The 111,440-nt window shown below is 75.6% G+C and carries 106 protein-coding genes (2 of these 106 only partly in view); 58 read left to right on the top strand and 48 right to left on the bottom strand.

Going from position 1 to position 111,440, the window contains the following annotated elements:
* The 5 genes in view from HUT06_RS22615 to HUT06_RS22595 are tightly spaced (at most 54 nt apart) and all read left to right on the top strand, a layout consistent with a single transcriptional unit that may run on beyond the window.
* Positions 1-227: the 3' portion of a YafY family protein gene (locus HUT06_RS22615; protein WP_176197560.1), read on the top strand. It extends 766 nt beyond the left edge of the window; 227 of the gene's 993 nt are visible here — the last part of the coding sequence; the start codon falls outside the window, past its left edge; its stop codon occupies positions 225-227.
* A 24-nt stretch (positions 228-251) separates the two neighbouring features.
* Positions 252-470 (top strand): hypothetical protein, encoded by a 219-nt coding sequence (locus HUT06_RS22610; RefSeq protein ID WP_176201548.1) that lies wholly within the window; start codon positions 252-254, stop codon positions 468-470.
* Between the two features lie 25 nt (positions 471-495).
* The gene (tatA, locus tag HUT06_RS22605) at positions 496-879 is read left to right on the top strand and encodes a Sec-independent protein translocase subunit TatA (RefSeq protein WP_176197559.1); all 384 of its coding nucleotides are present in this window, start codon (positions 496-498) and stop codon (positions 877-879) included.
* A 54-nt stretch (positions 880-933) separates the two neighbouring features.
* Complete coding sequence (gene tatC / locus HUT06_RS22600; RefSeq protein WP_176197558.1) at positions 934-1,797, top strand: twin-arginine translocase subunit TatC; 864 nt, start codon at positions 934-936, stop codon at positions 1,795-1,797.
* 37 nt (positions 1,798-1,834) lie between these two features.
* Positions 1,835-4,606 (top strand): RNA helicase, encoded by a 2,772-nt coding sequence (locus HUT06_RS22595; RefSeq protein WP_176197557.1) that lies wholly within the window; start codon positions 1,835-1,837, stop codon positions 4,604-4,606.
* A gap of 21 nt (positions 4,607-4,627) precedes the next feature.
* Here the strand turns inward: HUT06_RS22595 and HUT06_RS22590 are convergent, their stop codons facing one another.
* Positions 4,628-5,488 carry an oxygenase MpaB family protein gene (locus HUT06_RS22590; protein ID WP_254715328.1) on the bottom strand — a complete coding sequence of 287 codons (861 nt, stop codon included), beginning with the start codon at positions 5,486-5,488 and terminating at the stop codon, positions 4,628-4,630.
* Positions 5,489-5,698: 210 nt separating this feature from the next.
* On the opposite strand from HUT06_RS22590, the gene HUT06_RS22585 reads away from it, so the two are divergent.
* The 9 genes from HUT06_RS22585 (at position 5,699) to HUT06_RS22545 (ending at position 17,821) form a co-directional block, all read left to right on the top strand.
* Positions 5,699-6,715 (top strand): ABC transporter ATP-binding protein, encoded by a 1,017-nt coding sequence (locus HUT06_RS22585; protein ID WP_176197555.1) that lies wholly within the window; start codon positions 5,699-5,701, stop codon positions 6,713-6,715.
* On the top strand, positions 6,712-7,557 hold the full coding sequence (locus tag HUT06_RS22580) for an ABC transporter permease (RefSeq protein WP_176197554.1): 846 nt from the start codon (positions 6,712-6,714) through the stop codon (positions 7,555-7,557). The genes HUT06_RS22585 and HUT06_RS22580 overlap by 4 nt, the downstream gene beginning before the upstream one ends.
* Positions 7,558-7,730: 173 nt before the next feature.
* The gene (locus HUT06_RS22575; protein WP_176197553.1) at positions 7,731-8,357 is read left to right on the top strand and encodes a TetR/AcrR family transcriptional regulator; all 627 of its coding nucleotides are present in this window, start codon (positions 7,731-7,733) and stop codon (positions 8,355-8,357) included.
* Positions 8,338-9,105, top strand: a complete 768-nt coding sequence (locus HUT06_RS22570; RefSeq protein WP_176197552.1) for an ABC transporter ATP-binding protein — start codon at positions 8,338-8,340, stop codon at positions 9,103-9,105. Before HUT06_RS22575 ends, HUT06_RS22570 begins: the two co-directional genes overlap by 20 nt.
* Complete coding sequence (locus HUT06_RS22565) at positions 9,102-11,471, top strand: ABC transporter permease (RefSeq protein WP_176197551.1); 2,370 nt, start codon at positions 9,102-9,104, stop codon at positions 11,469-11,471. The genes HUT06_RS22570 and HUT06_RS22565 overlap by 4 nt, the downstream gene beginning before the upstream one ends.
* Before the next feature lie 55 nt (positions 11,472-11,526).
* Positions 11,527-13,299, top strand: coding sequence for a glycoside hydrolase family 15 protein (locus HUT06_RS22560; RefSeq protein WP_176197550.1), 1,773 nt, complete (start codon positions 11,527-11,529; stop codon positions 13,297-13,299).
* A 78-nt stretch (positions 13,300-13,377) separates the two neighbouring features.
* Positions 13,378-16,443: an FAD-binding and (Fe-S)-binding domain-containing protein gene (locus HUT06_RS22555; RefSeq protein ID WP_217711399.1), complete on the top strand. Its 3,066-nt coding sequence runs from the start codon at positions 13,378-13,380 to the stop codon at positions 16,441-16,443.
* A 64-nt stretch (positions 16,444-16,507) separates the two neighbouring features.
* Entirely contained in the window at positions 16,508-16,987 is a 480-nt protein-coding gene (locus tag HUT06_RS22550) for a MarR family winged helix-turn-helix transcriptional regulator (RefSeq protein ID WP_176197548.1), read from the top strand.
* 108 nt (positions 16,988-17,095) lie between these two features.
* Positions 17,096-17,821, top strand: coding sequence for a DUF4142 domain-containing protein (locus HUT06_RS22545; RefSeq protein ID WP_176197547.1), 726 nt, complete (start codon positions 17,096-17,098; stop codon positions 17,819-17,821).
* Positions 17,822-17,864: 43 nt separating this feature from the next.
* Here HUT06_RS22545 and HUT06_RS22540 read toward each other — a convergent pair whose 3' ends face one another.
* The gene (locus HUT06_RS22540) at positions 17,865-18,671 is read right to left on the bottom strand and encodes an NAD-dependent protein deacetylase (RefSeq protein ID WP_176201547.1); all 807 of its coding nucleotides are present in this window, start codon (positions 18,669-18,671) and stop codon (positions 17,865-17,867) included.
* 292 nt (positions 18,672-18,963) lie between these two features.
* On the opposite strand from HUT06_RS22540, the gene HUT06_RS22535 reads away from it, so the two are divergent.
* Complete coding sequence (locus tag HUT06_RS22535; RefSeq protein ID WP_176197546.1) at positions 18,964-20,232, top strand: beta-ketoacyl synthase; 1,269 nt, start codon at positions 18,964-18,966, stop codon at positions 20,230-20,232.
* Between the two features lie 28 nt (positions 20,233-20,260).
* On the opposite strand, the gene HUT06_RS22530 is transcribed toward HUT06_RS22535, so the two are convergent.
* Both HUT06_RS22530 and HUT06_RS22525 read right to left on the bottom strand, forming a co-directional pair.
* Positions 20,261-20,635 (bottom strand): hypothetical protein, encoded by a 375-nt coding sequence (locus HUT06_RS22530; RefSeq protein ID WP_176197545.1) that lies wholly within the window; start codon positions 20,633-20,635, stop codon positions 20,261-20,263.
* Between the two features lie 46 nt (positions 20,636-20,681).
* Positions 20,682-21,128 carry a porin PorA family protein gene (locus HUT06_RS22525; protein WP_176197544.1) on the bottom strand — a complete coding sequence of 149 codons (447 nt, stop codon included), beginning with the start codon at positions 21,126-21,128 and terminating at the stop codon, positions 20,682-20,684.
* Here HUT06_RS22525 and nirB point away from each other — a divergent pair.
* The 7 genes from nirB to HUT06_RS22490 all read left to right on the top strand — a co-directional run bounded on the left by nirB (position 21,127) and on the right by HUT06_RS22490 (position 29,194).
* Positions 21,127-23,640 carry a nitrite reductase large subunit NirB gene (gene nirB / locus HUT06_RS22520; RefSeq protein WP_176197543.1) on the top strand — a complete coding sequence of 838 codons (2,514 nt, stop codon included), beginning with the start codon at positions 21,127-21,129 and terminating at the stop codon, positions 23,638-23,640. The two genes, HUT06_RS22525 and nirB, sit on opposite strands and share 2 nt — an antisense overlap.
* Positions 23,637-25,127, top strand: coding sequence for an FAD-dependent oxidoreductase (locus HUT06_RS22515; protein WP_176197542.1), 1,491 nt, complete (start codon positions 23,637-23,639; stop codon positions 25,125-25,127). Before nirB ends, HUT06_RS22515 begins: the two co-directional genes overlap by 4 nt.
* Positions 25,128-25,210: 83 nt before the next feature.
* On the top strand, positions 25,211-26,644 hold the full coding sequence (locus HUT06_RS22510; RefSeq protein WP_176197541.1) for an MFS transporter: 1,434 nt from the start codon (positions 25,211-25,213) through the stop codon (positions 26,642-26,644).
* Between the two features lie 16 nt (positions 26,645-26,660).
* A complete protein-coding gene (locus HUT06_RS22505; RefSeq protein ID WP_176197540.1) occupies positions 26,661-27,284 on the top strand; it encodes a TetR/AcrR family transcriptional regulator in 624 nt (207 codons plus the stop codon).
* A 10-nt stretch (positions 27,285-27,294) separates the two neighbouring features.
* Entirely contained in the window at positions 27,295-28,152 is an 858-nt protein-coding gene (locus tag HUT06_RS22500; protein WP_176197539.1) for an amidohydrolase family protein, read from the top strand.
* A 41-nt stretch (positions 28,153-28,193) separates the two neighbouring features.
* Entirely contained in the window at positions 28,194-28,487 is a 294-nt protein-coding gene (locus HUT06_RS22495) for a DUF2470 domain-containing protein (RefSeq protein ID WP_176197538.1), read from the top strand.
* A gap of 50 nt (positions 28,488-28,537) precedes the next feature.
* On the top strand, positions 28,538-29,194 hold the full coding sequence (locus tag HUT06_RS22490; RefSeq protein WP_176197537.1) for a heme oxygenase (biliverdin-producing): 657 nt from the start codon (positions 28,538-28,540) through the stop codon (positions 29,192-29,194).
* Between the two features lie 61 nt (positions 29,195-29,255).
* Here the strand turns inward: HUT06_RS22490 and HUT06_RS22485 are convergent, their stop codons facing one another.
* From HUT06_RS22485 to HUT06_RS22475, 3 genes are all read right to left on the bottom strand, one after another.
* On the bottom strand, positions 29,256-30,674 hold the full coding sequence (locus HUT06_RS22485; RefSeq protein ID WP_176197536.1) for an RNB domain-containing ribonuclease: 1,419 nt from the start codon (positions 30,672-30,674) through the stop codon (positions 29,256-29,258).
* A gap of 42 nt (positions 30,675-30,716) precedes the next feature.
* Positions 30,717-31,424: a Crp/Fnr family transcriptional regulator gene (locus HUT06_RS22480; protein WP_254715327.1), complete on the bottom strand. Its 708-nt coding sequence runs from the start codon at positions 31,422-31,424 to the stop codon at positions 30,717-30,719.
* A 273-nt stretch (positions 31,425-31,697) separates the two neighbouring features.
* Complete coding sequence (locus HUT06_RS22475; protein WP_176197534.1) at positions 31,698-32,618, bottom strand: 5'-3' exonuclease; 921 nt, start codon at positions 32,616-32,618, stop codon at positions 31,698-31,700.
* 86 nt (positions 32,619-32,704) lie between these two features.
* On the opposite strand from HUT06_RS22475, the gene HUT06_RS22470 reads away from it, so the two are divergent.
* The 5 genes from HUT06_RS22470 to HUT06_RS22450 all read left to right on the top strand — a co-directional run bounded on the left by HUT06_RS22470 (position 32,705) and on the right by HUT06_RS22450 (position 38,970).
* The gene (locus HUT06_RS22470) at positions 32,705-33,823 is read left to right on the top strand and encodes a Xaa-Pro peptidase family protein (RefSeq protein WP_176197533.1); all 1,119 of its coding nucleotides are present in this window, start codon (positions 32,705-32,707) and stop codon (positions 33,821-33,823) included.
* Between the two features lie 246 nt (positions 33,824-34,069).
* Positions 34,070-35,299: an ABC transporter ATP-binding protein gene (locus tag HUT06_RS22465; protein WP_176197532.1), complete on the top strand. Its 1,230-nt coding sequence runs from the start codon at positions 34,070-34,072 to the stop codon at positions 35,297-35,299.
* The gene (locus tag HUT06_RS22460) at positions 35,296-36,618 is read left to right on the top strand and encodes an ABC transporter substrate-binding protein (RefSeq protein ID WP_176197531.1); all 1,323 of its coding nucleotides are present in this window, start codon (positions 35,296-35,298) and stop codon (positions 36,616-36,618) included. The genes HUT06_RS22465 and HUT06_RS22460 overlap by 4 nt, the downstream gene beginning before the upstream one ends.
* Positions 36,619-36,655: 37 nt before the next feature.
* A complete protein-coding gene (locus HUT06_RS22455) occupies positions 36,656-38,044 on the top strand; it encodes an ABC transporter permease subunit (RefSeq protein WP_176197530.1) in 1,389 nt (462 codons plus the stop codon).
* Complete coding sequence (locus HUT06_RS22450; protein WP_176197529.1) at positions 38,041-38,970, top strand: carbohydrate ABC transporter permease; 930 nt, start codon at positions 38,041-38,043, stop codon at positions 38,968-38,970. The genes HUT06_RS22455 and HUT06_RS22450 overlap by 4 nt, the downstream gene beginning before the upstream one ends.
* A gap of 88 nt (positions 38,971-39,058) precedes the next feature.
* Here the strand turns inward: HUT06_RS22450 and HUT06_RS22445 are convergent, their stop codons facing one another.
* Entirely contained in the window at positions 39,059-40,297 is a 1,239-nt protein-coding gene (locus HUT06_RS22445) for an ABC transporter ATP-binding protein (protein ID WP_176197528.1), read from the bottom strand.
* A 149-nt stretch (positions 40,298-40,446) separates the two neighbouring features.
* On the opposite strand from HUT06_RS22445, the gene HUT06_RS22440 reads away from it, so the two are divergent.
* Together HUT06_RS22440 and HUT06_RS22435 are read left to right on the top strand one after the other, a co-directional pair.
* Complete coding sequence (locus HUT06_RS22440; RefSeq protein WP_176197527.1) at positions 40,447-41,463, top strand: LacI family DNA-binding transcriptional regulator; 1,017 nt, start codon at positions 40,447-40,449, stop codon at positions 41,461-41,463.
* Positions 41,464-41,554: 91 nt separating this feature from the next.
* Positions 41,555-41,995: an Lrp/AsnC family transcriptional regulator gene (locus HUT06_RS22435; protein ID WP_176197526.1), complete on the top strand. Its 441-nt coding sequence runs from the start codon at positions 41,555-41,557 to the stop codon at positions 41,993-41,995.
* A gap of 12 nt (positions 41,996-42,007) precedes the next feature.
* Here the strand turns inward: HUT06_RS22435 and HUT06_RS22430 are convergent, their stop codons facing one another.
* From HUT06_RS22430 to HUT06_RS22375, 12 genes are all read right to left on the bottom strand, one after another.
* Positions 42,008-42,913, bottom strand: coding sequence for a TIGR03619 family F420-dependent LLM class oxidoreductase (locus HUT06_RS22430; RefSeq protein WP_176197525.1), 906 nt, complete (start codon positions 42,911-42,913; stop codon positions 42,008-42,010).
* Positions 42,914-42,945: 32 nt separating this feature from the next.
* Positions 42,946-43,935, bottom strand: coding sequence for a BadF/BadG/BcrA/BcrD ATPase family protein (locus HUT06_RS22425; protein ID WP_176201546.1), 990 nt, complete (start codon positions 43,933-43,935; stop codon positions 42,946-42,948).
* Complete coding sequence (locus HUT06_RS22420) at positions 43,935-45,206, bottom strand: 6-phospho-beta-glucosidase (RefSeq protein ID WP_176197524.1); 1,272 nt, start codon at positions 45,204-45,206, stop codon at positions 43,935-43,937. Before HUT06_RS22420 ends, HUT06_RS22425 begins: the two co-directional genes overlap by 1 nt.
* Positions 45,203-46,033: a carbohydrate ABC transporter permease gene (locus HUT06_RS22415; protein WP_176197523.1), complete on the bottom strand. Its 831-nt coding sequence runs from the start codon at positions 46,031-46,033 to the stop codon at positions 45,203-45,205. Before HUT06_RS22415 ends, HUT06_RS22420 begins: the two co-directional genes overlap by 4 nt.
* On the bottom strand, positions 46,030-47,007 hold the full coding sequence (locus HUT06_RS22410; RefSeq protein WP_254715325.1) for a carbohydrate ABC transporter permease: 978 nt from the start codon (positions 47,005-47,007) through the stop codon (positions 46,030-46,032). Before HUT06_RS22410 ends, HUT06_RS22415 begins: the two co-directional genes overlap by 4 nt.
* Positions 47,008-47,010: 3 nt before the next feature.
* On the bottom strand, positions 47,011-48,327 hold the full coding sequence (locus HUT06_RS22405; RefSeq protein ID WP_176197522.1) for an ABC transporter substrate-binding protein: 1,317 nt from the start codon (positions 48,325-48,327) through the stop codon (positions 47,011-47,013).
* Between the two features lie 43 nt (positions 48,328-48,370).
* The gene (locus HUT06_RS22400; RefSeq protein ID WP_217711398.1) at positions 48,371-49,612 is read right to left on the bottom strand and encodes an ROK family transcriptional regulator; all 1,242 of its coding nucleotides are present in this window, start codon (positions 49,610-49,612) and stop codon (positions 48,371-48,373) included.
* Positions 49,613-49,762: 150 nt separating this feature from the next.
* Entirely contained in the window at positions 49,763-50,278 is a 516-nt protein-coding gene (locus HUT06_RS22395) for an FHA domain-containing protein (protein WP_368406985.1), read from the bottom strand.
* Between the two features lie 181 nt (positions 50,279-50,459).
* On the bottom strand, positions 50,460-51,671 hold the full coding sequence (locus tag HUT06_RS22390) for an acyl-CoA dehydrogenase family protein (RefSeq protein WP_176197520.1): 1,212 nt from the start codon (positions 51,669-51,671) through the stop codon (positions 50,460-50,462).
* Between the two features lie 69 nt (positions 51,672-51,740).
* A complete protein-coding gene (locus tag HUT06_RS22385) occupies positions 51,741-52,847 on the bottom strand; it encodes a DUF3616 domain-containing protein (RefSeq protein WP_176197519.1) in 1,107 nt (368 codons plus the stop codon).
* A gap of 62 nt (positions 52,848-52,909) precedes the next feature.
* Positions 52,910-54,079 carry a cytochrome P450 gene (locus tag HUT06_RS22380; RefSeq protein WP_176197518.1) on the bottom strand — a complete coding sequence of 390 codons (1,170 nt, stop codon included), beginning with the start codon at positions 54,077-54,079 and terminating at the stop codon, positions 52,910-52,912.
* Between the two features lie 71 nt (positions 54,080-54,150).
* Complete coding sequence (locus HUT06_RS22375; protein ID WP_176197517.1) at positions 54,151-55,539, bottom strand: KamA family radical SAM protein; 1,389 nt, start codon at positions 55,537-55,539, stop codon at positions 54,151-54,153.
* A 142-nt stretch (positions 55,540-55,681) separates the two neighbouring features.
* Between HUT06_RS22375 and HUT06_RS22370 the strand changes: the two genes are divergently transcribed.
* Both HUT06_RS22370 and HUT06_RS22365 read left to right on the top strand, forming a co-directional pair.
* Positions 55,682-56,770, top strand: a complete 1,089-nt coding sequence (locus HUT06_RS22370) for a zinc-binding dehydrogenase (protein ID WP_176197516.1) — start codon at positions 55,682-55,684, stop codon at positions 56,768-56,770.
* A 52-nt stretch (positions 56,771-56,822) separates the two neighbouring features.
* Entirely contained in the window at positions 56,823-58,154 is a 1,332-nt protein-coding gene (locus HUT06_RS22365; protein ID WP_176197515.1) for a DUF2252 domain-containing protein, read from the top strand.
* Positions 58,155-58,200: 46 nt separating this feature from the next.
* On the opposite strand, the gene HUT06_RS22360 is transcribed toward HUT06_RS22365, so the two are convergent.
* Positions 58,201-59,793, bottom strand: a complete 1,593-nt coding sequence (locus HUT06_RS22360) for a SpoIIE family protein phosphatase (RefSeq protein WP_176197514.1) — start codon at positions 59,791-59,793, stop codon at positions 58,201-58,203.
* 99 nt (positions 59,794-59,892) lie between these two features.
* On the opposite strand from HUT06_RS22360, the gene HUT06_RS22355 reads away from it, so the two are divergent.
* Positions 59,893-60,693 carry an SAM-dependent methyltransferase gene (locus tag HUT06_RS22355; protein WP_176197513.1) on the top strand — a complete coding sequence of 267 codons (801 nt, stop codon included), beginning with the start codon at positions 59,893-59,895 and terminating at the stop codon, positions 60,691-60,693.
* 93 nt (positions 60,694-60,786) lie between these two features.
* On the opposite strand, the gene HUT06_RS22350 is transcribed toward HUT06_RS22355, so the two are convergent.
* Positions 60,787-61,383, bottom strand: coding sequence for a hypothetical protein (locus HUT06_RS22350; RefSeq protein WP_176197512.1), 597 nt, complete (start codon positions 61,381-61,383; stop codon positions 60,787-60,789).
* A 1-nt stretch (position 61,384) separates the two neighbouring features.
* Positions 61,385-62,149: a DUF4239 domain-containing protein gene (locus tag HUT06_RS22345; protein ID WP_176197511.1), complete on the bottom strand. Its 765-nt coding sequence runs from the start codon at positions 62,147-62,149 to the stop codon at positions 61,385-61,387.
* A 273-nt stretch (positions 62,150-62,422) separates the two neighbouring features.
* On the opposite strand from HUT06_RS22345, the gene HUT06_RS22340 reads away from it, so the two are divergent.
* The 6 genes from HUT06_RS22340 to HUT06_RS22315 all read left to right on the top strand — a co-directional run bounded on the left by HUT06_RS22340 (position 62,423) and on the right by HUT06_RS22315 (position 68,984).
* Complete coding sequence (locus HUT06_RS22340) at positions 62,423-64,048, top strand: lysine 5,6-aminomutase subunit alpha (protein WP_176197510.1); 1,626 nt, start codon at positions 62,423-62,425, stop codon at positions 64,046-64,048.
* Positions 64,045-64,944, top strand: coding sequence for an OAM dimerization domain-containing protein (locus HUT06_RS22335; protein WP_176197509.1), 900 nt, complete (start codon positions 64,045-64,047; stop codon positions 64,942-64,944). Before HUT06_RS22340 ends, HUT06_RS22335 begins: the two co-directional genes overlap by 4 nt.
* The gene (locus HUT06_RS22330; protein ID WP_176197508.1) at positions 64,937-65,332 is read left to right on the top strand and encodes a hotdog fold domain-containing protein; all 396 of its coding nucleotides are present in this window, start codon (positions 64,937-64,939) and stop codon (positions 65,330-65,332) included. Before HUT06_RS22335 ends, HUT06_RS22330 begins: the two co-directional genes overlap by 8 nt.
* 567 nt (positions 65,333-65,899) lie before the next feature.
* Complete coding sequence (gene lnt, locus HUT06_RS22325; RefSeq protein WP_254715324.1) at positions 65,900-67,579, top strand: apolipoprotein N-acyltransferase; 1,680 nt, start codon at positions 65,900-65,902, stop codon at positions 67,577-67,579.
* A 5-nt stretch (positions 67,580-67,584) separates the two neighbouring features.
* Entirely contained in the window at positions 67,585-68,331 is a 747-nt protein-coding gene (locus HUT06_RS22320; RefSeq protein ID WP_176197507.1) for a polyprenol monophosphomannose synthase, read from the top strand.
* A gap of 77 nt (positions 68,332-68,408) precedes the next feature.
* Positions 68,409-68,984 (top strand): FxsA family protein, encoded by a 576-nt coding sequence (locus HUT06_RS22315; protein WP_176197506.1) that lies wholly within the window; start codon positions 68,409-68,411, stop codon positions 68,982-68,984.
* A gap of 58 nt (positions 68,985-69,042) precedes the next feature.
* Here HUT06_RS22315 and HUT06_RS22310 read toward each other — a convergent pair whose 3' ends face one another.
* Genes HUT06_RS22310 through HUT06_RS43945 form a run of 3 tightly spaced genes read right to left on the bottom strand, consistent with a single transcriptional unit; the run spans position 69,043 to position 72,235 of the window.
* Positions 69,043-69,828: an ABC transporter permease subunit gene (locus HUT06_RS22310; protein WP_176197505.1), complete on the bottom strand. Its 786-nt coding sequence runs from the start codon at positions 69,826-69,828 to the stop codon at positions 69,043-69,045.
* Positions 69,829-69,854: 26 nt separating this feature from the next.
* Positions 69,855-71,309 (bottom strand): ABC transporter permease subunit, encoded by a 1,455-nt coding sequence (locus HUT06_RS22305; protein ID WP_176197504.1) that lies wholly within the window; start codon positions 71,307-71,309, stop codon positions 69,855-69,857.
* Positions 71,306-72,235 carry an ABC transporter ATP-binding protein gene (locus tag HUT06_RS43945; protein ID WP_217711396.1) on the bottom strand — a complete coding sequence of 310 codons (930 nt, stop codon included), beginning with the start codon at positions 72,233-72,235 and terminating at the stop codon, positions 71,306-71,308. The genes HUT06_RS22305 and HUT06_RS43945 overlap by 4 nt, the downstream gene beginning before the upstream one ends.
* A 136-nt stretch (positions 72,236-72,371) precedes the next feature.
* Between HUT06_RS43945 and HUT06_RS43940 the strand changes: the two genes are divergently transcribed.
* Positions 72,372-73,364, top strand: a complete 993-nt coding sequence (locus HUT06_RS43940) for a sensor histidine kinase (RefSeq protein ID WP_217711395.1) — start codon at positions 72,372-72,374, stop codon at positions 73,362-73,364.
* The gene (locus tag HUT06_RS43935; RefSeq protein ID WP_217711394.1) at positions 73,361-74,023 is read left to right on the top strand and encodes a response regulator transcription factor; all 663 of its coding nucleotides are present in this window, start codon (positions 73,361-73,363) and stop codon (positions 74,021-74,023) included. Before HUT06_RS43940 ends, HUT06_RS43935 begins: the two co-directional genes overlap by 4 nt.
* 73 nt (positions 74,024-74,096) lie before the next feature.
* Here HUT06_RS43935 and HUT06_RS22295 read toward each other — a convergent pair whose 3' ends face one another.
* The 3 genes from HUT06_RS22295 to HUT06_RS22285 all read right to left on the bottom strand — a co-directional run bounded on the left by HUT06_RS22295 (position 74,097) and on the right by HUT06_RS22285 (position 75,748).
* Positions 74,097-74,441, bottom strand: coding sequence for an RNA polymerase-binding protein RbpA (locus HUT06_RS22295; RefSeq protein WP_176201541.1), 345 nt, complete (start codon positions 74,439-74,441; stop codon positions 74,097-74,099).
* Positions 74,442-74,582: 141 nt separating this feature from the next.
* Positions 74,583-75,188 carry an ATP-dependent Clp protease proteolytic subunit gene (locus HUT06_RS22290; protein ID WP_176197503.1) on the bottom strand — a complete coding sequence of 202 codons (606 nt, stop codon included), beginning with the start codon at positions 75,186-75,188 and terminating at the stop codon, positions 74,583-74,585.
* The gene (locus tag HUT06_RS22285; protein ID WP_176201540.1) at positions 75,185-75,748 is read right to left on the bottom strand and encodes a ClpP family protease; all 564 of its coding nucleotides are present in this window, start codon (positions 75,746-75,748) and stop codon (positions 75,185-75,187) included. The genes HUT06_RS22290 and HUT06_RS22285 overlap by 4 nt, the downstream gene beginning before the upstream one ends.
* A 163-nt stretch (positions 75,749-75,911) precedes the next feature.
* On the opposite strand from HUT06_RS22285, the gene HUT06_RS22280 reads away from it, so the two are divergent.
* Positions 75,912-76,196 (top strand): type II toxin-antitoxin system Phd/YefM family antitoxin, encoded by a 285-nt coding sequence (locus HUT06_RS22280; RefSeq protein ID WP_217711393.1) that lies wholly within the window; start codon positions 75,912-75,914, stop codon positions 76,194-76,196.
* A gap of 227 nt (positions 76,197-76,423) precedes the next feature.
* On the opposite strand, the gene HUT06_RS22275 is transcribed toward HUT06_RS22280, so the two are convergent.
* From HUT06_RS22275 to HUT06_RS22265, 3 genes are read right to left on the bottom strand one after another with little or no spacing between them, the layout of a single operon-like run.
* A complete protein-coding gene (locus HUT06_RS22275; RefSeq protein WP_254715323.1) occupies positions 76,424-77,488 on the bottom strand; it encodes a dipeptidase in 1,065 nt (354 codons plus the stop codon).
* Between the two features lie 17 nt (positions 77,489-77,505).
* Complete coding sequence (locus HUT06_RS22270) at positions 77,506-78,195, bottom strand: hypothetical protein (protein WP_176197501.1); 690 nt, start codon at positions 78,193-78,195, stop codon at positions 77,506-77,508.
* Between the two features lie 10 nt (positions 78,196-78,205).
* Positions 78,206-79,006 (bottom strand): glycerophosphodiester phosphodiesterase, encoded by an 801-nt coding sequence (locus tag HUT06_RS22265; protein ID WP_176197500.1) that lies wholly within the window; start codon positions 79,004-79,006, stop codon positions 78,206-78,208.
* A 113-nt stretch (positions 79,007-79,119) separates the two neighbouring features.
* On the opposite strand from HUT06_RS22265, the gene HUT06_RS22260 reads away from it, so the two are divergent.
* The gene (locus HUT06_RS22260) at positions 79,120-79,341 is read left to right on the top strand and encodes an EF-hand domain-containing protein (RefSeq protein WP_176197499.1); all 222 of its coding nucleotides are present in this window, start codon (positions 79,120-79,122) and stop codon (positions 79,339-79,341) included.
* A gap of 4 nt (positions 79,342-79,345) precedes the next feature.
* Here HUT06_RS22260 and HUT06_RS22250 read toward each other — a convergent pair whose 3' ends face one another.
* The 8 genes from HUT06_RS22250 to HUT06_RS22215 form a co-directional block, all read right to left on the bottom strand.
* The gene (locus HUT06_RS22250; RefSeq protein ID WP_217711392.1) at positions 79,346-81,178 is read right to left on the bottom strand and encodes a cyclopropane-fatty-acyl-phospholipid synthase family protein; all 1,833 of its coding nucleotides are present in this window, start codon (positions 81,176-81,178) and stop codon (positions 79,346-79,348) included.
* A 151-nt stretch (positions 81,179-81,329) separates the two neighbouring features.
* A complete protein-coding gene (locus HUT06_RS22245) occupies positions 81,330-82,130 on the bottom strand; it encodes a rod shape-determining protein (RefSeq protein ID WP_176197498.1) in 801 nt (266 codons plus the stop codon).
* Positions 82,130-82,480 (bottom strand): TraR/DksA C4-type zinc finger protein, encoded by a 351-nt coding sequence (locus HUT06_RS44680; protein ID WP_176197497.1) that lies wholly within the window; start codon positions 82,478-82,480, stop codon positions 82,130-82,132. The genes HUT06_RS22245 and HUT06_RS44680 overlap by 1 nt, the downstream gene beginning before the upstream one ends.
* Before the next feature lie 153 nt (positions 82,481-82,633).
* The gene (locus HUT06_RS22235) at positions 82,634-83,203 is read right to left on the bottom strand and encodes a TrmH family RNA methyltransferase (RefSeq protein ID WP_176197496.1); all 570 of its coding nucleotides are present in this window, start codon (positions 83,201-83,203) and stop codon (positions 82,634-82,636) included.
* Positions 83,200-83,814, bottom strand: coding sequence for a class I SAM-dependent methyltransferase (locus HUT06_RS22230; RefSeq protein WP_176197495.1), 615 nt, complete (start codon positions 83,812-83,814; stop codon positions 83,200-83,202). Before HUT06_RS22230 ends, HUT06_RS22235 begins: the two co-directional genes overlap by 4 nt.
* A 73-nt stretch (positions 83,815-83,887) precedes the next feature.
* Entirely contained in the window at positions 83,888-84,835 is a 948-nt protein-coding gene (locus HUT06_RS22225; protein ID WP_176197494.1) for a VWA domain-containing protein, read from the bottom strand.
* Positions 84,832-85,908, bottom strand: a complete 1,077-nt coding sequence (locus HUT06_RS22220; protein WP_176197493.1) for a DUF58 domain-containing protein — start codon at positions 85,906-85,908, stop codon at positions 84,832-84,834. Before HUT06_RS22220 ends, HUT06_RS22225 begins: the two co-directional genes overlap by 4 nt.
* Positions 85,905-86,918 (bottom strand): MoxR family ATPase, encoded by a 1,014-nt coding sequence (locus HUT06_RS22215; RefSeq protein ID WP_176197492.1) that lies wholly within the window; start codon positions 86,916-86,918, stop codon positions 85,905-85,907. Before HUT06_RS22215 ends, HUT06_RS22220 begins: the two co-directional genes overlap by 4 nt.
* 344 nt (positions 86,919-87,262) lie before the next feature.
* Here HUT06_RS22215 and HUT06_RS22210 point away from each other — a divergent pair, with 344 nt between their 5' ends.
* The 3 genes from HUT06_RS22210 to HUT06_RS22200 all read left to right on the top strand — a co-directional run bounded on the left by HUT06_RS22210 (position 87,263) and on the right by HUT06_RS22200 (position 90,422).
* Complete coding sequence (locus tag HUT06_RS22210) at positions 87,263-87,925, top strand: hypothetical protein (protein WP_254715322.1); 663 nt, start codon at positions 87,263-87,265, stop codon at positions 87,923-87,925.
* A 93-nt stretch (positions 87,926-88,018) separates the two neighbouring features.
* The gene (locus tag HUT06_RS22205) at positions 88,019-88,702 is read left to right on the top strand and encodes a LysE family translocator (RefSeq protein WP_176197490.1); all 684 of its coding nucleotides are present in this window, start codon (positions 88,019-88,021) and stop codon (positions 88,700-88,702) included.
* A 76-nt stretch (positions 88,703-88,778) separates the two neighbouring features.
* Positions 88,779-90,422 carry a DUF885 domain-containing protein gene (locus HUT06_RS22200; RefSeq protein ID WP_176197489.1) on the top strand — a complete coding sequence of 548 codons (1,644 nt, stop codon included), beginning with the start codon at positions 88,779-88,781 and terminating at the stop codon, positions 90,420-90,422.
* Between the two features lie 61 nt (positions 90,423-90,483).
* On the opposite strand, the gene HUT06_RS22195 is transcribed toward HUT06_RS22200, so the two are convergent.
* Both HUT06_RS22195 and HUT06_RS22190 read right to left on the bottom strand, forming a co-directional pair.
* On the bottom strand, positions 90,484-90,774 hold the full coding sequence (locus HUT06_RS22195) for a hypothetical protein (RefSeq protein WP_176197488.1): 291 nt from the start codon (positions 90,772-90,774) through the stop codon (positions 90,484-90,486).
* Positions 90,775-90,888: 114 nt separating this feature from the next.
* A complete protein-coding gene (locus HUT06_RS22190) occupies positions 90,889-91,848 on the bottom strand; it encodes an alpha/beta hydrolase (RefSeq protein ID WP_176197487.1) in 960 nt (319 codons plus the stop codon).
* 373 nt (positions 91,849-92,221) lie between these two features.
* Between HUT06_RS22190 and erm the strand changes: the two genes are divergently transcribed.
* On the top strand, positions 92,222-93,073 hold the full coding sequence (erm, locus tag HUT06_RS22185) for an ErmE/ErmH/ErmO/ErmR family 23S rRNA (adenine(2058)-N(6))-methyltransferase (RefSeq protein ID WP_368406984.1): 852 nt from the start codon (positions 92,222-92,224) through the stop codon (positions 93,071-93,073).
* Positions 93,074-93,285: 212 nt separating this feature from the next.
* Here the strand turns inward: erm and HUT06_RS22180 are convergent, their stop codons facing one another.
* On the bottom strand, positions 93,286-94,008 hold the full coding sequence (locus HUT06_RS22180) for a TetR/AcrR family transcriptional regulator (protein WP_176197486.1): 723 nt from the start codon (positions 94,006-94,008) through the stop codon (positions 93,286-93,288).
* A 96-nt stretch (positions 94,009-94,104) separates the two neighbouring features.
* On the opposite strand from HUT06_RS22180, the gene HUT06_RS22175 reads away from it, so the two are divergent.
* Complete coding sequence (locus tag HUT06_RS22175; protein ID WP_176197485.1) at positions 94,105-95,112, top strand: ATP-binding cassette domain-containing protein; 1,008 nt, start codon at positions 94,105-94,107, stop codon at positions 95,110-95,112.
* Positions 95,109-95,954, top strand: coding sequence for an ABC transporter permease (locus HUT06_RS22170; RefSeq protein ID WP_176197484.1), 846 nt, complete (start codon positions 95,109-95,111; stop codon positions 95,952-95,954). The genes HUT06_RS22175 and HUT06_RS22170 overlap by 4 nt, the downstream gene beginning before the upstream one ends.
* Before the next feature lie 122 nt (positions 95,955-96,076).
* Here the strand turns inward: HUT06_RS22170 and rsgA are convergent, their stop codons facing one another.
* A complete protein-coding gene (gene rsgA / locus HUT06_RS22165; protein ID WP_176197483.1) occupies positions 96,077-97,159 on the bottom strand; it encodes a ribosome small subunit-dependent GTPase A in 1,083 nt (360 codons plus the stop codon).
* Between the two features lie 315 nt (positions 97,160-97,474).
* Between rsgA and HUT06_RS22160 the strand changes: the two genes are divergently transcribed.
* The 8 genes from HUT06_RS22160 to HUT06_RS22125 all read left to right on the top strand — a co-directional run bounded on the left by HUT06_RS22160 (position 97,475) and on the right by HUT06_RS22125 (position 107,717).
* Positions 97,475-98,785 (top strand): hypothetical protein, encoded by a 1,311-nt coding sequence (locus HUT06_RS22160; RefSeq protein ID WP_176197482.1) that lies wholly within the window; start codon positions 97,475-97,477, stop codon positions 98,783-98,785.
* Between the two features lie 84 nt (positions 98,786-98,869).
* Positions 98,870-99,613 (top strand): response regulator transcription factor, encoded by a 744-nt coding sequence (locus HUT06_RS22155; RefSeq protein WP_176197481.1) that lies wholly within the window; start codon positions 98,870-98,872, stop codon positions 99,611-99,613.
* The gene (locus tag HUT06_RS22150) at positions 99,610-101,094 is read left to right on the top strand and encodes a cell wall metabolism sensor histidine kinase WalK (RefSeq protein WP_176197480.1); all 1,485 of its coding nucleotides are present in this window, start codon (positions 99,610-99,612) and stop codon (positions 101,092-101,094) included. Before HUT06_RS22155 ends, HUT06_RS22150 begins: the two co-directional genes overlap by 4 nt.
* Before the next feature lie 115 nt (positions 101,095-101,209).
* The gene (locus HUT06_RS22145; protein ID WP_176197479.1) at positions 101,210-102,643 is read left to right on the top strand and encodes a dolichyl-phosphate beta-glucosyltransferase; all 1,434 of its coding nucleotides are present in this window, start codon (positions 101,210-101,212) and stop codon (positions 102,641-102,643) included.
* Entirely contained in the window at positions 102,640-104,769 is a 2,130-nt protein-coding gene (locus tag HUT06_RS45275; protein ID WP_176197478.1) for a glycosyltransferase family 39 protein, read from the top strand. The genes HUT06_RS22145 and HUT06_RS45275 overlap by 4 nt, the downstream gene beginning before the upstream one ends.
* Positions 104,770-104,809: 40 nt before the next feature.
* The gene (locus HUT06_RS22135) at positions 104,810-106,879 is read left to right on the top strand and encodes a glycosyltransferase family 39 protein (RefSeq protein WP_176197477.1); all 2,070 of its coding nucleotides are present in this window, start codon (positions 104,810-104,812) and stop codon (positions 106,877-106,879) included.
* A gap of 57 nt (positions 106,880-106,936) precedes the next feature.
* The gene (locus HUT06_RS22130; RefSeq protein WP_176197476.1) at positions 106,937-107,236 is read left to right on the top strand and encodes a 4a-hydroxytetrahydrobiopterin dehydratase; all 300 of its coding nucleotides are present in this window, start codon (positions 106,937-106,939) and stop codon (positions 107,234-107,236) included.
* A 7-nt stretch (positions 107,237-107,243) separates the two neighbouring features.
* Complete coding sequence (locus HUT06_RS22125; RefSeq protein WP_176197475.1) at positions 107,244-107,717, top strand: TIGR00725 family protein; 474 nt, start codon at positions 107,244-107,246, stop codon at positions 107,715-107,717.
* A gap of 25 nt (positions 107,718-107,742) precedes the next feature.
* Here the strand turns inward: HUT06_RS22125 and HUT06_RS22120 are convergent, their stop codons facing one another.
* The 4 genes from HUT06_RS22120 to HUT06_RS22105 all read right to left on the bottom strand — a co-directional run bounded on the left by HUT06_RS22120 (position 107,743) and on the right by HUT06_RS22105 (position 109,705).
* On the bottom strand, positions 107,743-108,534 hold the full coding sequence (locus HUT06_RS22120; protein WP_176197474.1) for an SDR family NAD(P)-dependent oxidoreductase: 792 nt from the start codon (positions 108,532-108,534) through the stop codon (positions 107,743-107,745).
* A gap of 11 nt (positions 108,535-108,545) precedes the next feature.
* A complete protein-coding gene (locus tag HUT06_RS22115) occupies positions 108,546-108,725 on the bottom strand; it encodes a hypothetical protein (protein ID WP_217711391.1) in 180 nt (59 codons plus the stop codon).
* A 164-nt stretch (positions 108,726-108,889) separates the two neighbouring features.
* Complete coding sequence (locus HUT06_RS22110; RefSeq protein ID WP_217711390.1) at positions 108,890-109,090, bottom strand: hypothetical protein; 201 nt, start codon at positions 109,088-109,090, stop codon at positions 108,890-108,892.
* An 87-nt stretch (positions 109,091-109,177) separates the two neighbouring features.
* Complete coding sequence (locus HUT06_RS22105) at positions 109,178-109,705, bottom strand: pyridoxamine 5'-phosphate oxidase family protein (RefSeq protein ID WP_176197473.1); 528 nt, start codon at positions 109,703-109,705, stop codon at positions 109,178-109,180.
* Positions 109,706-109,807: 102 nt separating this feature from the next.
* Here HUT06_RS22105 and HUT06_RS22100 point away from each other — a divergent pair, with 102 nt between their 5' ends.
* Positions 109,808-110,278: a PPOX class F420-dependent oxidoreductase gene (locus HUT06_RS22100; RefSeq protein WP_176197472.1), complete on the top strand. Its 471-nt coding sequence runs from the start codon at positions 109,808-109,810 to the stop codon at positions 110,276-110,278.
* A gap of 199 nt (positions 110,279-110,477) precedes the next feature.
* On the top strand, positions 110,478-111,440 hold the 5' portion of the coding sequence (locus HUT06_RS22095; protein ID WP_176197471.1) for a YafY family protein. Its footprint extends 6 nt past the window's final position; only the first 963 of its 969 coding nucleotides appear in the window; it begins with the start codon at positions 110,478-110,480; its stop codon lies beyond the right edge, outside the window.

Here is a 111,440-nt window from a genome sequence, read left to right as displayed (position 1 = left end):
AGCTGACGCCGCGGGGCCGGTGGGTGGCGGACTACTACCCGTGCGAGAGCGTGGAGGAGCTCGGCGAGGGGCGGCTGCGCGTGGTCCTGCGGTCCCCGGACGCGCGGTGGGTGCGGGGGCTGGCGCTGCGGCTCGGCGACCAGGGCCGGGTGGTGGCGCCCGAGGCCGTCGCCGCGGGGGTGCGCGAGGACGCGGCGCGGGCCCTGTCCCGGTACGGCCTGGCGTAGCGGATCGGGTAGCCTCGCCGGGTGATGTGGGTCGCGGTGTCGGTGTCGCTGGGCTTCGCCGGGCTGGCCGTGCTCGCCTGGTGCGCGTTCAAGGTGTGGCTGGGCGTGCGGCGTTTCGGCCGTGAACTGGAGCGCACGCGGCGGCGGCTGGAGCCGAAACAGTCGGCGCTGCGCGATGAACTGTCCCGCCTCGACGAATCCCGGTCGTCACAAACGCCCGGGGAGGGCGTACGATCTGCGTGAGTGCCGTCTGCTGAAGAGGATTGCCATGCCGAACATCGGGACTCCCGAACTGATCATCATCCTGCTGGTCGTCGTGCTGATCTTCGGTTCGGCGAAGCTGCCGCAGTTGGCGAGGTCGCTGGGCAAGTCCGCGCGGATCCTGAAGGCGGAGACCAAGGGGCTGCGCGAGGACGAGGACGCGCCCGCCGACCAGGCCGCCACGCCGGCGTCGGCGGCGCAGCCGACGTCCCAGTCGCAGGGTGACGCGGACGCGCGCGAGCGCGCGGCGCGGCTGCGCGAGGAGGCGGCGCGGCTGGAGCGGGAGGCGGCGGCGGCCGAGGGCGGGCAGCGCCCGCGCGGCGCGCTCGGTTCGGGTGAGCCGATCCAGGGCGTGCCGGTGTCGGACCCCGACCGGCTCCGCCAGGGCTGACGGCCCGCCGCGACGATCCCGCCCCGCCGCCCCCTGAGAGCCTGAATGGCCGCGATGAAGCTGAACAGGCGCGACGCCGCCCCCGACGGCCGCATGCCGCTCATGGACCACCTCCGTGAGCTGCGCAACCGGTTGATCAAGGCGATCCTGGCCTTCGTGGTCGGCGCGATCGCCGGCTGGCTGCTGTTCGACCCGGTCTGGGACTTCCTGAAGCAGCCGTACTGCTCGCTGCCGCAGTCCCACGTGGTCGACAAGGACCAGTGCTCCCTGTTCGTCAACGGGATCTTCTCCTCGTTCTTCCTGAAGCTGAAGATCTCCTGCATCATCGGCGCGGTGATCTCCGCGCCCGTGTGGCTGTACCAGCTGTGGGCGTTCATCGCGCCGGGGCTGTACAACCGCGAGCGCCGCTGGACGTATGTGTTCCTGGGCGCGGCGGTCCCGCTGTTCTTCGTGGGGACCGGCCTGGCGTACCTGACGGTCGACAAGGGCCTGGCGATCTTCCTGGGGTTCGTCGCCGACGACGTCAAGCCGCTGATCACCGTGGACAGCTACCTCGGCTACGTGCTGACGATGCTGCTGGTGTTCGGGCTGACGTTCGAGCTCCCGCTGTTCGTGGTGGTGCTGAACCTGGCCGGGGTGCTGAGCTCGTCGCGGATCCGCCGGTCGCAGCGGATGATCCTGTTCGGCATCTTCGTGTTCGCGGCGGTCGCGACGCCGAGCGCGGACCCGTTCACGATGCTGGCGCTGGCGCTGCCGACGGTGCTGCTGTTCGAGATCGCCGCGCTGCTGGCGTTCGTCAACGACCGCCGCCGCGCCAACCGGCCCGATCCGTACGCGGGCCTGGCCGACGACGAGGCGTCCCCGCTGGACCTGGAGGCGATCGACGCCGAGCTGGAGAAGGGCGAGCGGGCCCGCTGATTGGGTATCGGGCCGGTCGAAACCGTAGGCTCGAAGTATGACCACCCCCGACACGACGTCGGCCGAGCAGTCCCCGGCCCAGCGCTACGCGGCCTACCGCAGGCGCACCGCGGGGCACGGCCCGGCCCTGCTGGACTTCCGCACCCTGTACGACTTCGAGCTGGACCGGTTCCAGCTGGAGGCGTGCCAGGCGCTGGAGGACGGCAGCGGCGTCCTGGTCGCCGCGCCCACCGGATCCGGGAAGACCGTGGTGGGGGAGTTCGCCGTCCACCTGGCGCTGACCGGCGGCACCAAGTGCTTCTACACCACGCCGATCAAGGCGCTGTCGAACCAGAAGTACGCCGACCTCGTCCGCCGGTACGGGGCGGAGAAGGTGGGGCTGCTGACCGGCGACAACAGCGTGAACGGCGAGGCGCCGATCGTCGTGATGACGACCGAGGTGCTGCGGAACATGCTGTACGCGGGGTCGCAGACCCTGGCGGGGCTGGCGTTCGTGGTGATGGACGAGGTGCACTACCTCGCCGACCGGTTCCGCGGCGCCGTCTGGGAAGAGGTGATCATCCACGTCCCGGACTCGGTGCGGATCGTGGCGCTGTCGGCGACGGTGTCCAACGCCGAGGAGTTCGGCGAGTGGCTGCACGAGGTGCGGGGCGACACCGCCGTGATCGTGGACGAGCACCGGCCCGTCCCGCTGTTCCAGCACATGCTCGTCGGGTCCCGCCTGTACGACCTGTTCGCCGACACCGGCAAGGGCAGGGACCGGCAGGCCCGGCTGAACCCGCAGCTGACGCGGATGGCGGTGGAGGAGGTCCGCCGCGCGAAGGTCAACCAGGGGCGGCGGACGGGCCGGCGGCGGGCGCCGCGCCCGCAGCGGTTCCGGCCCCCGCACCGCCCCGACGTGATCGAGCGGCTGGAGCGCGCCGGGCTGCTCCCGGCGATCACGTTCATCTTCTCCCGCGCCGGCTGCGACGCCGCGGTGCTGCAGTGCCTGCACGCGGGGATCCGGCTGACCTCCAAGGAGGAGGCGGAGGAGATCCGCGCGCACGCCGAGCTGCGCACCGCCGACATCGCGCCGGAGGACCTGCGGATCCTCGGGTTCGGCGACTTCCTGGACGCGCTGGAGCGCGGTGTCGCCGCGCACCACGCCGGGATGCTGCCGACGTTCAAGGAGATCGTCGAGGAGCTGTTCACCCGCGGGCTGATCAAGGCGGTGTTCGCGACGGAGACGCTGGCGCTCGGCATCAACATGCCGGCCCGCACCGTGGTGATCGAGAAGCTCGACAAGTGGAACGGGGAGGCGCACGTCGACCTGACGCCCGGCGAGTACACGCAGCTGACGGGCCGGGCGGGGCGGCGCGGCATCGACGTGGAGGGCCACGCCGTGGTGGTGTGGGGCCCGAACGTGGAGCCGGCGTCGGTGGCGGGGCTCGCCGGCACTCGCACCTACCCGCTGAACTCCAGTTTCCGGCCGTCCTACAACATGGCGGTGAACCTGGTCGGCGCCGTCGGGATCGAGCGGGCCCGGACGCTGCTGGAGGAGTCGTTCGCGCAGTTCCAGGCCGACCGGGCCGTGGTCGGGCTGGCCCGGCAGGTCCGCAAGAACGAGGAGGCGCTGCAGGGGTACGCCGAGGCCGCGCAGTGCCATCTGGGCGACTTCATGGAGTACGCGGCGATGCGGCGGCGGCTGTCGGACCGGGAGGCGGAGCTGTCGCGGGAGCGGTCGTCGGCGCGGCGCGCCGAGGCGGCCAGGTCGCTGGAGCGGCTGCGGCCGGGCGATGTGATCCTGGTGCCGTCGGGGCGGCGGTCGGGGCTGGCCGTCGTCCTGGACCCGGGCGTGGGGCGCCGCTCGGACGGCCCGGCGCCGCTGGTGCTGACGGTGAACCGGTCGGTGCAGCGGCTGTCGGTGCAGGACTTCCCGCGCGCCGTGGAGCCCGTCGACCGGATCCGGGTCCCGAAGTCGTTCAGCCCCCGCAACCCGCAGGACCGCCGCGACCTGGCGTCGACGCTGCGCAACCGGGTGCCCGACGACGTGCGGGAGCGCAAGCGGTCGCGGGGCGACTCGGCCGCGGCCGAGGACGCCGAGGTGACGCGGCTGCGCGCCGAGCTGCGCCGCCACCCCGTGCACGGCTGCGACAAGCGCGAGGACCACGCCCGCTGGGCGGAGCGCTACCACCGGCTGGACCGGGAGACCGAGCAGCTGCGGCGCCGGGTGGAGGGCCGCTCGCAGGTGATCGCGCGGACGTTCGACCGGGTGTGCGCGGTGCTGCAGCAGCTCGGGTACCTCGACGAGGGCGACGCGGTCACCGACGCGGGCCGCCGCCTCGGCCGGATCTACAACGAGCTGGACCTGCTGACCGCCGAGAGCCTGCGCGAGGGGCTGTGGGACAGGCTCGGCCACGCCGAGCTGGCCGCGTGCGTGTCGGCGCTGGTGTACGAGTCGCGGCAGCCCGACGACGCGACGCCGCCGCGCACGCCGGGCGGCGCGGCGCAGGACGCCCTCGCGGCGATGGTGCGGCTGTGGGGGGAGCTGGACGCGGTCGAGCGCGACAACCGGGTGTCGTTCCTGCGGGAGCCCGATCTGGGGTTCGCGTGGACGGCGTACCGGTGGGCCAAGGGCGACGACCTGGACGAGGTGCTGCTGGAGAGCGACCTGACCGCGGGCGACTTCGTCCGCGCGGTCAAGCAGCTGCTGGACCTGCTCGGCCAGATCGTCGACGCGGCGCCGGAGAACAGCCACCTGCGCAAGACCGCGCGGCGGGCGATGGACGCGATGCGCCGCGGTGTCGTGGCGTACTCGTCCGTGGCCTGACCGGGCCCCCGGCCCGGAGGGTCAGGGGCGGCCGTCGCGGCGGCGGGCGCGGCGGGCGGACAGGGTCCGGTTCACGCGGTGGGTGGCGAGGCGGACCAGGATCGGCCGCGGCGGGCGCCGCAGCACGCCGGGCGTGACCCGGTGCACGGCGGAGGCGGTGCCGAGCAGCAGCGCGGCGGCGCGGCGCCGGCCCGGCGTCCACGGCAGCCCGTACTGCGCGCGCAGCGGCTCGGGGAGCATGGCCGCGGTGACGAGCCGGAACACCGCCAGGGCGGGGAACAGGACGCGCAGCCTGCGGGGCCGCAGGACGGCGTCGGCGACCTCGCGGGCGGTGTCGGTGACCTCCAGCGCGGCGAGGGTGTCGGCCATGTAGGCGCGGAACGCGGCCAGGTCGGCGGGCTGGGCGTCCAGGGGGCAGCCGAGGACCTCGGCGACGACGCGCGCCTGCCGGTAGTAGTCCTCGGGCAGGCCGTCGTCGTCGCGGGGCCGCATGAGGGTCTCGTGGACGTACAGGGCCGAGTCGATGAGGGTGGCGTTGACCCACAGCTGCAGGCCGGGGTCGTTGCCGGAGTAGCCCTCGCCGCGGACGGCGCCGTGGATGCCGCGGACCTTCGCGGCGATCCGGCCGACCTGGTCGGGGGTGCCGAACGTGGTGACGAGCAGGAAGTCCAGGGTGCCGAACAGGCGGGCGAGGGGCCGGTCGGCGAAGTCGCTGTGCTCGGCGACGCCGCGGGCCACGGCCGGGTGGGCGAGCTGCATGAGCAGGGCGCGGCCGGCGGCGAGGCCGACGAGGGGCTCGGCGGCGAGCGCGCGGAGCACGTCGCGGTCGGCGAGCCGCTCGGCCGGCGGGTCGGGCGCGGGGATCGGGGGTGTGGCGGGCAAGCGTGCCTCCCGAGCGGTCGGGTCGTGCCCGCCATCCTCCCGCACCTATTGACGAACGGTCAATAAGGTCGGGGCGCGGCCGGACCCCGGCCGCCGCCCCCTACGAAGGTCGGAGGCGGCTCCGCACTCCGGAGGATCCGCGCCCCGCGCCCGACGCGCTAATGTGACCGTGATCACGGAAAACGCCGCCGAACCGACCGGGACGTGTGAATGATCGAGGCGGAGAACCTCACCAAGCGCTACGGCGACAAGACCGCCGTGGACGACCTGTCCTTCACGGTCGTCCCCGGCCGGGTGACCGGCTTCCTCGGCCCCAACGGGGCCGGCAAGTCGACCACCATGCGGCTGCTGCTCGGGCTGGACCGGCCCGACCGCGGCGACGCCCGCATCCACGGCCGCCACTACCGCGACCTGAACGCGCCGCTGCGCGTGGTCGGCGCGCTGCTGGAGGCGCGGGCCGTGCACACCGGCCGCAGCGCCTACAACCACCTGCTGTGCCTGGCACAGACGCAGGGCATCGGCAGAAGGCGCGTCGACGAGGTCATCGACCTCGTCGGGCTCACCGGGCCCGCCCGCAAGCGCGCCGGCGGGTTCTCCCTCGGCATGGGGCAGCGGCTCGGCATCGCCGCCGCGCTGCTCGGCGACCCGTCCGTGCTGATCCTGGACGAGCCCGTCAACGGCCTCGACCCCGAGGGCATCGTGTGGATCCGCACCCTCATGCAGCGGCTCGCCGCCGAGGGCCGGACGGTGTTCGTCTCCAGCCACCTCATGAACGAGATGGCCGTCACCGCCGAGCACCTCATCGTCATCGGGCGCGGCCGGCTGATCGCCGACTGCTCCACCGAGGAGTTCATCGAGCGCAGCACCCAGAAGGCGGTGGTGGTGCGCAGCCCCGACGCCGAGCGCCTGGCGGGCGTCGTCGCCGCCGAGGGCGGCAAGACCGAGCCGGGCGGCGACGGCCTGCTCACCGTCACCCACATGGAGGCGCCCCGCGTGGGAGAGCTCGCCGCCGCAGAGGGGATCGTCCTGCACGAGCTGACCCCGACCCGGGGCTCCCTGGAGGCGGCCTTCATGGAACTGACCCGCGACAGCGTCGAGTACGGCGCCGGCGAGGCCCCGCCCGCGGCGCCCGGCCTGCCCGGGGTCCCCGGCGCGCTGCCGGGCGCCGGGCCCGCGCCGCAGGCCGCGCCCGGAGCCGTCCCGGGCGCAGAGGGAGAGCCGCGATGACCCAGCCCGCCACCGCCACCGCCGCCGCGCCCCGGCCCGGCCCGGACGAGTTCGCCAAGCCCGGCTTCGGGCGGCTGCTGGTCGCCGAGTGGACGAAGATCCGCACGGTCCGGTCCACGCTGTGGTCGCTGATCCTGCTGGTCGTCCTCGACCTCGGGTTCACCGCGCTGCTGGTCGGCCTCACCATCGCGCAGTGGGACAACACCAGCCCCACCGACCGGGCGCAGATCGCCGCCGACCCGGTCAGCTTCATCCTCGGCAGCGGGTTCTTCCTCAGCCAGCTGGCCATCTGCGTGCTCGGCGTGCTGGTGGTCGCCTCCGAGTACTCCACCGGCATGATCCGCGCCAGCCTGCTGGCGGTGCCGCGGCGGCTGCCGATGCTGTGGGCCAAGGCGACGGTGTTCGCGCTGGTCGTGCTCGTCCTCGGCATCGCGGTGTCGTTCGGGTCGTTCTTCATCGGCGCGGCGATCAGCGGCGACAAGATCGAGGTCTCCCTCGGCGACGACGGCGTGCTGCGCGCCGTCATCGGCGGCGGCCTGTACCTGGCGATGCTGGGGCTGTTCGCGCTCGCCGTCGGCGCGATCGTGCGGCACACCGCCGGCGGCATCACCGGCGTCATCGGGTTCGTGCTGGTGCTGGCGCCGCTGGCGATGCTGCTGCCCGGCAGCGTCGGCGACCACATCCACGCCTACCTGCCGTCGGAGGCGGGCGCGCTGATCGCCAAGGCCCACCAGGGGCCCGACGACATCCTGTCGCCCTGGCAGGGGTACGGCGTCTTCGCCCTCTGGACGGTCGCGCTCCTCGCCGTCGCCGCGTACCTGCTCAAGCGCCGCGACGCCTGAGCGCGCCCCGCGCCGCGGAGCTCAGCCGCCGGCCTCCCGCACCCTCGGGTGCGGGAGGCCGGCGGCTTTCGCATGCCCGCGACCTGGACTGTTGCACGCTGCGAGGACTCGGGTCTACCGTATTGGGCAGTTGGGCAGTTGCTTAAAGCGAGTGACCAAGAGGCGGGGGAGTGATGGCGGACGGCGAGGTGCCCACCCGGATCCGGCTGCTGGAGGCGGCCGTCGCGGTGATGGCCGAGGGCGGCTGGGCCGCGGTGACGTCGCGGGTCGTGGCCGACCGGGCGCAGGCCAACAACGCGCTCGTGCACTACTACTTCGGGTCCGTGGACGCCCTGCGGCGGGCCGCGGTCCTGCACGCGGTCGAGAAGGAGCTGGAGGGGCCGCTCGAGGCCATCCTGCGCGCCGAGGACGCCCTCGCCGGCGTCGCCGACGCCGTCCGCGGGCTGGTGGAGCGCGGGCCCGGCACCGCCGGGCAGCTGGTGATGGTCGAGGCGATGCTGCACGGCATCCGCGACGAGGAGCTGCGCGCCGAGACCGAGCGGCAGATCCGGATGTTCCGCGACCTGCTGGCCGAGCGGCTCGCCGCGAACCAGGCGGCCGGGACGCTGCGCCCCGACGCCGACCCGCGCGGCCTGGCCGTGGTGATCGCGGCCCTGCTGGACGGGCTGCTCATGCACGCCCTGATCGACCCCGGGACCGAGGCCGGCGACGCCGCGGCCGGGCTGCTGGCCCTGCTGCGCCCGGCCGGCCCGGGAGACGAGGATGACCGAGGAGACGAGGATGACGCGACACGCGAGTGAGCCCGCCCCCGCCGGCCCGGCCGGGACCGCGCCGGCGGACGCCCCGCCGGCGGTCCTGCTGCGCGGCGCGGGCAAGACCTACGGGACGGGGCACGCCGCCGTCCGCGCGCTGCGCGAGGCCGACCTGGAGGTGCGGCAGGGCGAGTTCGCCGTGCTGCTCGGCCCGTCCGGGTCCGGCAAGACCACCCTGCTCAACCTGATCGGCGGGATCGAGCCCGCCACCGCCGGCGAGGTCGCCGCCGGCGGCCGCGACATCACCCGGCTCGGCGAGGACGGCCGCACCGCCTACCGGCGCGACACCGTCGGGTTCGTGTTCCAGTTCTTCAACCTCGTCCCGTCGCTGACCGCGCTGGAGAACGTCCGGCTGGTCGCCGAGCTGACCGGCCGCGGCGACCGCGAGCGCGCGGCGGCCGCGCTCGCCGCCGTCGGGCTCGCCGAGCGCGCCGGGCACTTCCCCGCGCAGCTGTCGGGCGGCGAGCAGCAGCGCGTCGCGATCGCCCGCGCCATCGCCAAGGACCCCGCGCTGCTGCTGTGCGACGAGCCCACCGGCGCCCTCGACCTGGAGACCGGGCGCGGCGTCCTGCGCGTCCTGAAGGACCTCAACGCCGAAGGCCGGACCGTGCTGGTCGTCACCCACAACGCCGCGATCGCCGCGATCGCGCACCGCGTGGTGCGGATGCGGTCCGGCCGCATCGTCGAGGTCGCCGCCAACGACTCTCCGGCGGGCGCGGACGAGGTGACGTGGTGAGCGTCCTCAACACCAAGCTCCGCCGCGACCTGCGGCGCCGCCCCGCGCAGCTGGTGTCGGTGGTGGTGCTGGTGATGCTCGGCGTCGCGCTGTTCGGCGCGTCCTACGACGCCTACAAGAACCTGGACGCCGGATACCGGCAGACCTTCCGCGACTACCGGTTCGCCGACCTCACCCTCGCGGGCGGCGACACCGCCGCGATCGCGAAGGACGCCGCGGCCCGGCCCGGTGTGGCGGCCGCCGCCGCCCGCACCGTCGCCGACGTGCCGCTGCGCATGCCCGGCGGGGACAGCCTCGTCGGCCGCGTCGTCGGGCTGCCCGCCGGGTCCCAGCCCGAGGTGAACCGGGTGAAGGTCCTCACCGGCGCCTACCTCGACCCCGCGGCGCCCGGCGGCGTCCTCGCCGAACGGCACATCGCCGACCACGCGCACCTGGAGCCCGGCGACGGGGTGTCGGTGTGGGACGGCCGCGCGTGGCGGACGGTGCGGGTGCGCGGCACCGCGTCCTCGCCGGAGTACCTGTGGCCCGCCGCCAGCCGCCAGGACGTACTGCCCGCGCCCGGCTCGTTCGGGGTGCTTTTCGTCCCCGAACCGCTCGCCCGCAGCATCGCCGGCGCCGCCGCACCGAACCAGGTGGCCGTCTACTACACCGCCGCCGGACGGGACCGCGCCGCCGAACTGGACGCGGCCCTCACCGCCGCCGCCCGCGGGCACGGCGCCGGCGCGGCGATCACCCGCGCCGAGCAGCCCTCCAACGCCACCCTCGCCGAGGACATCAAGGGGTTCTCCGAGCTGGCGGTGATGTTCCCGCTGCTGTTCCTCGCCGCCGCCGGCGTCGCCGTGTACGTCGTGCTGACCCGCCGCGTCGCCCGCGACCGCGTCGTCATCGGCACGCTGCGCGCCGGCGGGTTCCGCCGCCGCACCCTCGTCGGGCACTACCTGGCGGCCGGTGTCGCGGTCGGCGCCGCCGGGTCCGTGCTCGGCGTCGCCGCCGGGCTGCTGCTCGCCGGGACGGTGACGCGGCTGTACGGGGACGCGATCGGGCTGCCGGAGACGATCGTGTCCGTGCGCGCCTCCACCGTCCTCGGCGGGCTCGCGTTCGGGATCGTCGCGGGCGCGCTCGCCGCCCTCGCGCCCGCCGTGTCGGCCGCCCGCGTCCCGCCCGCCGAGGCGATGCGCGGCACCGTGCCCCGCACCGGGGGAGCGGGGCCGCTCGCCCGGCTGGAACGGGCGCTGCCGTTCGCCGGGCGGCTGCCCGCCGGGGCGTGGCTGGTGCTGCGCGGCCCCGTCCGCCAGTTCCGCCGCACCCTCTACACCATGGCCGGCGTCGTCCTCGCCCTCGTGCTGATCCTGGTGTCGTGGGGGATGCTCGACTCCTCCCAGGCCACGGTGTCCCGCCAGTTCGACCGGATCCAGCGGCAGGACGCCGAGCTCACCCTCGGCCGCCCCCTGGACGGCGGCGGGCTCGCCGCGATCGCCGGGACGCGCGGCGTCCGCGCCGCCGAGCCCGCCGCGCACCTGCCCGTCACGATCACCGCCGGGGACGCCGCGTACTCCACCACCGTCGTCGGGCTGCCCGAGACGACCCGGATGCACCGCTTCCTCACCCCGGGCGGCGGCGAACGGGCCCTGCCCGGGCAGGGCGCGCTGATCGGCGCCGCGCTGCGCGGCAGGCTCGGCGTGGACACCGGCGACCGGATCGGGCTGCGCCTGCCCGGCGGCCGCACCGCCACCACGACCGTCGCCGGGTTCGTGGACGAGCCGCTCGGCACCTACGCCTACGCCTCGCTCGGCCAGGTCGCCGCGTGGGACCCCGGCGCCCGGCCCGACACCGTCCTCGTGGCGTTCGACCCCGGCGCCGACCGCGCCGCCGTCGAGCGCGCCCTGGCCGCCCGGCCCGGCGTCGTCGCCTACACCGACGCGCAGGCGCTGAAGAAGACCATGGACGAGTACATGAACCTGTTCTACGTGTTCGTCGCGGTCATGCTCGCGTTCGGCGGGCTGCTGGCCTTCACCGTGCTGTTCGCCACCCTGTCGGTCAACCTCGCCGAACGCGGCACCGAACTGGCCACACTGCGCGCCGCAGGCGTCGGGCGGCGCCGCCTCGCCCGGCTCGTCACCGCCGAGAACCTCCTGGTGGTCGCCGCCGGCGCGGTCCCCGGCCTGCTCCTCGGACGGCTCGCGACCGGCGCGTTCCTCGGCGCGTTCAACAGCGACCTGATGTCCTTCCACACCGAGATCAAGCCGGCGACGTTCGCCTGGTCGGCGCTGGCGGTGCTCGCCGTCGCCTGGCTCGCGCAGCGCCCCGGCCTGCGCGGCCTCGCCCGGATGGACCTCGCCGCCCTCGTCCGGGAGCGGGCCGGCTGACGCCGCGGACCGGCCGCCGATCATTGGCCGCCGCGCCGCCGGGTAGTGCAGGGGCATGCTGACCGACCCCGCGGCGCGGCTCGCCGCCCTGCCCAAGGCCCTGCGCGACTACGCCCTCATCGCCGACGGCGAGCGCGGCGTCCTCGTCGGCCCGCACGGCGAGCACGCCTGGATGTGCTTCCCCCGCTGGGACTCCGAACCCGCCTTCGGCGGCCTGCTCGGCGGGCCGGGCGGCTACCACGTCCAGCCGGTCGGCGACCGGTTCGTCTGGGGCGGCTACTACGAGGACCGCGGCCTCATCTGGCACAGCCGCTGGGTCACCGGGGACGGCGCGATCGTCGAGTGCCGCGAGGCGCTGGCCCGCCCCGCCCGGTCCGACCGCGCCGTCGTCCTGCGCCGCTGCCGCGCCGTCCGCGGCGGCGCCCGGCTGCGCGCCCTGCTGGACGTGCGGCCCGGCGGCGCCCGCATGCGGGACCTGCACCACCACGCCCCCGACTGGACGGCCCGCGCCGGCGGTGCCCGGATCCGCTGGCGCGGCGCCGGCGAGGCGCTCGTGCGGGAGGGCGCCGACGGCGGCGCCGTCCTCGCCGTGACGTTCGACCTCGCCGAGGGCGAGTCCCGCGACCTGGTCCTGGAGATCGCCGCCGAGTCCGCCGCGGAGCCCCCGGCGGACCTGGACCCCGGCGCGCTGTGGGAGGCCACCGAACGCGACTGGCGGGCGGCCGTCCCCTCCTGCGACGACACCGCCGCGCCCCGCGACGCCCGGCTGGCCTACGGCGTGCTGACCGGGCTGACCAGCGCCGCCGGCGGCATGGCCGCCGCCGCGACGACCGCGCTGCCCGAACGCGCCGACGAGGGCCGCAACTTCGACTACCGCTACGCCTGGATCCGCGACCAGTGCCTGGCCGGGCACGCCGTCGCCGCCCACGGCGGCCCCCCGCACGTGCTGCGCAGCGCCGCCGGCTTCGTCACCGCGCGCATCCTCGCCGACCGCGACCGGCTCCGCCCCGCCTACACCGTCGCCGGGGGCGAGGTGCCCGGCCGGCGCCGCAGCACGCTCCCCGGCTACCCCGGCGCCACCGCCGTCACCGGCAACCGGGCGAGCGAGCAGTGGCAGCTCGACGCCGTCGGCGAGGCGCTGCTGCTGCTCGCCACCGCCGCCGAGCACGACCGGACCGAACCCGGCGCCCGCGAGGCCGCCCGCGTCGCCGCCGGCACCATCGCCCGCCGCTGGCACGAGCCCGGCGCCGGCATCTGGGAGACCGAGGACCGGCTGTGGACCCACTCCCGGCTGATCTGCGCGGCCGGGCTCCGGCAGGCCGCGCGCGTCCTCGCCGGCCCCGCCGACGCCGCCGCCTGGACCCGCCTCGCCGACGCGATCCTCGCCGAGACCTCCCGCACCGCACTCGCCCCCGGCGGCCGCTGGCGGCGCGCCGCCGACGACGACCGGGTGGACGCCGCCCTGCTCATCCCGCCGCTGCGCGGCGCGCTGCCCGCCGACGACCCGCGCAGCACCGCGACCCTGGAGGCCGTCCGCGCCGACCTCGTCCAGGAGGGGTTCGTCTACCGGTACCGGGTCGGGGACGAGCCGCTCGGCGTCGCCGAGGGCGCCTTCACCCTGTGCGGGTTCGTCCTCGCCCTCGCCGAGCACCGCGCCGGCGACACCGCCCGCGCGCTCGGCACCTTCGAGCGGACCCGGTCCGGCAGCGCGACCAGCGGCCTGTTCTCCGAGGAGTACGACGTCCGGCAGCGGCAGCTGCGCGGCAACATCCCGCAGGCGTTCGTGCACGCCCTGCTGCTGGAGACCGCGAGCCGCATCGCGGACTGACCCGCGCCCCCGGCCCCGGCCGGCGCCGGGGCGGCGGCGGGGACGGTTGCGGCCGTCCCTCCGGGTATGCGTTGCCCCATGGCAGTTTCGGCAGAGCACAAGGAGTCGGCAGAGCACAAGGAGTGGGACGCGCTGCGGCGCGCTCTCACCGAACGAGTGGACGGAGAGGTCCGGTTCGACCCCGGGTCGCGCGCGGCCTACGCGCACGACTCCTCCAACTACCAGCAGCCCCCCATCGGGGTGGTGGTGCCGAGGAACGTCGAGGCCGGCGCCGAGGCCGTGCGGGTCTGCGCCGAGCACGGCGCGCCGGTCCTGTCGCGCGGCGGCGGGACGAGCCTGGCCGGCCAGTGCGTCAACATCGCCGTCGTGATCGACTGGTCGAAGTACTGCCGGAAGCTGGTCTCGGTCGACCCCGCGGCCCGCCGCGCCGTCGTGGAGCCCGGCGCGTGCCTGGACGACCTGAACGCCGAGCTGTCGGCGCACGGGCTGATGGTCGGGCCCAAGCCGTCCACGCACGACACCTGCACCATCGGCGGGATGATCGGCAACAACTCCTGCGGCGCGTCCGCGCAGGCGTACGGGAAGATGGTCGACTCCGTCGTCCGGCTGGAGGTCCTCACCTACGACGGGCTCCGGATGTGGGCGGGGGAGACCTCCGACGAGGAGTACGCCCGCGTCCAGGCCGGGGGCGGGCGCCGCGCCGAGATCTACCGGGCGCTGCGCGAACTGCGCGACGACGGCATGGAGCTCATCCGCACCCGCTACCCCGGCATCCCGCGCCGCGTGTCCGGCTACAACCTCGACTCGCTGCTGCCCGAGAAGAACTTCGACGTCGCCCGCGCGCTCGTCGGCTCCGAAGGCACCCTCGTCACCGTGCTGCGCGCCGAGATCGAACTCGTCCCCGTCCCGCCGCACCAGTCGCTCGCCGTCCTCGGCTACGACGACATCCCCGGCGCCGGCGACGCCGTGCAACGCATCCTGCCGTTCAGGCCCCTGGCCCTGGAGGGCATGGACGAGCGGCTCCTCGACCTGGCCAAGCAGCACCACCTGGCCGGGCCGCGCGTCGTCGAGGACATGCCCGAGGGCGGCGGCTGGCTGATGGTCCGGTTCGGCGGCGACACCAAGGACGAGGCCGACGAGCGCGCCCGCGAGCTCCTGGAGCACATGGAGAACGGGCCGAACCCGCCGCGGCACACCTTCGTCCGCGACCCCGCGGAGGAGGAACTGCTCTGGCAGGTCCGCGAGGCCGGGCTCGGCGCCACCGCCTACCCGCCCGGTCGCCCCGACACCCACGAGGGCTGGGAGGACGCCGCCGTCCCGCCCGAGCGGCTCGGCGACTACCTGCGCGACTTCCGCGCCCTCGTCCGCGAGTTCGGCTACGGCCCCGTCTCCCTCTACGGGCACTTCGGGCAGGGCTGCGTCCACACCCGCATCCCGTTCGACCTGGAGGACGAGAGGGGCGCCGGGAACTACCGCCGGTTCATCGAGCGCGCCGCCCGCATGGTCGCCGGCTACGGCGGGTCCCTGTCGGGCGAGCACGGCGACGGCCAGTCCCGCGCGGAGCTGCTGCCGATCATGTTCGGCGACGAGGTGATCCGGCTGTTCGAGCGGTTCAAGGCGGTCTTCGACCCGGGGAACCGGATGAACCCCGGCAAGATCGTCCACCCGCACCGGCTGGACGACGACCTCGACCACCTCGCCTACGACCCGGCCGAGCCCGGGACGCACTTCGCCTACCCCGACGACCACCACCGCTTCACCCACGCCGCCGCCCGCTGCGTCGGCATCGGCAAGTGCCGCGCCTCCTCCGGCGGCGTCATGTGCCCGAGCTACCGGGCGACCGGGGAGGAGGAGCACTCCACCCGCGGCCGCGCCCGCGTCCTGATGGAGATGATGCGCGGCATGCCCGGCGGCGAGGGACGGGACGGCGGCACGCCGAACCCCGCCGTGCCCGGTCCCGGCGGCGCCGCCGTCATCACCGACGGATGGCGGTCCAAGGACGTCCGCGACGCCCTCGACCTGTGCCTCGCCTGCAAGGGCTGCCGCAGCGACTGCCCCGTCAACGTGGACATGGCCACCTACAAGGCCGAGTTCCTCGCCCACCACTACAAGGGCCGGATCCGGCCGCCCGCGCATTACACGATGGGGTGGCTGCCGCTGTGGGCGCGGCTCGCCGCGTTCGCGCCCCGCGCCGCCAACACCGCCGCGCACCTGCCCGGCCTGAGCGGCGCCGCCAAGCGCGCCGGCGGCATCGCCCCCCAGCGCGACATCCCGCGGTTCGCGCCCGAGCGGTTCACCGACTGGTTCAAGCGCCGCCCCGCCCCCGGCGGCGCCGCCCCCGGCGACTCCGGCGGCCGGCGGGTCGTGCTGTGGCCCGACACGTTCACCAACAACTTCCACCCGCACATCGGCAAGGCCGCCGTCCGCGTCCTGGAGGCGTCCGGGTACCGGGTCGAGGTCCCGCCCGTCGCGCTGTGCTGCGGCCTGACCTGGATCTCCACCGGCCAGCTCGGCGTCGCCGCCCGCGTCCTGCGCCGCACCGCCCGGGCGCTGGCGACCCGGCTGCGCGAGGGCGTCCCGGTGGTCGGGCTGGAGCCGTCCTGCACCGCCGTGTTCCGCGCCGACGCCCCCGAGCTGATGGAGGGCGACCCCGCCGAGGACGACGTCAAGCGCCTGCGCGACCAGACCAGGACCCTCGCCGAGCTCCTCGACCAGCACCAGCGGGAGTCCGGCGGCGCCTCGCCCCTCGCGGCCCGCGGCACCGTCGCCGGGCTCGACTCCCCGGCGGTCCGCGCGATCGCGCAGCCGCACTGCCACCAGCACGCCATCATGGGGTTCGGCGCCGACCAGCGCGTCCTGGAGCGCGCCGGCGTGGACGCCGAGACCCTCGACGTCGGGTGCTGCGGCCTGGCCGGCGACTTCGGCTTCGAACGCGGCCACTACGAGGTGTCGGCCAAGGTCGCCGAGCAGGGCGTGTGGCCCGCCGTCCAGGACGCCGGGCCGGGCACGGCCGTGCTCGCCGACGGGTTCTCCTGCCGCACGCAGATCGAGGCGGGCACCGGCGCCCGGCCCCGCCACCTCGCCGAACTCCTCGCCGACCTGCTCCCCGGCGACCGGCCGGACCGGGGCGGCGGGCGGCGGTGACCGCCTGCCGGAACGCTCCCGGGCGCGTTGGCGCGCGCGGGGCCCGGCCCTGTAGAAAGTGGTCATGAACGAGGACGCGGACGCGGGCGTCGACGAGGTCACCTCGGCGCTGCTCACCGCCTCCCGGCTGCTGGTGGCGGTCTCGGCGCGGTCCCTGGCCGCCGTCGAGGACGCCGTCACGCTGCCGCAGTTCCGGCTGCTGGTCGTGCTGTCCTCGCAGGGGCCGTCCAAGCTCGTCACGCTCGCCGGGCTGCTGGAGGTCAACCCCTCCACCGCGATGCGGATGGTGGACCGGCTCGCCGCCGCCGGCCTCGTGCGCCGCGAGGCCAGCCCGCGCAGCGGCCGCGAGGTCCGCATCCAGGTGACCGCCGCCGGCCGCGCGATCGTCGACGACGTCACCGCCCGCCGCCGCGCCGAGATCTCCGGGGTCGTCGCCGGGATGCCGGCCGGGCAGCGCCGCGCCCTCGTCGCCGCGCTGCGCGCCTTCACCGAGGCGGGCGGGGAGCCGCCGGTCACCGCCGTCGCCCAGCTCGGCTGGACCTGACCCTCCGGCCGCCCCCCCCGCTCCGGGACCCGTCGCGTCGAACCCGGCGGACGGGACGCGCGTACTGCTGCCGTGACGCCGTTTCCCCCGACCGGAAGGCGGTCCCGGATGCCCCGCCCCCGACCGGCCGCCGCACCGGCCGCGGCCGCGCTGGCCGCCGTGCTCGCCGCAGGCCTGCCGCTCAGCGCCTGCCAGCCCGCCGGCCGGCAGGCCACCGACGGCGCCGCGGTCGCGCCGAAGGCCGGCGATGAGGCCGCGGCCCGGTCCACCGTCACCACCGACTGGGGCCCGCTCGGCCCCGCCGACCGCGACGTCCTCGTGCGGGTCCGGCGGGCCGCGCTGTGGGAGATCCCCGTCGCCCGCCAGGCCCAGCGCCGCGCCGCCCGGCCCGCGACCCGCCGCGCGCTCGCCGCGTCCGCCGCGCGGCACGCCCGGCTCGACCGGCTGAACCGGCAGGCCGCCGCCCGGCTGGGCGTCCCGCTGCCGGACCGGCCCGGCTCCGACCAGCAGAGCTGGATGTCGGAGATCACCGGCAAGTCCGGCAACGACTACGACAAGACCGCCGTCGCGCGGATGCGGATGGCGCAGGGCCTGCTCTACACCGAGCTTGGCGCCGTCCGCGCCGCCACCCGCAACACCCTCGTGCGGCGCTTCGCCGAGCAGGCCCAGCCACTGGTCAACGAGCAGATGAGGCAGCTGGAGGGCACCGGGTTCGTGACCGGCGACACGCTGCCCGACCCGCCCGCCGTGGCCGACCCGCCGCCGCCCGCCCCGCCCGGCGCGCGGGCGTCCGCGGCGCCCGCCGCGACGGCCCTGCCGGGCACCGGCGGCTGACCTGACGGGGGCCGGCCCTGCCGGACACCCACCGGAGGCGGGCCTACCGCCCCAGCTCGTCGAGGAGGGCCGTGAGCGTCGCGCCGAGCGGCGCGTCCACCGTCACCAGCGCGTGCTCGTCGCCGCGCGTCGCGCCCCGGTTCACGATCGCCACCGGGACGCCGTGCCGCGCCGCGTGCCGGACGAACCGGTACCCCGACAGCACCGTCAGCGACGACCCGAGCACCAGCAGCGCCCCCGCGCCCTCGGTCAGCGCGTAGCAGTCCCGCACCCGGGCCGGCGGCACGTTCTCGCCGAAGAAGACCACGTCGGGCTTGAGCGGGCCGCCGCACCGCTCGCAGCCCACCAGCCGGAACCCCGCCACGGCCGCGTCCGGCAGGACCGCGTCGCCGTCCGGGTTGATCGCCTCCGCGCGCGCCTCGAAACCGGGGTTGGCCGCCCGCAGCCGCGCCTCCAGCGCCGCGCGCGGGCTCCGCGCGCCGCACGCCAGGCACACCACCCGGTCCAGCGCCCCGTGCAGCTCGATCACCCCGGCCGCCCCGGCCGCCTGCTGCAGCCCGTCGACGTTCTGGGTGATGATCCCGGCGAGCAGGCCGCGCCGCTGCAGCTCGGCCACCGCCCGGTGGCCCGCGTTCGGGCGGACCGCCGCCATGTGCCGCCAGCCGAGATGGCCGCGCGCCCAGTACCGGCGCCGCGCCGCCTCACTGCCGGTGAACTCCTGGTAGGTCATCGGATGCGCGGGCCGCCGGCGCCCCGTCTCACCGCGGTAGTCGGGAATGCCCGACTCGGTGGACAGGCCCGCGCCGCTCAGCACCACCACCTCGCCGTCCCCGACGAGATCGGCCAGCAGCCGCGGCCCGTCGGCCCCCGCCGCCCCCGCGTGCCCCGCCTCCGCCGTGCTCCCCGTTCCCGCCGTGCTCCCCGCACCCGCCGCGTTCTCCACAACCTGCGTCACCCCTCCATGGTGCACGACCGCGGCGAGTGGGCGACGGAACGCCTGGTCGCGCTGTGGCCCGTGTCACCCGCGTGACAAAAACCGCCAGGAGAATGTGCACGGCGTGGCAAGTTCCCGCGTGCGCCGCCGCGCTAGCTTTCCGGAGCCCCGCGCCCCTGCGGGAAACCCCCGGACCGCGAGGTGACGGATGACCGCTGAGCAGCGCCCCGACGGGACGCCCCGCGTCGTGGTGACCGGGTTCGGGGTGAAGAGCCCCGCCGGCGGCACGCCCGCGGAGGTGCTCGCGACCGTCCTGGCGGGCAAGTCGCAGGCCGTCCACGTCCCCGAGCTGCTGGAGGCCGGGACCGCGGTGTCGTTCGGCTGCCCCGCCCGGCCGCTGGACGAGGACCGCTACTTCACCCGGCCCGAGCGCCGCCGCCTCGACCGGATGACCAAGCTCGGCGTGGCCGCCGCCGACGACGCCGTCGCCGACGCCGGGTCCGGCCCCGGCGGCGGCCTTCACGCAGACCCGGCCCGCCGCGCCGTCTACGTGGGGACCGCCGCCGCCGGGCTCGCCGCCACCGTCGCGCTCGGCGGCCACGAGCACGCCGGAACCCTCGACCGCGTCCCCGTCCCCGCCGTCCCGAGGATCATGCCGAACGCCGTCGCCGCGAACGTGTCCATCCGGCACGGCTGCCAGGGGCCCTGCCTCACCTTCTCCACCGGCTGCGCCAGCGGCGCCACCGCGATCGGCGAGGCCGTCCTCGCCATCCGCGCCGGCCGGATCGACGCCGCCGTCGCCGGCGGCGTCGACGCGATCCTCACCCCGTTCGCGATGGCCGCGTTCGCGCGCATCGGCGCCCTCGCCCGCCGCGACCCCGCCCCGCACACCGCCGGCCGCCCCTTCGACGCCGGCCGCGACGGGTTCGTCGTCGGGGAGGCCGCCGCGTTCCTGGTGCTGGAGCGCGCCGACCGCGCCGCCGCGCGCGGCGCCCGCATCCACGGGGAGGTCGCCGGGTACGGGTGCGCCGCCGACGCCGCGCACCTCGTGCGGCCCCGCCCGGACGGCGCCGTCGCCGCCCGGTGCATGGCCGCCGCGCTCGCCGACGCCGGGCTCGCCGCCTCCCGCGTCGGGCACATCAGCGCGCACGCCACCGGCACCCGCGGCAACGACGGCGCCGAGGCCCGCGCGATCGACCGCTGCTTCGGCGGCCGCACCCCGCCCGTCACCGCCACCAAGGGCGTCACCGGGCACGTCCTCGGCGCCGGCGGCGCCCTGCAGGCGATGGTGGCGCTGCTGAGCGCGGCGGACGGGCTCGTCCCGCCCACCGCCAACTTCGCCGCCCCCGACGCCGAGACCGCGCTGGTCGACGTCGTGCACGGCGAGCCGCGGGCGATCGCGCCCGCCGCGCCCGCGCTGTCGAACTCGTTCGGGTTCGGCGGGCACGACGCGACGCTCGTCCTCGCCCCCGCCTGAGGCCCCGGGGCGGAGGAGCGGCGGCCGGTCAGCCGCCGTCGCCGGTGTGCGGGTTCTCCAGCTGGAAGAAGTTGCTCTGCGAGCCGTCCTTCTTGTGCTCCTGGTAGATGAAGTTCAGCTCCCGCTCGTCGAACGTGAGGAACCAGTCGTCCCAGGAGATGTGCTCCAGGTTCTCGCCGCCGTAGCCGGGGAAGTCGAACAGCAGCCGGCCCGGCCGGCCGCCGTAGTCGCTGCCCGGCACGGTCGACGGCTCCGCGCCGCGCTCCTCCGCCCAGTGGCGGATGGCCTCGTGGTCGGTGGTGACCAGGCTCTTGCCGGGCCGCTCCTCGTGCTCGCGCGCCGAGCCGACCTCCTGCTCGTAGCGGTGCTCGCCCCGCACGGGACGGTGCTGCGACTCGCCCATCGCGATACCCCCTTCTCCGCGGACGGTTCTGGCCTGTCCGTGCGTCCTACCCGCCCATCCGGGGCCTAACGGGCGGCCGTGCGGCGGGTGAGCGGCGGCCGCGCGCGGTGAGCGGCAGCCCAGCCGCGGCGAGCAGGACTCCCGCGCCCGGGCCCTGCCTGGGGCGCAGCGTCGACAGGACGTGCTGCCGCTGGTCGATCGGCGCGCCCGTCCGCGGGTCCGCCCAGAACGTCCCCTCGGCCTCGTAGTAGCGGTCCACCGGCACGGCCGGGCCACCCTCGGGACGGCCGAGCAGCTCGGGCGGGACGGCGGGCAGCTCCCCGGCCGGCTTCGTCTCCGGTATGCGCTGGGTGAAGCGGTGGGCGCGGACGCCGCCGGCGCCCGGCAGGAACGCGCCGAACCGCCGGGCCCGGGCGAGGTGAGCTCCAGTTAACGCGCGGGTGACACCGGTGATCCCTCCGGGAAATACGGGCCGCCGAGCATCGGGGTTCATGGGAGCCGACAGCACACCGGACAGGCGGCTGGTCGTGGCCGGGCACGGGCCGGCCGCGCACCGCCTCGTAGAGGCCCTGCGCGCACGCGACGCCGCCGGGACCTGGACCATCACCGTCATCGGCGAGGAGCCCCGGACCGCCTACGACCGGGTCGCGCTGACGACGTACCTGGAGGGCGCCGACCTCGCCTACCCGCGGCACGGCGGCGAGGTCGCCGTCCGCACCGGCGAGCGCGTCACCGCGATCGACCGCGCCGCCCGCACCGTCGCGACCTCGGCCGGGGACGCCGTCCCCTACGACGCGCTCGTCCTGGCCACCGGGTCGGCGCCGTTCGTGCCGCCGGTCGACGGCGCGGACCTGCCCGGCGTGTTCGTGTACCGCACGATCGACGACCTCGACGCGATCCGCGCCTACGCGCGGGGCAGGGGCACCGGCGCCGTCATCGGCGGCGGCCTGCTCGGCCTGGAGGCGGCCCGCGCCCTGCAGGGCCTCGGGCTGCGCGCCGGGGTGGTGGAGGTCGCGCCGTGGCTGATGCCGCGCCAGCTCGACGAGGGCGGCGGCGCGATGCTGCGCCGCCACATCGAGGGCCTCGGCCTGAGCGTCCGCACGGGCGTGCCCATCCGCGCGCTGGAGCCGGGGGAGGACGGCGCCGTCCGCCGCGTCGTCCTCGACGACGGCACCGAGGTCGAGGCGGAGGTCGTGGTGTTCTCCGCCGGCATCCGGCCGCGCGACGAGCTCGCCCGCGGCTGCGGCCTTCCGGTGGGGGAGCGCGGCGGCGTCGCGGTGGACGCGGCGTGCCGCACCGAGGACCCCGCCATCTGGGCGATCGGCGAGTGCGCGCTGGTGGGCGGCGCGGCCGGCGGCACCGTCTACGGGCTGGTCGGGCCGTGCTTCTCGATGGCCGAGGTCGTCGCCGACCGGCTCCTGTCGGACGCGAGCACCGCCGTGTTCGAGGGCGCCGACATGTCGACGAAGCTGAAGCTGATGGGCGTCGACGTCGCCGGCTTCGGCGACCCGTCGGCCGGGCCGGAGCGGGGCGCGCTCGGCGTCACCTACACCGACCCCGTCGCCGGGGTCTACAAGAAGCTCGTCGTCAGCGACGACGCGCAGACCCTGCTCGGCGGCGTCCTCGTCGGCGACGCCGAGTCCTACGGCACGCTGCGCGCCCTCGTCGGCGGGAGCCTGCCGGGCGCGCCCGAGCAGCTGCTGTTCGGCGGGACCGAGACCGCCGGCGGCGACCTGCCCGGCGCGGCCGTCATCTGCTCCTGCAACAACGTCACCGCCGAGGGCATCCGCTGCGCGATCTCCGAGCACTCCCTGACCGACGTGCCCGGCGTCAAGGACCGCACCCGCGCCGGGACGAGCTGCGGCAGCTGCGTCCCGCTGGTCAAGCGCATCCTGGACGCCGAGCTGACCGCCGCCGGGATCGAGGTCAGCCGGGCGATCTGCGAGCACTTCGCCTACAGCCGCGCCGAGCTGTTCGACATCGTCCGCGCCGGGCGGGTCGCCAGCTTCACCCAGCTCGTGGAGGAGCACGGGACGGGCCGGGGCTGCGACATCTGCAAGCCCGCCGTCGCGTCCATCCTCGCCAGCCTCGGCAACGGCCACATCCTGGAGGGCGAGCAGGCCGCGCTGCAGGACACCAACGACCACTTCCTGGCCAACCTGCAGAAGAACGGCACCTACTCGGTCGTGCCGCGCGTCCCCGGCGGCGAGATCACCCCCGACAAGCTCATCGTGATCGGCGAGGTCGCCCGCGACTTCGGCCTCTACACCAAGATCACCGGCGGGCAGCGGATCGACCTGTTCGGCGCCCGCGTCGAGCAGCTCCCCGAGATCTGGCGGCGGCTCGTCGACGCCGGGTTCGAGTCCGGCCACGCCTACGGCAAGGCGCTGCGGACGGTGAAGTCGTGCGTCGGGTCCACCTGGTGCCGGTACGGCGTCCAGGACTCGGCGGCCATGGCGATCCGCCTCGAACTGCGGTACCGGGGCCTGCGCGCCCCGCACAAGCTGAAGTCGGCGGTGTCGGGCTGCGCCCGCGAGTGCGCCGAGGCGCAGAGCAAGGACTTCGGCGTCATCGCCACCGAGAACGGCTGGAACCTCTACCTCGCCGGGAACGGCGGCATGCGGCCCCGCCACGCCGACCTGTTCGCCACCGACCTCACCGACGCGGAGCTGCTCCGCTGCATCGACCGGTTCCTGATGTTCTACATCCGCACCGCCGACCGGCTGCAGCGCACCGCGACCTGGCTGGAGTCCCTGGACGGCGGCCTGGACTACCTCCGCGAGGTCATCGTGGACGACCGGCTCGGCATCTGCGCCGAACTCGACGCCGCGATGGAGCGCCACGTCGCGTCCTACACCGACGAATGGCGCGGCACCCTCGACGACCCCGAGCGGCTCCGCCGGTTCGTGTCCTTCGTCAACGCCCCGCGCACCCCCGACCCGAGCATCGCCTTCGAGGTCGAGCGCGACCAGATCAAGCCGCTCCCGCTGGAGGTGAAGCGATGACCGGCGCGGGAACCGCGCGGGCCGGGGACGGCGGCCGCGTCGTCGTGGTCGGCAACGGGATGGCCGGGTCCCGGCTCGTCGGGGAGCTGCGCGCCCGCGACGCCGCCGTCCCGATCACCGTGTTCGGCGCCGAGACGCAGGCCCCCTACAACCGGGTGCTGCTGTCGAACGTCCTCGCCGGGGTGACGCGGCCCGACCACATCGGCCTGGTCGACGCCGCCTGGTACGCCGCCCACGGCGTCGACGCCCGGCTCGGCGTCGAGGTCACCCGCGTCGACCGCGCCGCGAAGACCGTGCACGCCTCCGACGGCACCGCCACCCGCTACGGGACGCTGGTCCTCGCGACCGGCAGCACCGCGTTCATCCCGCCGATGCCGGGCCTGCGCGACGGGCTGCCCGAGGGCGCGCAGGTGTTCCGCACGCTGGACGACTGCCGCCGCATCACCGAGCTGGCCGCCGCGGCGCGCCGCGCGGTCGTCGTCGGCGGCGGCCTGCTCGGCATCGAGGCCGCGCGCGGCCTGGCCGGCCGGGGCCTGGAGGTCACCGTCCTGCACCTGGCCGGGCACCTCATGGAGCGCCAGCTCGACCCCGCCGCCGGGAGGGTCCTGGCGCGGACCCTCGCCGCGCTCGGCATCGGGACGCGGCTGCAGGCCGACGTCACGGGCCTGCGCACCGCCGGCGGCGCCGTCACCGGGGTCGAGCTGGCCCGGCCCGGCGGCGGTACCGAGGTCCTCGCCGCCGACCTGGTCATCCTGTCCTGCGGGGTGCGGCCCGAGGTGGGCCTCGCCCGCGGCGCCGGGCTCGCGGTCGGCCGCGCCGTGCTCGTGGACGACGAGCTGCGCTCGGTCACCGACCCGTCCGTCCGCGCCATCGGCGAGTGCGCCGAGCACCGCGACGAGGTGTACGGGCTGGTCGCGCCCGCCTGGGAGCAGGCCGGGGTGCTCGCCGGGCTGCTCGCCGGCACCGACCCGGCCGCCCGCTTCACCGGCGCCCGGCAGATCACCCGGCTGAAGGCCGCCGGGATCGAACTGGCCTCGATGGGGGAGACCCACTTCGGCGACGACGACGAGGACGTGGAGGTCGTCCGGTTCACCGACGCCGCCCGCGGCACCTACAAGAAGGCGGTGATCCGGGACGGCCGGCTGATCGGCGCGATCCTGCTCGGCGAGACCTCCGCCGCCGGCACCCTCACCCGGCTCTACGACCGCGCCGCGCCGCTGCCCGCCGAGCGCCTCGGGCTGCTGTTCCCCGGCATGTCCGCGGCGGCGGAGGCCGAGTCGCCGGTGCGGATGCCGGACGCCGCCACCGTCTGCCACTGCAACAACGTCAGCAAGGGGGAGATCCGCGCCTGCTGGCAGTCCGGCGCCCGCACCGCCGCCGGCGTCGCCCGCGCGACCCGCGCCGGCACCGGCTGCGGCGGCTGCCGGGACGCCGTCGAGGGCATCCTCGGCTGGCTCGACGGCCAGGAGTCCGCCGACGTGGCGTGAATAACTCGAACAGCACTGTTCAAGTTCTGTGCGATCCGGGCTACCCTAACTCGAACAACGATGTTCGAGTTAGGGGTCTTTTCGTGCACACCTCCTCCACGGCGCCGCCGCACCGCCACGAACCGCCCGGCGCCGCGCTCCCGCGCCCCCGGTGGGCGCTCGTCCTGCTCTGCCTCGCCCAGTTCATGCTCATCGTCGACCTCACCGTCGTGAACGTCGCGCTGCCGTCCATCGCCGCCGACCTGTCCCTCGGGCGCGGCGCGCAGACCTGGGTCGTCACCGCCTACTCGCTGTGCTTCGGCGGCCTGCTGCTGCTCGGCGGGCGCCTGGCCGACACCCTCGGCCGGCGGCGCGCGTTCCTCATCGGGCTCGCGCTGTTCACCGCCGCCTCGCTGCTGTCCGGGCTCGCCTGGGACGCCGGAACGCTCATCGGCGCGCGCGCCGCGCAGGGCGTGGGCGCCGCGCTGCTGTCCCCGGCCGCCCTGGCGATCGTCACGACCTCCTTCCACGGGCCCGAGCGCACCCGCGCGCTCGGCGTGTGGGCCGCCATCGGCGGCACCGGCGCCGCCGCCGGGGTGCTGCTCGGCGGCCTGCTGACCAGCGGACCCGGCTGGGAGTGGGTGTTCTACGTCAACGTCCCGGCCGGGCTGGCGGTGCTGGCCGCGCTGCCGCGCGCCGTCCCGGCCGCCGCGCCGGCCCGCCGCCCCCTCGACCTCGCCGGCGCCGCCACCGCCACGCTCGCCGCCGCCGCGCTCATCTACGGGCTCGTCACGGCGGGCGAGCGCGGGTGGGGGAGCGGGCAGGCGTTCGTCCCGCTGGGCGCCGCCGCCGTCCTCGCCGCCGCCTTCCTCCTCGTCGAGCGGTCCGTGCGGACGCCCCTCGTCCCGCCCGGCCTGCTGCGCCGCCGCACCATCGCCGCCGGCAACCTGCTGATGCTCGCCGCGTCCGGCCTGCTGCTGTCCGGCTTCTTCCTCATCTCCCAGTACCTGCAGAACCTGCTGGACTACTCCGCGGTGAAGACCGGCCTGGTGTTCCTGCCCGTCGCGCTCGCCACCATCGCCGGCGCGCACACCGCGTCCACCCTCGCCGGACGGGCCGGCCCGCGCCCCGTCGCCGCCGCCGGCCTCGCGCTGGCCGCCGCCGGAGCGTTCCTGCTCTCCCGCCTCCCCGCCGACGGGAACGCCCTCACCGGCGTCCTGCCGGGGTTCGTGCTGCTGGCCGCCGGGCTCGGCGCCGCGTTCGTCTGCGCGACGGCCACGGCGATGAACGGGATCTCCCACGACGAGGCGGGGCTGGCGTCCGGCGTCGTCAGCACCGGGCACGAGATCGGCGGTGCCCTCGGCATCGCCCTGGCGACCGCGCTCGCCGGGGCGAGCGTCGGCGGGCAGGCCGTGGGCGGGTTCCACACCGCGTTCGCGGTGTTCGCGGGAATCGGCGCGGCCGGCGCCGTCCTCGCCCTGCTGCTCGTCCCCGCCGGGCGGCCGGACCCGGGCGACGGCCCGGTGTTCGCCCACTGAGCCCTACCCTGGCCCCATGCCCGCGACCAGCCGCCGCCGCGCCGACGCCGAACGCAACATCGAGGCCATCCTGGACGCCGCCCTGCGGTGCTTCGCCCGCGACCCCGGCGCCGGCATGACCGAGATCGCCCGGGCCGCCGGCGTCGGCCGGGTCACCCTGTACGGGCACTTCGCCTCCCGCGAGGCGCTGCTGGAGACGCTGTTCGCCCGGTCGCTGGCCGCCGCCGGCGCCGCGCTGGACGCCGCCGACCTCGGCGCCGGCCCCGCCGACCAGGCCCTCGCCCGCGCGGTCCGCTCGTCCTGGCGGGTCCTGGACCGGTACCGCACCCTGCTCACCGCCGGGCTGCGGATCCTCGGCCCCGCCGGGGTCCGCGCCCGGCACGGCGACGTCCTCGCCCGCGTCGAGGACGTCATCGAGCGCGGCCGCGCCGAGGGCGCCTTCGGCACCGCCGTCCCCGCCGGCTGGCAGGCCGGCGTCGTCTACGCGCTCATGCACGCCGCCGCCGAGGAGGTCGACGCCGGCCGGCTGCCCGCCGCCGAGGCCGCCGACGCCCTCGTCACCACGGTCATGGGCGCCCTCGCCGCCGGGGCGGGCCGCGCCGCCGGGGCGGGCCGCGCCGGCGGCGAGGGCGGCGGGTAGGCTCCGCCGCATGCTCGATGGACGTCCGCTGATCGACGCGCACGTGCACACCGCCCGCCTCCCGACCCTGCCGCCGGCATGGCGGCGCTGGGCCGAGGAGTTCGGCGCCGCCCACCCCTGGCAGGACCTCTACGACGCCGACGGCGCCCTCGTCCCCGAGCGCGTCGACGCCTACTTCGAGGGCGAGGGCGTCGACATCGCCCTGCTGCTGTGCGAGTACAGCCCGCGGACCACCGGCACCCAGCCCATCGAGGACCTGGAGCCCCTGCTCAAGCACAACCCGCGCCGCTTCAGGCCGATCGCCAACGTCAACCCGCACCTGCACTACCCGGTCGACGCCGAGGTCGCCCGGCAGCTGGAGTTCGGCGCCGCCGCGCTGAAGCTGCACCCGGTGCACGGCCGGTTCAGCGTCGCCGACCCCGAGCTGTACCCCGCCTACCAGGTCTGCCGCGACGCGGGCGTGCCCGTCGTCGTCCACTGCGGCACCAGCTCCTTCCCCGGCTCCGCCAACCGGTACGCCGACCCGACGCCCATCGACGACGTCCTGCGGCTGTTCCCCGGCCTGACGTTCGTGCTCGCGCACGGCGGGCGGGGCTGGTGGTACGACGCCGCCGCGTTCCTCGCGCTGTCGCGCGAGGAGGTGTGGATCGAGCTGTCCGGGCTGCCGCCGCGCCGGCTCCCCGAGTACTACGCCCGGCACGACCTGCGCCGGCTGGCCCGCAAGTTCGTCTTCGGCACCGACTGGCCCGGCGTCCCCGGCGTCGCCCGCAACGCCCGCGCCATCGCCGGGCTCGGCCTCGACGAGGAGACCCTCGGCCTCGTCCTCGGCGGCAACGCCCTCCGCGTCTACAAGGGCCTGGCCCTCTAGTCTGTCCGTTTCAGCCCCCAGCTGCGGGAAAGGACCGTTTCATGACCGACCCCGGGCCGTTCACCGAGGACGTCGTCCGCCAGATCATGCGGCACATGAACGACGACCACGCCGCCGACTGCCTCACCATCTGCCGGGCGCTCGGCGGCCGCCCCGGCGCCACCGCGGCCCGCATGACCGGGCTGGACGCCGACGGGATCGAGTTCGCCGTCACCGACGGCGGGGTGGAGCAGCCCGTCCGGATCCCGTTCGGCGAGCGGCTCACCGAGCGGCCCCAGGTGCGGCACGAGGTCGTCCGGATGACCGAGCAGGCCCGCGCCGCGCTCAGCGGCTGACGCCCCGATCGGCTGGACGTTCCCGACGCCGTGTCGGTAAAGTAGCCGACATGGCGTCGGAAAACGAGCTGTTCTCCGCGCGGCTGCGCGCCGCGACCTGGGACGACCACGGCGACAACGAGGGCTCGGCCTACATGAGCGCGCTGGCCGAGGGCCGCCTCGGCCGCGAGGAGTACGCGGTCCTGGTCGCGCAGCTGCACCCCGTCTACGACCTGCTGGAGGAGGCCGCCGACCGGATGGCGGCCGACCCCGTGGCCGGCCGGTTCGACCTGCCCGGCCTGCGCCGCCGCGACGCGCTCGAGGCCGACCTCGGCTACTTCTACGGGCCCCGCTGGCGCGCCCGCGTCGAGCCGGGCGCGGCCACCGAGCGGTACTGCGCGCGGCTCCGCGAGGTCTGCTTCGACTGGCCCGGCGGGTTCGTCGCCCACCACTACACCCGCTACCTGGGCGACCTGTCCGGCGGGCAGTACATCGGCCGCCAGGTCCGCCGCACGCTCGACCTCGCCGCCGGCGACGACGGCGTCCGCTTCTACCGCTTCCCCGGCAAGCCCAAGGCCTACAAGGACCGCTACCGCGAACTGCTCGACGCCGCGCCCTGGGACGCCGCCGAGCAGGAGGCCGTCATCGGCGAGGTCAGGGCCGCCTACCGGCTCAACGCCGCCGTGACCGCCGAACTCGGCGAACGGCTCCGCCTCAGCGCCGCCTGACCCCGGCGCCCGCCCGCACCAGCGCGGGCTCACTCCGGTGCGGGCTGACTCGGGTGCGGGCTCACTCGGTGCGGGAGAAGCGGACCCGGCGCCGCGCCGGGTCCGCCTCCTCCAGCCGCACCTTGACCTGCTCGCCGAGCGGGAGGTCAGGGCCCTCGCAGCGGCCGAACACCGGCGGCGCCACCAGCTGCACCCGGCCGCCCGACCGGTCGGCGCTCACGTCCACCACCACCGCGTCGAACACCTCCCCGACGTGCTCGCGCAGCAGCAGCGCCTCGACCAGGTCGACGCAGGCGTGGTCGACGTCCGCGGCCCGCCGCAGCGCCCGCTGCATCGCCTCCGGCAGTCCCGGCAGCGCCTCCCGCACCCACCCCGGCACGGGCCGCCCCGCCGCCAGGGCCAGGCACACCTCGGTCGCGTACCGGTCCGCCAGCCGCCGGATCGGCGCGGTGACGTGCGCGTACGGGGCGGCCACCGCCGCGTGCGCCGCCTGCCCCGGCGCGGCGCCGTCGAACGCGGTGTAGCCGGCGCCGCGCATCAGCCCCGCCGCGTCGTGCAGGAACGCCGCGTGCCGCGGGACGGCCGGGTCCAGGGCGCGGACGATGTCGCCGTAGGAGGTGTCGGCCGGCCAGGCGACGCCGAGCGCCCGCGCCGCCAGCCGCAGCCGCGCCACCGCCTCGGCGGGCGCGGGCGGCATCGTGCGCAGCAGCCCCACCCCGCCGGCCAGCATCAGCCGCGCCGCCGCCCGCCCGGTCAGCAGCGAGATCTGCGCGTTCCACGCCTCGGTCGCCAGGTCCCCGCGCAGCTTCAGCGCCCAGCCGCCGTTGGCGTGCACGACCTCCTGCTCGGGCAGCGGCAGGCTGACCCCGCCGCGCGCCGCCTCCGCCGCGATGAGCCGCTCGCCGATCTCGCCGAGCAGCGCGATCCGCGGATCGCCGTCGTCGTGGCGCGCGGTGGCGTAGTCGAGCCGGGCGCGGCTGCGCACGACGGCGCGCCGCACGTCCACCCCGGTGATCCGCCCGGCGCCGTCGACGTCGATCGTCCACGCGACGGCCGGGCGGTCCCGGCCCGGCAGCAGGCTCGCCGTCCCCTCCGACATCCGCCGCGGTTGCAGCGGCGCGTTCGCGTCCGGCAGGTAGAGCGTGACGCCCCGGGCGTGCGCCTCGGCGTCCAGCGCGCCGCCGGGCCGCACGAACCCGGCCACGTCCGCGATCGCGTACCGCACCCGGTGCCCGGACCCGCGCCGCTCCAGGTGCATCGCCTGGTCCAGGTCCAGCGAGCCCGGCGGGTCGAGGGTGAAGAAGGGCACCTCGCGCAGGTCGGCGCGGCCGTCCGGGGGCGCCGCGGCCCGCGCGGCCTCCGCGAGGGCCGCGGGCGGGAACGGGCCGGGCACCGAGAACTCGGCGCGGACCCGGTCCAGCCCCGCGCGGACCGCGGCGTCGGCCTCGGCGGTGCGGAGTCGCAGCGGTCGGCGCGGCACAGCACCGAGCGTACGGGACGAACCCCCCGAACCGTTAGGAATCTACAATGTAAAGGCGCCGTCCGCGAACGCCCGCAGGCCCGGCGGGTCCAGCACCGTGATCCGGCGCCGACCGGTGCGCACCAGCCCCGCGTCCCGCAGCACCGCCAGCGCCCGCGCGACCGTCTCCCGGGAGGCGTCCATCCAGCTGCCGAGCTCCTCCTGCGACAGCGGCGGCCCGATCGGCACCGACCCGCCGGCGCCCGCCCCGCCCTGCCGCGCCGACATCTCCGCGAGCTCCGCCAGCAGGATCGCCAGCCGCCGCGGGCCCTGCGCCGACACGTGCGCCTGCAGCCGCCGGCCCGCGTCGTCCAGGCGCCGCACGAACGTGCCGCTGACCAGCATCCAGACCCCGGGATGGGCGTCCAGGAACGCGGTGAACCGCGCCGCCGGCACCAGCAGCGCCCGCACCTGGTCGAGCGCCTGCACCGTCGCCGACCGCTCCCGCCGCCCGAGCACCGCGCTCTCGCACACCAGGTCCCCGGGACCGCGCACCGCCAGCACCACCGCGTGCCCGTCCGCGCTGGACGCCACGACCTTCGCCCACCCCGACTCGATGACGATGATGTGGTCGGAGTCGTCGCCCTGGTAGCACAGCGGCGCCCGCGCCCGGTAGACCCGCGACCGGCCGGCCTCCCGCAGCGCCGCGCGCTCCCGGCCGTCCAGCGCGTCCCAGAACCGCCCGCCGCGCGCCTGTGCCCGCTCGCTCACCGCACGCCCGCTCACCGCGCACCCGCCCCCGCGCACGCCCGGGTGAACCGGCACCCCCGGCACATGGGGGGAGTGGGGCGGTGAGGCCCAGTGCCGCGGGTACCGGTCGTCTGCATGCGCCCATGACAACCCGTCACCGTCTCGCATGCTGCACGCCGCAGAACGCCGTGTCTGCGTCTTATGACACTTTTGCCGAAACTTGCAGCGAAACCCCGCCCCAGCCGCCCCGCCGCTCCGGACCTCGTTTCGGCGCGGGCTCACCCCACACCGTGGTCAGCGGGCGAGGGCGTTCAGGAGGCGGTTGACGGGGCTGGTGAGGTTCCAGCGGTCGGCGAGTTCCACCAGGGCCTCGGCGTCGCGGGGGGTGGTGGGGAGGCGGTCGTCCAGGGCCGCCAGTTCCGGGGCGTCGATGTCGGTGACCACCCGGACCACCGTCTCGGCGGCGGCCAGGTAGTCGCGGGCCGCCTCCATGCGGCGGCGGGCGCCCGCCGGGAAGCCCGTGTCGGTGCCCGCGTCCAGCGCGGCGAGGATGCCCTCGACCGAGCCGAAACGGGTGATCAGCGCGGCGGCCGTCTTGTCGCCGACGCCGGGCACCCCCGGCAGGCCGTCGCTGGGGTCGCCGCGCAGCGTCGCGTAGTCGCCGTAGCCGCGGCCCGGGATGCCGTACTTGGCCGCGACCTCCTTCTCGCCCATGATCTGCAGGTTGCGGATGCCGCGCGCGGTGTAGAGGACGGCGACGGGCCCGGCGTCGTCGACGAGCTGGAACAGGTCGCGGTCGCCGGTGACGATGTCGACCGGCCCGGCGGCGGCGCCGCGCACCGCGAGCGTGCCGATCACGTCGTCGGCCTCGTAGCCGGGGACGCCGGCGCGGGCGAGGCCGGCCGCGTCGAGCACCGCGTCGATCACCGGGAGCTGCGCCTCCAGCGCGTCCGGGGTCTGGTCGCCGCCGTCGTCGGCCACCCGGTGCGCCTTGTAGGACGGCAGCGCCGCCACCCGGAACGCCGGCCGCCAGTCGGCGTCCATGCAGCAGACCAGGCGGTCCGGCGCCCGGTCCTGGACGAGGCGCGCGATCATGTCGATCAGCCCGCGCACCGCGTTCACCGGCGTCCCGTCCGGCGCCGTCACCGACTCGGGCACCCCGTAGAAGGCGCGGAAGTACAGCGACGGCGTGTCCAGCAGCATCAACCCGCTCATGGCGCCATGCTCCCACGCGGGTCCGACGCCGCGCCGCTCCGCCGCTCCTGGGATCCTGGTACCGGCCATCGGACAGGAACTGGAGAATGGAGACGGGTGTGACAACGGAGTTGTATCCGCCGGAGCGCATCGGGCGGGTGCGGGAGGCGACGGCCGAGGCGGGCCTCAGCGCCGTGCTGCTGACCCCCGGTCCCGACCTGCGCTACGTCACCGGGTACGAGGCGCTGCAGCTGGAGCGCCTCACGTGCCTCGCGGTGCCCGCCGAGGGGGAGCCGTTCCTGGTCGTCCCGCGGCTGGAGCTGCCCGCCGCGCAGGAGTCCCCGGCCGGTGCGCTCGGCGTCGAGCTGGTGCCGTGGGACGAGACCGACGACCCGTACGCGCTGACCGCGGCCCGCCTGCCGGCGGCGGGGAAGGTCGGCGTCGCCGACCGGATGTGGGCGGTCATGGCGCTGCGGTTCCGCGACGCGCTGCCCGGCGCCGAGCAGGTCGCGGCCGGGCCGGTGCTGCGCGAGCTGCGGATGCGCAAGTCCGCCGCCGAGGTCGCGGCGCTGCGCGAGGCCGGCGCCGCGATCGACCGGGTGCACCGCCTCGTCCCCGGCCTGCTCAAGGCCGGCCGCACCGAGCGGGAGGTCGGCCGCGACATCGCCGACGCGATCATCGCCGAGGGCCACGCCCGCGTCGACTTCGTCATCGTCGGGTCCGGCCCGAACGGCGCGAACCCGCACGCGGAGCTGTCGGACCGCGTGATCCGGCCCGGCGAGCCCGTGGTGGTCGACATCGGCGGGACGATGCCGAGCGGCTACTGCTCGGACTCCACCCGCAACTACTGCGTCGGGGAGCCGCCCGCCGGCTACCTCGCCTACTACGGCGTGCTGGAGGAGGCGCAGCGCGCGTCGTGCGAGGCCGTCCGGCCGGGGGCGACGCCCGAGGCGGTGGACGCGGCGGGCCGCGACCTCATCGCCGCCGCCGGGCACGGCGAGCACTTCTTCCACCGCACCGGCCACGGCATCGGCCTGGAGTCGCACGAGGACCCCTACATCGTCGCCGGCAACCGGGAGCCGCTGGAGCCGGGCATGGCGTTCTCCATCGAGCCGGGCATCTACCCCGGCCCGCACGGCGCCCGCATCGAGGACATCGTGGTGTGCACCGAGGACGGCTACGAGCCGATGAACGTCACCGGGCGGGGTCTGGTGGTCGTGGACTGACCCCGCCCCGGCAGGGCGGGACGGCGGGGGTGCGGACGGGTTTGCGTCCGCACCCCCGCGGCGTTTCGGACAAGGCGGAACGGCCCTGAATACGGGTCGGTAACGATCTCTGCACCAAATCCGTCAGCGAGGCGCCGTGCGTATTGCGGCGAGGGTGGTCGGCCCTGTACTAGATGCATTGTTACGCGGGGGTAAATCGGGTTTCTCCCCCTTGCTGGAGCCGTGCCGTGAAGAAGAGGAGACGCCGTGGCAGAGGTCGACCTGACCAGCGTCGGGAAGGTCTATCCCGACGGCACCCGGGCCGTCACCGACCTGAACCTCCACATCGCCGACGGGGAGTTCCTCGTCCTCGTCGGCCCCTCGGGCTGCGGCAAGACCACCGCGCTGCGGATGGTCGCCGGCCTGGAGGACATCTCCGAGGGCGAGGTGACGATCGGGGGCCGCGTCGTCAACCGCGTCCCCGCCCGCGACCGGGACGTCGCGATGGTGTTCCAGAGCTACGCGCTCTACCCGCACCTGTCGGTGCGCGACAACATCGGCTTCGGGCTCTCGCTGCGCAAGATGCCGAAGACCGAGATCCGGGAGAAGGTCGACCGGGCCGCCGAGATCCTCGGCCTCACCGACCACCTGTCGCGCAAGCCCCGCAACCTGTCGGGCGGGCAGCGCCAGCGCGTCGCGATGGGCCGCGCGATCGTCCGCGAGCCGCAGGCGTTCCTGATGGACGAGCCGCTGTCCAACCTCGACGCCAAGCTCCGCGTCCAGATGCGCGCCGAGATCGCCCGCATCCAGCGCGACCTCGGCGTCACCACGATCTACGTCACCCACGACCAGACCGAGGCGATGACGCTCGGCGACCGCGTCGCGGTGATGAAGAAGGGCGAGCTGCAGCAGGTCGCGCCGCCGCAGGAGCTCTACGACCGGCCGGCCAACCTGTTCGTCGCCGGCTTCATCGGCTCACCCGCCATGAACCTGATCCACGGCACGCTGTCCGGGGACGCGGCGAACCCGCGCCTGGAGATCGGCGGCCAGACCCTGGCGCTGCCGGCCGAGGTGCTGACCGAGCGCCCGGCCCTGGCGTCCCGCCTCGGGAGCGACGTCGTCGTCGGCATCCGCCCCGAGGACATGGAGGACTCCGAGCTCGTGGAGGCGCCCGAGGGGTCCGGGCTCACCTCCACCGCCGACCTCGTCGAGGCCATGGGCTCGGACGTGCTGGTCCACTTCGCGATCGAGGCGTCCCAGGTCGTCACCGAGGACACCAGGGAACTCGCCCGCGACGCGGGGACCGACGTGCTGGGGCATCTGGAGAGCCCCCGCACGGACCTGGTCGCGCGGTTCAGCCCGCGCACCCGCGTGAAGGTGGGCGACCCGGTGGCGATCCGCGTCGACACCGGCCGCCTGCACTTCTTCGATATCGAGTCCGGCGCGGCGATCTGGGGATCGGACGCCGCCGGTCCGTCCAGGGAGGATGAGCAATGAGGGTCAGCAGAGTGATGGGGGCCGCCGTCGCGGCGGGACTGCTCCTGTCGTCGGCAGCCGCGTGCGGCGGCGACGACGACGGGGGCGGCGACGGCTCGACGCCGGCCGGCGGGGGAGCGCTCAAGGGCACCACGATCGAGGTCGCCGCCAAGTGGACCGGCGCGGAGGAGACCAACTTCCGCAAGGTGCTGCAGGCGTTCGAGAAGAAGACCGGGGCGAAGGTCAACTACGCCTCCACCGGTGAGAACACCGACGCCTACCTCGGCCCGCGCCTGGAGGCCGGCAACCCGCCGGACGTGGCGATCCTGCCCCAGCCCGGCCTGATGCAGCAGTACGCGGAGAAGGGCTCGCTGAAGCCGCTGTCCGCCGACGTCGTCACCGAGGTCGGCAACAACTTCGCGCCGTACTGGAAGGAGCTCGGCTCCTCCGGCGGCAAGACCTACGGCGTGATGGTCAAGGCCGCCTACAAGTCCATCCTGTGGTACCGGCCGGACGCGTTCTCCGAGGCCGGCGTGCAGCCGCCCGCGGCGTGGGCGGACCTGGTCAAGGCGTCCGGCACGCTGCAGGACGCGGGCACCACCCCGTTCACCCTCGCCGCCGGCCCGCAGGACTCCTGGACCCTCACCGACTGGTTCGAGAACGTCTACCTGTCGCAGGCGGGCCCGGAGAACTACGACAAGCTCGCCAAGCACGAGATCAAGTGGACCGACCCGACGGTCGGCAAGGCGCTGGAGACCCTCGCGCAGATCTGGGGCAAGCCCGACTACCTCAACGGCGGCGTCGCCGCGGCGACCAAGACCAAGTTCGACGAGTCGGTCACCCAGGTCTTCGGCCAGCAGAAGGCCGCGATGGTCTACGGCGGCGACTTCGCCGCCGCGAACATCGCCACCACCAAGGCCAAGGTCGGCACCGACGCCAAGGTGTTCGCCTTCCCGAAGGCCGGCGACACCGCCCCGGCGATCCTCGGCGGCGACGTCGCGGTCGCGCTGAAGGACGGCAAGGGCGCGCAGGAGCTGATGAAGTTCCTCGCCTCCCCGGAGGCCGGCAAGGTCTGGGCCGGGCTCGGCGGCTACCTGACGCCGAACAAGAACGTCCCGCCGGACGCCTACTCCGACCCGATCGCCAAGCAGCTGATCGGCCAGCTGCAGCAGTCCGGCGACGCCGCCCGCTACGACATGTCCGACCTGGCGCCCGCCGCGTTCGGCGCGACGCCCGGCAAGGGCGAGTGGGAGGCGCTGCGCCAGTTCGTGATGAAGCCGACCGACGTCAAGGGCACGCAGGCCAAGCTGGAGGCCGAGGCCGCCAAGGCGTACAAGTGACGCGCACGCGTAGGGCCGACAAGTAGGGGACCCCTGGATGAAGGCTCGCAATGAGGAGGTGCCGCCGGCCGCGACGGCCGGCGGCGCCGCCGCCGTCGACGTACCGGCCGCCCGGCGGCCCGGCGCCCGCCGGGGACGCGAGCGGCTGACCCCGCCGTCCTGGCTCGCGCTGACGTTCCTGCTGCCGGCGCTGCTGCTGCTCGGCTTCCTGGTCGTCTACCCGATCGTCTACTCGGTGATCCGGAGTTTCTTCGACGCCTCGGGCGACGCGTTCGTCGGCGTCGACAACTACACCGGGGTCTTCCAGGGGCACAACAACCTCGTCGCGGTCCGCAACACCGCGATCTGGGTGGTGGTGGCCCCGACCATCGTCACCATCATCGGCCTGGTGTTCGCCGTCCTCACCGAGCGGATCCGGTGGGCGACGGTGTTCAAGCTCGTGGTGTTCATGCCGATGGCGATCTCCTTCCTCGCCTCCGGCGTGATCTTCCGGCTGGTGTACCAGATGGACCCCGACAAGGGCGTCGCGAACGCGGCGCTCGTCGCCATCCACGACACCTTCGCGCAGGGCACCACCTACCCGGGCGCCGGGCCGCGCAGCGGCGGCGACGCGCCGGTCCGCGCGGAGGGCGGCTCGGTCGTCACCGTGAACTCCTACCAGGCCGGGCAGAGCGCGCTCGTCCCGCTGCTGAAGATCAAGCAGGAGTACCTGCCGAAGGACGCGAAGCCGGCCGCGCGGCCCCCCGCCGCCAAGCCGGGGCAGCTGACCGGGACGGTCTGGTTCGACTTCACCCGCGGCGGCGGCGGGCAGCAGAACACCCCCAACGCGGGGGAGTCCGGCCTGCCCGGCATCAAGGTCGAGGCCGTGAAGGACGGCAAGGTGGTCGCCAAGGCCACCACGGAGGCCGACGGCACCTTCACGATGAAGGACGTCCCCGACGGGACGTACACGGTCCGGCTGCCCGAGGGCAACTTCACCGGCGCCTACCGCGGCGCCGAATGGCTCGGCAGCACCCTGATCACCCCCGCGATCATCGGGTCGTACCTGTGGGTGTGGTCCGGGTTCGCGATGGTGCTGATCGCCGCCGGGCTCGCCGCGATCCCCCGCGACGCGCTGGAGGCGGCCCGGGTGGACGGCGCCACCGAGTGGCAGGTGTTCCGGCGGGTGACGATCCCGCTGCTGGCGCCCGTCCTGATGGTGGTGCTGGTGACGCTGGTGATCAACGTCCTGAAGGTCTTCGACCTCGTCTTCATCATCGGCGGCGGTGATCCGAACGCCAACGTGCTGGCGCTGCAGATGTGGACGGTGTCGTTCGGCGGGGGCGGCGACCAGGGCGCCGGCAGCGCCATCGCCGTGCTGCTGTTCCTGCTGGTGCTGCCCGCCATGCTGTTCAACATCCGGCGACTGCGGCAGGAGCGCAAATGAGCACCGCGGTGGAACCCACGAAGGAGCAGGCGGAGGGCGGCGGCGCGGCGGGCGCGCCGCGCCGCGGCGTGGCCGCCCGGATCGTCGGCCGGGTCGGCGGCGGCGCCGCGCAGGCGCTGCTGGTGCTGATCGCGCTGTTCTGGCTCGTCCCGACGCTCGGGCTGCTGGTGGCGTCGCTGCGCTCCAACGAGGACAACAGCGCCGACGGCTGGTGGAACGCCTTCACCAAGCCGACGCAGCTGACGATGGAGTCCTACAGCGCGCTGCTGGACAAGGGCGACTTCGTCGACTCGTTCTGGAACACCGTGCTGATCACCGTCCCGGCGACGCTGCTGGTGGTGCTGATCGCCTCGCTGGCCGCCTACGCGTTCGCGTGGATGGAGTTCCCCGGGCGGGACTGGCTGTTCATCATCGTGGTGGCGCTGCTGGTGGTGCCGGTGCAGGTCGCGCTGATCCCGGTCGCCAAGCTGTACGGGGCGATCGAGTTCGGCGGGTTCCAGATGTTCGGGTCGGTCACCGGCGTGGTGCTGTTCCACGTCGCGTTCGGGCTGCCGTTCGCGATCTTCCTGCTCCGCAACTTCTTCGCCGCGATCCCCCGGGACCTGCTGGAGGCGGCGCGGATGGACGGCGGCTCGGAGTGGACGATCTTCCGTCGGGTGATCTTCCCGCTGGGCGGCCCGGCGATCGCCTCGCTCGGCATCTTCCAGTTCCTGTGGGTGTGGAACGACCTGCTGGTCGCGCTGGTGTTCGCCGACACCGAGTCGCAGCCGATGACCAAGTGGCTGCAGTCCCAGATGCGGCAGTTCACCGGCAACATCGACATCCTCGCGCCCGGCGCGTTCCTGTCGCTGATCGTCCCGCTGGCGGTGTTCTTCGCCTTCCAGCGGTACTTCGTGCAGGGCGTCCTCGCGGGCTCGGTGAAGTAGCCCCGGCGGCCCCCCGGCTCGCGGGGAGCACGACGACGCCCCCCGGCCCGCGCGGGCCGGGGGGCGTCGCCGGGTCCGGCGCCGGGTGTTACTTGCGCAGGTCCGCGGCGCCGTGCCGGGCCGCCGCGTCCGGGTGGCCGATCGCCAGGCCGCTGGAGGGGTCGAAGAAGTGCAGCCGGCGGGTGTCGACGGCGAGCTGCACGTCCTGCCCGGGCCGCACGTGCGAGCGGGAGTTGACGCGCGCGGTCCACAGCGCCTTGTTGTCGACCAGCGGGATCGCCATGTCGCCGTCGGCCTCGGCGTCCTCGGCCAGGTCGGCGGTGTCCTTGTGCTCGACCGGCGGGGCGTCGATGGTGAAGATGACGTTGATCTCGCTGCCCAGCTCCTCGGTGACGCTGCTGCGCACCGGCATCGGCGCCCACTCGGGGCTGGCGTGCGCGGCGTCCTCGAAGTCGGACGGGCGGATGCCGAGGATGACCTTGCGGCCCAGGTAGTCCTGCAGGCCGGGCTTGTCGTTCAGGACCGACGCGGGCACCGGCAGCTTGTACCCGGCGAAGGAGACGCTCGCGCCGCCGTCGCCGGTGCCGAGGTCGGCGAGGACGAAGTTCATCGCGGGCGACCCGATGAACCCGGCGACGAACAGGTTGACCGGGCTGTCGAACAGCCGCTGCGGGGTGTCGACCTGCTGCAGCACGCCCTCGCGCAGCACGCACACCCGCGTCCCGAGCGTCATGGCCTCGATCTGGTCGTGGGTGACGTACACGGTGGTGACGCCGAGCCGCTCGTGCAGCTGGCTGAGGGAGGCGCGCATGGACACGCGGAGCTTGGCGTCCAGGTTCGACAGCGGCTCGTCCATCAGGAACGCCTGCGGCTCCCGGACGATCGCGCGGCCCATCGCGACGCGCTGCCGCTGGCCGCCCGACAGCGCGGCGGGCTTGCGGGACAGGAACTGCTCCAGGCCGAGCATCTTGGCGGCGTCGCGGACCTTGGTCTTGATCTCCGCCTTGGGCGTGCCGCGCAGCTTGAGGCCGAACGCCAGGTTCTGCTCGACGGTCATGTGCGGGTAGAGCGCGTAGTTCTGGAAGACCATCGCGATGTCGCGGTCCTTCGGGGCGAGGTCGTTGACGACCTGGTCGCCGATGGAGATCTTCCCGCCGCTGATCTCCTCCAGCCCGGCGATCATCCGCAGCGCGGTGGACTTGCCGCAGCCGGACGGGCCGACCAGCACCATGAACTCGCCGTCCCGGATCTCCAGGTCGAGCCCGTCCACGGCCTTGACGCCGCCGCTGTACACCTTGTCGACCCGGTCCAGCACGATCTTGGCCATCGGATCCCCTTCATGGAAACGTTTCCATTACCCCCTGCCGAACAGGGGTTTCGCATCACTGGAAGGAGTAAACATCATGGAATCGTTTCCATGGGAGCGCGGCACCGGATAAGATCATCGAAAACCGGCGAATCGGGAGGTGGCGGGCGGTGCGGCAGGGTCCGGCGACGATCAAGGACGTGGCCGCGGCGGCGGGCGTCGGCATCGCCACCGTGTCGCGCGTGTTCTCCGGCGGCTCGGTGAGCGCGGCCACCCGCGAGCGGGTGCTGGCCGCCGCGGGCGAGCTGGACTACCGGCCGAGCGCCCTCGGCCGCGGCCTGAAGCTGCGCCGCAGCGGCGGCATCGGACTGATCGTCCCGGACGTCACCGACCCGTTCCGCGCCGAGCTGGTCGCCGGGGTGCTCTCGTGCGCCCGCAGCCTCGGCGAGCACGTCATCGTCGACGCCGCGCACGGCGACCCGTCCCGCGAGGCCGAGATCGTGGAGCGGCTCGTCGCGCAGCGGGTGGACGGGATCATCGCGGTCCCCGCCGGGACCGAGGCCGACTGGCGGGGCGCCGCCCGGGTGTGCTCCAGCGTCGTGTTCGCCGACCGGGTGCTGCCGGGCATGGCGGACGTCCCGGCCGTGCTCGCCGACGACGCGGGCGGCGTCCGGTCCCTCACCGAGTACCTCGCCGGGCTCGGGCACCGGCGCATCGGGTTCCTCGGCGGCGCCCCCGGCACGCCCGCCGGGGTGCGCGAGCGCGCGTTCCGCGACACCCTCGCCCAGCTCGGCGTCCCGGTGGAGGAGGACCTGGTCGTCGCCGCCCGCCCGGCCCGCGACGCCGCCTACGCCGCCGCGGCCGGGCTGCTGCAGCGCCGCGCCGACGTCACCGCGGTCCTGGCCGCCGGGCACCTGCTCGGCGAGGCGGCCGTGCTCGTCGCCCGCGAGCTGGACCTGCGGGTCCCCGCCGACGTGTCGATCGCGATGGTGGACGACGTGGCGTGGGCGGAGCTGTGCGACCCGCCGCTGACCGCCGTCGCCCGCTCCGGCCACGACATCGGCTACCGCGCCTGCGAGCTGCTGCTGCGCGAGCCCGCCCGGCGGGGCAGGGGCGGCCCGGTGCTGCTGCCGACCGAGCTGGTGGTGCGCGGCAGCTGCGGCCCGCTGCGGCCCGCCCGCCGCTGACCGGCCGCCTCCCGCCGGAAATCGGCCGATGACGGCCGATCCGTGATCTATGGGGACGCGCGGACGGCCTCCGGCGCGCTAGATTTCCCGGGTGGAGGAGATCGATCGTCAGATCATGGCGCTGCTCGCCGACGACGGGCGGATGAGCTTCACCGACCTGGCCAAGGAGACGGGGCTGTCGGTGTCGGCCGTGCACCAGCGGGTGCGGCGGCTGCAGAAGCGCGGCGTCATCCGGGGGTTCGCGGCGCAGCTGGACAGCGGGCAGATCGGCCTGCCGCTGACGGCGTTCGTGTCGATCAAGCCGATCGACCCGGCCGCGCCCGACGACGCCCCCGACCGGCTGGCGCACCTCCAGGCGATCGAGGCGTGCCACTCGGTGGCCGGGGACGAGAGCTACATCCTCAAGGTGCGGGTCGCCTCCCCCAACGAGCTGGAGGACCTGCTCCAGAAGATCCGCGCCGCCGCGAACGTCGCGACCCGGACCACCGTGGTGCTCAGCACCCCGTGGGAGGCGCGCCGCCCGCCCCTCTAGCCGCCGCGCCCCTCAGCCGCGCGGCGCGAAGACCTCCAGGGCCTCCAGGGCGCGGTCGAGGGAGGCGCCCGGGTCGGCGTCCGGGCCGGTCACCTCGGGGTCGAAGTTCAGGTCGACGAACGCCTCGGTGACGCCCTGCGCGGCCAGCGCCTCCAGGTCGGCGGCGATCTCCTCGTAGGAGCCGGTGAGGGGCCGCCGGCCCGCCCGCCCGGCCGGGCGCAGCCGCACCGCGCCCCGGCACACGAACCGCAGCGCGCCGGCGTCCCGCCCGGCCTCCTCGGCGGCCTCCCGGACGGTGCCGATGGAGCGGCCGATCACGGCGAGGTCGGCGCGGCTGGAGCTGACCCAGCCGTCGGACAGCCGCCCGGCGCGCCGCAGCGCCGGCTCGGCGGCGCCGCCCAGCAGCACCGGCAGCGGCGACTGCACGGGCGGCGGCTCCATCACGACCGGCGGGACGTCGTGGAACTCGCCGCGGAACTCGGTCGGGGCGCCGCTCCACAGCCCGCGCAGCACGGCGAGGTACTCCTCCGCGCGGGCGCCGCGCCGCTCCATGGGCGCGCCCGCCGCGGCGAACTCCTCGGGCATCCAGCCGAGCCCGAGGCCGAGGTCGAGGCGCCCGCCGCTGACGCGGTCGAGGGTGGCGGCCTGCTTGGCGAGGACCGGCGGCGCGTAGAACGGCAGGTTGGCGACCGCCACGCCGAGCCGCGCCCGGGCGGTGTGCCCGGCGAGGTAGGCGAGCGTGACGAACGGGTCCGGGACGCCCCGGTAGGTCCGGTCGGGCGACCCGGCGGGGTTGAGGACGCGCTGCAGCGTCCACAGCGAGCGGTAGCCGAGCTCCTCGGCCCGCTGCGCCACCGTCACCTGGTTGCCGGGCGTGGCCCACGCCCCCGAACCCGGCACGGCGAATCCGATCTGCATGCCTCTGCCCTCCCCGGCCGAACCTTACAACGTCAAGGCCGGCGGCGGCGGAACGTGGCCCGGAGCGTGTCGTGGGCGGCCGGCGGCGCGCCGACGTGGTCGAGGGCGAGCAGCGCCGCGCCGAGCAGCGGGGGGTCTTCGGGGACCAGGAGCCGGGCGCGGGGGGCGAGGTCGGCGTAGCGGGCGGCGACGGCGTCCATCAGCGGCGGGCGGCGGGCGGCCAGGACGCCCCCGCCGAGCACCACGTCGGCGGGGGTGTCCAGCAGCCCGAGGCGCCGCAGCGCCACCGAGCCGAGGACGGCGACCTCCTCGGCGAGCCGCGCCGCGACCCGCCCGGCGACCGCGTCCCCGGCCTCGGCGGCGTCCAGCAGGACGGGCGCGAGGCCGGTGAGCCGGCCCTGGGCGATCTCCCCGAGGTGGATGCCGAGGCCGACGTCGAGGGCGCGGTCCACGCCGAAGTGCGCGGCGACCGCCGCGGTCAGCGCCGTCGCGGGGCCGCGGCCGTCCTCGCCGCGGATGGCGTGCCACAGCGCGGCCCGGCCGAGCGCGGCGCCGCCGCCCCAGTCGCCGGTGTGGTCGCCGAGGGAGGGGAACCGGGCGGTGCGGCCGTCCGGCGCGACGCCCGCGCAGTTGATCCCGGCGCCGCACACCACGGCGACGCCCCACCCCTCGGTGGCGGCCGTGCGCAGCAGCGCGAAGGTGTCGTTGCCGACCGTGACGCCCGGTGCGGCGCCGCGGGCCAGCAGCAGCTTCTCCAGCCGCTCCTCCTCGTCCGGCAGGTCGACGTTGGCCATGTAGGCGGCGAGGTGCGCGACGTCGCCGGGCCCGGCGCCCGCGTCGCGCAGCGCGGCGGCGACCACCGCGTCCAGCGCGTCCAGCGCGGCGTCGAGCCCGCCCGCCTGCGGGTGGAAGCCGCCGCCGCGCGCGGTGGCGAGCAGTTCCCCGCCGGTGCTCAGCACCGCCGCGTCGGTCTTGCTGTTGCCGCCGTCCACGGCGACGAGCACGCCCGGGGCTGCGGCCATCACGCGGCCCACGGCAGGTGCGCGCGGTTGGCGGCGACCAGGTCGCGGGCGAGCCGCTCGGCCGGCTCGCGCTGCCCGACGAGGGGGTGCGCGAGCAGCGCGGCGGCGACCCGGTCGACGCCGCCGCGCAGCGCCGCGTCCAGGGCCAGCTCCTCGTAGCCGGACACGTGCGCGATCAGCCCCGCGAACAGCGGCTCGACGGCCGGGACGGGCAGCGGCACCGCGCCGGACGCGGTGATCCGCGCCGGCGCCTCGATGACGGCGCGGTCGTCCAGGAACGGCAGCGTCCCGTGGTTGCGGACGTTCACGACCTGCACGTCGCCGCGGCCGGCCAGCAGCGACACCGCGAGCCGCACCGCCGCCTCGGAGTAGAACGCGCCGCCGCGCTCGGCGAGCCGGGCGGGCTTGGTGTCCAGGGCGGGGTCGGCGTACTGGGCGAGCAGGTCCCGCTCGAGCGCCGCGACGTCCTCGGCCCGCGACCGCGCGCCGCGCTGCTCCTCCACCACGCGGTCGTGGTCGTAGAAGTAGCGCAGGTAGTAGGACGGGACGGCGCCGAGCCCGCGCAGGAACGGCGCGGGCAGCCCGGAGATCGCGGCGAGCTCGCCGGGGAACCGGTCCAGCAGCTCCGGCAGCACCTCCTTGCCGTCGCGCCGCACCGACCGCACCCAGGTGAGGTGGTTGAGCCCGGCGTGCCCGAGGCCGATCCGGCCGGGCTCGACGCCGAGCAGCGCCGCCGCGCGCCGCTGGAACCCGATCGCGACGTTGCACAGCCCGACGGCGCGGTGCCCGGCGTCCAGCAGCGCGCGGGTGACGATGCCGACCGGGTTGGTGAAGTCGATGATCCACGCGTCGGGGGCGCGGGCGGCGACGCGCGCGGCGATGTCCAGCACGACCGGGACGGTGCGCAGCGCCTTGGCCAGGCCGCCGGCGCCGGTCGTCTCCTGCCCGACGCAGCCGCACGCCAGCGGCAGTGTCTCGTCGACGTGCCGGGCGGCCTGCCCGCCGACCCGCAGCTGCAGCAGCACGACCGCCGCGTCCGCCACCGCCGCGTCGAGGTCGCCCGCGGTGGCGACCTCCGCGGCGACGACCCGCGCGGGATGCCCGGCGCGGGCCAGCATCCGCCGGGTGAGGCCGCCGACGAGCTCCAGCCGCCGCGCGTCGGGATCGGCGAGCACCAGCTCCGACACCGGCAGCGCGGCCCGCGCCGCCGCGATCCCCTCGACCAGTTCGGGGGTGTAGGTGGACCCGCCCCCGATGACCGTCAGCTTCAACCCTTCACTCCCGTCAACGTCACACCCTGGATGAACACCCGCTGGGCGAGCATGAACACCACGAGCACCGGCAGGATCGTCAGCAGCGTCGCCGCCATGGTGAGGTTCCACTCCACGTGGTGGGCGGCGCGGAACGTGGCGACGCCGATCGCGAGCGTCCAGTGGTCGGGGTCGGCGTACACCAGCGGCCGGAAGTAGTCGTTCCAGCAGTAGAAGAACTGGAACAGCGCGACCGCGGCCAGCGCCGGCTTCGCCATCGGCAGCACGACCCGCAGCATCGTGCGCAGCTCCCCGCAGCCGTCCACGCGGGCGGCGTCGGCGTACTCGCGGGGGATCGTCACGAGGAACTGGCGCAGCAGGAAGATCGAGAACGCGTCCCCGAACAGCTGCGGGATGATCAGCGGCCACAGCGTGCCGGTGAGGCCGAGCCGCGCCCACACGATGTACAGCGGCACCATGGTGACCTGCGGCGGCAGCATCATCGCCGCGATCACCACGACGAACGCGGCGTTGCGGCCCCGGAACCGGAACCGCGCCAGCGCGTACGCCACCGGGACGCTGGACACCAGCATGAACACCGTCGACAGGGCCGCGTACACGGTGCTGTTGACCGTCCAGCGGACCATGTCGCCGCTGAACACGTCGGCGAAGTTCGCGAGGTGCCAGCCGTCCGGCCACAGGTCGCCGCTGAGCGCCTGCCGGTCCGACATCACCGCGGTCAGCAGCATGAACGCCGGCGGCGCCAGGAACATCACGGCGAGGGCGACGGCGACGGCGTGCACCGCGACCCACTGCAGGGCGCGGCGCGCCCGGCCTCCGCGGGTCATCGGGCCTCCTCCCCGCTGAACGCGCGGAACCGGCGCAGCAGGACGAGCGTGAACAGCATCGCGGTGGCGAACATGACCAGCGCGAGCACGCACGCGTAGCCCATGTTGAACTGCCGGAACCCCTGGTCGTAGAGCCACTGCGGGAACGTCAGCGTGGACCCGTCGGGGTAGCCGGGCGCGTACTGGGTGCCGGGCAGGTCGGCGCGCCCGGAGGCGACCTTGCCCGCCACCATCGGCTGGGTGAAGTACTGGAGCGCCTCGATGACGCCGGTGACGGCGGAGAACGCCAGCACGGGGGAGATGGACGGCAGCGTGATGTGCCGGAACCGCGACCAGGCGCCGGCGCCGTCGATGGCGGCGGCCTCGTACAGCGAGGCGGGCACGTTCAGCAGCGCCGCCAGCATGATGATCATCACGTCGCCGACCGCCCACAGGGCGAGCAGGGTGAGGCCGGGCTTGGCCCAGGCGGCGTCGTTGAAGAAGTCCGGCAGCGTGAACCCGAGCCGCTCGGCGAGGGCCGGGAACGGGCCGGTGCCGGGGTTGAGCAGGAACACGAACGCGACCGTGGCCGACACCGGCGGGATCAGGTACGGCAGGTACAGGACGGCGCGCAGCAGGTTCCCGCCGCGCCTGATCCGGGTGAGGAGCTGGGCGACGCCGAGCCCGAACAGCACCCGGAGGGGGACGAGCACGGCCACCAGCCACAGCGTGTTCCGCATCGCCGTCCACGCCTCGCGGTCGTGCAGCAGGTAGGCGTAGTTGTCCAGGCCGGTGAACTCCAGGCTGAACAGGTCGTAGCGGGTGAAGGAGAAGTAGACGGTGGCGGCGAGCGGGTAGGCGAAGAACAGCCCGAACCCGGCCAGCCAGGGGGACAGGAACGCCAGGACGCGCAGGCGCCGGCGGCGGCGCGCCCGCGCCGCCGCCGTCCCGGTCCGCGCCCCCGGGAGCGGGAGGCGCAGCGAGCCGGGGGCCACCGGTCAGCCTCCGGCGAGCTTGAGGGAGCCGTCGACCTCGCCGTCGAGCCGCTTCAGCGCGGCGGGCAGGTCGCCGACCTTGCCGGGCTCCCATTCGTCCTGGACGAACTTCTGGAACCGCACGATGTAGTCGTTGCCGTTGGGCGTCGGCGGCGCGGTGGTGCTGTTGGGGTTCTTGAACACGTCGAGGAACGTGCGGAACTGCGGCGGCAGCTTCAGCTGCGGCGACGACAGCGCCGGGATCGTGGACGGCACGTTGCCGAGCGCGTTGGCGAACGTGACCAGCGCTCCGGTGTCGGTGCTGAGGTAGCGGACGAACTCCCAGGCGGCCTGCGCGTGCTCGGCGCCGCGCGGGATGCCGACGACGGTGCCGGTGAGGAACCCGCCGCCGTAGGCGGCGGCGCGGTCGTCGGAGACGGGTGCGGGCGCGGTGCCGTAGTCGAGGCCCGGAGCCTCCTCCTGGATGAACTTGGTGCGCCACTCGCCGTCGACGGCCATCGCGACCTTCCCCTTCTGGAAGGGGTTGGACGACTCGAACTCCTGGCCCATCGAGCGCAGGAACTTCTTGACGTTGTCGTAGCCGTACCAGTCGATGAGGCTCTTGTTCCACTTCAGGTACGCGGTGACGGCGGGGTCGGCGGCGAAGTTCGCCGTGCCGCCGGGCGTCAGCCACGTCACGCCGAACTGGGGCGCGAGGTGCTGGGTCTGGTGCTCGTAGTACTGGACGGACGGCATGAACCCGGCGACCTCGATGGTGCCGTCGGGGGCGCGGACGGTGAGCTTCTTGGCCAGCGCGGTCAGCTCGCCCATCGTCTTGGGCGGCTGCTCGCCCTTCATCAGCTTCTTGTTGTAGTAGAGCCCGTAGGCGTCGGCCAGCAGCGGCATCGCGCACCGGACGCCCTTGTACTGGGTGTACTGCTGCACGGCCTTGGGGAACTGGTTCAGGTCCAGCTCGGACTTGGCGATGTAGGGGGCGAGGTTCTGCCAGGCGCCGCTCTGGCACCACTGGCCGACGCTGTCGGTGGTGAACGACGACACCACGTCGGGCGGGTTGCCGCCGCGGATGGCGTTGGTGATGCGCTCGTCGGTCTGGCCCTTGACGAGTTTGACGGTGATGTTGGGGTGGGCCTTGTTGAACCCGGCGACGGCGTCCTCGAAGGCCTTGACCTCGTGCGGGGCGCTCCAGCCGTGCCAGACCTCGATGGTCTGCTTCGCGTCGGCCTCGGGGCCGCCGGAGGAGTCGCCGCCGGCGGTGCAGCCGGCGGCGAGGAACACGGTGGCGAAGGCTGCGGTGAGGCGGCGTGGGAGGGTGGTGGGCACTGCGGTCCTCCTTGGGGGTGGGGGAGGGCGTGCGGTACGGGGGTCAGGGGACGGTGGTGGAGAAGACCTCGTCGCGGGTCTCCGTGAGTGCCTGCTGGAGCGCCCCGGCCAGGACGGGATTGCCCTCGACGGTGCTGAGCCGCACCCGGGGACGCGGCATCGTCAGGCTGTGCAGGTGCTGTTCGACGCGCGCGCGGAGCGGTTCCCCTCCGGCGCGCAGGACGTCGCCGGTGAGGACGACGAGTGCGGGGTCGATGACGGCCACGACGGTGGCGAGGGTGGCGCCGAGCCGGGTCGCCAGTTCGGTGAGGGCGCGTTCCGCGCGCGCGCCCGCGTCGCTGGCGGTGCGCTTGCCGGTGGCGGGGCCGGACTCGACGTCGGCGGCGGCGCGTCCGAGCGCGGTGGTTGCGTCGCGCCCCCGGAAGCCGTGCTCGCGCATCAGCTTCAGCACGGCGCTGCCGCCGGTGAGGCTGTGCACGCCGCCGGTGTGGGTGCGGCGGACGCCGCGCATCAGCGGGGCGCCCACGGCGGGCATGTAGCCGATCTCGCCGGCGCCGCCGGTCGCGCCGCGGTGCAGCGCGCCGTTCAGCACGACGGCCATGCCGACGCCGTCGGCGACCCACAGCAGCACGAAGTCGCGGGCGCCGCCGGCCCGCGGCGCCGCCTGCCCGCGGGCCTGCTCGGCCAGCGCGGCGAGGTTGACGTCGTTCTCGATGGCGACGGGCACGCCGAGGCCGTGGCCGAGGACGGCGACCAGGTCGGGGATGTGCCAGCCGGGGATGTGCGCGGCGTAGCCGAGCCGCCCGGTGGCGGGGTCGACGGCGCCCTGGATGCCGATGACGGCGCGGGCGAGCGCCGTGCGGGCCAGCCCGGCCGCGGCGGCGGCGCCGTCGAGCGCCTCGGCGGTGCGGGCGACGGCGTCCACGCCGGTGCGCGCGGGGGTGGCGAGGGTGTGCTCGCCGACGACGGTCCCGGCCAGGTCGGCGACGCTGGCCCGGATCCGCGCCGGGGTGACGTCGACGCCGGCGACGTGCGCGGCGGCGCCGTTGATCCGGTACAGCTCGGCGGTGCGGCCGGGCAGGCCCTCCCGGATCCCGTCCCGGACGACGAGGCCGGCCGCCTCCAGCCGGGCGAGCAGCTGCGAGGAGGTCGGCTTGGACAGCCCGGTGAGGTCGGAGATCTGCGGCCGGGTCAGCGGTCCCCGGGCGAGCAGCGCCTCCAGCGCGGCGCGGTCGTTGATGGCCCGCAGCAGGCTGGGGGTCCCCGGGACGGACGGGCTGGGCACGGCGGCTCCTCCGAGTTAAGAAGGTTTCCTAACTTGGAGGAGAAAGTAAGGACTTTTGACGAAGACGTCAAGACCCCGGCCGGTCCCGGACGGCCGGCGGCGGGGAGCGGCGGCTCGGGAGTGGGGGCGGGGGCGTCGGGGAGCGGCGCGTCAGGGCGCGGTGGCGACGAAGCTGGCGTTGCCGAAGCCGACCTCGTCGCCGGGCCGCAGCCGGACCGGGCCGGTCAGCCGCCAGCCGTTCACCCGGGTGCCGTTCATCGACCCGAGGTCGGAGATCATCCAGCCGTCCCCGGCCCGGTAGATCTCGGCGTGGAACCGGGAGACGGTGAGGTCGGTGAGGATGAACTGGCAGGCGGGGGCGCGGCCGACGACGATCCGCTTCAGCTCCGCGGGCGGCAGCATGAAGCGCGGCAGCCGCGGCGCCCGCCAGGCCGCCTCGATCCGCGCGGTCACCTGCGACACCGACGACACCAGGCCGGTCAGCCGGTCGAGGACGCGGTTCTGCGGGGGGAGGTCGTGCACGATGTCGGCCAGCTCGGCCTGGCTGCGCGCCCGCAGCACCTGGTCGACGCGGCGCTCGAACGTCTCGTCCGACATCCGGCCCTCGGCCACACGGTCGCTCAGGACGCGCAGGGCCCGGTCCCGCTGCGTGTCGGACGCTCTCACCGGGAATGAGCCCTGACCGTCCATGGCTGTGAGTATCCAGTCCCCATCGTCGGCTGTCCAGAAAGGGCCACCGGCCCTGGGGGGCGGGCGATCGCCCTCGCCCGCCCCCCACCTGTCCGATGCCGGCGCCGCCGCGGAAGTTCGCGGCGGGAGCCGTCTTTCCGGTGCCGGACGCGCGGGGTCAGCGCGACAGCAGGTCGCGGGCGATGTGCGTCACCTGGATCTCGTCGGTGCCCGCGTAGATCTGGAACGACTTGGCGTCGCGGGCGAGCTGCTCGACGCGGTACTCGCTCATGTAGCCGTTGCCGCCGAACAGCTGCACCGCCTCCTGCGCGACCTCGCTGGCGGCCTGCGCCGCGTACAGCTTCATCGCGGACGCCTCGGCGAGCGTCATCGGCCGCCCGGCCCGCTGCATCTCGATGTGCCGGAACACCAGGTTCTGGACGTTGAGCCGCGCGACCTCCATCTTGGCCAGCTTCAGCTGGATGAGCTGGAAGTCGCCGATGCGCTGGCCCCACAGCTCGCGGGTCTTGGCGTACTCGACCGACAGCTTCAGGCACTCCTCGATGACGCCGAGGGCCATCGCGGCGACGCCGGCGCGCTCGGTGACGAAGTTCTGCTTGGCCGACTCCTTGCCGCCCTGCGAGCCGGAGGTCAGCAGGCGGTCGGCGCCGGCGCGGACGTCGTTGAGGAACAGCTCGCCGGTGGGGGAGGAGTGCAGGCCCATCTTGCGCAGCGGCCTGCTCTGCTCCAGGCCCTCCATGCCCCGGTCGAGGACGAACGTCAGGATCTCCCGGTCGCGGGGGTCCCGCCCGTCGTCGAGTTTGCAGTAGAAGACGATCGTGTCGGCGTAGGGGCCGTTGGTGATGAACGTCTTACCGCCGTTGATGACGTACTCGTCGCCGTCCTTCCTGGCGGTGGCCTGCATGCCGCCGAAGGCGTCCGAGCCGGAGTTGGGCTCGGTGATGGCCCAGGCGCCGACCTTCTCCATGGTGAGCAGCGGCAGCGCCCAGCGCTCCTTCTGCTCGGGGGTGCCGCGCTTCATGATCGTCCCGGCGGCGAGGCCGAGCCCGACGCCCATCGCCGACACCAGGCCGGGCGCGACCTTGCACAGCTCGATGACCGGGATCATGGTCATCGCGGCGCCGCCGCCGCCCGGGCGCTCCTCGTCCCCGGACTCCCGCGCCGCGCCCTCGCGCTCCTTGGCGATGCGGGCGTGGAAGGACGAGCGCGCCATCTCGTCCATGCCGAACGTCTTGTACAGCCCCCTCAGCAGGTCGTAGGGCGGCATCTCGCCCGACTCCAGCGCGTCCAGGTTGGGCCGGACCTCGGCGTCGATCCAGCCGCGCACGGCGTCCCGGATCATCAGGTCTTCCTCGGACCACTCGATCATGCTCTCGTCCTGCCCCTTCGAACTCCTGCCGGTTGCAGGGCCATCCAAGCAGATGAGGCAAGCGAGCGCTTATTCGGGTAGCGCGACCACGTCGGCGAGCACGCCGCCGCCGGCGGTGAGCCGCGCGGGGGAGGGGCTGTCGTAGACGACCAGGACGCGGGTGCCCGGCTCGTCCAGCACGGCGATGCCCTCGGCGTGGTCGTCGCCGTCGCCGTAGGGCAGGTCGCCCAGCGTCTCCAGCTCCCCGGCCGGGACGATCCCGGCGGCGTCCGCGCGGGCCGCGCCGCGCCAGCGCACGACCCGCACCGGGCCGTCGAGGTCCATGCTCGGCCCGGTGAGGACGAGCAGGTCGTCGCCGTGCGGGCACAGGTCCCGGATGCCGAGGCCGCCGAGGTCGAGGAAGTGCGTCCGGTACAGGTCGCCGCCGTCCCCGTCCCCGTCGTCCCCGTCGTCCCCGCCGTCGCCGCCGAGGGGGAGCGGGCGCAGCCTGCGCGGGTCGCGGGGGTCGGTGCCAGGGCGGATCTCCACCAGCACCGCCCAGCCGCGCAGCACCGGGCCGCGCAGCCCGATGTAGAGCCGGTCGCCGTGCGCGGCGATGCCCTCGATGTCGATGCCGTTGTCCTTGCTCGGGATGCCGAGGAACGGCGCGAGGTGGGGGTCGTCCTCCAGCAGGTCGGTGAGGGAGTCCTTGTCCAGGCCGAGCACGGCGGCGGTGCGGCCGCCGTCCTCGCGGACGACGGCGGGCAGCCCGTCCTCGCCGGTGACCAGGGGGAGGCGCGCCAGGATGAAGCGGTTGTCCTCGCGGACGACGGTGGCCAGCCGCTTGCGGGCCTTCGCCGCGCTCTGCCCCGGCTTGACCTTCTTGCGCTTGAGGCTGTGCGACCCGATCGCCCACAGCCAGCCGTTGGCCCGCGCGAGGCCCTCGATGTCGGCCTCCTCGTCGGGGCCGGCGGGCAGCGGGACGAGGTCGGCGAGCGCGACCGTGGCCTGCCCGTCGTAGCCGGTGACGCGGCCGTCGCCGTCCAGCACGGCGGTGAGCCGCTCGATGGTGGCGGTCTCGTCGCCCGCCACCCACAGGCAGCGGCCGTCCTGCCGCACGGCCGACAGGTTGGTGTGCGTCCCGGCTTCCCGGCTTTCCGCTCCGAAGCGGAGTTCGACCCGGCGTTCCACGATCATGGGCGACATATTTCCATATCCGGAGTGCCCGTATGCCGGGGAAACGGGGCCTGAACTGGCCTTCAGCGGTCCCAGCGGACGTCGAGGCGCGGCGGCTTGCGGAACACCAGCCCCTGCGCGCGGGCCGGGCGGCCGGGGTCCAGGCGCAGCCCGGGCAGCCGGCCGAGCAGCGCGCCGAGCGCCGTCCGGGTCTCCAGCCGGGCCAGGTGGGCGCCGAAGCAGAAGTGCGGGCCGTGCGCGAACGCCAGGTGCTCGGCGGCGTTGGCGCGCCGCACCTCGAAGCGGTCGGGGTCGGGGAAGACCGCCGGGTCGCGGTTGGCGGCGGTGATCGACACCCGCACCAGCTCGCCCGCGCGGATCGCCGTGCCGCCGAGCTCGGTGTCGCGGACGGCGTACCGGTCGACGACGGCCGCGGCGGGCTCCAGCCGCAGCGACTCCTCGATCGCCGCCGGGAGCAGGCCCGGGTCGTCGCGGACGAGCCGGAGCTGGCCGGGGTGCTCGAGCAGGTGCAGCACCGCGTTGGCGATCATGCCCTCGGTGGTGTCGATGCCGCCGAACATCAGGATCGCCGCGTTCGCCACGACCTCGGCGGTGGCCAGCCCGGCCTCGTCGCGGGCGGCCTCGGCCAGCAGCGACCCGGGGCGGGACGCGGTGATCGCCTCCTCGACGGCCGCGGTGAGCAGCCGGTACGCCTCGGCCGCGGCCATCGGGGCGGTGCCGCCCGCGGTGATGGCCGACACCGCGTCCACGAACGCCCCGTACCAGGACCGGACGGTCGCCGCGTCCACGCCCTCCAGGCCGAGCGCCTCGGTGACGACCGCGACGGCCAGCGGCCCGGCGAGCGCGCCGCGCAGCTCGGCCCGCCCGCCGGGTGCGAGGCCGTCGACCAGCCGGGCCGCCTCGGCCTCCACGAACGCGGTGAACCGCTCGCGGGTCCGCGCCGGGCGGAACGGCCGCGCGAACGGGTCGCGGTGCCGGGTGTGGGCGGGGCCGTCCAGCGACAGCATGCTGGGCCCGACGACCTGGGCGGTGGAGAAGCGCGGGTCGTCCACGGTGAAGGTCGCGGGGTCGCGCAACACCCGCAGGGCCAGCTCGCGGGAGGTCACCAGCCGGCCGCCCAGGGCGGGGACGAGGGCGACGGGGTCGCGCTCGCGCAGCCGCGCGAGGTGCGGGTGCGGGTCGTCCGCCAGGTCGGCGGCGGTCAGCGCGGCGGCGGCGGGCTCGGTCGTCATCCGTCCGAGGATACGGCCCGGCATTCATGATCTACAACGTAAAGGCGCCGGGCCGGTCACGCGGCACCCGGTCACGCGGCGCTGGAACGTTCCCGCCACCATGCCCGGCCCGCCTCCGGCAGCGTGTGGATCGGGTCGTGGTACTCGTAGCGGCGCTCCAGCGCGTCCGGGTCGGACAGCTCCAGGCCGGTGCGGTAGTTCTTCGTCCAGTAGGAGACGCCGCGCTCGCGGTCGTAGTCGGCGAGCTGGTGCACCCACCGCTTGCCGACGTAGGGGACGTCGCAGACGATGCGCGGGGTGGCGAAGCCGGGCAGGTAGCCCATGATCGCGTGCTGCAGCTCCTGCGCCTCCCAGACGGCGAGCCGCCAGTGCTCGCTGTTGGGGATCATGTCGCACATGTACAGGTAGTACGGCATGATCCCGGCCTCGTCGAGCAGCGCGAACGACAGGTCGAGCAGCGCCTCCGGCGTGTCGTTGACGCCGCGCAGCAGCACCCCCTGGTTGCGGACGTCGCGGATGCCGGTGTCGAGCATCGCGCGGGCCGCCCGGGCGACCAGCGGCGTCACCGACTGGGCGGCGTTGACGTGGGTGTGGATCGCGATCTGCGCGCCGCGCTCGTGCGCGGTGGCGGCCAGGCGCTCCATGCCGGCGCGGACGTCGTCCTGCAGCCAGTGCTGCGGCAGGCCCATGAGCGCCTTGCTGGCCAGCCGGATGTCGCGGATGCTGTCGATCTCCAGCAGGGACGCGACGAACGACTCCAGCCGCGGCCAGGGCAGGTTGGCGACGTCGCCGCCGGACACGACCACGTCGCGGACGCCGGGGGTGCGGCGCAGGTAGTCGAGCATCGCGCCGAGCCGGTCCGGCGGCTTGATCGTGAACTTGTGCTTGTCGACGTTCGGCGTGGAGTTGCCGACCAGGTCCATCCGGGTGCAGTGGCCGCAGTACTGCGGGCAGGTCGGCAGGAGTTCGGCCAGCACCTTGGTGGGGTAGCGGTGGGTGAGGCCCTCGACCGCCCACATCTCGGCCTCGTGCAGCGAGTCGCGGGTCGCCAGCGGGTGCGACGGCCAGTCGGTGCGCCGGTCGCTGAGCACCGGGAGCATGTAGCGCCGCACGGGGTCGGCGTAGAAGGCGTCGGTGGAGGAGGAGTCCATCGTGTTGAGCATCTGCGGCGGCAGCAGCATCGACATCGTGGCGCGCTCGGCGTGGTCGCGCTCCAGGTCGGCGTAGAAGGACTCGTCCAGCCGGTCGCCCATGACCTGCCGGAGCTGCCGCGCGTTCTTCACGCAGTGGGCGCGCTGCCACTGCGCCGACTCCCACTCGGCCTCGGTGACGTCCCGCCAGCCGGGCAGGCGCCGCCAGTCGGGCTCCTCCAGGGGCCGGCGCCGGTAGGCGTACGGCTGGCGTGCGGTGCCGTCGGACGTGCGGGCGCCGGCCGCGTCCGGGTGCAGGGCAGTGGTCATCGTCGACCGCCTCCTAGCCTCACATTGATCGCGCAAAACTCTTGTATGGGCCCGACGTTACGGGAAGACTTTCGTTGAAACTAGTGGTGCCCTGAACATCTTGCGCTACACCGGGCGTTTTCGGGAGAGAGGCGGGACGGCGATGACCGACGGCGGGACGGCCCTCACGGGCACGGGCACGGGCGGGGGCGGTGCCGCGGGCGGGGGCACGGCGGTGGGGCTGCACCGGGTGCTGGAGCCCGCGGGCGTGCTGCCGCAGGCGGCGCACCGCCTCGACACCGACCCGCGGATCCGGCCCGACGAGGTCCGCATCGGCGTCGAGCGGCTCAACCTGGACGCCGCGTCCTACCGGCAGCTGCACACCGCGCACGGCGGCGACCCCGGCGCGATCCGCGCCGAGGTGCTGCGGATCATCGGCGAGCGCGGCAAGATGCACAACCCCGTCACCGGGTCGGGCGGCATGCTCGTCGGCGTGGTCGAGGAGGCCGGGCCGGAGTCGCCGCTCGGCCTGGAGCCCGGCGACCGCGTCGCCACCCTCGTCTCCCTCACCCTCACCCCCCTGGCCGTCACCGACGGCCTCGCCGGCTGGGACGGGCTGTCGGAGCAGGTGCCCGCCCGCGGCCACGCGATCCTGTTCGCCCGCTCCATCGCCGCCGTCCTGCCCGGCGACCTGCCGGTCCCGCTGGCGCTCGCCGTCATGGACGTCTGCGGCGCCCCCGCCCTCACCGCCCGGGTCGTCGCCGCCCGCAGCGCCCCGGCGGTCGCGGTGCTCGGCGCCGCCGGCAAGTCCGGCTGCCTGGCGCTGGCCGCCGCGCGCCGCGCCGGCGCGTCCCGCGTGATCGGGCTCGTGCCCACCGCCGAGGAGGAGGACCGCCTCACCGCGGCCGGCCTCGCCGACACCGTCGTGCGCGCCGACGCCCGCGACCCCGTCGCCGTCGCCGCCGCCGTCGGCGAGCCGGTCGACGTCACCGTCGTGTGCGTGGACGTCCCCGGCTGCGAGCACGGCGCGATCCTCGCCACCGCGCCCGGCGGCACCATCGTGTTCTTCTCCATGGCGACCTCGTTCCCCGCCGCCGCGCTCGGCGCCGAGGGCCTCGCCGCCGACGTCACGATGCTCATCGGGAACGGGTACGTCCCCGGGCACGCCGAGACCGCCCTCGACCTGGTCCGGACGGAACCGGCGGTGCGCGCGCTGTTCACCTCCCGGACGGGTCCGGATTCGGCACAATGACCGGGAACGCCCCGGCAGCGGCGGGGGTCACCCGATCATCGAGGGAGAGAGAATGGCGAGCATCACCGAGGAGCTGCGCGGGCGCGACCCCAAGGAGCGCCGGGCGCAGATCGTCGACGTCCTGGTCGACGCGTTCTCGGACCTGATGGAGCGCAGCCCCGCCGAGTTCCGCCGCCGCTTCCGCAAGATGGCCTCCGACCCGTTCGCGTTCTACCGGGGCAGCGCCTGCCTGTTCTACGCCGACATCGCCGGCGACGACGACCCGTGGGCCGACGAGCGCACCTCCCGCGTATGGATCCAGGGCGACCTGCACGCGCAGAACTTCGGCACCTACATGAACGACGACGGCGTGTTCGTGTTCGACGTCAACGACTACGACGAGGCCTACGTCGGGCACTTCACCTGGGACGTCAAGCGGCTCGTCGCGAGCCTGGCGCTGCTGGCCTGGCAGAAGGCGATCTCCGACGCCGACATCCGCCGGCTCATCGAGGCCTACGTGCGCGCCTACGTCGACCAGGTCCGGCACTTCGCCGCGCACGAGGGCGACGAGAAGTTCGCGCTGACCCTCGACACCACCGACGGGTACGTCCGGGACGTGCTCGTCGCCGCGATGGGCGGCACCCGGATCGGGCTGCTGGCGGAGATGACGGTCGTGGACGGCGCCGACCGCCGCTTCCGGGACCGGCCCGGCGTCCGCCGCCTCGGCGACGCCGAGCGCGCCGAGGTCGAGGCCGCCTACCGGGAGTACCTGGCGACGATCCCCGCCGAGAAGCGGTTCGGCAGCCTCACCTACCAGGTCAAGGACATCGTCGGCGCGTCCGGGTTCGGCATCGGCTCGGCCGGGCTGTCGGCCTACAACATCCTGGTCGAGGGCAACACCCAGGCGCTGGAGAACGACGTCGTCCTGTCGATGAAGCAGGGCAACGTCGCCGCGCCGAGCCGCGTCGTCCACGACGAGCGCATCCGCGCCTACTTCCAGCACCACGGGCACCGCACCGCCGTGTCGCGCCGCGCGCTGCAGGCCAACAGCGACCCGTGGCTCGGCCACACGCAGATCGGCGGCGTCGGCTACGTCGTGCAGGAGCTGTCCCCCTACGAGGAGGACCTCGACTGGGGCGGCCTCACCGAGCCCGAGGACATGCTCTCGGTGCTGGACGACCTCGGCCGCGCCACCGCCAAGGTGCACTGCGTGTCCGACACCGACTCCGACCACACCCTCGTCGGGTTCCAGGTCGAGGACGCCATCAACGCCGTGATCGGCCCGGACGAGTCGGCGTTCGTCGAGGCGATGGTGGCGTTCGGCACCCGGTACGCCGAGATCGTCCGCGACGACCACACCTACTTCGTCGACGCCTTCCGCAACCACGAGATCCCCGGCCTGTAGGACCGGGCGGGCCCGGCGCCGGGTGCTCGGGGTCAGGTGCTCGGGGTCAGGGCGCCGGGCGGATCAGGAGCAGCGCGATGTCGTCGTGGCCCTGCTGGTCGGACAGCAGGGCCAGGACACCGTCGGCGGTGTCCTCCAGCGACTGCGACTGGGAGGCGACCAGCGCCGACGCGAGCCGGGCGATGCCCTCGTCCACGTTGCGCATGCGGCTCTCCACCAGCCCGTCGGTGTAGAACGCCAGGGTGGCCCCCGCCGGGATCTCCGCCGCCAGCTGCTCGTAGGCGGGCGGGTGGTCGCAGTCGGACACGCCGAGCGGCAGCCCGTGCGGGAACGCGAACCGCCGCGCCGTCCCGTCGGGCAGCGCCAGCAGCGGGGGCGGATGCCCCGCGCACGCCACCTCGCAGCGCAGCGTCGCCGGGTCGCACACCATGCACAGGCACGTCGCGAACTGGGCGGCGTCCAGGCCCTGGGCGATGGAGTCGAGCCGCTCCAGCACCTCGGCGGGCGGGAACTCGCAGCTGGCCAGGGTGTGCGCGGCGACCCGCAGCTGCCCCATCGCGGCGGCGGCGGTGACACCGTGCCCGACCGAGTCGCCGATGACGACCGCGACCTTGTCGCCGGGCAGCGGGACCACGTCGTACCAGTCGCCGCCGACGCCGCTGCGCGCCGGCCGGTAGCGGTGCGCGATCTCCAGGCCGGGCGGGACGGTGATCCCGGCGGGCAGCAGCCCGGCCTTCAGCGCGGTCGCGGTGCGGTGCTCGCGCCGGTACTGGCAGGCGTTGTCGACGCAGGTCGCGGCGCGCCCGGCGAGCTCGGCGGCCAGCGCGGTGTCGGCGGCGGCGAACGGCAGCCGGCCGCGCTTGCGGCTGAACACCGCGAACCCCAGCGCCCTGCCCCGCGCCACCAGCGGCACCGCCAGCAGCGACACGTGGTCCAGCAGCCCGTCGATGACGCGGCCGGTGTGCAGCGCCATGGTGTCCTGGATGGCGTCGCCGCCGAACTCGACCATGGCGCCGGCGGTCAGGCAGCGGGCGTAGGGGGTGGACGGCGGGTAGACGATGACCTCGTTGACGGGGAACTCGCGGGCCCACTCGCTCGGGTCGTCCTCGGCGAACGCGACCGCGAGGCGCCGCACGACCGCCGAGCCGTCGGCCTCCGCGGCGGGCTGGTCGTCGTCGGCGAGGAGCCGCTCCAGCACGTAGATGGCGCCGGCGTCGGCGAACCGGGGGACGGTCACGGCGACGATCTCGCGGGCGGTGCGGTGCAGGTCGAGGGTGGAGCCGATGCGGCGGCCCGCCTCGTTGAGCAGTTCCAGCCCGTCGGCCCAGGGCGGCGACACCGTCAGCACGGCGGCGGTGCCGCCGTCCGCGCACGCGATCGGGGCGCAGGTGACCGAGACGCCGTCGCCCGACAGCGGCAGCACCCCGGACCAGGGGCGGCCGGAGGCGGCCATCTTCAGCGCGGCGGCGAGCGGCTCGGCGGCACCGGGCCGGCCGAGCAGGCCGGGCAGCGCGGCGCCGACCGCCTCACCTGCGCCGCGGGCGAACAGGCGGGCGGCGCCCTCGCTCCACCCGGTGACCCTGCCGTCGGGGGCGAGCAGGACGGTCACCGGCTCCGGTCGTGCGGGCTGTTCGGACATCGGTCCTCGCTGTCCCGGTTACGGGCGCTCGGCGGAGCGGCTCGGGTTACGCTGAGTCCGCCCCGCGACGGCACCCCTCGGTCATTAGGGAGACGATGCATGGACTCCGAGTGGATCCCACCCGAGGTCGACAGTCGAAGACCAAGCGTCGCACGGGTCTATGACTTTCTGCTGGGCGGAGCGCACAATTTCGCGTCGGATCGTGACCTTGCGACGGGGCTGCTGCGGGTGGAGCCGCAGGCCCGGGAGCTGGCGCGGGCGAACCGGGCGTTCCTGCGGCGCGCGGTCCGCTCTTTGGCGGCGTCGGGTGTGGCGCAGTTCGTCGACATCGGGTCGGGCATCCCCACGCAGGGCAACGTGCACGAGGTCGCGCAGAGCGTGAACCCGGACGCGCGGGTGGTGTACGTCGACAACGACGACGTCGCCGTCGCGCACAGCCGGTCGATCCTGGCGGGCAACGACCAGACCGCGATCCTGCAGGCCGACATGCGGCGCCCGGCCGACATCCTCGCCGACCCGGAGCTGAAGCGGCTGGTCGACCTGTCCGAGCCGGTGGCGTTCCTGCTGGTGGCGGCCCTGCACCTGGTCAAGCCCGAGGAGGACCCGGGCGCGATCGTCGCGGCGTTCCGCGACGCCGCGGCCCCCGGCAGCCACCTGGTGGTCTCCCACCTCACCCATGAGGCGCAGCCGGGCAAGACGGCCGCGATCGGCAAGCTCTACGACCGGGCCAGCTCCCCGGCGGTCGCCCGGTCGCACGCGGAGATCCTGCGGTTCTTCGACGGCTGGGAGCTGCTCGACCCGGGCCTGGTGTACGTGCCGCTGTGGCGCCCGGACGAGGGCGAGACCGTCGACGACCCGGAGCGGTTCCTGGTCTACGGCGGAGTCGGCCGCCTCTCCTGACGCCCCGCGCCGCCCGCCCCCCCGGCGCCCCGCCCGTCGCGCCCGTTCGCGGGCGGCTCGGCGGGCGGCTCGGCGGGCGGCTCGGCGGGCGGCTCAGCGGGCGAAGGCGATCGCGGTGCCGGCGCTGATCACGACCGCGAGGACGACCAGGACGAGCGAGGTGTCGAGGGGGTCGCGGCGGCGCGGCGGCGCCTTCGCCGCGCGCGGTGCCGTGTGCGCCGGTTCCGGGGACGCCTTCTCGGGCTTTGGCGCGGGCGGCGGCGGGGCCGGGCGCGTGCGCGGCGCCGGCGGGGCCTGCGCGGCGACCGGCCGGGGCGGCGGCGCCGCCGGATGCGGCGCCGGCGCGGGGGAGTGGCCGGCCGGCGGTGCGGGTTCGGCGGGCGGCGCGGGCACCTCGGGCGGCGGCGGGGGCTCTTGCGGCGGGGGCGGCGGTTCCTCCGGCGGGGCGGGCGGTTCCTGCGGCGGCGGGGGAGCCGGGGTCTCGGGCGGGGGCGGCGGCGGGGGCGTGTGCGGCTCGCAGGGCGAGCCGCCCTGGCCGGCGCCGGGGCCGATCTGGATGTCGATGCACACGCTGATGACCGGGTGCGGGGTCGGGTCGGCGAGCGCGGCGGCGGGGAAGGCGAGCGCGCCCGCGACCGCGGCGGGCAGCACGGCCGGCAGCGCGGCGGGCCGGAACGGCAGCGGGCGCATCTCAGCCGCCCGCCCCGACGCGCTGCAGCTCGGCCTGCAGGTGGGTGAACGCCTCCGGGCCGACGGCGAGGGCGCCGCCGAAGACATGGGAGATGTCGACGGTCAGGTAGGCCCCGGCGGCCAGCAGCGCCGCCATGATCGACAGCGGCACGAGCGTCGCGCCGCGCGGGCGGGCGCCCGACAGGAACGGCAGCAGCAGGACCGCGACGCCGGTCAGCAGCGTCATCGCGAGCAGCCCGGTGGGCGGGGTGGTGCGGGCGTCGGCGGCGCGCTGGTTGCGGGCGCCGGAGATCTCGCTGAGGTGGTCGAGCACGGCGTTGCGGGCGTCCTTGAGCTCGTCGGAGTCGGCCTTGACGGCGATGACGTAGCGGCGCAGGTCGTCCAGGTCGCGCTGGCCGTCGGAGCTGAGGCGGCCGTGCTCCATCAGCCGCCACTCGGGGCCGCGGACCAGGCCGACGTACCGGCTCAGCTCCGCCTGGACGTGCCGCGCGTCGGACGCGGGCAGCCGGTTCGCGGCCCAGTAGGCCTCGGAGATCGCCTGGCTCTCGGTGTAGGTGTTGGAGCGCGCCGCGTCGGCGGTCGTCCACGGCACCACGATGGCGATGGCGAACGCCAGCAGGAACAGCGCCGAGAGCATCGCGCCGGCGTGCGCGGTGGTGGGGCCGTCGGGGTCGGGGTCGTCCACGCCCTTCAGGCGGCGGACGAGCCGGCTCGCCACGAGCACCACGCCGATCGCGCAGGCCGCGGCCGCACAGTAAAGGATCATGCCACCTCCGCGTTGAGGGCGTTATCACTGAGGGTGAGTTTAATTTCACGTACGGTCGTTACCGGTGGGTTCGGCGCTGACCGTCACCTGAAGGTGACATGACCGCCCGGACAGGGAAGGTGATCGGCACGGGCGCGGCCAGGTCGGACGAATGTGCCGCGACTTCTTGTGAAATACGCTGTTCATGCCGGAAGATCTCCCGTAGAGCACCCGGTATGAAGGACGATTGTTCGGACCGGCCTGAGAGGGGCGGCTGCGTGAGGGGAGACGGCGATGGCGCCGCAGGGAAAGCTGGACCTCGACCCGGAGGCGGTGCGCACCGCCCGGCGGCTCGCCGCCCGCGCCGCGGAACCGATCATCGAGATGGCGCGCTCGCACACCACCGTCTCGGTTGAGCGGGCCCTGCTGCGCCTGGCCGGCCTCGCCGGCGCCGACGACGGCGGGCGCCCCTGGGCCAACCACCTCGCCGACGCCGTCCGCGACCAGGTCGGCCTGGAGCACGGCCTCGCGCTCCCGGTCTGGGACGCGCTGCTGACCGGCCCGCACGGCTCCCTGCACGACCTCGCCCAGGCGGCCGCCGCGGGCCGGGTGTCGTTCCGGCTCCCGTCCGGCGCCGACGCCGGCCACGCCCGCAAGGCCGCCGCCGAGGCCGCGCGCGGCGGCATCGCCCGCATCGACCGGCGCCGCGCCGAGCGCGACCGGCTGCTGGCCGAGCTGCCCGCCCCCGACAGCGCCGACCCGCCGCAGCCGCTGGTCTACCTGATCGTGGCGACCGGCGACATCTACGAGGACATCCCGCAGGCGCAGGCCGCCGCCCGCGAGGGCGCCGACGTCGTCGCGGTGATCCGCTCCACCGGCCAGTCGCTGCTGGACTTCGTCCCCGAGGGCGCCACCCGCGAGGGCTACGCCGGCACCTACGCCACCCGCGAGAACTTCCGGCTGATGCGCGCCGCGCTGGACGACGTCTCCCGCGAGCTCGGCCGCTACGTCCGGCTGACCAACTACGCCTCCGGGCTGTGCATGCCGGAGATCGCCGCGCTCGCCGGGCTGGAGCGCCTGGACATGATGCTCAACGACTGCATGTACGGCATCATCTTCCGCGACATCAACCCCCGCCGCACCTTCATCGACCAGCGGTTCTCCCGGCAGGTCCACGCGCGCGCCGGCATCGTCATCAACACCGGCGAGGACAACTACCTCACCACCGCCGACGCGGTCGACGCCGCGCACACCGTCGTCGTCAGCCAGCTGCTCAACGAGCGGTTCGGGCACGAGGCCGGCCTCGCCGACGCCCAGCTCGGCCTCGGCCACGCCTTCGAGATCGACCCGGCGGTGCCCGAGTCGTTCCGGCTGGAGCTCGCGCACGCCCAGCTGGTCCGGGAGCTGTTCCCCGGCGCGCCGCTGAAGTACATGCCGCCCACCAAGCACATGACCGGCAACATCTTCGCCGGCTACCTGCTGGACGCCTTCTTCAACCTCGCCGGCGTGATGACCGGCCAGTCGATCATCCTGATCGGGATGATGACCGAGGGCATCCACACCCCCTGGCTGTCGGACCGCGACCTCGCGCTGGAGAACGTCCGCTACGTCCGCGACGCCTGCGGGAGCCTCGCCGAGGACTTCGTGCCCCGCCCGGACGGGATGATCGTCCAGCGCGCCCGGCAGGTGCTGGCGGAGTCGGTGGACCTGCTCGAGCGCATCGCCGACGACGGGCTCCTCGACGCGATCGCCGAGGGCACCTTCGGCGTCACGCGCCGACCGCCGGGCGGCGGCAAGGGCCTGGACGGCGTCGTCCCCCGCGCCGACGGCTACTTCAACCCCGCCATCGACATCCTCGACACCGAGGACCCGCACGCCGGCCGCGCCGGCAGCGCCGCCCAGCAGGAGGTGCCCGCATGACCGTCGAGAGCCCCGGGACCGGAACCCGGACTCCCGCCGAGCCCGCCGACACCCGCCAGGTGATCCGCCCCTACGGCGACACCACCGGCGACGGCATGGTGCAGATGTCGTTCACCCTGCCCGTCCCCGCCGGCAAGCGCGCCGAGGCCGCCGCCCTGCAGCTCGCCGGGAAGATGGGCCTGGACCCCGCCAGCGTCGTGCACGCCAAGCCGATGGGGCCCGACTTCACCTTCTTCATCGTCTACGGCAGGGTCCGGCACCCGATCGACTACGCCTCCATCCCCGCCCCCGAGGAGCGCGCCTACCCGCTGCTGACCTCCCAGGAGGTGAACCTGGCGATCCGCGGCGCGCTGAACCGGCGGCTGGTGGTCGTCGGCGCCTGCATCGGCACCGACGCCCACACCGTCGGCATCGACGCGATCCTGAACGTCAAGGGGTTCGCGGGGGAGAAGGGCCTGGAGTACTACCGGGAGATCCAGGTGGTGAACATGGGCGCCCAGGTCACCGTCGAGGAGCTGGTGGAGCGCGCCAAGGCCGAGGACGCCGACGCCGTCCTGGTGTCGCAGGTCGTCACCCAGCGCAACGCGCACCTGCACAACACCAAGCAGATGGCCGCCGCGTTCCACGCCGAGTACCCGACCGCCGTGGCCGGCGGGATGGGGCGGCCGCTGCTGGTGGTCGGCGGCCCCCGCTTCGACACCGTCACCGAGGCCGACCTCGGCGTCGACCGAATCTTCGGCAGGGGCACCACGCCCGCCGAGGTCGCCAGCTACCTCGTCCACGCCCTGCTGCCCGACCAGCCGACCGACCAGCCGACCGACCAGCCGACCGACCAGCCGACCGACCAGCCGACCGACCGCGGCGGAGACGACCACGGAGGAGACGACGATGAGTGATCCGCGCGAGGGGACGACCGTCACCCACCGCCGCTACGTCCCCTACTCCCACGCCCACTACGCCGGCGACCTGGTCGACGGCGCCTACGTCCTCGGGCTGTTCGGCGACGCGGCCACCGAGCTGTGCGTGCGCACCGACGGCGACGAGGGCCTGTTCGCCTCCTACTCCGACGTGCAGTTCCACGCCCCGGTCAAGGCCGGGGACGTGCTGGAGACCACCGCGGTGCTGGTCCGCGCCGGCACCCGCAGCCGCGCGATGGAGTTCGAGGCCCGCGTGGTGTGCCGGGGCCGCCCGGACAAGGGCGAGTCGGCCGCCGAGGCGCTGGCGGAGCCGATCGTGGCGGTCACCGCGACGGGCACGGTGGTGGTCGCCGCGCCCGGCGGCTGACCCGCGCCCCCCGGCTGCCCGCCCGCCGCCCGGCCGGTGTCCGCCACGCCGCTCGCGGCGATCTTCGCAGCCGATTTCGCGGACGGCTGATCATGTCCCTGACCTGCGACGACGTGAGTCCCCGCAGAACATGCGGCGGTTGACATGAGGCCGGAAGCCGGTAGTTTTGCTGCAGTCCAGCACGGGACTCACCGATCGGCCGCCCGAGGCGCCGCCGGGCATCGCACCACGACGGGGACGGGGACCACGCGAGTGGTCCGGTTTCGTGTCCGCCTCAGCCAGTGCGGTGTTCCGGGAGCGGGCCCGGGCGGAGCCGCCCGATCGCGCGGGGGGTTGGACCCGGGAAGGGCCCGGACATCCAGTAGAAAACGGAGGCTCGCTCTCACCGCCTGTGGGACGGCTCCGGCCCGACGGATGTCGCGGGCCCTCTTCCGTGTCCGGACCTCCGCGCGCCTGCGGACCCCCGCACCGGTCTCCCCCAGCCCTCCCGGCGGCCCGGGCGTGGTCGCCGCGGGCGCCCGCGCCCGGTAGCGTTCCGGGCAGGGAACGAGCGAACGAGGTGGGGACGTGGCCCAGGAGACCCTGCGCGACCGGTCGCCGGCCGGGGGCCCCGGCGAGGGCCGGGACGGCGCGCCCGGCGCCGCGGCACCGCGCGGGCGGCTGAGCCGGCTGCGCGGCGCGGTGCGGCGCGGCGGCCGCGCGGGCTGGCCCCGCACCCTGCTGGCCGTCGCCGCCGGCCTCACCATGTGGCTGGCGTTCCCGCCGCTGGACCTCACCCCGCTCGCCCCGGTGGGCGTCGCGCTGCTCACCCTCGCGCTGCGGGGCCTGCCCGCCCGCACCGGCGCCTGGGTCGCCTTCGTCGGCGGCGCCGCGTTCTTCCTGCCCGTCCTGGAGGGCATCTCCGCGATCGGCCCGGACGGCTGGATCGTGCTCAGCCTCGTCCAGGCGCTGTACTTCCTGCCGCTGGGCGCCGGCATCGCGGTCGTCACGCGGCTGCCGGCCTGGCCGCTGTGGACGGCCGCGCTGTGGGTCGGTGAGGAGCTGATCCGCGGCCGGGTCCCGTTCGGCGGGTTCCCGTGGGCGCGGCTGGCCTTCAGCCAGACCGCCACACCGCTCACCCCGTACGCGTCCTACGGCGGCGCGCCCCTGGTGACGTTCGCGACCGCCCTGATCGGCGGGCTGCTCGCCTACGCCGCGCTCGCCGCGTACCGCGCCCGCGCCGCCCGCCGCGCCGCCGACCCCGGCGAGGGGGAGGAGCGCCCGCCGCGGCTGCGCCGCGCCCTGGTCCCGGTCGCCGGCGCCCTCGCGCTGATCGCGGCGCTCGCCGGCGGCGGGCTGCTGATCCCCACCCCCGCGTCGGGCCGCCCGGTCACCGTCGCGGTGATCCAGGGCAACGTCCCGCGCCTCGGCCTGGACTTCCTCGGCCAGCGCAAGGCCGTCCTGAACAACCACGTCAAGGCCACCCACGAGCTGGCCGCCCGGGTCCGCGCCGGCGAGCTGCCCCGCCCCGAACTGGTGGTGTGGCCCGAGAACGCCAGCGACCTGGACCCCTACGCCGAACCCGACGCCTACACCGCCATCGACGGCGCGGTGAAGGACGTCGGCGTGCCCGTCCTGGTCGGCGCGCTCACCGACACCCCCGACGGCGAGAAGGTCGAGAACCGCGGCATCGTCTGGGACCCGCGCAGCGGCCCCGGCGACTACTACGTCAAGCGGCATCCCGTCCCGTTCGGGGAGTACCTGCCGTTCCGCGACATCCTCACCAAGCTGATCACCCGGTTCGAGCGGATCCCCCGCGACTTCGCCAAGGGCACCCGCTCGGGGGTGATGCGGCTCGGTCCGGTCACCGTCGGCGACGTCATCTGCTTCGAGGTCGCCTACGACGAGGAGGTCCGCGACGTGGCGGCGGGCAACCTGCTGGTCGTGCAGACCAACAACGCCACCTACGGCCGCACCACCCTGCCGCCGCAGCAGATCGCGATGTCCCGGCTGCGCGCGGTCGAACATGGCCGTACGATCTTGGTTGCCGCGACCAGCGGGATCAGCGCGATCGTCGCCCCGGACGGCCGGATGCTCGACGAGTCACGCGAGTTCGTCCCCGACATCCAGGTCCGGACCGTCCCGGCGCGCACCGCGCGGACGCCCGCGGACCGGGTGGGCGCGGCGCCGGAGTGGGCGCTGGCGGCGCTCGGGCTCGGCGCCGTCCTCGCGGCGGCATGGACAGCCAGGAAGAACGAGGGGAATTGACACCGATGGAGATCCCAGCCGGCCTGGGCCGGGTGCTCGTGATCATCCCGACCTACAACGAGCGGGACAACATCGAGCGCATCACCGGCCGGGTCCGCGCGGCCGTCCCGTCGGTGGACGTCCTGGTCGTCGACGACGCCAGCCCCGACGGCACCGGCGAGGTCGCCGACGCGATGGCCGCGGCCGACGAGCAGGTCCAGGTCCTGCACCGCCAGGGCAAGGACGGCCTCGGCCCCGCCTACATCGCCGGGTTCCGGTGGGCCGCCGAGCACGGCTACGACGTCATGGTCGAGATGGACGCCGACGGCTCCCACCAGCCCGAGGAACTGCCGCGGCTGCTGGCCGCGCTGGAGGACGCCGACCTGGTCATCGGCGCCCGCTGGGTCCCCGGCGGCAAGGTGCGCAACTGGCCCAAGCGGCGCGAGGCGCTGTCGCGCGGCGCCAACACCTACGCCCGGCTCATGCTCGGCATCCCGCTGCACGACGCCACCGCCGGCTACCGCGCGTTCCGCGCCGCGACGCTGGCCAAGATCGGGCTGGAGGAGGTCGACTCGCGCGGCTACTGCTTCCAGATCGACCTGGCGCTGCGGGCCGTGCGGCAGGGGCTGCGCGTGGTGGAGGTGCCGATCACGTTCGTCGAACGCGAGCACGGCACCAGCAAGATGAGCCGGGACGTGATGGCCGAGGCGGCGCTGCGCATCACCCAGTGGGGGATGTCCGACCGTGTCAGCAAGATCCGCCCGCCCCGCTGACCCCGGCGCGGGAAACGTTCGGGCCCGTCCCGGCGTTGTTGTAGGGGAGAGGCTCACCCCGACCCGAAGATGAGGCCATGCCGCTGCTGCTGATCGTCCTGGGAATCCTGGCCGTGCCCGTGCTGGAGATCCTCGTGATCCTCCAGGTCGGCGCCGCGATCGGCGGCTGGGCCACGGCCGGGCTGCTGGCCGCCGAGGCCGTGCTCGGCGTGTGGCTCGTCCGGCGCGAGGGCCGCCGGGCCTGGGGCGCCCTCAACGACACCCTGCGCAGCGGCGTCCTGCACGACCGCGAACTCGGCGACGCCGCGCTGGTCATGGCCGGCGGCATGCTGCTGCTGTTCCCGGGCTTCCTCACCGACGTCCCCGGGCTGCTGCTCGTGCTGCCGTTCACCCGGCCCCTGGCCCGCCGTGCCCTGTCCCGGTTCGCCGAGCGGCGGATGCGGGCGGCCGAGGAGCGCGCCGCCACCGTGTTCCCGCCCGGCCTCGGCGGCACCGGGTTCGACCCGTTCGGCCGCGGCCCCGGGCCCGGGCGCGTGGAGACCCCGCCGGGACCGGTGGTCCGCGGCGAGGTCATCCGCGAGGACGGTGCCGGGGATCGCGAGGCCGGGGGGCAGGTCGTGCGCGAGGACGACGACACGGCCTCCCGCGCCTGACCGCACCCGCCCGCCCGACCGCATCCGCCCGACCGCGCCCCGCCTCGGCCCGCGCCGCTCAGGCGTCCCGCAGCGCGAACAGCGCCCCGCCCGCCAGCAGCGCCGCCGCCGCGTAGCACGCCAGCACGCCCAGGCCCTGCCACGGCCCGATCGGCAGCCGGTCCAGCCCCCGCGTCGCCTGCACCGCCAGGCCCGCCGTCATCGGCGCGGCCTTCTCCAGCCGCTCCTGCCAGACGCCGGTCGCGGTGAGCCGGGTGAGGACCGGCACGATCCACAGCAGCGCCAGCACCGCGGTGATGGCCGCCGCCGGCTCCCGCAGCGCCGTCCCCGCCCCGAGCGACAGCAGCGCCACCAGCACCAGGTACAGCACCGTGCCGGCCGCGGCCCGCGCCGTCGGGCCGTCCAGCGGGGACAGCGGCGGGTACCCGTTCGCGGCCGTGAACCCGTTCCCGGGCAGCAGGCCCCGCCCCGCCGCCAGCGACGCCAGCACTCCGGCCGTCCCGGCGGCGGCCACCGCGCCCGCGACCACGGCGGCCTTGGCGGCCAGCACCGCGGTTCGCCGGGGCACCGCCGCCAGGGTCGCCGCGATCGTCCCGGTGGCGTACTCGCCGCCGACCGCCAGGACTCCGAGCACGACCGCCGCGACCTGCCCGATCTGCACGCCCGACAGCGCCAGCTTGGGCGTGTCCTCCATGCAGCCCGCGGGGCTGGTGCAGTGCGAGGTGTCCACCGACCCCGTCACGGCGGCGCCCACCGCCGCCGTGAGGCCCGCCAGCGCCAGCAGCATCCACCAGGTGCTCGGCAGCGTCCGCAGCTTCGTCCACTCCGCGTGCGCCGCCCTCACGCACACCGCCCTCGTGCACACCGCCCTCATGCGTCTCGCCGCCTCAGCAGCCACGCCGCGAGCGCCAGGGCCGCCGCCGTGTACGCGCACAGGACCCCGAACCCGGCCCACGGCGCGATCGCCCGGTCGAACCGCGTGACCGTCTGCTGGATCGCGAACCCGGCCGCCGGGGTGAGCCGCTCCAGCCACCGCGCCGCCGACAGCGGCAGCGCCGTCGCGACGATCTGCGGGACGAGCAGGAGCAGCAGCACGAGCGTGATCGCGGGCGCGCTGCGCCGCACGACCACCGCGACCGCCAGCGAGCACACCGCGATCACCGCGAGCAGCGCCGCCGTGCCGAGCACCGCCCGCAGCACCGCGCCGTCCGACAGCGGCGGCGGCGACATGCCGTGCGAGCGCAGGATCGGCCCGGCCAGCAGCACCGCGCCGAACGCCGCCGCGAGCCCGGCCGCCAGCGCCGCCAGGCCCGCCACCACCGCCTTGGCCGCCAGCACCCGGCCGCGCCGGGGGCTCGCCGCGAACGTGGTGCGCAGCATCCCGCGCCGGTACTCGGCCGTCATGAACAGCACCGCGAGCGCGATGATCGCCGCCTGCCCGACCAGCACGCCGGTGAGGGTGGTCTTGGTGATGTCGTCGGCGAACAGGTCGGGGCCGATGTCGCCCGTGCCCTTCAGCGTGAACGCCCCGCCGGCCCGGGTGCGCCCGTCCGCGTCCGGGTCGGCGGCGGGCCCGCCCGGCGCCCCCCGGTCCCGCCAGGACGCCCCAGGGACCGCCGGCGACACCGCCACGTGGTCGAACGTCGCCCGGGTGTCGCCCGGCGTCCCTGAGACGCTCTCGCCGCCGAACTGGCGCTGCACCTCGACCTTGTCGGGGACGGCCACGACCATCCCCGCCAGCGCCTCCCGGGGCAGCCCCTCCAGCCGCACCGACCCGACGCGGTGCCAGGCCCGCCCGTCCGCCGAGTCGTAGCCGGTCACCGTCGCGCCGGAACGGGCCAGCTTCAGCCAGCGCGGCGCCGCGGCCGTCCCGCCGCCGGCGCCGCCGCTCTCGTAGCCGGTCTGCAACCGGACGCCATGGCCCGGCGTCACCACCAGCGCCGCGTACGGGGTGCCGCGCTCCGCGCTGCCCCGGACCATCAGCCCGGCCTTCGCCCACGCGCCCCCGCCCTCCTGCGCGGCGACCCGCGCGACGACCGCGCCGTCCCCCGCCATGGGCAGGTAGGTGAAATGCCCCAGGTCGAACGTCCCGGCCGCGTGCTCGGCCGCCGGCCCGCAGCCCGGCCCGGACGACTCGCTGCCCGCCCCCGACAGCAGCGCCACCAGCACCGTCAGCAGCACCGCCGCCGGCAGCGTCCACATCCACCGGGGGACGGTCCGCAGCTTGGTCCACTCCGCCAGCAGCAGCCGCCCGAACCCGTCGCGCGCCTCCGCCTGCACGGTGCTGCGGTACACCGGGCCCGCCGCGGGCGCCGGGGCGCTCACCACGCCTCCCGCCCGGTCAGCGCCTGGAACTCCACCGCGTCCCGCGTCAGCTCCATGTACGCCTCCTCCAGCGACGCCCGGTGCTCGGAGACCCCGCTGAACCCCACCCCGGCGCCGGTCAGCAGCGCGATGATCCGCTCGGCGGGCACGCCCGCGACCGTCACGGTGTCCCGCCCCGCCGCCGTCACCGTGGCGCCCGCCCGGGCCAGCACCGTCATCGCCTCCTGCCGCTCGGCGGTGCGCAGCTCCACCCGCCCGCCGGACGCGGCCGCCAGCAGGTCGGCGACGCTGGTGTCGGCGATCAGCCGGCCCCGCCCGATCACCACCAGGTGGTCGGCGCCGCCCTCCAGTTCGCTCATCAGATGGCTGGACACCAGCACCGCCCGCCCCTCGGCGGCCAGCGACCGCAGCAGCCCCCGGATCCAGGTGATCCCCTCGGGGTCCAGGCCGTTCACCGGCTCGTCGAACATCAGCGCCGGCGGATCGCCGAGCAGCGCGGCGGCGATCCCGAGCCGCTGCCGCATGCCGAGCGAGAACCCGCCCGCCCGGCGCCGCGCCGCGCCGCCCAGCCCGGCCAGCTCGATCACCTCGTCCACCCGCCGCGCCGGCAGCCCGTTGGCGTGCGCCAGCCAGCGCAGGTGGTCGCGGGCCCGCCGCGCCGGATGCACCGCCGCCGCGTCCAGCATCGCCCCGAGGCGGCACAGCGGCGTCCGCAGCGACCGGTACGGCCGGCCGCCGACCAGCGCCGCGCCGGCGTCCGGCCGGTCCAGGCCCATGATCATCCGCATGGTGGTGGACTTGCCGGCGCCGTTCGGGCCGACGAACCCGGTGACCTGCCCGGGCGCGGCCGTGAACGACAGGTCGTCCACGGCGACGGCGGCCCCGTACCGCTTGCGCAGGCCCCGCACTTCGATGGTTGCGTCCATGACCCGGCAGGCTACGGACCGCCGGGCCGCCGCGTCGTCCCGCCGCGGAGCCGTCCCGGCCGGCGGGGGACGGGGGAGGCGGGGTCCCCCTCGGGAGGGACGCCGCCGCGCCGCGGTCCACGCCACAATGGCGTGCGTGGGGGAGACCGACGGGCGGCCGGTGTGGCCGGCGGCCGGCGCCTGCCTGGCCGCGGCGGGCGTGGCCGAGGCCGTCCTGCGCACGCACGGCTCCGGTGTGGTGCCGTCCCTGGCGATCGCCGTGGACGTGTGCGCGACGCTGCCGCTGGCCGCCGTCCGCGACCGGGCCGGCGCCGCCGCCGCCACGATCACGGTCGCCGCCGCCGCGGCGTGCGCGCTGCACCGCGGCGCCGCCGTCGCCGCGCTGACCGCCCTGGCCACCGTCTGGACGGTGCTGGCGCTGCGGCGCATCCGGCGGCGCCGCGCCGCCGCCGGCGCGCTCGCCGCGTCCCGCCGCGCGTTCGAGAGCACCCTGCTGGAGCACACCGCGCGCGGCGAGCGGGCCCGCATCGCCCGCGAGCTGCACGACGTCGTCGCCCACCACATCTCGATGATCTCCGTGCAGGCCGAGACGGCGCGGCTCGCCGTCCCCGGCATGCCCGCCGAGGGCGCCGACCGGCTGCTGGCCATCGGCGACACCGCCCGCACCGCGCTCACCGAGATGCGCCGGCTGCTCGGCGTGCTGCGCGAGGACGCCGGCGCCGAACCGGACCGCCGCCCGCAGCCGGGCCTGCGGCAGCTCCTCGACCTGGTCGACCAGACCCGCGAGTCCGGCGCCGGCGCGGTGCGGCTGATCGTCCGCGGGGACGTCGCCGCCCTCGACCCCGGCCTGGAACTGGCCGCCTACCGGATCGCCCAGGAGGCGCTGACCAACGCCCGCAGGCACGCGCCCGGCGCCGCCGTCGACGTGGAGATCGACTACGGGCCGGACGCGCTGCGGGTGGCCGTCCGCGACAACGGCCCCGGCCCCCGGGACGCGGGCGGGCCCGCCGGGCACGGGCTGCTCGGCATGCGCGAGCGCGCCGCCGCCGCGGGCGGGGACCTGCGCACCGGTCCCGGGCCGCTCGGCGGGTTCCTGGTCGAGGCCGTCCTGCCGGTGGCGGCGCCGTGAGCGTGCGCGTGGTGGTCGCCGACGACCAGGAGGTCGTCCGCGCCGGGTTCGGGGCACTGCTCGGCACCCAGCCGGACCTGGCCGTCGTGGCGACCGCCTCCGACGGCGCCGAGACGCTCCGGGCGTGCCGCGAGCACCGGCCCGACGTCGTGCTGATGGACGTGCGGATGCCCGTCATGGACGGCATCGAGGCCACCCGCCGCGTCACGGCCGAACCCGACCCGCCGCGGGTGCTGATGCTGACCACCTTCGACCTCGACGAGCACGTCTACGCCGCGCTCGTCGCCGGGGCCAGCGGCTTCCTGCTCAAGGACGTCACCGCCGAGCGGCTGTTCGACGCCGTCCGGGTCGTCGCCGCCGGGGAGGCGCTGCTCGCCCCGGCCGTCACCCGCCGCCTCATCGGCGAGTTCGCCCGGCTGCGGCCCCGCCCGCCCGAGCTCGACGTCCTGGACGCCCTCACGCCCCGCGAGACCGACGTGCTGCGCCTGGTCGCCGCGGGCCTGTCCAACGCCGAGATCGCCGGCCGCCTGGTGGTGGGGGAGGAGACGGTGAAGACCCACGTCAGCCGGATCCTGCGCAAGCTCGGGCTCCGCGACCGGGTGCAGGCCGTCGTCGCCGCCTACGAGAGCGGCCTCGTCCGGCCCCGCACGGGCCGCTGAGCACCGGACACGGGACGGGCCCGCACCGGTCGCCCGGTGCGGGCCCGTCCCGCCGAAACAAATCCCCCGCCCGCTAGGCGGACCTCCTTCGTCCCGCCCGCAGGATCTCCAGGCGCTCGGCGAGGACCTCCTCGAGGTCCTCGACGGTCCTGCGCTCCATGAGCATGTCCCAGTGGGTCCGCGGCGGCTTGCCCTTCTTGGCTTGGGGCAGCTCGCCGTCGACCCGCAGGGCGGTCACGCCGCAGTTGCGGCATTCCCAGGTCATCGGCACCTCGGCCTCGGCGGCGAGCGTCACGGTGAACCGGTGGCCCTTCGTACAGGTGTAGTCCACCTCTTGCCGAGGGGCCAGATCGGTGTTGCGATCATTCTCGTAGCTCGTCGCTCCGAGTCGGGTGCCGCGAAGTGCGCGCTCGGCCATCGTCACGTGCCTCCCAGACGGCTTGCGGTCTTGCCCTCACCAACGCTGAACACCGTGACAAGATTCCCCTCGCCGGGGTGATCCAACCCTGCCGTTTCCGGTCGCGGCCCGCCGCGGCCGCGCCGACCGCGGCCCGCGGCGCTACCCGCGGCCCGCGAGCACCGCGTCGATCAGCCCGTACTCCTTGGCCTGCTCGGCGGTGAAGTACCGCTCCCGGTCCAGGTCGCGGCGCACCGTCTCGGGGTCGCGGCCGGTCGCCTCCGCCAGGATCGCCTCGGTCTGCGCCCGCAGCCGCAGCACCTCCCGCGCCTGGATGTCCAGGTCGGTGGTGTAGCCGCGGGACACCTCGACCGCCGGCTCGTGCAGCAGGATCCGCGCGCCCGGCAGCGCCTGCCGGCGGCCCGGCGAGCCCGCCGCCAGCAGCACCGCGGCCGCCGACCCGGCCTGCCCGACGCAGGTCGTCTCGATCTCGGGGCGGACGTAGCGCATCGTGTCGCAGATCGCCAGCATCGCCGTCAGCGACCCGCCCGGCGAGTTGATGTAGAGGGAGATGGGCCGGTCGGCGTCCATGCCCTCCAGCGCCAGCAGCTGCGCGGTGACGTCGTTGGCGCTGGTGTCGTCCACCGGCGCCCCGAGGAAGACGATCCGGTCCTCGAACATCCGGTTGTAGGGGTTGGTGTCCTTGCGGCCGTAGCTCGTCCGCTCCTCGTACTCGGGGACGAGGTACCGCCGTTCCGCCCTTGTCATGTGCCCACCCGGTCGGTGCTGTCGATGACGTGGTCGACGAAGCCGTACTCGCGGGCCTGCTCGGCGGTGAACCACCGGTCCCGGTCGCCGTCGGCCTCGATGCGCTCCAGCGGCTGCCCGGTGTGCACCGCGGTCAGCTCCGCCAGCGTCCGCTTGAGGTAGAGCGACTGCTCGGCCTGGATCTTGATGTCGGACGCGGTGCCGCCGATCCCGCCGTGCGGCTGGTGCATCATCACCCGCGCGTGCCGCAGCGCGTACCGCTTGCCCGGCGTGCCCGCGCACAGCAGCGTCTGCCCCATGGACGCCGCCATGCCCATCGCGACGGTGGATATGTCGTTCGGGACGAACTGCATCATGTCGTAGATCGCCATGCCGGCGTCCACGACGCCGCCGGGCGAGTTGATGTAGAGCGTGATGTCGCGCCGCGCGTCCTGCGCCGCGAGCAGCAGCAGCTCGGCGTTGATCCGGTTGGCGACCTGGTCGTCGACCTCGGTCCCGAGGAACACGATCCGCTGCGCCAGCAGCCGTTCGAACAACTGCGCGTCCGCCGGCCCCGGCATCTCCGCCACGGCCGCCCGCGACCTCCCCGTGAACGTCTCCACCCGCTGCCGACCGTTCATGGGCCCTCCTTGGTCATCTGTACAGTACGTACAGATGGACAGTAATCTCGGGGAAGAGGGGCCGCCAGGCGGGGACGGTGAATTTCGCTATACGATGAATCACGTGGAAGTTCCGGTGACCGAAGCACGTGCCGAGTTCGCGGACCTGGTGAACCGGGTCGCCTACACGGGCGAGCCCGTCAGGCTGACCCGGCGCGGCAAGGTGATGGCCGCGCTGGTCTCCCCGGAGGACCTGGAGCTCCTCGAGGCGATCCGCGCCCAGCGCCACGACCTCCAGGTCGGCGGGACGGTCCCGCCGGGCCAGCCGTCCAGGCCCGCGGAGCACCCCCGGCCGCAGCCGCCGATGCGCATCGCCGCCGAGTACCGCCCACCCGGCTTCAGGCACTGACCCCCGTTCGCGGGCGAGCCTGCGCGCCTGCGCATTGACCTCGCCCGGCGCGTCCTCGGCGGACAGCGGCGGGATTCCCCATCGAGCCGGCCCTCGCCGGTGTCTTCCGGCGCGGTCTGGAGGCTGCCAGACGGGAGGCGGTGCTGGATGCCAAGCGGTCGGAGGCCGCCGCTCGGTCGCCTCGCGTGACCTGGGGCGTGGTGGTCGGGAGCAGCGGGCTGAGGGGCTCAGGCGGGGCGGCCGAGTTGCTTGCGGAAGAGGTGGTGGACGTTCTCGCCGAGGATCTTGCGGATGTCGGGCTCGGTGTGGCCGCGGCGGAGCAGGGCCTCGGTGACCAGGGGGAGGCCGCGCGGGCCGTCGAGGCCGGGGACGACGGCGTTGACGTCGAAGCCGGCCAGGGCGCTCATGTCCTCGCAGCAGGGCGGGGTGAGCTCGAGGCTGACCTCGCGGATGAAGTCGGGGCCGAGGCCGACGTGGTCGATCCCCGCGACGGCGGCCACGTGCTCGATGTGGTCGACGGGGCGGTCGACGGTGTGGCCGGCGGGGTCGGCGCTGAGGAAGCCCGCGACGAAGTTGACGCACACCACTCCGCCGGTCGCGGCGATGCCGCGGAGCTGGTCGTCGGTGAGGTTGCGGTGGTGGTCGCGCAGGGCCCGGGCCGAGGAGTGGGTGGCGATGACCGGGCGGGTGGCGAGTTCGAGGACGTGGGCGACGCCGGCGGCCCCCAGGTGGGAGACGTCGAAGATCACGCCGAGCCGCTCCAGTTCGGCGAGCGCGTCGCCGCCGGCGGCCGTCAGGCGGCTGCCGGCGGCGTCCTCGCCGCTGCCGTCGGCGAGCGGGGTGCGGCCCCAGTGCGCGATCGAGGCCACCCGCACGCCCAGCCGGTGCAGGGTGGAGAACAGTTCCACGTTCGCGTCGAGGCCGGGGGCGCTCTCCAGCGCCAGGACCAGGGCGATCCTTCCGTCGGCGAGGGCCTGGTCGATGTCCTCGCCGTTCCGGCACAGGCTGACCTCGCCGGCGTTGCCCTCGGCGAGCACGTGGGCGGCCTCGACCATCCGGAGGGTCTCGCGCAGCGCGCCCTCCGGACGGAACCGGTCGTCGATGAAGACCGGGAGGACCTGCAGGTCAACGCCTCCGTCGCGGAGCTGGGGGAGCCAGCGGTCCCGGAAGAACCCGGCCCACTGCGCGGGCGGGCGGGCCGCCACGGCCATCAGCAGATCGTTGTGGGTGTCGGCAACGACGGCGCGGCGGTGGAGGTCGGCGGACATCTCGATCCCTTCTGTGCCGGACATGCGCAGCTCATGGCCGGTCATGGAGGCGGCGGGCCGGGGGGCTCCGGGGGCGGCAGGTAGGGGTGGAAGTGGGCGGCGACGAGGTCGGTGACGGCGGTGGCGTCGCGGGTGCCGTCGACTTCGATGACGCGCACGCCGAGGCGGCGGGCGGAGCGGACGGCGTCCGCGGCGACGAGGCGGTCGCGCTCGAGGCGGTTGGCCTGGGCGCGGGCGGGGTCGCTGAGGCCGCGGCCGAGGGCGGCGGCCCGGGTGAGGGTGCGCCGCTGCCGGTCGCGGAACTCCTCGGTGGGCACCATGACGACCATGCGGCGCGGCGAGCCGGCGACCGGGACGACCAGTTCGGGGCGCAGCCCCCAGCCCTCGGCGATCACGGGGCGCCCGCAGACCAGGGCGCGCAGGTCGTCCAGGGCCCAGCCGAACCGGACGGGGAAGCCGGCGAGGGTCTCGGCGGCCATGGCCTGCGGGGTGGTGTCGACCCAGGCGGCCTCGGGGTCCGGGCCGGCGGGCGGTTCGCCGCGGCGGACGCGGCGGGCGACGCGGCGGTCGTCGTGGCCGCGGGCGTCGTGGTAGTCGTAGCGGTAGGCGGTCAGCCCGTAGCGGACGGCCAGCAGCCGGGCCACCGTGGACTTGCCGGCCCATTGCCCGCCGCCGATCCACAGGGCGCGGGCGAGCGTGCCGGACGGGTCCCGGGCGTCGTCTCCTGCCACGGGGGCCTCCTCAGGCGGTGGCGTGGGGCCACAGGCCGCGGGCGGACATGATGCGGCGCAGGGGCAGCAGCTCGTCGGTCATGATGCCGTCGATGCCGAGGTCCAGGAGCCGCTCCATGGCGGCGGGGTCGTTGACCGTCCAGGCGTGGACCTGCAGGCCGAGCCGGTGGGCGTGGTCGATGAACGCCTCGGTGACGAAAGGGACGGGGCCGAGGCCGTAGGGGACCTGGGCGCAGGCGACGCCGGTGGCGGCCAGCCGGACGAGCTTGGCGGCGGGGCCGCCGTAGGACCGGGCGCGCAGCGCCATCACGCCGCGGGGGCCGAGCGCCATGCACACGTCGCGGTCGGTGAACAGGGGCAGGCGGGCGCGCATCTGGGCCAGGCGGCGGGTGGAGAAGGAGGTGATGCAGACCCGGTTCCAGGCGGCGGTGCGGTGCAGCGTCGTGGCGAGCGGGCCGATGACGTGGGCGTCCTTGAGGTCGATGTTGACGCGGGCGTCCGGGAAGGAGCCGAGGAGGTCCTCCAGGCGGGGGATGGGCTCGGTGCCGGCGATGCGGGCCTTGGCGACCTCGGTGTAGGGCAGCCGCGAGATGGTGCCGGTGCGGTCGGTGACGCGGTCGAGGGTGCGGTCGTGGAAGGCGACGACGACGCCGTCGGCGGTGGCGTGGGCGTCGGTCTCCAGGTACCGGTAGCCGAGGTCGGCGGCGCGCTGGAAGGCGGCCATCGAGTTCTCCGGCCGCCCGGCCGCGCCGCCGCGGTGGGCGAAGGGGATGGGGCCTGGGTGGTCGAGGAACTCGTACGAGCGGCGCACCCCTCCGATTATGGCGGACGCGGCGATCACCCCTGACCTTACTGCGTAAAGGGCGGGGGTGATCGCCGCGGTGCTACCGTCGCCCCGCAATCGATCTGCGAAGGAGCGCCGGCATGGCGGACGTGAACGACTACAGGGCGACGTTCGAGCTCGTGGACGTCGACGGCGATGGCTACATATCCACGGCGGAGCTGAAGAACCTGATGACCAAGCTCGGCCAGGACGTCACCGACACGCGCGCGGTGGAGGTGGTCGTGGCCGCCGACGCCAACCGCGACGGGAAGATCTCCCTGGAGGAGTTCACGGCGCTGATGGAGCGCACCGCCCGCCGCTGACGGGTCAGCGCAGCCGCCTGATCTTCAGGGCGTTGTCGGTGCGGGTCATGGTGCGTCCGTCCGGGGCGGTCTGGACGCGTTCGTGCTCGCCGCTGAGCAGCACCTCCCACGCGCCGTCCGGCAGCTCCAGCGAGGCCAGCACCTCGTCGGGGGTGGGCAGGTGCACGTCGGGGTGGGCGTCGGGATCCCAGGGCGGCGGACCGGCGTGCCCCACGACCAGCAGGACGCCGCCGGGCGCGACGGCCGCGGCGGCCGCTCGCAGGACGCGCTCGCGGGGCATGTCCGTGGGCGTGTGCAGGAACTGGGCCGAGACCAGGTCGAACTCGCCCTCGGGGAAGGACTCGGCCAGGTCGCGGCGCTGGAAGTCGGTGCGGTCCGCGACGCCCTCGTCGCGGGCGTGGCGCGCGGCGCGTTCGACCGCGACGGCGGAGATGTCGACGGCCGTGACGCGCCAGCCCCGCCGGGCGAGCCAGATGGCGTCGGCGCCCTCACCGCAGCCGAGGTCCAGGGCGGTGCCGGGGGCGAGATCGGTGACCTCGCGGACGAGGGCGGTGTTGGGGTTGCCGCTCCAGATGCGGTCGCTCTCGGCGTAGCGGGAGTCCCAGAACTCCTGGCCGGTGGTGGTGTCGTCCATGGGTCGATGGTGCGCGACGGCGGCGGGTTCCGGCGAATCCCTTTGCCGTTCCCGCAAAAGGGGCAGGAGTGCGGCGGCGGCCAGGGCGGGGGCGGCGGCGAGGGCGTAGCAGAGCGGCAGGGGCAGCGCGTCCAGGTACACGCCGGTCGCGGCCGTCCCGCCGGCGGCGCCGAGGTTGAGCGCGGTGTTGACCCAGGCGGCCGCGCGGGCGCGGGCGGTGGGCGGGGCGGTCGCGTCGGCGAGCAGGTAGGCGGCGGTCAGGACGGGGCTGATGAACAGCCCGGCGGCGCATGCCGCCGCCGTCAGCGCGAGGGTGGACGGGGCGAGGCCCGCGGCGGCCAGGGCGGTGCCGAGCGGCAGGAGGAGCACCGCGAGCCGGCCGCGGCCGGGCCGGGTGCGGCTGAGCGCGCCGTAGGCGAGTCCGCCGGCGGCGCTGCCGGCGGCGAGGGCGGCCTCGACCCAGGCGACGGCGGCGGGCTGGTGGTGCTGCCGGGTGAACGCGACGGCGAGCAGGGCGGTGGAGCCCAGGACGACGCCGGTGGCCGCGGCGGCGAGGCACGGGGCGAGCGGGATCGCGGGCCGGCGGCGGCCGGGCCGGGTCCCGGGCGGCCGGGGCCGCACGGCGGGGGAGGTGATCAGCCCGAGGGTGCCGGCGGCGATGAGGGCGGCGCTGAGCGCGATGCCGAGGGCCGGGTGGGCGGCCGCGGCCAGCAGCCCGGCCAGCAGCGGCCCGGTGACGAACACGAGTTCTTCGCAGACGGTGTCGAGGCTGTAGGCGCGGCGAAGGAGCGGTCCGTCCGGCAGGAGGGTGTTCCAGAGGGTCCGCATGACCACGCCGAGCGGCGGCATGGTGGCGCCGGCGGCGAGGGTGAGCGCGGTGAGCAGTGCCAGGGGCGCGCCGGGGCGCCAGGTGAGGGCGGCCAGGGCGAGCAGGGCCAGGCAGTAGCCGGCGGCCATGGGCGGGAGGGCGCGGCGCGGGCCGTGCCGGTCGATGAGCCCGGCGCGCAGGGGCGACAGGACGGAGACGGTGAGGCCGTTGAGGGCCATGAGGGCGCCCGCGCGGGCGTAGGAGCCGGTGGAGGCGGTGAACGCCAGCGTGAGGGACAGGAAGACCGTCCCGTAGGACAGGCGTCCGATCAGGGCGAGGGAGAAGGTGCGGAAGGCGTGGGGTGCGCGCAGGACGGCCGCGTACGACGGTGCCACGGAGGGTGTTCCTCATCGGGAGGGCCCGCTAGGGGCGGTTCATGGGGACGCCGGAGGCCGCCGCGCCGGGGCGGCGGCGTTGGGGCGTCCTACGCACGGATGAGGAACTGCACGGGTTGATCGTAGCGTGCCGACGCGGGGGTGCGCCGGTTCAGGTGCGGGCGAGCCGCCAGAGGTCGGGGGACCGGCAGGCGCGGGCGAGGCCGCGGATGGTGGCGCGCGCGGGGTCGCGGGCGATGGTGACGGTGAGGCCCATCTCGGCGGTGAGGCGGCCGGGCAGGGACGGCAGCCGGGCGCCGCCGCCGGTGAGCAGGAGGCCGCCGTCGCGGGCGGTGCGGCGCAGCGGGGCGGGCAGGTCGGCCAGCAGGTGCCGGACGCCGTCGGGGAGGCGCTCGCGGACGTACTCGGGCAGCCGGGGCACGGCGTGCCCGGCCTGCCGGTCGGGGACGTACTGGATGGAGCGGGCCAGGTGCACGCGGCCGCGCATGATGACGGCCATCTCGACGATGCCGGCGCCGATGTCGAGGGTGAGCCGGGGCCGGGGGTCGTCGACGGCGATGCCGGCGCCGAGGGCGGCGGCCAGCGGCGCCTCCATGGTGCGGACGGGGCAGCCGGCGGCCGCGCGGACGGCGGTGGCCGCGCGGCCGAGCTGGGTGCCGCTGGCGGCGGCGGGCACGGCGAGCAGGATGTGCTGGAGCCGCAGGCCGGGGCCGGCCTCCTGCAGGGTGCGGCGGGTGAGCCGGGTGCAGGCGCCGGCGTCGGCGACGATGCCGTGCTCGACGGGGCGTGCGGGGGCGGTGCGGCGGCGTCCGGCGGGGGCCGGGGCGTGGTCGCCGGCCGCGGAGGGGCGGTCGACGAGCACGTCCAGGGCGGGCACGCTGGCGCGGATGCGGCTGGTGCCGAGGTCGAGGGCGGCGCGGCCGCCGCCGGGTGCCGCCGCGGCGGCGGTCATCACCGCCGTCGCTGCTGGCAGGCCACGCAGCGGCGGGCGTAGGGGATGATCTCCAGGCGGCCTTCGGGGACGGGCTTCCCGCAGTCCTCGCACAGGCCGTAGGTGCCGTCGTCAAGGCGGGCGAGGGCGGCGTCGATCTCCTCCAGGTTGCCCTGGAGGGTGCCGCGGCGGGCCATGGCGGCCTCGTCGGGGGCGCCGGGGCCCTCGCCGTCCAGGAGGCCGAGTTCGGCGATGCGGTTGCGGCGCTCGCGCTCCAGGAGCTCGCGGGCCTGCCGTGCCGCCGCGCCGCCCGGCGGGTAGCCGCCGGAGGCGTCGCCGACCGCGCTGTTGACCGCGCCGTTGACCGTCATCGCAAGGGGCTCCCTTCGGTCGCCTGGGGAATGTACGTGGCGAACCTCCACCATGCGGCAAGGGGGCGCCGCCCGCCATGGGTGCCGGTACCCATTTACGGGGGGTGCGGGGGTGCAGGCGGCGGGGCTGGGGCGCGGGCCGGGAGGCGCGGGTCAGGCGCTCCATTCGCGGCGGCGGGCCTCGGCGAGGGCGATGGCGGTGGCGACGGCGACGTTGAGGGAGCCGACGCGTCCGATCTGGGGGATGTAGGCGACGGCGTCGGCGGTGGCGAGCAGGGCGGGGGAGCAGCCGTGGTCCTCGCCTCCGACGGCGAGGCAGACGTCGCCGTCGAGGGGGGCGTCGTGCAGGGGGACGGCGTCGGCGGTGAGTTCGACGGCGATGAGGCGCAGGCCCTCCTTGCGGATCGCCGCGGCGGCCTCGGCGGGGGTGCCGGCGTGCTCCCAGGGGACGAGGCGGTCGGTGCCGAGGGCGGTCTTGGCGACGCCGCGGTGGGTGGGGGGAGTGGCGTTGCCGGCGAGCCAGAGGTGCTCGACGCCGAACACGGCGGCGCTGCGGATGATCGAGCCCATGTTGAACGGCTGGGTGACGGACTCGACGAGCAGGCCGAGGCGGGCGCCGGTGCGGCGGCGCCAGTCGCGGTTGAGGCGCTTGACGTCGGTGGCGCGCAGCTGCCGGCGGCCCGGGGCGGGTTCGGGGGTGCTCTTCGGGTCGCGGGTGGTCATCGGGTGGTGCCTTCCGTGCGGGACGTGACGCGCAGGACGCGGTAGGCGGACCGGGAGGCGATCCGCTCGGTGGGGAAGCCCTGGCCGGTCAGCCACCGCTGGAGGGAGTCGGAGCCGAGGTGCTTCTGGACGACGAGGTGGGCGGTGCCCTCGGGGGTGAGGCGGGGGAGCCAGGTGAGCAGGAGGTCGTGGAGGGCGGCCTTGCCGATGCGGATCGGGGGGTTGGACCAGAGCGCGGTGAAGCGCAGCGCGGGGTCGATCTCGTCCGCCAGCCTGAACCTTACATTGTCAAGGCCGGCGGCTTTGGCGTTGTCCTCGGCGATTTCCAAGGCTCTCCGGTTGACGTCCACGCCCCAGACAGTCCCCAACGGGGACCGCTTGGCCAGGGTGAGGGCGATGGGCCCGTAGCCGCAGCCGAGGTCGAGGAGGTCGCCGTGCTGCGGGGGTGGCGGGACGGTCTCCAGCAGGACGCGGGTGCCGGGGTCGACGCGGTCGGGGGAGAAGACGCCGCTGTCGGTGTCGAGCCGCAGGTGCAGGTCGGGCAGGACGAGGTCGACGGTGCGGCGCCGGCTGGCGGCGCCGGGCCGCTCGGCGAAGTAGTGATCCCCCACGTCCGACGACGCTATCAGTGCGCGCGCGGCGCCCGGGCCGCTCAGACCGGCGGCCCGGGCGTGCGGAGGAGCGTCAGGGCAGGCGGGAGAACCAGGCGAGGGAGGCGCCGCCGGCGGCGAGGGCGAACAGCAGCGCGATGCCGATGTAGCGGGCGGCGATGTCGCGGTGCTCGATCCGGAAGCCGAGGGAGGTGCCGATGTTGCTGTACACCTCGTCGAGCTGGCCGGCGTCGGCGGCCTCGTAGGCCTTGCCGTCGGTGCTGTCGGCGAGGGTCTTGAGGGTCTCCTTGTTGACCGAGACGCTGGTGGTCTCGCCCTCGATGTCGACGGTGCCGTAGGGGGTGCCGAACGCGATGGTGGAGACGGGGATGTGGGCGACGCGGCTGGCGTCGACGGCCTCCTGGACGGAGCGTCCGGTGGTGTTGTCCCCGTCGGACAGCAGCACGATGTGGGCGGGCGGCGGGTCCTGGCTGGCCTCGGCGTCGAAGGACCGGACGGCCTGCAGGGAGGTGAAGACGGCCTCGCCGATGGCGGTGCGCTTGGCCAGGGCGAGCTGGTCGAGGGAGGCGATGGCGGCGGCCCGGTCGGCGGACGGCGCGGCGACGAGGTTGGCGTTGCCGGCGAAGGCGACGACGCCGACGTTGAAGCGGCGGGGCAGGTCGCCGATGAACTTCTTGGCGGCGGCCTTGGCGGCGTCGAAGCGGCTGGGGGAGACGTCCCTGGCCATCATCGACAGCGACACGTCCACGGCGACCATGATGGTGGCGCGGTCGCGGGGGACCTTGACGGAGGAGGCGGGCCGCGCGAACCCGACCATCATCAGCAGGATCATGATGAGGAACAGGCCGGCGGCGACGTGCCGGCGCCAGCCCGGCCGCCTGGGCGCGACCTGGGACAGCAGCGCGAGGTTGGTGAAGCGGACGGCGTAGCGGCTGCGGCGCAGCTGCAGGACCGTGTAGGCCGCGGCCAGCAGCGGCAGGAGGCCGAGGAGCCAGAGGCGTTCGGGTGACAGGAAGGTCATGGGCGCACTCCCGCGGTCGTGAAGGGCCGGCCTGCGGCACGGCGCTGGCGGAGGGCGAAGCGTGCGACGTCGGCGATCCAGTCGCGGTCGGTGCGCAGGACGAGATGGTGGGCGCCGCAGCGGCGCAGGGCGGCGCGGTTGCGCTCGCGCTGGGCGGCGGCCGCGGCGGCGTACCGCTCGCGGGTGCGGCGGCTGAGCACGATCTCGTGGACGGTCCCGGTCTCGGGGTCGGCCATCTCGACGAGTCCGACGTCGGGGAGGTCGAGTTCGCGGGGGTCGATGATCTCGATGGCGAGGACTTGGTGGCGGGCGGCGAGGCGGCGCAGCGGGCGTTCCCAGTCGGGCTGCTGTCCGTGCGGGCCGGCGGCGGTGGGGGCGGTGAGCGGGTCGGTGCCGTCGTTGGCGAGGAAGTCGGAGATGACGACGCGCAGGCCGCGGCGGGTCTGGCCGCGGTCGAGGGAGGTGATGGCGGCGGCGAGGTCGCGGGGGGCGGCGGGGCCGGTGCGGGAGCCGGGGCCCTGCCCGGCGGACTGGGCGTCCAGGACCGACTGCAGGAGGGCGTAGAGGGCGGCCTTGCCGGTGCGGGCGGGCCAGCGGCGCATGCCGTCGGTGTGCAGGAGGTAGGCGCCGGCGCGGTCGCCGAGGCGGACGGTGAGGAAGCCGACGGCGGCGAGGGCGGCGACGGCGAGGTCGCGTTTGATCATGGTGCCGGTGCCGAAGTCCATGCTGGGGGTGAGGTCGACCAGGGACCAGGCTTCGAGTTCGTGGTCGGCGACGAGGTCGCGGACGTGGGGGGTGGTGGTGCGGGCGGTGACGGCCCAGTCCATGTGGCGGACGTCGTCCTCGCCGGGCTGGTAGAGGCGGGCTTCGGCGAGTTCGGTGCCGGGGCCGGGGATCAGGCCGAGGTGCTCGCCGTTGAGGAGGCCGTCGAGGCGGCGGGTGACCTGGAGTTCCAGGCGGCGCAGAGTGCGTTCGGGGGCGAGGTGGGCGAGCTTGCCGCCGCCGCCTCGGCGGCGCCGTCCGGCGGCGGGGCCGGCGGCGGGGTTCCCGTGGTCGGCGCGCCGCGGGCTCATGCGGTGGTCACCGCCGCGGCTCCGTGGTTCCAGACGACGCGGGGCGGGGGGACGGCGGCGAGGATCTGGGTGATGACCTCGCCGGGGTCGATGCCGTCGGCGAGGGAGTCGAAGGTGAGGACGAGGCGGTGGGACATGACGTCGCGGGCGACGGCGCGGACGTCGTCGGGCAGGACGTAGTCGCGTCCGGACAGCAGGGCGAGGGCGCGGGCGGCGGAGGCCAGGCCGAGGGTGGCGCGGGGGCTGGCGCCGATCTCGATGACGCCGCGCAGGTCGGGGAGGCGGTACTGCTCGGGTTCGCGGGTGGCCATGACGAGCCGGACGATGTAGTCGGCGATGAGTTCGTGGACGGAGACCTCTTCGGCGGCGCGCTGGAGGCCGGCGAGGCGTCCGGTGTCGAGGAGCTGGGCGGCTTCGGGCGGGTCGACGCTCATCCGCTGGAGGATCTGGAGTTCCTCGTGGGCGGCGGGGTGGTGGACGTCGATCTTCATGAGGAAGCGGTCGCGCTGGGCTTCGGGGAGGGGGTAGACGCCTTCGGACTCGATGGGGTTCTGGGTGGCGAGGACGATGAAGGGCTTGGGGAGGGGGTAGGTGCGGCCGCCGAGGGAGACCTGGCGTTCGGCCATGACCTCCAGGAGGGCGGACTGGACCTTGGCGGGGGCGCGGTTGATCTCGTCGGCGAGGACGAAGTTGACGAAGACGGGGCCGAGTTCGACGTCGAACTGCTCGGTGGAGGGGTGGTAGATGCGGGTGCCGACGATGTCGGAGGGGACGAGGTCGGGGGTGAACTGGAGGCGGGCGAAGGTGCCGCCGACGACGCGGGCGAGGGTGCCGACGGCCAGGGTCTTGGCGACGCCGGGGACGCCTTCGATGAGGCAGTGGCCGCGGGCGAGGAGTGCGACGATCATGCGTTCGACCATGTGGTCCTGGCCGACGATGACCTTCTTGACCTCGGTGAGGGTGTCCTGCAGGAGCGCCGCGGCCTCGTCGACGTCGGTGGCGATGGTCATGGTGGGAGTCCCCTCGCTGTCCCTGGTGGGCCTGTCCGTCGGGTGCCGGTGGGCGTGTTACGACCCTACGCGATCACTTGTACCCGTTCGTTCGGGATACGTGCGCTCGGGCGATGATCGGTTCAGGGGGGTGCGGGGCGGGCTGCCTGGTGGGCGTGTGGGTGGGCGTGTCGGCGTCCTGGGGTCGTTGGCGGGGCGTGGTTGTTAGTGTTGCGGCCATGTCGAGGCCGTTGCCGCCGGGTGATCCTGTTCAGCTGGGGCCGTTCCGTTTGTCGGCGCGGCTGTCGGAGTCCGCCGCGGGGATCGTGTTCCTGGGGGTGGACGGTGAGGGGCGGCGCGCGAGTGTGGCGGTGCTGAACCGGGGTGCGGCGGGTGATGCGGCGGCGCGGGACCGGTTCCGTGCGGCGATCAACGCGGCGGTGCCGGCGGCGGGTGGTGTGCCCGGCCGGGGGGCTGGTGAGGCCGCGGGTGGGCCGGGTGGGCCGGGTGGGCAGGCGCCGGTGGTGGCGGCGCATCCGGATGGTCCGGCGCCGTGGGTGGCGACGTTGTACGAGCCGGATCGGGTGGGGGCTGAGCGGTTCCTGGAGCCGGTGGTGTTCCAGGGGCAGGAGCGTGCGTGGTGGGGCGGGCGGCGGCGGGGTCCGCAGTTCCAGCCGTACTGGCTGGGGTCGGGGGAGCCCGCGTTGGAGGCGCCGCGGCAGGGTCCGCCGGTGGTGCCGGGTGGGGTGCCGGCGGGGGAGCGTCCGCCGGAGCGGAATCTGGTGGCGGCGGTGGTGGCGTTGGCGGCGGCGCTGCTGGTGCTGGCGTTGCTGATGGCGGTGCTGTTCGCGTGCCAGCCGTCGGCGGAGGAGCCGCCGCCCGCGCCGCCGGAGCCGACGCCGACGTTCCAGCAGCCGTCGCGGTCGCCGTCGCCGTCGCGTTCTCCGTCGGGGCCGCCGCGGTCGCCGTCGAGTCCGCCGACGCCGTCGCCGTCGGGTACGGGAGGGGATGACGGCGCGCCGCTGTGACCGCCGGTCCGGCCGGGGTGCGGGCGGCCGGGTGCGGCCGGGTGGCGTGGAACGGCGTTGCGCGGGCGGGTGCGGGTTGGCGAGCATGGGCGGATGGTGGAGAGTCTGCTGGCGTTCGCGGGTGCGGCGGTGCTGATCGCGATGGCGCCGGGGCCGAGCACGGTGGTGATCATGCGTGAGTCGGTGCGGTCGGGGCGCCGCGGGGGGTTCGCGGTGGTGCTGGGGAACGAGGCGGGTGTGCTGGTGTGGGGTGCGGCGGCCGCGGTGGGGTTGTCGGCGCTGCTGGTGGCGTCGCGTTTGGCGTATGAGGGGTTGCGGGTTGCGGGTGCGGTGGTGCTGGTGTGGTTCGGGGTGCGGGCGTTGTGGGGGGCGCGGCGGGGCGGGCCGTCGGGTGGGCGGTCGGGCAGGGTGCCGGAGGCATTGGACGGTGCGGCGGGTTCGGACTCGGACTCGGACTCGGACTCGGGTTCGGGGTTGTCGGGGTGGCGGTGTTTCCGGTTGGGGCTGGTGACGAACTTCGCCAATCCGAAGGCGGGGGTGTTCGCGGTGTCGTTCCTGCCGCAGTTCGTGCCGGACGGGTGGCCGGTGGGGTGGACGCTGGTGGGGTTCGCGGTGCTGTGGGCGCTGATCGACTTGGCGTGGTACGCGGTGGTGGTGTGGGTGGTGGGGGCGGCGCGGCGGGTGCTGGGGCGGCCGGTGGTGCGGCGGCGGTTGGAGCAGGTGTCGGGTGTGGTGCTGGTGGGTCTGGGGGTGCGGTTGGCGGTGGAGGCGCGGTGACGGGCGCTGGGCGCTATGCCGTTTTTTGGCACTTTTTCATGATCAGTTTTGGTGGTGCGGGTCGTAGCCTGGGGCGATGACCGCACTGGATGACCTTGCCGGCCGGTACACCGACGAGTTCGCCGCGCTGGATCCGTGCCGCGCGGCGATGATGGGGATCGCGGGGCAGGACGCGCGGCTGACCGACTACGGGCCGGAGGGGGCGGCGGCGCGGGCGGAGCTGGTGCGGCGGACGCTGGCGGAGCTGGCGCGGGTGCCGGTGGAGGGGGAGGCGGGCCGGGTCGCGGCGGCGGTGCTGCGGGATCGGCTGGAGGTGGAGGCGGCGCTGGACGAGGCGGGGGTGCGGGAGGGGTTCCTGGACACCATCGACGGGCCCGTCCAGCGTTTGCGGATGGCGGTGGAGCTGCTGGATCAGGGGGCGCGGACCGATTGGGAGGCGGTGCGGTCGCGGGTGGCGGCGCTGCCGGGTGCGCTGGCGGGGCTGCGGGTGTCGCTGGAGGCGGCGTGCGGGCGGGGGCGGGTCGCGGCGCGGCGGCAGGTGCTGCGCAGCGCGGGGGAGTGCGCGGAGTTCCCGGCGTATCTGGAGGGTCTGGCGGCGCGGTACGGGGAGGGGCCGCTGGCGGGTGCGCTGGGGGAGGCGGTGCGGGCGGCGTCGGCGGCGCTGGCGGAGTTCGCGGGGTTCCTGACGGGGGTGGTGGCGGCGCGGGCGCCGGAGCGGGACGCGCTGGGCGCGGACCGGTACGCGCTGGGGGTGCGGGAGTTCCTGGGGACGGAGCTGGATCTGGCGGAGACGTACGCGTGGGGCTGGGAGGAGCTGGCGCGGATCGAGGCGGAGATGGCGGTGGCGGCGCGGGAGATCCTGCCGGGTGAGCCGCTGCCGGCGGTGATGGCGGCGCTGGACGCCGATCCGGCGTACCGGGTGGCGGGCGCGGAGGCGTTCCGGGGGTGGATCCAGGAGCTGGCGGACCGGGCGATCGCCGATCTGGACGGGGTGCATTTCGACATTCCGGCGCCGTTGCGGCGGATCGAGTGCCGGATCCCGCCGGTGGAGACGGGGATCTACTACCTGGCGCCGGCGGAGGACCTGTCGCGTCCGGGGACGGTGTGGTGGACGGTGCAGGATCCGGCGGCGGAGATCGTGACGTGGTCGGTGCCGACGACGATGTTCCACGAGGGGGTGCCGGGCCATCATCTGCAGTTGGGGGTGACGGTGCTGAACCCGCGGCTGAACCGGTTCCAGCGGGTGTCGAGCGAGTTCCACGCGGGGCATTGCGAGGGGTGGGGGCTGTACGCGGAGCGGTTGATGGACGAGCTGGGGTATTACGCGGATCCGGCGCACCGGCTGGGGATGCTGGCGGGCGGGCAGCGGTTCCGCGCGGCGCGGGTGATCTTGGACATCGGGTTGCATCTGGGGCTGCCGATCCCGAAGGGGGCGGGGTTCCATGAGGGGGAGCGGTGGACGCCGGAGCTGGGTTTTGAGTTCCTGCGGTCGCGCAAGGGCCCGGATCCCGATTCGGTGGTGGCGTTCGAGATCGACCGGTATCTGGGGTGCCCGGGGCAGGCGATCGCGTACAAGCAGGGGGAGCGGGTGTGGCTGGAGGCGCGTGAGGCGGCGCGGCGGCGGGCGGGTGCGGCGTTCGAGTTGAAGGAGTTCCACCGGCGGGCGCTGGATCTGGGGCCGATGGGCCTGGACCGGTTGCGGGCCGAGCTCGCGGCGTGACGCCCTGCCGTGACGCCCTGCCGTGCGGCCGTGGCGTGCGGCCGTGGTGTGGGGGCCGGGGTCAGACGGGTTCGGGTGGGTTGACGCGGGGCTGGGCGGGGGTGCCGAGGGCGTCGGCGCCGGTTTCGCGGAGGCGGCGGCAGCCGCCGCCCACGGTGGCGGGCGTTTCGCCGGGGGTGTCGTCGGGGGTGCGGGCGATGTGGCAGGCCTTGGGGTCGCCGGTGTCCAGGACGTTCTTGGCGTAGTGGGGCGGCCAGCGCAGCAGGATGCGGCGGCCGCAGGTGGGGCAGGCCCATTCCTCCAGTCCGGACTCTTCGGTGCGGACCATCCGCATCTCGTGGGTCCTGTGCAAGGCGGTGGGCCTCCCTCGACGGTCGGCGGCGTTTGCGGAAATCTGACCTGCTTGTGTGATTTCCCACGTCAAGGGGGTTAAACGGGGTGGGCAAGCGTCTTTAAGGACGGGTGGTCAGGCGGTCGCGGGGCCGTCCGGAACGGCGGTGAGGGCGCGGTGGACGGCGGCGCCGATCTCCGCGACGGCCTCGGCGGGGCGGCGCGCGAACGCGCCCCAGCCGAGGAAGCCGTGGTCCAGGCCGGTGCCGGCGATCAGGGTGACGGGGACGCCGGCGGCGCGCAGCCGGGCGGCGTGCCGCTCGGCCTGCGGGCGCAGCCGGTCGTGCTCGGCGGTGGCGATGACCGCCGGGGGCAGGCCGGCGGGGTCGGGGTCCAGGAGCGGGGAGACGTCGGGGCGGGTGCGGTCGGTGCCGCGCAGGTAGGCGCGCAGGGCCCGGTCCACGCCGTCGCGGGGCGGGGCGAGGCCGTCCGGGTCGGGCAGCGGCGGCGGCATCTCGCGCAGGTCCAGCGCCGGGTACAGCAGTACCTGCAGCGCGGGCCGGTCGGGGCCGGCGGCGCGCAGGGCGCCGGCGGCCGCGGCGGCGAGCTGCCCGCCGGCGCTGTCGCCGGCGACGCCGATGCGGTGCGGGTCCAGGCCGAGGCGGGCGGCGTTGCGGACGGTCCAGCGGACGGCGGCGACGGTGTCCTCGAGCGCGGCGGGGAAGGGGTCCTCGGGCGGGCGCCGGTACCCGACCGACAGCCACGCGACGCCGCTGGCGGCGGCCAGGGCCCGCACGACCGGGTCGTAGGAGTCGACGTCGCCGAGCACCCAGCCGCCGCCGTGCAGGTACACCAGCGCGGGCGCGGGGCCGTCCCAGGCGGGCCGGTAGAGCCGGGCGGGCAGCGGCCCGGCGGGGCCGTCGGCGGCCAGGTCGGTGACGTCGCCGGCGGGCGGGCGCGGGGACCGGGCGAGGTCGGCGGCGTGCGCGCGGCGCGCGTCCTGGACGCTTTCTCCCCCGCCGGCGCCGCCGTCGCCGGCGGGTTCGGCGCGGCGGCGGCGCAGGAACGCCAGGTACTCCGGATCGCGGCCCGTCACACCGCGCAGCCTACGGCGTGCGCCCGGGAGGGCGGCGGCCCGGGGGAAAACCTGTTGGGGCGGGCGGCGCGGGTCCCTAGGATCGGGCGCATGACCGCCGTCACGGACTGCGCGGCGCGGGTGATGGCCGCCGCCTACGTCCGGCTCCGCGGCCGCCGCCCCGTCCTGGACCGCCGGGTGCGCGCCGCCTGATCCTTCGCCGCCGTGCGGTGCCGCGCAGTGCGGTGCCGCGGCCGCGGTATGCGCTCCGGCCGTCCAGGGCACGCCGACGCCCCTGACGACCCTGGACGGGCCCCGCCGCGCCTCCCGGCGCCGCCTTCTCTGCCGCTCTCTGCCGCTCTCTAGCGCTTTATCGTGCTTTATCGCGGCAGCCGTGCCGCCGTGCGCGTGCGCGGTCCGTCCGCCGGCCCGCCGTGGCCGGGAGCCGAGGACGGCCGCCATCCCTTCCCGAGACCGATCCACCGCTCGCGGGCGCGCGCGCCGCGAGCTGTCCCAGAACTTCCTCGCCGACCCGGGCGTGATCGCCCGGTACGCCCGGCTGGCCGCGCCCGGCGGGCTGGTCGTGGAGGCCGGCGCCGGCGACGGCCGCATCACCGCCGCGCTCGCCGCGCACGCCGACCGGGTGATCGCCTACGAGATCGACCCGGTGCACGCGGCGCGGCTGCGGCGCCGGCGGCTGCCGGGCGTGGAGTGCGTGACCGGCGACTTCCTGGCCGCGCGGCCGCCGCGCGGCCGGTTCCGGCTGGTCGGCGGCATCCCGTACGCGGCGACGTCGGCGATCGTGGCGTGGGCGCTGGACGCGCCGGCGCTGGAGGCGGCGACGCTGATCACGCAGCGGGAGTACGCGCGCAAGCGCACCGGCGACTACGGGCGGTGGAGCCTGCTGACGGTGCGGACGTGGCCGGTGTTCCGGTGGGGGCTGGGCGAGCGGATCCCCGCGAGCCGGTTCCGGCCCGTCCCGCGGGTGGACTCGGCCGTGCTGCGCCTGGAGCGGCGGCCGCGGCCGCTGCTGCCGCCCGGGGCGCTGGAGGCGTACGCGCGGTGCGTGGAGCTGGGGTTCACCGGCCGGGGCGGCAGCCTGTACGCGTCGCTGCGGCCGGCGTACCCGCGGCGGCGGGTGGACGCGGCGTTCCGCGCGGCGGGGCTGCCCCGTAGTGCGGTCGTCGGGCACGTCCACCCGGAGCGGTGGATCGACCTCGTGCGCGTCCTGCACGGCCTGGCGTGAGCCTGCACGGGGGCGGGGGGGAAATTGCGTTGCGGCGGCGCCTGGGCCGGGGCAGGCTGATCGGGCGGCCGCTCCGGCGGGCGCCGCGGCGGCGCACCGGGCCGCCATCCCCTCGCGGGTTCGATTCCCGCCGGCGTCTCCGATCCCGTCCCCGCTGTCACCCTGGGGACGGGATCCCGCGCGTTCAGCGGGTGTTCGGCGGGGGCGCGCGTTCAGGGGGCGGGGAGGACGCCGCCGACGCAGTCCAGGACGCGGTCCAGGCCGTAGCGGAACTGCTCCTCGGCGTTCATGTGGGGCAGCCGCGCGTCCATGACGATGCGCTCGAACATCGGGTACCGGCCGGTGCCCAGCAGCTCCTGGACGTAGGGGGCGCTCTGCAGCATCCAGCGCTCGGGGGTCATCCCGCTCTGCCGCATCTCCCGCATCCACTCGATCTCGCCGCGCACGACGCGCTCGACGTAGCCGTTCAGCATCTCCAGGAGCGTGAACATCTGGTCGATGGGGATGCCGACGTCCAGCGCCCCGAAGGCGAACTCCAGCAGCCGCAGCCGGTTGGGGCCCATGGCGGGACGGGGGCGGTGCAGCCCCGCCAGCCAGGGGTGCCGCAGCCACACCGCCCGGGTGTTCTCGGCGATCAGCGTCAGGTCGGCGCGCCAGTCGCCGGAGGGCCGGTCGGGGATGTCCATCTCCAGCAGCGCGTGGTCGACCATCAGCTCCAGCAGGTCGTCGCGGGAGGGCACGTACCGGTACAGCGACATGGCGCCGGTGCCGAGGTCTGCGGCGATGCGGCGCATCGAGGCCGCCTCCAGCCCGTCGGCGTCGGCGATGCGGATCGCCGCCTCGGTGATCTGGACGCGGCTGTAGGCGGGGCGCGGGCCGCGGCCCTGCCGCTCCGGGACCGACCAGATGCTGACGTGCTGCTCGCCGGCTGCCACCGAACCTCCTCGCGGGTCTTTCCGAGCATCCTAGTTGCGTACGACGTACCCAGTTGTCTACCGTGAGATGCGTACACCGTACCCAGAGGAGTTGCCGTGACCGGTGAACCGATCGTCGCCGCCGAGGCGCTGCGCAAGCGCTTCGGCACCACCCAGGCCCTGGACGGCCTCGACCTCGCCGTCCCCGCCGGGACCGTCTGCGGGGTCCTCGGCCCCAACGGCGCCGGCAAGACCACCGCCGTGCGGATCCTGGCCACCCTGGCCGACGCCGACTCCGGGACCGCCCGCATCGCCGGGTTCGACGTCGCCCGCGACCCCGACCAGGTCCGCGCCCGCATCGGACTGGCCGGCCAGTACGCCGCCGTCGACGAGAAGCTCACCGGCCGCGGCAACCTGCGCATGTTCGGCCGCCTCTACCACCTGCCCCGCCGCGAGGCCCGCCGCCGCGCCGACGAGCTGCTGGAGCGGTTCGGGCTCGCCGACGCCGCCGACCGGCAGGTCGCCGGCTACTCCGGCGGCATGCGCCGCCGCCTCGACCTGATCACCAGCCTCATCCTGCGCCCCCAGGTGCTGTTCCTGGACGAGCCCACCACCGGCCTGGACCCCCGCAGCCGCGGCGAGATCTGGGACGCCGTCCGCGGCCTGGTCGCCGACGGCACCACCGTCCTGCTCACCACCCAGTACCTGGACGAGGCCGACCGGCTCGCCGACGACATCGCCGTCGTCGACCACGGCCGCGTCATCGCCTCCGGCACCCCCGACCAGCTGAAGTCCTCCATCGGCGACCGCCTCGACGTCGTCCTGGACGACCCCGCCGACGCCGGCGCCGCCGCCGGCGTCCTGCACGCCCTCACCGGCGCCCACCCCGCCCTGGACGGCGGCCGGCTCTCGGTCCCGCTGCCCGCCAGGGCCGTCCGCCTCGCCGACGTCGTCCGCGAACTCGACCGCGCCGGCGTCGCCGCCGCCGACGCCGGACTGCGCCGCCCCACCCTCGACGAGGTGTTCCTGCGCCTCACCGCCGCCCCCGGCACCGACCCCGAAACGCCCGACCCCGCCGCACCCGCCTCCGCCGACGGCGCGCCCGTGAAGGAGACCGTCCGATGACCGCCCTCACCGCCCCCGCCGCGACCGCGGCGCCCGCCGGCCGCGCCGCACGGGCCCGCTGGGCCGTCACCGACGGCCTCACCCTCATCGGCCGCGAACTGTCGCGGATCCGCCAGGAACCCGGCGAGCTCATCGCCGCGCTGATCTTCCCCGCCGTCATGGTCGTGCTGTTCGGCTACGTGTTCGGCAGCGCCATCTCCGTCCCCGGCGGCGGCGACTACCGCGAATACCTCATGCCCGGCCTGTTCGCCATGGTCACCTTCACCTCCACCATGGCCGTCACCCTGCGCGTGGCCACCGACGCCTCCCGCGGCGTCATGGACCGGTTCCGCTCCATGCCCATGGCCCGCTCCGCCGTCCCGTTCGGGCAGACCGGCGCCGAGATCCTCAACGGCGCCCTCGGCATGCTCATCATGGCCGCCGCCGGCCTCGCCGTCGGATGGCGCGCCCACCACGGCCTCTGGTCCACCCTGGAGGCGTTCGCGCTGCTGGCCCTCATGCGGTACGCGCTCAGCTGGGCCGGCTGCTACCTCGGCCTGGTCGTCCGCAACGAGCAGACCGCCGACCAGCTCATCCCGCTGGTGTTCCCGGTCACCATGCTGTCCAACTCCTTCGTCCCCACCGGCGGCATGCCCGCGCCGCTGCGGATCATCGCCGAATGGAACCCCGTCAGCGCCCTCACCGCCGCCTGCCGCGACCTGTTCGGCAACCCCGGCGCGCCCGCCGCCGACGCCGCCTGGCCCCTCGCCCACCCCGTCGCCGCCACCCTCGGCTGGTCGCTGCTGCTGCTGGCGGTGTTCGCCCCGCTGTCGGTGCGCACCTACCGCCGCCGCGGCCGCTGACCCCGCCGGCCCTCCGGCGGGGCCCGCGGCCCGCGGCGGGTGTCCGCCGCGGGCCGCGGGCGGCTCTCACACCCCCAATGGCCGCCGGGCGCCGCCGGGGCGCTCCGGCCCCGCCGCCCGCCTCACCGGTCCCGCCCACGCTCCCGGTACATCCGCCGCTGCTCCTTCTTGAGCCGCTTCCAGCGGTCCTCGTGCTCGGCGCGCAGCCGCGCGTCGGTGCGCGAGGCCGCCCACGCGTTCTCGCGCAGCAGCCGCCGGTAGCTGTCCAGGCGCCGCCGCGGCAGCGTCCCGTCCTGCACCGCCGCCAGCACCGCGCAGCCCGGCTCGCTCTCGTGCGCGCAGCCGGCGAACCGGCACCCGGCGGCCAGCTCCTCCACGTCGGCGAACGCGCGCTCCAGCCCGGCCGACGCGTCGACCAGCCCGACGCCGCGCAGCCCCGGCGTGTCGATCAGGACACCGCCGCCCGGCAGCGGCAGCAGCTCCCGCCGCACGGTGGTGTGCCGGCCCTTGCCGTCGGCCTCCCGGACCGCGCCCGTCGCCAGGGCGTCCGCGCCCAGCAGCGCGTTGCCCAGCGTGGACTTGCCCGCGCCCGACGGCCCGATCAGCACGACCGTCCCCGAAAGGACGGCCCGGACCGCCTCGACGCCGTCGCCGGTCGCGGCGCTGCACGCCACCACCGGAACGCCCGGCGCGGCCGCGGCGGCGTCCGCCTCGGCGGCGGCGATGTCCGCGGCCCGGTCGGCCTTGGTCAGCACCACCACCGGACGCGCGCCGCTCTCCCAGGCCAGCGCCACCAGCCGCTCGATCCGGCCCGGCGCCGGCCGCGCCGCCGTCGACACCGCGACCGCGACGGTGTCGACGTTGGCGGCCAGCACCTGGCCGCGTGAATCACGCCCCGCCGACGCCCGCGTGACCGCGGTCCGGCGCGGCAGCAGCGCCGCCACGACCGGGCGCCCGTCCGGGCCGCCGAGGCGCAGCGCCGCCCAGTCGCCCGTGCACGGCACCGGTTCGCCGGCGGACGCGGGACGCGGCACCGACGCCCGGACCGGGCCGTCCTCTGTGACCGCGTCGCACAGGCCGCGGTCGACCGCGGCCACACGCGCGGGCACCAGACCCGACGCGCGATGACAGGTGAACTCGTTCTCCAGGTCCTCGTCCCAGCCGTAGGCGGCGAGAGGGGACGAGTCCGCGTATGCGCAGGACAATGCAGTGGAACCCTTCACGTGAATGCAGGGCCCCGGCGGGCGGACGCCGCGACTACGACGAGTGCGGTCCAGGTCGGCTCAGCCGGCGGCCCAGGGGATGAGGACGGGCTGAATGCCGCGGGCAGCGGCAACCGCGGCGACGGCCATACGTCCCCACCTCCCTCACGCTCACGCGCGACACTACCGCCCCCGCCCCGGCCGCACCACCCGATAAACCTCCCCCGGTGCACGCGGCGGGGCGGGCGGCGGGGGACCGGCACCGGCCCGCGCCGGTTATGGTGATTTCGGGGCGGATCGCGGATGAGGGGCATGGCCGTGGACGACACAGACCACCGGGACGGCAAGGACCACCGGGACCACCAGGACCGGGCGGACGGCCCGGACCGGCGCGGCACCGGCGACCTGCGCGGCACCGGGCTCGCCGGGCGCGCGGGACGGGCCGACCGCGCCGCCGCGCGGCGGCTGGAAGAGGTCTTCGACGCGCTCGCGCCCGCCGCCGAGTCCGCCGCGCGGCTGGCCGCGCAGGCCGGCGAACCCGTCCGCGACGCCGCCCGGGACGCCGCCGCGCTCGCCGCCGCCCGCATCCTGGAGCAGGCGTCCGGCACCCCCGCCATGCGCGCGATCGAGACCGCCGCCCGGGACGCCGCCCTGCGCGCCGCGCGCGGCGCCGCCGAACGCGCCGTCACCGAGGCCCGCGCCGCCGCCGCGGCCAACCCCGCGACCGCCGGCGCGTTCGAGGCCGCCACCGCCGCGATGACCCTCGCCGAGCAGGCCGTGCGGCACCCCGCCGCGGCCGCCGCGCGCCGCTTCGCCGTCCGCAGCCCGCTGGCCCGCGACCTCGCCGGCGCCGCCCGCGACCTGGCCGGGCGGACCGCGTCCGCGCCCGCCGTGCAGATCGCCACCCGGGCCGTCGTGGACGCCGCGATCGACACCGCCGCCGACGCCGCGGCCGACGCCGCGATGACCGCCGGCCGCGACATCGTCGCCCGGGTCGTCCGCGACACCGCCGAGCAGGCCGCCCGCGACCTCGCCGCCGCCCTGCGCGACACCGCCCGCGACACCGGCCTCACCGCCGAACTCGGCCCGCTCGCCGGCGCCGCCGGCGACCTGGCCGCCCGCGCCGCCGGATCCGGGACCGCGCGCGCCGCGACCGACCTGCTCACCGCCGCCGCCGGGAGCCACCTCGCCCGCACCGCCCGCGACCTCGCCGCCCGCGCCGCGACCCGCGCCGCCACCGCCGCGATGGAGGCCGCCCTGCGCGAACTGCTCCGCGACGCCCTCCGGCTCGCCATGCGCGAACGGCTGCGCGGCATGATCCTGGAGATCTCCCGCGACGTCGTCGTCGACGTCGCCAAGACCACCTGGACCACCGCCACCCGCCCCACCACCACCACAGCCACCGCCGCTGCGGAGGTCGGGAAGGTCGGGGAGACGACCGTCGTCACCGCGACCGTGGTCGTCGAGACCGCCCCCGCCACCGAAGCGCGCGGCGCCGAAGACCGCGATGCCGAAGCCCCCGATGCCGAAGCCCCCGATGCCGCGGTACGCGAGCCCGGCGACGTGTGGGCCGAGGCCACCGCCGAAACCGCCGCCGACACAGCGGCCGGGGCCCCGCCGCGCGCCTGAACCGCCGCTCAGAAGATCCTGAGAGAACCATGAGAAACCACCGCCGGTGCGCGGCCCGCCACCGGCGCTGTTTACGGTGAGTACATGGAGCCCGACACCCCGGAGACCGGACCCGCGCGGATACTGGTCGTCGACGACGAACCCGCCGTCCGCGAGTCGCTGTCCAGCAGCCTGGAGTTCGAGGGCTACCGGGTCGCCGGCGCCGCCGACGGCGTCACCGCCCTCGACCGGGTCCAGCGCGACACCCCCGACCTGGTCGTCCTGGACGTCCTCATGCCCCGGATGGACGGCCTGACCACCTGCCGGCGGCTGCGCGCCCTCGGCGCCACCATGCCCGTCCTCATGCTCACCGCCCGCGACATGGTCGGCGACCGCGTCACCGGCCTGGACGCCGGCGCCGACGACTACCTCGCCAAACCCTTCGAACTCGACGAACTCCTCGCCCGCGTCCGCGCCCTGCTGCGCCGCGCCGCCATGAGCGCCGCCCCCGCCGCCGGCGGCCACGGCGCGGCCCGGCAGGACGTCCTGGCGTTCGACGACCTGCGCATGGACACCCGCACCCGCGAGGTCACCCGCGCCGGCCGGCCCGTCGAGCTCACCCGCACCGAGTACATGCTGCTGGAGATGTTCCTCGCCCACCCCCGCCAGGTCCTCACCCGCGAGCAGATCCTGGAGACCGTCTGGGGATTCGACTTCGAACCCGCCTCCAACTCCCTGGACGTGTACGTGATGTACCTGCGGCGCAAGACCGAGGCCGGCGGGCTGCCGCGGCTGGTCCACACCGTCCGCGGCGTCGGTTACGTGCTGCGGACGGCGGCGTCCCCATGACCCGGCCCGCCGGCGGCGGGACCCGCGCCCGCGTCGCCCGGCGGCTGACCCTGCGCGCCCGCATGGCGCTGCTGACCGCCGCGGCCGTCGCGCTCGCCGTCGCCGCCTGCGCCACCGCCGGGTGGCTGCTCACCCGCAACCAGCTGTACCGGGAACTGGACCGGCGGCTGGCCGTCACCTCCGGCGGCCCGCCCGAGGCGCCCGGCGGGCCCGACCACGACGGGCCGCCGCGCGGCCGCACCGCCCGGCTGGTCCAGGCCGCCCTGGCCGACTGCACCGCCCGGCCCACCGCCGCGCTCAACGCCCTGCCAGGCCCCTACGAGATGATGCAGGTCGTCGCCGCCGACGGGCGCCGCTGCACCGTCCCCGGCGCCGGCGCGATCCGCGTCACCGGCGCCGACACCGCGGTCGCCCGCGGCGAACGCGGCCACGTCTACCACGACGGCACCGGCGTCACCGCGACCGGCGCCGACGACCACGTCCGGGTCCTCACCCGCGGGTTCCGCGCCCCCGGCGGCGGCACCGCCGCCGTGTCCTACGCGCTGTCGCTGGACGAGGTCGAAGGCCCGCTGGACAACCTCGCGCTGCTGCTCACCGCCGTCACCGCCCTCGGCGTGCTGGTGTCGGCCGCCGCCGGGCTCATGATCGCGCGGGCGTCGCTGCGGCCGGTGGACGAGCTCACCGGCGCCGTCGAGCACATCGCCCGCACCGAGGACCTCGCCACCCGCATCCCCGAGGAGGGCACCGACGAGATCGCCCGGCTCAGCCGCTCCTTCAACAGCATGACCGCCCAGCTCGCCGCGTCCCGCGAACGCCAGCAGCAGCTCATCGCCGACGCCGGCCACGAACTGCGCACCCCCCTGACCAGCCTGCGCACCAACATCGACCTGCTGCTGCGCGCCGAGGCCACCGGCCGCGACCTGCCGGCCGCCGCCCGCCGCAACCTGCTCACCAGCGTCAAGGCGCAGATGCTGGAGCTGTCCAGCCTGGTGGGGGACCTGCTGGAGCTGGCCCGGCCCGCCGAGGCGCAGCCCGTCCACGAGAGCGTCGCGCTGCACGACGTCGCCGGCCGCGCCGTCGAACGCGCCCGGCTCCGCGGCCCCGGCCTCACCGTCGACGCCGCCATCGACCCCTGGTACGTGCTCGGCGACCCCGCCTCCCTGGAACGCGCCGTGGTGAACCTCCTCGACAACGCCGTCAAGTTCTCCCCGCCCGGCGGCACCGTCGCCGTCGGCCTCGCCGGCGGGGAACTGACCGTCCGCGACCACGGGCCCGGCATCCCCGCCGCCGACCTCCCGCACGTGTTCGAGCGGTTCTGGCGGTCCCCGTCCGCGCGGAGCCTGCCCGGCTCCGGCCTCGGCCTGTCCATCGTCGCGCGCGTCGTCGCCGAATCCGGCGGCACCGTCGCGCTGGACCCCGCCCCCGGCGGCGGCACCCTCGCCCGCGTGAACCTCCCCGGCACCCCCCGGCCCCCCGACTGACCCCCCGCCCCGCCGGGCCCGGCCGGGCGGGGATGAGAGGGCGCCGGGCGCATTCTCATGCCGCCTTCATCGGCGGCTCACCGGCTTCCCACGGCCGCGCCGCAACCTCGGTCCCATGAGTCACCTCATCACCGAACAGGGCACGCCCCCCTCGGCGACCTCACCGCCGCCGCCGTCACCGCCCGAGCACGCGGGACGGGGACGGCTGGTCGAGGTGGTCGTGCCCGTCCACAACGAGGAACGCGTCCTGGCCGCCAGCGTCCACCGCCTCCACGGCTACCTGGCCGACACCTTCCCCTACCCGTTCCGCATCACCGTCGCCGACAACGCCAGCACCGACGCCACCTGGACGATCGCCGCCGCGCTCCAGGCCCGGCTCCCGCACGTGCGGGCCGTCCGGCTGGAGCGCAAGGGCCGCGGGCGGGCGCTGCGGCACGTGTGGAGCGGCAGCGACGCCGACGTCGTCGCCTACATGGACGTCGACCTGTCCACCGACCTGGACGCGTTCCTGCCGCTGGTCGCGCCGCTGATCTCCGGGCACAGCGACCTGGCCATCGGGTCGCGCCTCACCCGCGGCTCCGCCGTCGTCCGCGGCCCCCGCCGCGAGGCCATCTCCCGCTGCTACAACCTGCTGCTGCGCACCGCGCTCGCCGCCCGCTTCACCGACGCCCAGTGCGGGTTCAAGGCCGCCCGCACCGAGATCGTCCAGGCGCTGCTGCCCGCCGTCGAGGACGAGGCGTGGTTCTTCGACACCGAACTGCTGCTGCTCGCCGAACGCAACGGGCTGCGCATCCACGAGGTCCCCGTCGACTGGGTCGACGACCCCGACTCCCGCGTCGACGTGCTCCGCACCGCCCGCGACGACCTCCGCGGCATGGCCCGCGTCGCCCGCCGCATCCTCACCGGCGCGTTCCGCGCCCCCGTCACCCGCACCGCGCCCGCCCACACGCCCGCCCACACGCCCGCCCACACGCCCGCCCACACGCCCGCCCACACGCCCGCCCACACGGCCGGGCAGGCGGCACAGGCGGCCGGGCTGCCCGCCGGGATGCGGCGGCAGCTGCCCGCCTTCGCCGTCATCGGCGTCCTCAGCACCCTCGCCCAGCTCGCCCTGTTCCTGCTGCTGCGCCTGGCCATGGGGCCGCTGTGGGCGAACGCGGTGTCGCTGACCGCCACCACGATCGCCAACACCGCCGCCAACCGGCGCTTCACCTTCGGCGTCACCGGCACCCGCCGCGCCCTGCGCCACCAGCTCGAAGGCGGCGCCGCGTTCCTGCTCGGCCTCGCCCTGTCCACCGGCGGCCTGGCGCTGCTGCACGCCGCCGCGCCCGGCGCGGGACGCGCCGTGGAGATCGCCGCGCTCGTCACCGCCAACGCCGCCGCGACCCTCGCCCGGTTCCTGCTGATGCGCGCCTGGATCTTCCACCCCCGCCGCCTCGACCGCGACGGCCCGCACGACGGCCGGCACGGCGGAGAGCAGGGCAGCGGCGGGCGGCGGGGCGGGCGCGTCCCCGCGGCCGGGGACGGCACCGGAGGGAGCACCTCATGACCGCCCCCGCCACCTCGCCCAACGCAGCGCCCACCGCAGCGTCCACCGCGCCGCGCGGCCCCGCCGCGACCCGCCGCGCCCGCCGCCTGCTCCTCGGCCCCGACGAGGACCCCCGCTGGGCACGGCCCGCGCTGTGGGCCATCCTCATCGCCGCCGCGGCCCTGTACGCGTGGGGGCTCAGCGAGTCCGGCCACGCCAACTCCTACTACTCCGCCGCCGTCAAGAGCGGCACCCAGAGCTGGAAGGCGTTCTTCTTCGGGTCCCTGGACGCCGGGTCCTACATCACCGTCGACAAGCCCCCGATGGCGCTGTGGGCCATGGGGATCTGCGCCCGGATCCTCGGATTCGGGACCTGGAGCCTGCTGCTCCCGCAGGTCATCGCGGGCGTCGCCGCCGTCGCCGTCGTCCACGCGACCGTGCGGCGGGCGTTCGGGCACGCCGCCGCGGTCACCGCCGCCGCCGTCCTGGCGCTCACCCCGATCACCGTCGCCATCAACCGCGACAACAACCCCGACACCCTGCTCGTCCTGCTCATGGCCGCCGCCGCGTGGGCCTGCCAGCGCGCCATCGCCACCGGCCGGGCGCGGCCGCTGCTGCTCGCGGCGTTCCTGGTCGGGTGCGGCTTCAACACCAAGATGCTGCAGGCGTTCCTCGTCGTCCCCGCGTTCGCGGCGGCCTACCTGCTCGCGGCGCGGCCCGGGACCGGCAGGCGGGTGCTGCACCTGCTGGCCGCCGGCGCCGTCCTCGCCGCGTCCTCGCTGTGGTGGGTGCTGGCCGTCGACCTCGTCCCCGCCCGCTCGCGCCCCTACATCGGCGGCAGCACCGACGGCACCGCCTGGGACCTGGTCGTCGGCTACAACGGCCTCGGCCGCATCCTCGGCGAGACCGGCGGACCCGGCGGCCGCGGCGGACCCGGCGCGGGCCCCGGCGGAGGCGGCGGATTCGGCGGGCAGCCCGGCGCCGGACGGCTGTTCAACGACATCATCGGCGGCCAGATCTCCTGGCTGATCCCCTTCGCCGTCCTCGCCCTCGCCGCGGGACTGGTGCTGCTGCGGCGCCGGCCCCGCACCGACACCGCCCGCGCCGCGCTGATCCTGTGGGGCGGATGGCTCGCCGTCCACTACGCCGTCTTCAGCTTCGCCCAGGGCACCTTCCACCCCTACTACACCACCGCCATGGCCCCCGCCGTCGCCGCGCTCACCGGCGCCGGCGCCGTCCTGCTGGTGCGCGCGCACCGGCGGAGCGCGGCGTGGGCGTGGGCGCTGCCCGCCGGGACCGCCGCCACCGGCGCGTGGGCGTTCGTGCTGCTGGACCGCACCCCCGGCTGGCACCCGTGGCTGCGGTGGGCCGTCGCCGCCGCCACCGCCCTGGCGGTCGCCGCGCTCCTGGCCGGACGCCTCCTCCCGCGCGCCCGGGCCCGCGTGATCGCGGCCGGGCTCGTCCTGGCCGCCGCCGCGGGACTGGCCGGGCCCGGCGCCTACGCCGTGTCCGCCGCCTCGACCGCCGTCAACGGCACCAACCCCCTCGCCGGGCCCGCGACCGGCGGCGGCTTCGGCATGCCCGGCGGCCGCGGCGGCCCACCCGCGACACCGGACGGGCGCGCAGGCGCACCCGGCGGGTTCGGCGGACCCGGCGCGGCGGGCGGGCGGCGTCCCCCGGGGCAGCAGAACGCGACCACCGGGCAGGACGGCGGGGGCCGCGACGCGCGCGGGTCCCGGTCCCCGGGTCCCGGCGGGTTCGGCGGCGGGCCCGGCGGGCGGGTCGACGAGCAGATGATCGCCTACCTGGAGAAGAACCAGGGCGGCGCGACCTGGCTCGTCGCCGTCTCCTCCGCCCAGGAGGCGTCCTCGATCATCCTGGCCACCGGGCGGCCCGTCATCGCCATGGGCGGCTTCACCGGAAGCGACCCCGCCATGACCACCGCGAAACTCCGGTCCTACGTGCGGGACGGCAAGCTCCGCTACATCCTGCTCGGCGGGCGCATGGGCCCCGGCGGCGGCAGTTCCGCCGTCACCGCCTGGGTCCAGCGGCACGGCACCCCCGTCGACGCGAGCGAGTACGGCGGGTCCGCCACCGCGCGGAACGGCGCCGGGGCCTCCGGCGCGCAGCTCTACAAGCTCGGCTGACCGTCTCGGCTGACCGTCCACGACCACGGGAAACCACCACATGAGCTCCACCAGCCAGGCCGCCCCGCCCCGCACCCCGCGCGGGCGGGGCGGCCCCCCGCGCCGGCTCCCGCACCGCCTCTGGCGCGGCTCCGGCCGCGACCCCGCCTGGGCCCGGCCCGCGCTGGCGGCCCTGCTCGCCGCCACCGCCGTGCTGTACCTGTGGGGGCTGGGCGCCTCCGGATGGGCCAACGCGTTCTACTCCGCCGCCGTCCAGGCCGCCGCGACCTCCTGGAAGGCGTTCTTCTTCGGCTCCTCCGACGCCGCCGGCGCGATCACCGTCGACAAGCCCCCGGCCGCGCTGTGGCCGATGGCGCTCACCGCCCGCGTCTTCGGCGTCAACCCCTGGAGCATCCTGGTCCCGCAGGCGCTGATGGGCGTCGCGGCCGTCGCCGCCGTGCACGCCGCCGTCCGCCGCCACGCCCCCGCCTGGGCGGCGCTGCTGGCCGGGGCCGCGCTCGCGGTCACGCCCGTCGCCGCGCTGATGTTCCGCTACAACAACCCCGACGCGCTGCTGGTGCTGCTGCTGACCGTCGCCGCGTACGCGCTGCTCCGCGCGCAGGAGACCGCGAGCACCCGCTGGCTGCTGCTCGCCGCCGCCTGCACCGGCACCGGGTTCCTGGCCAAGATGCTGCAGGCGTTCCTGGTCGTGCCGGTGTTCGCGGCCGTGTACCTGGCCGCCGCGCCCGGCCCGGTCCGGCGGCGGCTGGCGCAGCTGGCCGCCGCCGGGGGAGTGCTGCTGGCCTCGGCCGGATGGTGGGTCGCCGCGGTCGCGGCCGTCCCCGCCTCCCACCGCCCCTACATCGGCGGATCCCAGCACGACTCGGTGCTGGAACTGGCGCTCGGCTACAACGGGCTCGGCCGCCTCAACGGCGAGGAGACCGGAGGCCTGGGCAACCTGAACCAGGACGCCGGGTGGGGCCGCATGTTCGGGCCCGTGATCGGCGGGCAGGTGTCCTGGCTGCTGCCCGCCGCGCTGGTGCTGCTCGCCGCCGGGCTCGCCGCCGTCCGCCGCGCGCCCCGCACCGACCCCGCCCGCGCCGCGCTGGCGTTGTGGGGCGGGTGGCTGCTGCTGACCGCCGCGGTGTTCAGCTCCATGCAGGGGATCTTCCACGAGTACTACACCGTCGCGCTGGCGCCCGCGATCGCCGCGCTCACCGGCACGGGCGCGGCGCTGCTGTGGGAGCGGCGCCGCGGCCCCGGCGCGGCCGCGGCCCTCGCGTCCGCCGCGGCCGTGACCGCGCTGTGGGCGTACGTGCTGCTCGGGCGGTCCCCGGACTGGCATCCGTGGCTGGCGCCCGCGGTCGCCGCCGCCGGCCTGGCCGGCGCGGCCGGGCTCGCCGCGGCGCGGGCCCTGCGGCCCCGGGTCCTCGGCGGCGCCGCCGCGCTGGCGGTCCTGGCCGGCCTGGCCGGGCCCGCCGGCTACGCCGCCGAGACCGCCCGCACCCCGCACACCGGCGCCATCGTCACCGCCGGGCCCGCCGTGTCCACCGGCGCCGGGCCCGGCGGGCGCGGCGGGCGCACCGGGCGCGGCGGTCCGGGTGGCGGGAACCGGGGTCCTGCGGCCGGGCCCCCGCCCATGGGCGCCGCCCCCGGCACCGGCCGGCAGCGCGACGGGCAGCGCACCGGGCAGGGGCCCGGGCAGGGGCCCGGGTGGGGCGGCGGGCCGGGGCGCGCGCCCGGCGGCGGGGGCCCGGGCGGCCTGCTGGACGCCGGCGCACCCAGTGCCGCCGCCGTGTCCGCGCTGAAGCGCGACGCCGGCTCCTACACCTGGGCCGCCGCGGCCGTCGGGTCCAACACCGCCGCCGGGTACCAGCTCGCCACCGGTCTGCCGGTGATGGCCGTCGGCGGGTTCAACGGCACCGACCCCGCCCCCACCCTCGCCGGGTTCCAGAGCCTGGTCCGCCAGGGCAGGATCCACTACTTCATCGGGACCGGACGCGGCGGCGGCCCGGCCATGCGCGCGCGGAGCGGCAGCGACGCCGCCCAGCGGATCAGCGCATGGGTCGCCGCGAACTACACCCCTACCACCGCCGGCGGCACCGTCCTGTACGACCTCGGCGGCGGGTGACCGGCGTGATGTAGTGGGAAGGGAGAACACCGCCGACACGACAAGGGGAGTGGGCCCATGGCCGACACGCTCGACGACGCCGCCGTCGCGGAACGACTGCGCGGCCTGCCCGCCTGGCACCGCGACGGCGACGCCATCCGCAGGCGCGTGCAGGCGCCGGCGTTCCTGGCCGGGATCGACATCGTCGCCGACGTCGCCCGCGCCGCCGAGGACGCCGACCACCACCCCGACATCGACATCCGCTGGCGGTCGCTGACGTTCACGCTGTCCACCCACAGCGCCGGCGGCATCACCGGCAAGGACTTCGACCTCGCCGCGGTGATCGACGGGATCGCCGCCCGGCACGGCGCCGGGTAGCCGCGCCATGGCCGTGCAGGTCGCGGTGTGCGGGCCCGGCGAGTGCACCGAACGCGAATGGGACCTGGCCTACGAGACCGGGCGGCTGCTCGCCGCGCGCGGCGCGGTCGTGGTGTGCGGCGGGCTCGGCGGGGTGATGGCCGCCGCCGCGGCCGGTGCCCGCGCCGGCGGCGGCATCACCGTCGGGGTGCTGCCCGCCGCCGACCGCGCCGCCGCCGGACCCGACCTCACCGTCGCCGTCCCCACCGGCCTCGGGCAGGCCCGCAACAGCGTCGTGGTCAACGCCGCCGACGCCGTCATCGCGGTCGGCGGGTCCTGGGGGACGCTGTCGGAGATCGCGCTGGCCATGCGCGCCGGACGGGTCCCCGTGGTGCAGCTCGGCGGGTGGCGCGTCCACGACGGGGACGGGCGGCCCGCCGGCGGGATCGTGCACGCCGCCGACCCGGCCGCCGCCGTCTCCGCGACCGGCCTGTGGGCCTGAGCGGCCCGCCGGCCGGTGGAGGGGGTCAGTGGGCGGAGAAGCCGCCGTCCACGAAGATCGACTGGCCGGTGACGTAGCCGGACGACGCCGACGCCAGGAACACCGCCGCGCCGGCGAAGTCCTCCGCCAGGCCGTTGCGGCCGGTCATGGTCCGCTCGGCGAGCGCCTTCACCTTCACCGGGTCCGCCGACAGCCGCGCGTTCAGCGGCGTCATCACGAACCCCGGGACCAGGGTGTTGGCGGTGACGCCGCGGCCCGACCACGCCTCGGCCTGCGACCGGGCCAGCGCCACCACGCCCGCCTTGGACACCCCGTAGGCGCCGCTGGTCACCGACGCGCGGAACGCCTGCTGCGAGGCGATGTGGATCAGCCGCCCGAAGCCGCGCTCGGCCATCCCCGGCCCGAACCGCTGCCCGAGCAGGAACGGTGCGTCCAGGTTCACCGCCATCGTGGCGTCCCACACGTCCGCGCCGAGGTCGTCCATCGGCGGGCGCAGGTTCACCGCCGCCGCGCTGACCAGGATGTCGGGCTCCCCGAACGCCGCCGCGGCCGCGTCGGCGGCGCGGGCGACCGCGTCCCGCGAGGCCAGGTCGGCGCTGACCGACGCCGCCCGGCACCCGTGCCCCTCCAGCTCGGCGACCGTCGCGGCCAGCTCCGCCTCGCGCCGCGCGACCACCACGACCGACGCGCCGGACCGGGCCAGCGCCACCGCGATCGCCCGGCCGATCCCGGAGCTGCCGCCGGTCACCACCGCGACCCGGCCCTCCAGCGAGAACAGCTCCGACAGGTACCCGGCAGGGGAGGTCCGCTCGCTCATGGCCGCCGAGTCTACGGCCGCGGCGGCGCCCCGCCCTCCCCGCCGCCGTCTTCGTTGTCGTCGCCGGTGCTGCGGCGGCGGTCGCGCCACACCACCACGGCGATCACCGCGACGACGACGAACGTCGGCACGAAGAACGGCACCGCCGTGATGAGCGGGTGGGCCGCCAGGACCCCGCCGGCGGCGCTCACGCGTCCCGCTCGGCGGGCAGCAGCCGGGCGATCCGCGCGACGCCCCAGCCGAGCGCCGGGACCAGCGACAGCGTGCACGCCAGCACCACCGGGGCGGGCGCGGCGGCCCTCCCGCTCCAGGACCATCATCGCCACCAGCGACAGCCCGGCCCCGCCGATCAGCCTCAGGTGCGTGGGGCCCACAGCGTCACGTCCTGCCCGAAGATGCGGTGCCAGACGTCGTCGAGGGGGAAGCCGAGCAGCGCGTAGAACCCGGCGCCGGCCAGCAGGACGCCGTCGGCGGGCGCGTACCGGCCCCGGGTGATCCGCACCGACGCGGCGCCGGGCCGCGTGCCCTTGGGCAGCACCACCGCCAGCACCGGCACCCGGAACCTCACCGTCGCCGGGACCGCGCGGGGCGCCCCGAAGAGCGAAGGCGACGTAGGGGAACGTCGACGACCGGGGCGCGGCGGTCAGGTCGCGAAGCGCCAGCGCGCCGCGCCGTACGGCTCCACCGTGCTGAGCGCCACCACCGTGTCGAACACCAGCCGGTACAGGTGCCAGGGCGGCGGGCCCGCGCTCTGCGCGCTGTAGGGGGCGGTGAAGGCGTCCCCGTCGACCCGTGCGGGCCAGCCTCCCTCCCGGTAGGCGGCCGCGACCGGCTCCAGCACCGCCGGGTCGGTGACGCGCTCGGCCGTCCCCTCCAGCACCACGTCCCCGGACGGGGTGCGCACCGACAGGGTGCAGGCCGGGTTCGCCGCCAGGTTCCGCGACTTGCGGGTGCCCGGCCCGCTGACGAAGAACACCTCGCCGTCCCGCCACAGCGGGCCGATGCCCGCCGCGTGCGGGCGCCCGTCCGGGCGGACCGTGCCGAGGAACGCCGCCGTCTCCGGCTTCGGCATTGCCGCCACGAGCGCGTCGCGGACGTCCTCCCACACCAGCTCGGGGCTGCCGTAGATGTCGAGGTTGCGGGCCTCGACGGGCCCGCGGTCGCCGGTCATCGCCGTCCTCCTTCCGCCCGGCCCGCCGTCCGGGCCGTCTCATGGTGCAGACCGCGCGGCGCGCGCGAACTCATCGGCGCCCGGTTCCCTAGGGTGGGGGCCATGACCCCTTCCATCGCCACCGCGAACCGCGTCGCCCGCGCCGACCTGCTGGACTTCCTGCGGCCCCGCCACCGCGCCCTGCTGTCCACCGCCCGCGCCGACGGGCGCCCCCAGCTGTCCCCGGTGACCTGCGGCGTCGACGAGCAGGGCCGCATCGTGGTATCCACCTACCCCGAGCGCGCCAAGGCCCGCAACGCCCGCCGCGACCCGCGGGTGTCGCTGTGCGTGCTGTCGGACGACTTCAACGGCCCCTACGTCCAGGTCGACGGGACCGCCGAGGTCATCGACATGCCCGACGCCGCCGACGCCCTCGTCGACTACTACCGGTGCATCGCCGGCGAGCACCCCGACTGGGATGAGTACCGCGAGGCGATGCGCCGCCAGGACAAGTCGCTGATCCGCGTCGCGATCGACCGGTGGGGCCCCATCGCCACCGGCGGGTTCCCCGCCCGCCTCGCCTCCGGCGACTGACCCCGCGCCCCCACCGGGCGGGTCACCCGGCGGCGGGCGCGGTCTCGCGGCGCAGGTACTCCGCCGTCGCCGAGCCCGGCGCGTCCAGCAGTTGCGCCGGGGTGCCGGCGAACACGACCCTCGCCGCCGTGCCGGCCGAGTACGCGTGGGAACCAAAGCGGTCAGGACCTGGCCTGCTTCGCCCGCATACTGGGGGGGCATGTCGTCCGAACGGCTGCTGCGGCTGCTGTCGCTCCTGCAGGCCCGCCGCGCATGGAGCGGCCCCGAGCTGTGCGGGCGGCTCGGCGTCAGCGCCCGCACCGTCCGCCGCGACGTCGAGCGCCTGCGCGGGCTCGGGTACCCCGTGCACTCCACCCTCGGCGCCGCCGGCGGGTACGCGCTGGAGGCCGGCGCGGCGATGCCGCCGCTGCTGCTGGACGACGAGGAGGCCGTCGCGATCGCCGTCGGGCTCCGCGCCGCCGCCGGGGGAGCGGTCGAGGGCATCGGGGAGGCGTCGGTGCGGGCGCTGGCCAAGCTCGAACAGGTCCTGCCCGCGCGGCTGCGGCGCCGCGTCACCGCCCTGCACACCGCGACCACCCCGCTGACCGGGCCGCCCGCCGGGCCCGCCGCCGACCCGGCCGTCCTGACCGTGCTGGCCGCCGCGTGCCGCGACCGCGAACGCGTCCGCTTCGCCTACCGCGACTCCGGCGGCGCCGAGACCCGCCGCCTCGCCGACCCGCACGGGCTGGTGTCGGCCGGGCGCCGCTGGTACCTGGTCGCCCACGACACCGGCCGCGGCCAATGGCGGACCTTCCGCGTCGACCGGGTGGCGGGCCCGCACCCCACCGGCGTCCGGTTCGCGCCCCGCGAGCCGCCCGCCGGCGGTGCCGCCGCGTTCGTCACCCGGTCGCTGGCGCGGTCGCGGCCGCTGCGGCGGGCGGTGCTGCTCGTGCACGCCCCCGCCGCCGAACTCGCCGACCGGTTCCGCGTCACCGCCGACGAGGTCGAACCGGTCGACGAGCGCACCTGCCTGCTGCGCACCACCGCCGACTCCCTGGAGTGGACGGCGCTGCGCATCGCCTACCTCGACATCGACTTCGAGGTCCGCGAACCGGCCGAGCTGCGCGAACGGCTCGCGGCCATGGGGGAGCGGCTGACCCGCGCCGCCACCGGCCCGCCCGCC

It is taken from the genome of Actinomadura sp. NAK00032 (assembly GCF_013364275.1).
In the GTDB taxonomy this organism is placed as follows: Bacteria; Actinomycetota; Actinomycetes; order Streptosporangiales; family Streptosporangiaceae; genus Spirillospora.
The sequence above is the reverse complement of the archived record's forward strand: the minus strand, read 5'-3'. Positions and strand labels throughout refer to the sequence as shown.

What these genes read in the sequence shown, in the direction of transcription:
- HUT06_RS22610 (WP_176201548.1), top strand. Translation starts at nt 252, where the DNA reads ATGTGGGTCGCGGTGTCGGTGTCGCTGGGCTTCGCCGGGCTGGCCGTG.
- HUT06_RS22260 (WP_176197499.1), top strand. Translation starts at nt 79,120, where the DNA reads ATGGCGGACGTGAACGACTACAGGGCGACGTTCGAGCTCGTGGACGTC.
- HUT06_RS43945 (WP_217711396.1), bottom strand. Translation starts at nt 72,235, where the DNA reads ATGGACGCAACCATCGAAGTGCGGGGCCTGCGCAAGCGGTACGGGGCC.
- HUT06_RS22350 (WP_176197512.1), bottom strand. Translation starts at nt 61,383, where the DNA reads ATGCGCCCGCTGCCGTTCCGGCCCGCCGCGCTGCCGGCCGTGCTGCCC.
- tatC (WP_176197558.1), top strand. Translation starts at nt 934, where the DNA reads ATGAAGCTGAACAGGCGCGACGCCGCCCCCGACGGCCGCATGCCGCTC.
- HUT06_RS45275 (WP_176197478.1), top strand. Translation starts at nt 102,640, where the DNA reads ATGACCGCCCCCGCCACCTCGCCCAACGCAGCGCCCACCGCAGCGTCC.
- HUT06_RS22555 (WP_217711399.1), top strand. Translation starts at nt 13,378, where the DNA reads ATGGCAGTTTCGGCAGAGCACAAGGAGTCGGCAGAGCACAAGGAGTGG.
- HUT06_RS22515 (WP_176197542.1), top strand. Translation starts at nt 23,637, where the DNA reads ATGACCGGCGCGGGAACCGCGCGGGCCGGGGACGGCGGCCGCGTCGTC.
- HUT06_RS44680 (WP_176197497.1), bottom strand. Translation starts at nt 82,480, where the DNA reads ATGACGGTCAACGGCGCGGTCAACAGCGCGGTCGGCGACGCCTCCGGC.
- HUT06_RS22530 (WP_176197545.1), bottom strand. Translation starts at nt 20,635, where the DNA reads ATGGGCGAGTCGCAGCACCGTCCCGTGCGGGGCGAGCACCGCTACGAG.
- HUT06_RS22205 (WP_176197490.1), top strand. Translation starts at nt 88,019, where the DNA reads ATGGTGGAGAGTCTGCTGGCGTTCGCGGGTGCGGCGGTGCTGATCGCG.
- HUT06_RS22220 (WP_176197493.1), bottom strand. Translation starts at nt 85,908, where the DNA reads ATGAGCCCGCGGCGCGCCGACCACGGGAACCCCGCCGCCGGCCCCGCC.
- HUT06_RS22390 (WP_176197520.1), bottom strand. Translation starts at nt 51,671, where the DNA reads ATGATCGAGTGGTCCGAGGAAGACCTGATGATCCGGGACGCCGTGCGC.
- HUT06_RS22200 (WP_176197489.1), top strand. Translation starts at nt 88,779, where the DNA reads ATGACCGCACTGGATGACCTTGCCGGCCGGTACACCGACGAGTTCGCC.
- HUT06_RS22295 (WP_176201541.1), bottom strand. Translation starts at nt 74,441, where the DNA reads ATGGCCGAGCGCGCACTTCGCGGCACCCGACTCGGAGCGACGAGCTAC.
- HUT06_RS22245 (WP_176197498.1), bottom strand. Translation starts at nt 82,130, where the DNA reads ATGACCGCCGCCGCGGCGGCACCCGGCGGCGGCCGCGCCGCCCTCGAC.
- tatA (WP_176197559.1), top strand. Translation starts at nt 496, where the DNA reads ATGCCGAACATCGGGACTCCCGAACTGATCATCATCCTGCTGGTCGTC.
- HUT06_RS22340 (WP_176197510.1), top strand. Translation starts at nt 62,423, where the DNA reads ATGGCGCCGCAGGGAAAGCTGGACCTCGACCCGGAGGCGGTGCGCACC.
- HUT06_RS22145 (WP_176197479.1), top strand. Translation starts at nt 101,210, where the DNA reads ATGAGTCACCTCATCACCGAACAGGGCACGCCCCCCTCGGCGACCTCA.
- HUT06_RS22475 (WP_176197534.1), bottom strand. Translation starts at nt 32,618, where the DNA reads ATGAGCGGGTTGATGCTGCTGGACACGCCGTCGCTGTACTTCCGCGCC.
- HUT06_RS22375 (WP_176197517.1), bottom strand. Translation starts at nt 55,539, where the DNA reads ATGACCACTGCCCTGCACCCGGACGCGGCCGGCGCCCGCACGTCCGAC.
- HUT06_RS22430 (WP_176197525.1), bottom strand. Translation starts at nt 42,913, where the DNA reads ATGCAGATCGGATTCGCCGTGCCGGGTTCGGGGGCGTGGGCCACGCCC.
- HUT06_RS22560 (WP_176197550.1), top strand. Translation starts at nt 11,527, where the DNA reads ATGCTGACCGACCCCGCGGCGCGGCTCGCCGCCCTGCCCAAGGCCCTG.
- HUT06_RS22535 (WP_176197546.1), top strand. Translation starts at nt 18,964, where the DNA reads ATGACCGCTGAGCAGCGCCCCGACGGGACGCCCCGCGTCGTGGTGACC.
- HUT06_RS22490 (WP_176197537.1), top strand. Translation starts at nt 28,538, where the DNA reads ATGGCGTCGGAAAACGAGCTGTTCTCCGCGCGGCTGCGCGCCGCGACC.
- HUT06_RS22380 (WP_176197518.1), bottom strand. Translation starts at nt 54,079, where the DNA reads ATGACGACCGAGCCCGCCGCCGCCGCGCTGACCGCCGCCGACCTGGCG.
- HUT06_RS22125 (WP_176197475.1), top strand. Translation starts at nt 107,244, where the DNA reads ATGGCCGTGCAGGTCGCGGTGTGCGGGCCCGGCGAGTGCACCGAACGC.
- HUT06_RS22360 (WP_176197514.1), bottom strand. Translation starts at nt 59,793, where the DNA reads ATGTCCGAACAGCCCGCACGACCGGAGCCGGTGACCGTCCTGCTCGCC.
- HUT06_RS22225 (WP_176197494.1), bottom strand. Translation starts at nt 84,835, where the DNA reads ATGACCTTCCTGTCACCCGAACGCCTCTGGCTCCTCGGCCTCCTGCCG.
- HUT06_RS22575 (WP_176197553.1), top strand. Translation starts at nt 7,731, where the DNA reads ATGGCGGACGGCGAGGTGCCCACCCGGATCCGGCTGCTGGAGGCGGCC.
- HUT06_RS22335 (WP_176197509.1), top strand. Translation starts at nt 64,045, where the DNA reads ATGACCGTCGAGAGCCCCGGGACCGGAACCCGGACTCCCGCCGAGCCC.
- HUT06_RS22525 (WP_176197544.1), bottom strand. Translation starts at nt 21,128, where the DNA reads ATGAACCCCGATGCTCGGCGGCCCGTATTTCCCGGAGGGATCACCGGT.
- HUT06_RS22415 (WP_176197523.1), bottom strand. Translation starts at nt 46,033, where the DNA reads ATGACCCGCGGAGGCCGGGCGCGCCGCGCCCTGCAGTGGGTCGCGGTG.
- HUT06_RS22275 (WP_254715323.1), bottom strand. Translation starts at nt 77,488, where the DNA reads ATGTCCGGCACAGAAGGGATCGAGATGTCCGCCGACCTCCACCGCCGC.
- HUT06_RS22290 (WP_176197503.1), bottom strand. Translation starts at nt 75,188, where the DNA reads ATGACAAGGGCGGAACGGCGGTACCTCGTCCCCGAGTACGAGGAGCGG.
- HUT06_RS22500 (WP_176197539.1), top strand. Translation starts at nt 27,295, where the DNA reads ATGCTCGATGGACGTCCGCTGATCGACGCGCACGTGCACACCGCCCGC.
- HUT06_RS22585 (WP_176197555.1), top strand. Translation starts at nt 5,699, where the DNA reads ATGATCGAGGCGGAGAACCTCACCAAGCGCTACGGCGACAAGACCGCC.
- HUT06_RS22285 (WP_176201540.1), bottom strand. Translation starts at nt 75,748, where the DNA reads ATGCCGGGGCCGGCGGACGCGCAGTTGTTCGAACGGCTGCTGGCGCAG.
- HUT06_RS22100 (WP_176197472.1), top strand. Translation starts at nt 109,808, where the DNA reads ATGACCCCTTCCATCGCCACCGCGAACCGCGTCGCCCGCGCCGACCTG.
- HUT06_RS22155 (WP_176197481.1), top strand. Translation starts at nt 98,870, where the DNA reads ATGGAGCCCGACACCCCGGAGACCGGACCCGCGCGGATACTGGTCGTC.
- HUT06_RS22450 (WP_176197529.1), top strand. Translation starts at nt 38,041, where the DNA reads ATGAGCACCGCGGTGGAACCCACGAAGGAGCAGGCGGAGGGCGGCGGC.
- HUT06_RS22215 (WP_176197492.1), bottom strand. Translation starts at nt 86,918, where the DNA reads ATGACCATCGCCACCGACGTCGACGAGGCCGCGGCGCTCCTGCAGGAC.
- HUT06_RS22315 (WP_176197506.1), top strand. Translation starts at nt 68,409, where the DNA reads ATGCCGCTGCTGCTGATCGTCCTGGGAATCCTGGCCGTGCCCGTGCTG.
- HUT06_RS22330 (WP_176197508.1), top strand. Translation starts at nt 64,937, where the DNA reads ATGAGTGATCCGCGCGAGGGGACGACCGTCACCCACCGCCGCTACGTC.
- HUT06_RS22150 (WP_176197480.1), top strand. Translation starts at nt 99,610, where the DNA reads ATGACCCGGCCCGCCGGCGGCGGGACCCGCGCCCGCGTCGCCCGGCGG.
- HUT06_RS22495 (WP_176197538.1), top strand. Translation starts at nt 28,194, where the DNA reads ATGACCGACCCCGGGCCGTTCACCGAGGACGTCGTCCGCCAGATCATG.
- HUT06_RS22355 (WP_176197513.1), top strand. Translation starts at nt 59,893, where the DNA reads ATGGACTCCGAGTGGATCCCACCCGAGGTCGACAGTCGAAGACCAAGC.
- HUT06_RS22365 (WP_176197515.1), top strand. Translation starts at nt 56,823, where the DNA reads ATGGCGAGCATCACCGAGGAGCTGCGCGGGCGCGACCCCAAGGAGCGC.
- HUT06_RS22320 (WP_176197507.1), top strand. Translation starts at nt 67,585, where the DNA reads ATGGAGATCCCAGCCGGCCTGGGCCGGGTGCTCGTGATCATCCCGACC.
- HUT06_RS22445 (WP_176197528.1), bottom strand. Translation starts at nt 40,297, where the DNA reads ATGGCCAAGATCGTGCTGGACCGGGTCGACAAGGTGTACAGCGGCGGC.
- HUT06_RS22130 (WP_176197476.1), top strand. Translation starts at nt 106,937, where the DNA reads ATGGCCGACACGCTCGACGACGCCGCCGTCGCGGAACGACTGCGCGGC.
- HUT06_RS22595 (WP_176197557.1), top strand. Translation starts at nt 1,835, where the DNA reads ATGACCACCCCCGACACGACGTCGGCCGAGCAGTCCCCGGCCCAGCGC.
- nirB (WP_176197543.1), top strand. Translation starts at nt 21,127, where the DNA reads ATGGGAGCCGACAGCACACCGGACAGGCGGCTGGTCGTGGCCGGGCAC.
- HUT06_RS22460 (WP_176197531.1), top strand. Translation starts at nt 35,296, where the DNA reads ATGAGGGTCAGCAGAGTGATGGGGGCCGCCGTCGCGGCGGGACTGCTC.
- HUT06_RS22470 (WP_176197533.1), top strand. Translation starts at nt 32,705, where the DNA reads ATGGAGACGGGTGTGACAACGGAGTTGTATCCGCCGGAGCGCATCGGG.
- HUT06_RS22170 (WP_176197484.1), top strand. Translation starts at nt 95,109, where the DNA reads ATGACCGCCCTCACCGCCCCCGCCGCGACCGCGGCGCCCGCCGGCCGC.
- HUT06_RS22570 (WP_176197552.1), top strand. Translation starts at nt 8,338, where the DNA reads ATGACGCGACACGCGAGTGAGCCCGCCCCCGCCGGCCCGGCCGGGACC.
- HUT06_RS22235 (WP_176197496.1), bottom strand. Translation starts at nt 83,203, where the DNA reads ATGACCACCCGCGACCCGAAGAGCACCCCCGAACCCGCCCCGGGCCGC.
- HUT06_RS22580 (WP_176197554.1), top strand. Translation starts at nt 6,712, where the DNA reads ATGACCCAGCCCGCCACCGCCACCGCCGCCGCGCCCCGGCCCGGCCCG.
- HUT06_RS22370 (WP_176197516.1), top strand. Translation starts at nt 55,682, where the DNA reads ATGACCGACGGCGGGACGGCCCTCACGGGCACGGGCACGGGCGGGGGC.
- HUT06_RS22545 (WP_176197547.1), top strand. Translation starts at nt 17,096, where the DNA reads ATGCCCCGCCCCCGACCGGCCGCCGCACCGGCCGCGGCCGCGCTGGCC.
- HUT06_RS22105 (WP_176197473.1), bottom strand. Translation starts at nt 109,705, where the DNA reads ATGACCGGCGACCGCGGGCCCGTCGAGGCCCGCAACCTCGACATCTAC.
- HUT06_RS22455 (WP_176197530.1), top strand. Translation starts at nt 36,656, where the DNA reads ATGAAGGCTCGCAATGAGGAGGTGCCGCCGGCCGCGACGGCCGGCGGC.
- HUT06_RS22505 (WP_176197540.1), top strand. Translation starts at nt 26,661, where the DNA reads ATGCCCGCGACCAGCCGCCGCCGCGCCGACGCCGAACGCAACATCGAG.
- HUT06_RS22385 (WP_176197519.1), bottom strand. Translation starts at nt 52,847, where the DNA reads ATGATCGTGGAACGCCGGGTCGAACTCCGCTTCGGAGCGGAAAGCCGG.
- HUT06_RS22135 (WP_176197477.1), top strand. Translation starts at nt 104,810, where the DNA reads ATGAGCTCCACCAGCCAGGCCGCCCCGCCCCGCACCCCGCGCGGGCGG.
- HUT06_RS22425 (WP_176201546.1), bottom strand. Translation starts at nt 43,935, where the DNA reads ATGGCCGCAGCCCCGGGCGTGCTCGTCGCCGTGGACGGCGGCAACAGC.
- HUT06_RS22550 (WP_176197548.1), top strand. Translation starts at nt 16,508, where the DNA reads ATGAACGAGGACGCGGACGCGGGCGTCGACGAGGTCACCTCGGCGCTG.
- HUT06_RS22120 (WP_176197474.1), bottom strand. Translation starts at nt 108,534, where the DNA reads ATGAGCGAGCGGACCTCCCCTGCCGGGTACCTGTCGGAGCTGTTCTCG.
- HUT06_RS22345 (WP_176197511.1), bottom strand. Translation starts at nt 62,149, where the DNA reads ATGATCCTTTACTGTGCGGCCGCGGCCTGCGCGATCGGCGTGGTGCTC.